This is a genomic window from Microtetraspora glauca (assembly GCF_040656155.1).
In the GTDB taxonomy this organism is placed as follows: Bacteria; Actinomycetota; Actinomycetes; order Streptosporangiales; family Streptosporangiaceae; genus Microtetraspora; species Microtetraspora glauca.
In genome coordinates, this window is sequence record NZ_JBFALK010000007.1 from 228821 (window position 1) to 325969 (window position 97149).

General features: G+C 70.1%; 83 protein-coding genes and 4 pseudogenes (1 of these 87 running past the window's edge). 35 read left to right on the forward strand and 52 right to left on the reverse strand.

What is annotated here, in order from left to right; translation table 11 throughout:
- Positions 1–693, reverse strand: partial view of an ATP-binding cassette domain-containing protein gene (locus AB0I59_RS15610; protein ID WP_061258462.1) — the beginning only. The gene continues 1071 nt to the left of window position 1, outside the view; 693 of the gene's 1764 nt are visible here — the first part of the coding sequence; the start codon lies at positions 691–693; its stop codon lies beyond the left edge, outside the window.
- Positions 690–2420, reverse strand: coding sequence for an ABC transporter ATP-binding protein (locus tag AB0I59_RS15615; protein WP_061258461.1), 1731 nt, complete (start codon positions 2418–2420; stop codon positions 690–692). The genes AB0I59_RS15610 and AB0I59_RS15615 overlap by 4 nt, the downstream gene beginning before the upstream one ends.
- 333 nt (positions 2421–2753) lie before the next feature.
- On the opposite strand from AB0I59_RS15615, the gene lanL reads away from it, so the two are divergent.
- From lanL to AB0I59_RS15635, 4 genes are all read left to right on the forward strand, one after another.
- The gene (gene lanL / locus AB0I59_RS15620) at positions 2754–5531 is read left to right on the forward strand and encodes a class IV lanthionine synthetase LanL (RefSeq protein ID WP_061258460.1); all 2778 of its coding nucleotides are present in this window, start codon (positions 2754–2756) and stop codon (positions 5529–5531) included.
- 301 nt (positions 5532–5832) lie between these two features.
- The gene (locus tag AB0I59_RS15625; RefSeq protein ID WP_358133255.1) at positions 5833–7050 is read left to right on the forward strand and encodes an ROK family transcriptional regulator; all 1218 of its coding nucleotides are present in this window, start codon (positions 5833–5835) and stop codon (positions 7048–7050) included.
- Positions 7047–7943: a polysaccharide deacetylase family protein gene (locus tag AB0I59_RS15630; protein WP_358133257.1), complete on the forward strand. Its 897-nt coding sequence runs from the start codon at positions 7047–7049 to the stop codon at positions 7941–7943. The genes AB0I59_RS15625 and AB0I59_RS15630 overlap by 4 nt, the downstream gene beginning before the upstream one ends.
- Positions 7940–9247: an MFS transporter gene (locus AB0I59_RS15635; protein ID WP_061258457.1), complete on the forward strand. Its 1308-nt coding sequence runs from the start codon at positions 7940–7942 to the stop codon at positions 9245–9247. The genes AB0I59_RS15630 and AB0I59_RS15635 overlap by 4 nt, the downstream gene beginning before the upstream one ends.
- A gap of 135 nt (positions 9248–9382) precedes the next feature.
- Here AB0I59_RS15635 and AB0I59_RS15640 read toward each other — a convergent pair whose 3' ends face one another.
- Positions 9383–10000, reverse strand: a complete 618-nt coding sequence (locus tag AB0I59_RS15640) for a hypothetical protein (protein WP_358133259.1) — start codon at positions 9998–10000, stop codon at positions 9383–9385.
- Between the two features lie 186 nt (positions 10001–10186).
- On the opposite strand from AB0I59_RS15640, the gene AB0I59_RS15645 reads away from it, so the two are divergent.
- Positions 10187–12376 (forward strand): MMPL family transporter, encoded by a 2190-nt coding sequence (locus AB0I59_RS15645; RefSeq protein ID WP_358133262.1) that lies wholly within the window; start codon positions 10187–10189, stop codon positions 12374–12376.
- A gap of 19 nt (positions 12377–12395) precedes the next feature.
- On the opposite strand, the gene AB0I59_RS15650 is transcribed toward AB0I59_RS15645, so the two are convergent.
- The 6 genes from AB0I59_RS15650 to AB0I59_RS15675 all read right to left on the reverse strand — a co-directional run bounded on the left by AB0I59_RS15650 (position 12396) and on the right by AB0I59_RS15675 (position 18962).
- Positions 12396–13016 (reverse strand): class I SAM-dependent methyltransferase, encoded by a 621-nt coding sequence (locus tag AB0I59_RS15650; RefSeq protein ID WP_061258453.1) that lies wholly within the window; start codon positions 13014–13016, stop codon positions 12396–12398.
- Positions 13013–13492, reverse strand: a complete 480-nt coding sequence (locus AB0I59_RS15655; protein ID WP_061258452.1) for a MarR family winged helix-turn-helix transcriptional regulator — start codon at positions 13490–13492, stop codon at positions 13013–13015. The genes AB0I59_RS15650 and AB0I59_RS15655 overlap by 4 nt, the downstream gene beginning before the upstream one ends.
- 84 nt (positions 13493–13576) lie before the next feature.
- A complete protein-coding gene (locus AB0I59_RS15660) occupies positions 13577–15856 on the reverse strand; it encodes a polyprenyl synthetase family protein (protein ID WP_358133265.1) in 2280 nt (759 codons plus the stop codon).
- A 35-nt stretch (positions 15857–15891) separates the two neighbouring features.
- Positions 15892–16605: an FAD-dependent oxidoreductase gene (locus AB0I59_RS15665; RefSeq protein WP_358133267.1), complete on the reverse strand. Its 714-nt coding sequence runs from the start codon at positions 16603–16605 to the stop codon at positions 15892–15894.
- Positions 16606–16725: 120 nt separating this feature from the next.
- A complete protein-coding gene (locus AB0I59_RS15670) occupies positions 16726–17922 on the reverse strand; it encodes an NAD(P)/FAD-dependent oxidoreductase (RefSeq protein ID WP_061258449.1) in 1197 nt (398 codons plus the stop codon).
- Between the two features lie 92 nt (positions 17923–18014).
- Positions 18015–18962: an RNA polymerase sigma-70 factor gene (locus AB0I59_RS15675; protein ID WP_358133270.1), complete on the reverse strand. Its 948-nt coding sequence runs from the start codon at positions 18960–18962 to the stop codon at positions 18015–18017.
- Positions 18963–19104: 142 nt separating this feature from the next.
- Between AB0I59_RS15675 and AB0I59_RS15680 the strand changes: the two genes are divergently transcribed.
- Entirely contained in the window at positions 19105–19710 is a 606-nt protein-coding gene (locus AB0I59_RS15680) for a ClpP family protease (protein WP_061258447.1), read from the forward strand.
- Positions 19707–20303: an ATP-dependent Clp protease proteolytic subunit gene (locus AB0I59_RS15685; RefSeq protein WP_358133273.1), complete on the forward strand. Its 597-nt coding sequence runs from the start codon at positions 19707–19709 to the stop codon at positions 20301–20303. Before AB0I59_RS15680 ends, AB0I59_RS15685 begins: the two co-directional genes overlap by 4 nt.
- 3 nt (positions 20304–20306) lie before the next feature.
- On the opposite strand, the gene AB0I59_RS15690 is transcribed toward AB0I59_RS15685, so the two are convergent.
- Both AB0I59_RS15690 and AB0I59_RS15695 read right to left on the reverse strand, forming a co-directional pair.
- The gene (locus AB0I59_RS15690) at positions 20307–20684 is read right to left on the reverse strand and encodes a helix-turn-helix domain-containing protein (protein WP_082777247.1); all 378 of its coding nucleotides are present in this window, start codon (positions 20682–20684) and stop codon (positions 20307–20309) included.
- A 212-nt stretch (positions 20685–20896) separates the two neighbouring features.
- Entirely contained in the window at positions 20897–21886 is a 990-nt protein-coding gene (locus AB0I59_RS15695; protein ID WP_358133276.1) for a phosphotransferase, read from the reverse strand.
- A 312-nt stretch (positions 21887–22198) separates the two neighbouring features.
- Here AB0I59_RS15695 and AB0I59_RS15700 point away from each other — a divergent pair, with 312 nt between their 5' ends.
- Positions 22199–23218, forward strand: a complete 1020-nt coding sequence (locus AB0I59_RS15700; RefSeq protein ID WP_358133279.1) for a P1 family peptidase — start codon at positions 22199–22201, stop codon at positions 23216–23218.
- A 306-nt stretch (positions 23219–23524) separates the two neighbouring features.
- On the opposite strand, the gene AB0I59_RS15705 is transcribed toward AB0I59_RS15700, so the two are convergent.
- Positions 23525–24100, reverse strand: coding sequence for a helix-turn-helix domain-containing protein (locus AB0I59_RS15705; RefSeq protein WP_061258443.1), 576 nt, complete (start codon positions 24098–24100; stop codon positions 23525–23527).
- 112 nt (positions 24101–24212) lie between these two features.
- Between AB0I59_RS15705 and AB0I59_RS15710 the strand changes: the two genes are divergently transcribed.
- A complete protein-coding gene (locus tag AB0I59_RS15710) occupies positions 24213–25049 on the forward strand; it encodes an EamA family transporter (protein WP_358133282.1) in 837 nt (278 codons plus the stop codon).
- A 43-nt stretch (positions 25050–25092) separates the two neighbouring features.
- Complete coding sequence (locus AB0I59_RS15715) at positions 25093–25740, forward strand: FMN-binding negative transcriptional regulator (protein WP_061258441.1); 648 nt, start codon at positions 25093–25095, stop codon at positions 25738–25740.
- A gap of 34 nt (positions 25741–25774) precedes the next feature.
- Here AB0I59_RS15715 and AB0I59_RS15720 read toward each other — a convergent pair whose 3' ends face one another.
- The 10 genes from AB0I59_RS15720 to AB0I59_RS15765 all read right to left on the reverse strand — a co-directional run bounded on the left by AB0I59_RS15720 (position 25775) and on the right by AB0I59_RS15765 (position 34194).
- Complete coding sequence (locus AB0I59_RS15720; protein ID WP_358133285.1) at positions 25775–26302, reverse strand: OsmC family protein; 528 nt, start codon at positions 26300–26302, stop codon at positions 25775–25777.
- Positions 26299–26919 carry a VOC family protein gene (locus AB0I59_RS15725; RefSeq protein WP_358133288.1) on the reverse strand — a complete coding sequence of 207 codons (621 nt, stop codon included), beginning with the start codon at positions 26917–26919 and terminating at the stop codon, positions 26299–26301. The genes AB0I59_RS15720 and AB0I59_RS15725 overlap by 4 nt, the downstream gene beginning before the upstream one ends.
- Complete coding sequence (locus tag AB0I59_RS15730; protein ID WP_061258438.1) at positions 26916–27467, reverse strand: alkylhydroperoxidase domain protein; 552 nt, start codon at positions 27465–27467, stop codon at positions 26916–26918. The genes AB0I59_RS15725 and AB0I59_RS15730 overlap by 4 nt, the downstream gene beginning before the upstream one ends.
- Positions 27464–28093, reverse strand: coding sequence for a CMD domain protein (locus AB0I59_RS15735; RefSeq protein WP_358133291.1), 630 nt, complete (start codon positions 28091–28093; stop codon positions 27464–27466). The genes AB0I59_RS15730 and AB0I59_RS15735 overlap by 4 nt, the downstream gene beginning before the upstream one ends.
- The gene (locus AB0I59_RS15740; protein WP_358133294.1) at positions 28090–29079 is read right to left on the reverse strand and encodes a putative FMN-dependent luciferase-like monooxygenase; all 990 of its coding nucleotides are present in this window, start codon (positions 29077–29079) and stop codon (positions 28090–28092) included. Before AB0I59_RS15740 ends, AB0I59_RS15735 begins: the two co-directional genes overlap by 4 nt.
- On the reverse strand, positions 29076–30605 hold the full coding sequence (locus AB0I59_RS15745) for a dipeptide ABC transporter ATP-binding protein (RefSeq protein ID WP_358133297.1): 1530 nt from the start codon (positions 30603–30605) through the stop codon (positions 29076–29078). The genes AB0I59_RS15740 and AB0I59_RS15745 overlap by 4 nt, the downstream gene beginning before the upstream one ends.
- Positions 30602–31369 (reverse strand): ABC transporter permease, encoded by a 768-nt coding sequence (locus AB0I59_RS15750; RefSeq protein WP_082777246.1) that lies wholly within the window; start codon positions 31367–31369, stop codon positions 30602–30604. Before AB0I59_RS15750 ends, AB0I59_RS15745 begins: the two co-directional genes overlap by 4 nt.
- Entirely contained in the window at positions 31366–32271 is a 906-nt protein-coding gene (locus tag AB0I59_RS15755; protein WP_358133301.1) for an ABC transporter permease, read from the reverse strand. The genes AB0I59_RS15750 and AB0I59_RS15755 overlap by 4 nt, the downstream gene beginning before the upstream one ends.
- Positions 32268–33899, reverse strand: a complete 1632-nt coding sequence (locus tag AB0I59_RS15760) for a TIGR04028 family ABC transporter substrate-binding protein (RefSeq protein ID WP_061258433.1) — start codon at positions 33897–33899, stop codon at positions 32268–32270. The genes AB0I59_RS15755 and AB0I59_RS15760 overlap by 4 nt, the downstream gene beginning before the upstream one ends.
- Before the next feature lie 127 nt (positions 33900–34026).
- Positions 34027–34194 (reverse strand): hypothetical protein, encoded by a 168-nt coding sequence (locus AB0I59_RS15765; RefSeq protein ID WP_358133305.1) that lies wholly within the window; start codon positions 34192–34194, stop codon positions 34027–34029.
- Positions 34195–34401: 207 nt separating this feature from the next.
- Between AB0I59_RS15765 and AB0I59_RS15770 the strand changes: the two genes are divergently transcribed.
- The gene (locus AB0I59_RS15770) at positions 34402–35409 is read left to right on the forward strand and encodes an RNA polymerase subunit sigma-70 (RefSeq protein ID WP_358133308.1); all 1008 of its coding nucleotides are present in this window, start codon (positions 34402–34404) and stop codon (positions 35407–35409) included.
- A 326-nt stretch (positions 35410–35735) separates the two neighbouring features.
- Here the strand turns inward: AB0I59_RS15770 and AB0I59_RS15775 are convergent, their stop codons facing one another.
- The 5 genes and pseudogenes from AB0I59_RS15775 to AB0I59_RS15795 all read right to left on the reverse strand — a co-directional run bounded on the left by AB0I59_RS15775 (position 35736) and on the right by AB0I59_RS15795 (position 38428).
- Positions 35736–36299, reverse strand: a complete 564-nt coding sequence (locus AB0I59_RS15775; RefSeq protein ID WP_358133311.1) for a dihydrofolate reductase family protein — start codon at positions 36297–36299, stop codon at positions 35736–35738.
- 155 nt (positions 36300–36454) lie between these two features.
- A pseudogene (locus AB0I59_RS15780) lies at positions 36455–37009 on the reverse strand (Tn3 family transposase); the annotation flags it as partial.
- A complete protein-coding gene (locus AB0I59_RS15785) occupies positions 36910–37326 on the reverse strand; it encodes a Tn3 family transposase (protein WP_358133313.1) in 417 nt (138 codons plus the stop codon). The gene AB0I59_RS15785 and the pseudogene AB0I59_RS15780, both read right to left, overlap by 100 nt.
- 176 nt (positions 37327–37502) lie before the next feature.
- Positions 37503–37895 (reverse strand): hypothetical protein, encoded by a 393-nt coding sequence (locus tag AB0I59_RS15790; protein WP_061258429.1) that lies wholly within the window; start codon positions 37893–37895, stop codon positions 37503–37505.
- A gap of 128 nt (positions 37896–38023) precedes the next feature.
- The gene (locus AB0I59_RS15795; RefSeq protein ID WP_358133316.1) at positions 38024–38428 is read right to left on the reverse strand and encodes a hypothetical protein; all 405 of its coding nucleotides are present in this window, start codon (positions 38426–38428) and stop codon (positions 38024–38026) included.
- A gap of 349 nt (positions 38429–38777) precedes the next feature.
- Here AB0I59_RS15795 and AB0I59_RS15800 point away from each other — a divergent pair, with 349 nt between their 5' ends.
- Positions 38778–39326: a GNAT family N-acetyltransferase gene (locus tag AB0I59_RS15800; protein WP_061258428.1), complete on the forward strand. Its 549-nt coding sequence runs from the start codon at positions 38778–38780 to the stop codon at positions 39324–39326.
- A 267-nt stretch (positions 39327–39593) separates the two neighbouring features.
- On the forward strand, positions 39594–40250 hold the full coding sequence (locus AB0I59_RS15805) for a TetR/AcrR family transcriptional regulator (RefSeq protein ID WP_358133319.1): 657 nt from the start codon (positions 39594–39596) through the stop codon (positions 40248–40250).
- Between the two features lie 389 nt (positions 40251–40639).
- Here the strand turns inward: AB0I59_RS15805 and AB0I59_RS15810 are convergent, their stop codons facing one another.
- Positions 40640–41473 (reverse strand): helix-turn-helix transcriptional regulator, encoded by an 834-nt coding sequence (locus tag AB0I59_RS15810; RefSeq protein ID WP_061258426.1) that lies wholly within the window; start codon positions 41471–41473, stop codon positions 40640–40642.
- Between the two features lie 84 nt (positions 41474–41557).
- On the opposite strand from AB0I59_RS15810, the gene ilvD reads away from it, so the two are divergent.
- Positions 41558–43405, forward strand: coding sequence for a dihydroxy-acid dehydratase (ilvD, locus tag AB0I59_RS15815; RefSeq protein ID WP_358133322.1), 1848 nt, complete (start codon positions 41558–41560; stop codon positions 43403–43405).
- A gap of 123 nt (positions 43406–43528) precedes the next feature.
- Here the strand turns inward: ilvD and AB0I59_RS15820 are convergent, their stop codons facing one another.
- Positions 43529–44383, reverse strand: coding sequence for a MarR family winged helix-turn-helix transcriptional regulator (locus tag AB0I59_RS15820; RefSeq protein WP_358133325.1), 855 nt, complete (start codon positions 44381–44383; stop codon positions 43529–43531).
- A 363-nt stretch (positions 44384–44746) separates the two neighbouring features.
- On the opposite strand from AB0I59_RS15820, the gene AB0I59_RS15825 reads away from it, so the two are divergent.
- The gene (locus AB0I59_RS15825; RefSeq protein ID WP_061258423.1) at positions 44747–45856 is read left to right on the forward strand and encodes an epoxide hydrolase family protein; all 1110 of its coding nucleotides are present in this window, start codon (positions 44747–44749) and stop codon (positions 45854–45856) included.
- A gap of 65 nt (positions 45857–45921) precedes the next feature.
- On the opposite strand, the gene AB0I59_RS15830 is transcribed toward AB0I59_RS15825, so the two are convergent.
- Positions 45922–46872 (reverse strand): MerR family transcriptional regulator, encoded by a 951-nt coding sequence (locus tag AB0I59_RS15830; protein ID WP_358133329.1) that lies wholly within the window; start codon positions 46870–46872, stop codon positions 45922–45924.
- 146 nt (positions 46873–47018) lie between these two features.
- On the opposite strand from AB0I59_RS15830, the gene AB0I59_RS15835 reads away from it, so the two are divergent.
- Complete coding sequence (locus tag AB0I59_RS15835; protein ID WP_358133332.1) at positions 47019–47303, forward strand: hypothetical protein; 285 nt, start codon at positions 47019–47021, stop codon at positions 47301–47303.
- Here AB0I59_RS15835 and AB0I59_RS15840 read toward each other — a convergent pair.
- Together AB0I59_RS15840 and AB0I59_RS15845 are read right to left on the reverse strand one after the other, a co-directional pair.
- A complete protein-coding gene (locus tag AB0I59_RS15840; RefSeq protein ID WP_358133335.1) occupies positions 47278–49107 on the reverse strand; it encodes a glycoside hydrolase family 15 protein in 1830 nt (609 codons plus the stop codon). The two genes, AB0I59_RS15835 and AB0I59_RS15840, sit on opposite strands and share 26 nt — an antisense overlap.
- A gap of 171 nt (positions 49108–49278) precedes the next feature.
- Complete coding sequence (locus AB0I59_RS15845; protein ID WP_358133337.1) at positions 49279–49980, reverse strand: hypothetical protein; 702 nt, start codon at positions 49978–49980, stop codon at positions 49279–49281.
- Positions 49981–50523: 543 nt separating this feature from the next.
- Here AB0I59_RS15845 and AB0I59_RS15850 point away from each other — a divergent pair.
- Together AB0I59_RS15850 and AB0I59_RS15855 are read left to right on the forward strand one after the other, a co-directional pair.
- The gene (locus tag AB0I59_RS15850; protein WP_358133339.1) at positions 50524–54486 is read left to right on the forward strand and encodes a metallophosphoesterase; all 3963 of its coding nucleotides are present in this window, start codon (positions 50524–50526) and stop codon (positions 54484–54486) included.
- Between the two features lie 67 nt (positions 54487–54553).
- Positions 54554–55693, forward strand: a complete 1140-nt coding sequence (locus tag AB0I59_RS15855) for a HupE/UreJ family protein (RefSeq protein ID WP_358133342.1) — start codon at positions 54554–54556, stop codon at positions 55691–55693.
- 137 nt (positions 55694–55830) lie between these two features.
- On the opposite strand, the gene AB0I59_RS15860 is transcribed toward AB0I59_RS15855, so the two are convergent.
- Together AB0I59_RS15860 and AB0I59_RS15865 are read right to left on the reverse strand one after the other, a co-directional pair.
- Complete coding sequence (locus AB0I59_RS15860; protein WP_358133345.1) at positions 55831–56925, reverse strand: HAMP domain-containing sensor histidine kinase; 1095 nt, start codon at positions 56923–56925, stop codon at positions 55831–55833.
- Positions 56922–57575 carry a response regulator transcription factor gene (locus tag AB0I59_RS15865; protein WP_061258415.1) on the reverse strand — a complete coding sequence of 218 codons (654 nt, stop codon included), beginning with the start codon at positions 57573–57575 and terminating at the stop codon, positions 56922–56924. The genes AB0I59_RS15860 and AB0I59_RS15865 overlap by 4 nt, the downstream gene beginning before the upstream one ends.
- 320 nt (positions 57576–57895) lie before the next feature.
- Between AB0I59_RS15865 and AB0I59_RS15870 the strand changes: the two genes are divergently transcribed.
- Together AB0I59_RS15870 and AB0I59_RS15875 are read left to right on the forward strand one after the other, a co-directional pair.
- A complete protein-coding gene (locus tag AB0I59_RS15870; RefSeq protein WP_358133348.1) occupies positions 57896–58642 on the forward strand; it encodes an ABC transporter ATP-binding protein in 747 nt (248 codons plus the stop codon).
- A gap of 5 nt (positions 58643–58647) precedes the next feature.
- Entirely contained in the window at positions 58648–60483 is a 1836-nt protein-coding gene (locus tag AB0I59_RS15875) for an FtsX-like permease family protein (RefSeq protein WP_358133351.1), read from the forward strand.
- On the opposite strand, the gene AB0I59_RS15880 is transcribed toward AB0I59_RS15875, so the two are convergent.
- Positions 60480–61805 carry a hypothetical protein gene (locus tag AB0I59_RS15880; RefSeq protein ID WP_061258413.1) on the reverse strand — a complete coding sequence of 442 codons (1326 nt, stop codon included), beginning with the start codon at positions 61803–61805 and terminating at the stop codon, positions 60480–60482. The two genes, AB0I59_RS15875 and AB0I59_RS15880, sit on opposite strands and share 4 nt — an antisense overlap.
- A gap of 29 nt (positions 61806–61834) precedes the next feature.
- On the opposite strand from AB0I59_RS15880, the pseudogene AB0I59_RS15885 reads away from it, so the two are divergent.
- Positions 61835–62995: pseudogene (locus AB0I59_RS15885) on the forward strand (lysine N(6)-hydroxylase/L-ornithine N(5)-oxygenase family protein); the annotation flags it as partial.
- A gap of 263 nt (positions 62996–63258) precedes the next feature.
- On the opposite strand, the gene AB0I59_RS15890 reads toward AB0I59_RS15885, so the two are convergent.
- The 4 genes from AB0I59_RS15890 to AB0I59_RS15905 are packed head-to-tail and all read right to left on the reverse strand — an operon-like array spanning position 63259 to position 68418.
- Positions 63259–64914, reverse strand: a complete 1656-nt coding sequence (locus tag AB0I59_RS15890; protein ID WP_061258411.1) for an ABC transporter ATP-binding protein — start codon at positions 64912–64914, stop codon at positions 63259–63261.
- Positions 64911–65792 (reverse strand): ABC transporter permease, encoded by an 882-nt coding sequence (locus AB0I59_RS15895; protein ID WP_358133355.1) that lies wholly within the window; start codon positions 65790–65792, stop codon positions 64911–64913. The genes AB0I59_RS15890 and AB0I59_RS15895 overlap by 4 nt, the downstream gene beginning before the upstream one ends.
- On the reverse strand, positions 65789–66874 hold the full coding sequence (locus tag AB0I59_RS15900) for an ABC transporter permease (RefSeq protein ID WP_358133358.1): 1086 nt from the start codon (positions 66872–66874) through the stop codon (positions 65789–65791). Before AB0I59_RS15900 ends, AB0I59_RS15895 begins: the two co-directional genes overlap by 4 nt.
- Positions 66859–68418: an ABC transporter substrate-binding protein gene (locus AB0I59_RS15905; RefSeq protein WP_358133361.1), complete on the reverse strand. Its 1560-nt coding sequence runs from the start codon at positions 68416–68418 to the stop codon at positions 66859–66861. The genes AB0I59_RS15900 and AB0I59_RS15905 overlap by 16 nt, the downstream gene beginning before the upstream one ends.
- A gap of 278 nt (positions 68419–68696) precedes the next feature.
- Here AB0I59_RS15905 and AB0I59_RS15910 point away from each other — a divergent pair, with 278 nt between their 5' ends.
- Positions 68697–70127, forward strand: coding sequence for an MATE family efflux transporter (locus AB0I59_RS15910; protein WP_061258409.1), 1431 nt, complete (start codon positions 68697–68699; stop codon positions 70125–70127).
- 60 nt (positions 70128–70187) lie between these two features.
- Here the strand turns inward: AB0I59_RS15910 and AB0I59_RS15915 are convergent, their stop codons facing one another.
- Positions 70188–70613, reverse strand: a complete 426-nt coding sequence (locus AB0I59_RS15915; RefSeq protein ID WP_358133365.1) for a hypothetical protein — start codon at positions 70611–70613, stop codon at positions 70188–70190.
- Between the two features lie 350 nt (positions 70614–70963).
- Here AB0I59_RS15915 and AB0I59_RS15920 point away from each other — a divergent pair, with 350 nt between their 5' ends.
- Positions 70964–73387, forward strand: a complete 2424-nt coding sequence (locus AB0I59_RS15920) for a bifunctional metallophosphatase/5'-nucleotidase (RefSeq protein ID WP_061258405.1) — start codon at positions 70964–70966, stop codon at positions 73385–73387.
- A gap of 97 nt (positions 73388–73484) precedes the next feature.
- On the opposite strand, the gene AB0I59_RS15925 is transcribed toward AB0I59_RS15920, so the two are convergent.
- Entirely contained in the window at positions 73485–74441 is a 957-nt protein-coding gene (locus AB0I59_RS15925; protein WP_358133367.1) for an EamA family transporter, read from the reverse strand.
- Positions 74442–74535: 94 nt separating this feature from the next.
- On the opposite strand from AB0I59_RS15925, the gene AB0I59_RS15930 reads away from it, so the two are divergent.
- From AB0I59_RS15930 to AB0I59_RS15945, 4 genes are all read left to right on the forward strand, one after another.
- Positions 74536–75426: a LysR family transcriptional regulator gene (locus tag AB0I59_RS15930; protein ID WP_358133369.1), complete on the forward strand. Its 891-nt coding sequence runs from the start codon at positions 74536–74538 to the stop codon at positions 75424–75426.
- A gap of 117 nt (positions 75427–75543) precedes the next feature.
- Entirely contained in the window at positions 75544–78837 is a 3294-nt protein-coding gene (locus AB0I59_RS15935) for an ATP-binding protein (RefSeq protein ID WP_061258403.1), read from the forward strand.
- A 44-nt stretch (positions 78838–78881) separates the two neighbouring features.
- Positions 78882–79526 carry a hemerythrin domain-containing protein gene (locus tag AB0I59_RS15940; protein WP_061258402.1) on the forward strand — a complete coding sequence of 215 codons (645 nt, stop codon included), beginning with the start codon at positions 78882–78884 and terminating at the stop codon, positions 79524–79526.
- Positions 79526–80512: a pyridoxamine 5'-phosphate oxidase family protein gene (locus AB0I59_RS15945; RefSeq protein WP_358133373.1), complete on the forward strand. Its 987-nt coding sequence runs from the start codon at positions 79526–79528 to the stop codon at positions 80510–80512. Before AB0I59_RS15940 ends, AB0I59_RS15945 begins: the two co-directional genes overlap by 1 nt.
- Here AB0I59_RS15945 and AB0I59_RS15950 read toward each other — a convergent pair.
- The 6 genes from AB0I59_RS15950 to AB0I59_RS15975 form a co-directional block, all read right to left on the reverse strand.
- Positions 80493–82280 (reverse strand): ABC transporter permease, encoded by a 1788-nt coding sequence (locus AB0I59_RS15950; RefSeq protein ID WP_358133376.1) that lies wholly within the window; start codon positions 82278–82280, stop codon positions 80493–80495. The two genes, AB0I59_RS15945 and AB0I59_RS15950, sit on opposite strands and share 20 nt — an antisense overlap.
- Before the next feature lie 5 nt (positions 82281–82285).
- Positions 82286–83026: an ABC transporter ATP-binding protein gene (locus tag AB0I59_RS15955; RefSeq protein ID WP_358133379.1), complete on the reverse strand. Its 741-nt coding sequence runs from the start codon at positions 83024–83026 to the stop codon at positions 82286–82288.
- Positions 83023–83556: a PadR family transcriptional regulator gene (locus AB0I59_RS15960; protein ID WP_358133381.1), complete on the reverse strand. Its 534-nt coding sequence runs from the start codon at positions 83554–83556 to the stop codon at positions 83023–83025. Before AB0I59_RS15960 ends, AB0I59_RS15955 begins: the two co-directional genes overlap by 4 nt.
- A 214-nt stretch (positions 83557–83770) precedes the next feature.
- A complete protein-coding gene (locus AB0I59_RS15965; RefSeq protein WP_358133383.1) occupies positions 83771–84022 on the reverse strand; it encodes a hypothetical protein in 252 nt (83 codons plus the stop codon).
- A gap of 129 nt (positions 84023–84151) precedes the next feature.
- Entirely contained in the window at positions 84152–84577 is a 426-nt protein-coding gene (locus AB0I59_RS15970; protein WP_435830973.1) for a VOC family protein, read from the reverse strand.
- Between the two features lie 181 nt (positions 84578–84758).
- The gene (locus tag AB0I59_RS15975) at positions 84759–85379 is read right to left on the reverse strand and encodes a group II intron maturase-specific domain-containing protein (RefSeq protein WP_358133387.1); all 621 of its coding nucleotides are present in this window, start codon (positions 85377–85379) and stop codon (positions 84759–84761) included.
- A gap of 682 nt (positions 85380–86061) precedes the next feature.
- On the opposite strand from AB0I59_RS15975, the gene AB0I59_RS15980 reads away from it, so the two are divergent.
- From AB0I59_RS15980 to AB0I59_RS16000, 5 genes are all read left to right on the forward strand, one after another.
- The gene (locus AB0I59_RS15980; RefSeq protein ID WP_358133389.1) at positions 86062–86670 is read left to right on the forward strand and encodes a dihydrofolate reductase family protein; all 609 of its coding nucleotides are present in this window, start codon (positions 86062–86064) and stop codon (positions 86668–86670) included.
- Between the two features lie 53 nt (positions 86671–86723).
- Positions 86724–87047, forward strand: a complete 324-nt coding sequence (locus AB0I59_RS15985; protein ID WP_358133392.1) for a YciI family protein — start codon at positions 86724–86726, stop codon at positions 87045–87047.
- Complete coding sequence (locus AB0I59_RS15990) at positions 87044–88279, forward strand: RNA polymerase sigma factor (protein WP_358133394.1); 1236 nt, start codon at positions 87044–87046, stop codon at positions 88277–88279. Before AB0I59_RS15985 ends, AB0I59_RS15990 begins: the two co-directional genes overlap by 4 nt.
- Positions 88280–88934: 655 nt before the next feature.
- Positions 88935–89819 (forward strand): DUF2268 domain-containing putative Zn-dependent protease, encoded by an 885-nt coding sequence (locus AB0I59_RS15995; protein WP_358133397.1) that lies wholly within the window; start codon positions 88935–88937, stop codon positions 89817–89819.
- A 10-nt stretch (positions 89820–89829) separates the two neighbouring features.
- Positions 89830–90588, forward strand: coding sequence for a MerR family transcriptional regulator (locus AB0I59_RS16000; RefSeq protein ID WP_061258392.1), 759 nt, complete (start codon positions 89830–89832; stop codon positions 90586–90588).
- A 460-nt stretch (positions 90589–91048) separates the two neighbouring features.
- On the opposite strand, the gene AB0I59_RS16005 is transcribed toward AB0I59_RS16000, so the two are convergent.
- On the reverse strand, positions 91049–91630 hold the full coding sequence (locus tag AB0I59_RS16005) for a dihydrofolate reductase family protein (RefSeq protein WP_061258391.1): 582 nt from the start codon (positions 91628–91630) through the stop codon (positions 91049–91051).
- A 32-nt stretch (positions 91631–91662) separates the two neighbouring features.
- Positions 91663–92328 carry a helix-turn-helix domain-containing protein gene (locus tag AB0I59_RS16010; protein ID WP_358133401.1) on the reverse strand — a complete coding sequence of 222 codons (666 nt, stop codon included), beginning with the start codon at positions 92326–92328 and terminating at the stop codon, positions 91663–91665.
- 53 nt (positions 92329–92381) lie between these two features.
- Between AB0I59_RS16010 and AB0I59_RS16015 the strand changes: the two are divergent.
- A pseudogene (locus AB0I59_RS16015) lies at positions 92382–93056 on the forward strand (transposase); the annotation flags it as partial.
- Positions 93057–93146: 90 nt separating this feature from the next.
- On the opposite strand, the pseudogene AB0I59_RS16020 reads toward AB0I59_RS16015, so the two are convergent.
- Positions 93147–93650 (reverse strand): annotated as a pseudogene (locus tag AB0I59_RS16020) (transposase); the annotation flags it as partial.
- A 194-nt stretch (positions 93651–93844) separates the two neighbouring features.
- Between AB0I59_RS16020 and amcB the strand changes: the two are divergent.
- Together amcB and AB0I59_RS16030 are read left to right on the forward strand one after the other, a co-directional pair.
- Complete coding sequence (amcB, locus tag AB0I59_RS16025) at positions 93845–94921, forward strand: cyclophane-forming radical SAM peptide maturase AmcB (RefSeq protein ID WP_063818872.1); 1077 nt, start codon at positions 93845–93847, stop codon at positions 94919–94921.
- Positions 94896–95054: a hypothetical protein gene (locus AB0I59_RS16030; protein ID WP_358133404.1), complete on the forward strand. Its 159-nt coding sequence runs from the start codon at positions 94896–94898 to the stop codon at positions 95052–95054. The genes amcB and AB0I59_RS16030 overlap by 26 nt, the downstream gene beginning before the upstream one ends.
- 187 nt (positions 95055–95241) lie before the next feature.
- Here AB0I59_RS16030 and AB0I59_RS16035 read toward each other — a convergent pair whose 3' ends face one another.
- Positions 95242–95511, reverse strand: a complete 270-nt coding sequence (locus AB0I59_RS16035; RefSeq protein WP_358133407.1) for a hypothetical protein — start codon at positions 95509–95511, stop codon at positions 95242–95244.
- 53 nt (positions 95512–95564) lie between these two features.
- A complete protein-coding gene (locus tag AB0I59_RS16040; protein ID WP_358133410.1) occupies positions 95565–96953 on the reverse strand; it encodes an amino acid permease in 1389 nt (462 codons plus the stop codon).
- Positions 96954–97149 lie beyond the last annotated feature (196 nt).

Genomic DNA, 97149 nt, shown 5'->3' on the forward strand with positions numbered 1-97149 from the left:
CTGCCCCACCTCCTGGACCGCCCGCTCCTCCGCGGCGCAGGCGATCGCGTCGCGGAGGCCGCGGAAAGCGTCCCCCGCCCGCCGTGCGACCTCCTCTCGGGCGAGGAGCGCCGCCTTCTGCCGCGCGACCAGGCGCGGCAGTAGCAGCGCGAACAGGGCCAAGGAGACGCCGATCAGCGCGCCGCTGACCAGCGCGGCCACGGGGGCGATCAGCGCGAGCCCTACGAGCGCCGCTACGGAGGAGAAGACGAGCTGCCGCGCCGCACGCAGCAGGGCGAACAGGATGTTCCGTACGGTCTGCACCTGCCCGGTGAGCTGGGCGACGCGGGCGGTGTCCGGCCTCGTGGTCGAGCGGGCCGACGCTTCGACGGCGCCCCTGACCACAGCGGTGACGAACGCGTCGCGTACCGGCTCGACGACCGCCGCGAGCCAGGGGAACATCCGATTGGTGGCGACCGCCCCCGCCGCCGTCGTCGTCAGCAGAAGCGTGAGGATCACGATCCCGCCCGTGACGTCACGGGCGAGGAAGCGCTCCAGAGCAGCGGACACCGCGAGCCCGGACAGCAACGACGGCACCGACTCGGCGAGCGACCAGACCAGGATGCGTCCCAGGGCTCCTCGGCGCTGCCGCAGCTCGTGGAGCAACAGGACATGGGCGGGGCGGCTCAGGCGGGGGGCCGCCGTGCCACTCATACGCACTCCTCGTCCGGTCGTGACACAGCGGCGAACACCGCCCGGTAGTCCGGCTCGCTCGCCCACAGGCGCGCGTGGGGACCGATCGCCCGGATCCGGCCGCCGTCCAGCCAGGCGACCAGGTCGGCGCGAGCGGCGGTGGCCGCACGGTGGGCGACCACGAGCCGGGTACGGCCGGCCAGTCCATCGGTGAGAGCCCGGGTGACCTGGGCCTCGGTGACCGTGTCGAGACTCGATGTGGCGTCGTCGAGCACGAGGACCCTCCCTCCGTGCGCCACCGCGCGGGCCAGGCCGAGACGCTGCAGTTCTCCGCCGGACAGGTGCGTGGCCGCGAGCGGGGTGTCGACACCGTCCGGCAGCAAGCGGACGAAACCCTCGGCCCTGGCGACCGTGATCGCCTTCTCGATCTCCTCGTCGCTCGCGTCCACCCGCCCGTAGGTAAGGGCGTCGCGAACGGTCCGCCCGAGAAGTACGGGACGATCGAACGCGTAGGCGACCTCGCGGCGCAGGGCCGGCCCCTCGATCGCATCGACACGGACGCCGTCGAGGAGGACCTCACCGTCATCGGGATCGACGAGCCGGCCGGCGAGCATGGCGAGCGTCGTCTTGCCCGCCCCGGACCGCCCCACCAGGGCGACCCCCGTACCGGCCGGGATGTCGAGGTCGACCGCGTCCAGTACGACCCGGTCGCCGAGCCGCACGGAGACCTGCCGGAAGGACAGCGCGCCCGGTCCCGGTGGAAGGCCTTCGGCCCCCGCGGCCACGATGTGCCGTGGCCGCGGTCGAGGCCGTTCGGCCAGTACGTCGAAGACCCGATCGGCGTTCGCGCGGGCATCGGCCAGATACACCAGGGTGTCGACCCCGTCGAGAAAACCGAGGGCGTAGGACAGGTAGAGACCGATTTCGAGGAACTCACCGGGTGAGACGCGCCCGTCCGCCACTCCGAGGCCGGCCACGATGAGGACGACGACCCGGAGCCCGGCCAACGCCAGATCGACCTGCCAGGAGGTCCTGCGCTGGGCTTCCCACGTTGCCATCCCTGCCCGGGTGAGTTCGGGCAGCGCCGCGAGAACGCGGCGGATCTCCCGCTCGGCGGTGCCCGAGGCCCGGATCGTCCTGCTGCCGGACAGCGCGTCGGTGAGGCGTGCCGCGATGTCCGCCTGACGTTCGAGGTACTCGCCGTAACTCGTGGTGACCCGCCGCATGAGCAGCCGGAGCAGAAGCAGGACGGGGACCACCATGCAGGCGAAGGCCGCTCCGAGTCGCCAGTCGACCAGCCAGAGGCCGGCCAGCCCGCCGAGGGAGGTCACCGCGGCCACCGCGGCGTCGACCCGTGTGGAGACCAGCGAGCCGGCGGCCGCGGCGTCCCCGGTCAAGCGGGCCACCAGGTCTCCGGTGAGGAGGTGACGCGTGCCGGGAACTCCCAGCGTGAAGACATGCCGGGTCATCCGCTCCCGCAGGGCCGCGGTGACACGGGTGGTCACCACGAGCTGGGCCAGCGCGCCGGCGACCTCGGTCAGCAACCGGACCCCCAGCAGAGCCAGCACAGCGAGGGCGAGCCCGTAGGAGCGGGGAACAGTGGCCACCTGGTCGACGACGTGCGCGATGGCGGCAGGAAGCGACAGCCGGACCCCCGCGGCGGTGACCGTCGCCACCGAGACGACCGCCGTCTGGGCCGGCGCCAGGCGCGCGAGCGCCGGGCGGGGATCGGCCGCCTGCGTCGGCATCGTTCGCCCCCCAACCGTCGTCTTCTCCGTGATCCGGGCGGCGCCGTGCCGCCCCGCGCTCCTCGACTCGGACCCATGGTCGCGTCGCCGGCGGGGATTCTCCTCAGGGCGTCACCCGTACCCGCCCCCCGACGATTTGCCGTTCGCGTCGGCGATTTCCGGCCGCGAACGCGGAACGCCGCTCGCGTGGACACGCGAAACCTTGGGGGCCGGGGTCAGGGGATGCCCTGAGGCGACCCGGCTCGGTGACGACGACCCTGGGGCAGTCAGGCGGCTCCCGGAGCACCGGGTCGCGCGCAGGAAGCACAGGAAGTCGGGAGCGGAGAGCAGATCATGGACATCGAGGTCAGGGGCCCGGATGAGTCGTCCGACGCTTGGCGTGACAGCGATGAGACGCTCCTGGTGGACTGTGCACGGGCGGTGCTGAACCGCCGAGAAGCACGCGACTGGCAGGTCGAGCTCGGAGACTTCTGGTGCTACGTGCAGCCGCCCGGCGGGCGTTCCCGGGTGCAAGGGTGGAAGCTCCACGTCTCGGCGACGCCGCTGTCAGCACCGCTGGTGCTGGCCAGATGCGCCGATGTCCTGGTGCGCCACCGCACGCCGTTCAAGTTCGCCCGAAACCTCGACAAGGTCCACCGACTCGTGTCGGACCGCTGTGACCGGGGTGCCGGCGGCAAGTTCATCACGGTCTATCCGAACGATGACGACGACCGGCTGCGGGCTCTGGCCGAGGACCTGCATCGGGCGACCGAGGGGCTGCCGGGGCCTGGCATCCTGTCCGACCGGCCCTATCGCCCGGGGAGCCTGGTGCAGTACCGGTTCGGGGTGTTCGGCGGCGTACGGATGCTGGGCAACGACGGAAGCTACGAGGCGATGCTGGTCGCGCCTGACGGGAGCCTGCGGCTGGATCGGCGGGACGCCTGGTTCTCCCCGCCCTCGTGGGCGCCGCGGGACCCGTTCACCCGAGAACGGTCGAGCCCGCAGCCCGGAGCGAACGGCACCGGCCCGCGACAGGTTCTCCTCAACGGCAGGTACGTGGTGCGAGAGGTCATCCGCCACGCCTTCGGCGGCGGGGTCTACCGGGCCACCGACGAACACACGGGGGGCACCGTCGTCATCAAGCAGGCCCGCCCGCACACGGCGGCCGACGTGACCGGGAAGGACATCCGCGACGCCCGCCGCCATGAGGCGCGGACGCTGGAGCTGTTCGAGACCTCCGGAGTGACGACACGTCTGGTGGAGCTGTTCGAACAGCAGGGTGACCTGTTCCTGGTCCAGGAGGCGGTTCAGGGCGTCACGCTACGCCAGTGGGTGACCGAGAACATCGAGCCGGACGACGGCGCGGGATGGGGTCCCTCGTCGGACACCGCCGAGCGGATCGCTCGCGGCCTGGTCGAGCTGGTGGAGTCGGTACACGCCAAGGGGCTGGTGCACCGCGACTTCAACCCCAACAACATCATGGTCACCGAGGACGGCGACCTGCGCCTGATCGACCTTGAGACGCTCGCCGGGACAGGGGAGCGGGTCACCCAGGCGTACACGCCCGGGTATGCGGCGCCGGAGCAGGTCGACGGACCGCGGATCTGCACACCCCAGCCCGCGACCGACCTCTACAGCCTGGGCGCCACCCTCTTCTACCTCGTGAGCGGGGTCGATCCGCTGCTCGCCCCCGACGAGCCGCAGACGCGGACGTATGAGGAGCGGATCGACATCTGGCTGCGCCGTTTCGCCGCCGGTAATGCGGCCGCCCGGCGGATGGCCGGGATCATCGTCCCGCTGCTGCACCCGGACCCGGCGCGACGCCCGTCCCTGGAGTCCGTACGCGCGTTCCTCGCCAGGCCCGAGCGACCACACGCCGACGACCGCGACGACGCGCCGCCCGCGCGACCGGTGGACGTCGATCAGATGATCGTCCACGCGACCGAGCGGCTGCTGCTCACCATGGAGCCGGACAACCCCAACAGACTCTGGAAGTCGCCCGGGTTTGGCGAGACCTGCGATCCGTTGAACATCCAGTACGGCGCCGCCGGAGTTCTGGGTGTTCTCACCCGCGTCTACGAGACCCGGCAGGACCCGGCCATGAGGGACGCGGTGGCGACGGTGGCGAGCTGGATCTCTCGACATGTGACGCGCGAGCCGCGGTCCCTGCCGGGACTGCACTTCGGCCGCTCGGGCACCGCCTGGGCGTTGCTGGAGGCCGGGCTGGCGCTGGGCGACGAGGACGTCGTCCGCCTCGCCGCCGACCTCGCCCTGCGCGTCCCGGTCGACTGGCCGAACCCGGACGTCTGCCACGGCGTGGCCGGGGCCGGGTTCACCCAGCTCCGATTCTGGGAGGTCACGAAAGAGGACGAATTCCTGGACCGGGCCCGACAGGCCGCGCGGGCGCTGACCGCCGCGGCCGAGAACCGGAACGGGCTCACCGTGTGGCCGATCGCGCGGGACTTCGCCTCCGCGCTCGCCGGTGTCACCCACTACGGCTTCGCGCACGGCGTCGCGGGAGTAGGAGCGTTCCTGCTGGCCGCGGCACGGGCCACCGGCGACGTCGGCTGCCTCGACCTGGCCGTCCGCGCGGCCGGCACCCTCCTGTCGGTCGCCGAAGTGAAAGGCGGAGCCGCCTACTGGCCGAGCGGAGAGGGGGAGGATGGCCCGCTGATGACCCACTGGTGCAGCGGCTCCTCCGGGGTGGGCACGTTCCTGGTGCGCCTGTGGCGGCAGACCGGCGATGACCGGCTCCGTGCGGCCGCCTCGCGGGCGGCCGTCGCGATCCACCGCTCTCGCTGGCACGCCGGGATCTCCCAGTGCCACGGGCTGGCTGGCGACGGCGAGTTCCTGATCGACCTCGCCGACGCGTGCCAGGACGAGCGGTACCGCGACTGGGCCGAGGACCTGGCCGTCAACATCCACCTGCGCACCGTTCTCCGGGACGGTCTCCTGGTGCCTCCCGACGAGACCGGGGAGCTGGATTTGGCCGGCTTCAACACGGGGCTGGCTGGGGTCCTGGCCTTCCTCGTACGGCTGCGGCACGGCGGCTCCCGCCTCTGGCTCCCGGAATCGCCGATGAACCTCCTCCCGGAAGCCCGGCCGGGTACCGGAGCAACACGACGCCGATGACGATCACTTTTCGACGTCACGCGGTCGGCGGACCGACCGTCGAGGGGCCGGGCCGCGTTCGTGAGCCAAGAGGATCGACAGGAGGTCGGACCGGATAACTCGTCGGCTTCCTGCCTTCCTCACTCCGCCGAGGTGGCCCATATCCGTTGGTTTCGCCGTTTGCTGCGGGGACCCCGGTACCCGTCATGGCTACGCCCGGATCCGGGCGCCCCTTGTCGCGTGGCCTCCGATCGGATAAGAATGCGCTCACCTCAAGTAGGAAAGTTTCCGACCTACTGGGGTCGGAATCCAGAGGTGACCGATGGGCGCGGACTACCTGGCGGGGCCACAGGGCCTGCTCCGGTCGATCAACGCGCGCGCCGTGCTCGATGTCATCGACCGTGAGGGGCCGATGGGCCGCCCGGAGATCACGAGGGCCACGGGCCTGTCCAAGACCACCGTCGCCCAGGCGTTGCGCGAGCTCATCACGCGGAAGGTCGTCACGGAGGCGGGCACAGACACCACCCGCAGAGGGCCCGCCGCGACCCTCTATCAGATCGACCCCGGCTGCGCGCTCGGCCTCGGCGTCGACATCGGGCACCTGCGGATCCGCGCCGCCGTCGTCGACGCGGTAGGGGAGGTGCTCGCCCAGGCGGAGACCCGGGCACCCCGGCGGCAGGCCGCCGCGACGGCGGCGGCGGTGACCGCCCTCGCCGCCGAGTGCGCCGAGCGGGCCGGAACCGAGCTGGGCGCCATCGGCCAGGCCGTGATCGGCGTTCCCGCGGTCGTGGGGCGTGACGGCCACACCATCCGCCGCGCCTACGGGCTCCCACAGGGCGGCAAGGGGCTGGTCGAGGCGATCGAGCGTGATCTGCCCGTGCCCCTGATCCTGGAGAACGACGTCAACCTCGCCGCCATCGCCGAGCAACGGTTCGGCGCCTGCGCGGACGTCGGGGACTTCGTCCTGCTCGGCGTCGGTGTCGGCCTCGGCGCCGGAGTGGTGCTCGGTGGCCGCCTGCACCGGGGGTTCGCCGGGGGAGCGGGCGAGGTGGGATTCCTGCCCCATCCCGCGACCGAACTCGGCACCGAGGTGCTCGGCGCCCGCCGCATCGCCGAACAGGCCAGGGAGGCCGGCATCGGGGGCACGCCGTCGCCTCGCGAACTCTTCGTACGTGCCAGGGCCGGCGACGAGAAGGCGCTCGCGGTCGTCGACGCGACCGCCCGCAGGATCGCTCACGTGGCGGCCTCCATCGCCCTGGTCATCGAGCCGGAGCTGTTCGTGCTCGGTGGCGGGGTGGGCGCCAGCGCCGACCTGTTGCTCGGCCGCGTCCGCCACCACCTCGCCAGAGACGCCGCGCCGCTCCCGATCACGATCATCCCGAGCGGCGTGCCCGAGGACGCCGTCCTGCGCGGCGCGGCCTGGCTCGCCCGCCATCACGCGAGAGAGCACGCCTTCGCCGCCGCCACCGGTGCGGGGCGACCGTACGACACCGACCCGGCCGGCCAACCGCGCGGCTCCAGGAAAGGGGACACCACGTGAACCTCGCACAACGGCTCGGCGGCCGGCCGGAGGACCGGCTGCTGATCGTGAACGCCGACGACTACGGCATGTGCCGGGCGGCGAACACGGGCATCACCTCCCTGCTCGCCGCCCGCGCCATCAGTTCGGCGACCGTCATGACGCCGTGCCCGTGGGCTCCCGACGCGGTCCGTACGGCGGCCGCCGGCGGATACGACGTGGGCGTCCACCTGACCTTCACGAGCGAGTGGGAGGGATACCGCTGGGGCCCGGTGACCCGTGACCGCGCGGTGTCCTCCCTGGTGGACGAGGCCGGCTACTTCCCCGCCGACTGCCGAACAGTCGAGGAGCGGGCCGACCCGGACGAGGTCCGCGCCGAGATCACCAACCAGATCCGCAGGGCCGTGACCCTCGGCCTCGACCCCTCGCACGCCGACAACCACATGGGCAGCCTGTACGGCCTGGCGACCGGAAGGGACTTCCTGGACGTCGTCTTCACGGTGTGCGCCGAACACGGCCTGCCGTTCCGGTTGCCCCGCACCCTGGACGGCATGGGCCTGCCCGAGGAGCTGGAGCCGGTGGTCCAGGCCCGGGCGGAGGCCGCGGACGCGGCCGGGGTGGTGATCCTCGACCGGCTCTGGACGCTGCCCTTCGAGCAGGCCGAGGGGGAGACGTACGAGAACGTCAGGGACGACATGATCGGGCTGATCCGGGCGCTGCGCCCGGGCGTGACCGAGATCTACATCCATCCGTTCGAGGAGACGGCCGAGCTGCGGCAGATCATGCCGCACCACGCGAAACGCGCCATGGAGCTGCGCCTCTTCACCGACCCGGAGGTACGCCGTGTGATCGCCGAGGAAGGCGTCACGCTCATCGGCTGGGCCGACCTGCGTGCCCTGCAGAGGGCCCGATGATCGGCCGCCGCGGCGTGCTGGCGTACGGGTCGGGCAACCTCTCGGTCAACCTGCTCGCGCAGGCGTTCGCGACCTTCGCCACCTTCTACTACGTGGACCACCTCGGTGTCGATCCGGCGCTCATCGGCGTCGCCATGGTCGTCCACGGCATCGTGAACGCACTGCTCAACCCCCTCGCGGGGCACGTGTCCGACCGGACGCGTACACGCTGGGGCAGGCGCGTGCCGTACATCGCGATCGGCATGGTGCCGCTGGCCGCGGCGTTCACCATGATCTGGATCCCGCTGGTGGATGGCGGAACCGCCAGGTTCTGGTACTTCCTGATCGCGGTCCTCGTCTACGACGTGCTGTTCGTCGTCGTGGTGCTGAACTACGTGGCGCTCTTCCCGGAGATGTTCACCACCATCGCCGAGCGGGCGGCCGCCGCGTCGTGGCGGCAGATGTTCGCCATCGTCGGCATGATCCTCGGAGTCGCCGCCGCGCCCGTGCTCTACGGCACCATCGGATGGGCCGCGATGGGCGTGTCCTTCGGCGTCGTCTCGCTGGCCTTCTTCGCGCTTTCGCTGACCGGATCGGTCGAGCGGGCCCGGACGGAGCGCGAGACCTTCGGGTTCCTCGCTGCGATCCGCTACACCCTCACCAACCGGGCGTTCGTCACGTATGTCCTGGGCAGTTTCCTGTTGCAACTGACCTTCGCCCTACTTCAGGCGGGCATCCCGTTCTTCACGAAGTACGCCCTGGGCGAGCCGGACTCCGCCAACACGGTCATCCTGGGCGCGGTGTTCGTCACCGCGATCCCGCTGGTCTACGTGTGGAGCCGGGTCACCACCCGGATCGGTCCTCGCCGCGCCGTCCTGGCCGCGATCATCGTGTACGGCGTGGCCCTCGTGCCGTTCCTCTTCATCGGGAACCTCGCCCTCGCGGCCGTCACCGGGGCCGCGGTCGGGGTGGGGATCGCGGGCATGCTGGTCCTGCTGGAGATCCTGCTCGCCGAGGTGATCGACGACGACGAGCGCAGGACGGGCGCACGCCGCGAGGGGATGTACTTCGGGATGAACGGGTTCATCGTCCGCTGGGCGGTGTCCCTGCAGGCAGTGATCATCAGCGTCGTGCTGTCCAGGTCCGGGTACCGCGCGGGCGTGGCGCTCCAGCCCGATTCCGTCGTGACGGGCGTCCGGCTGATGCTGGGCGGGGTGCCACTGGCCGTGCTGGCGGTGGCCTTCGGCTGCTTCCTGCTCTACCCGCTGCGTGCCGGCGTCCACCGAAGCGGCGAGAGCGCGCCCGCGCCGGCAGCGGGCTCCTGATCACTGGGCCCTTCACGACCGCGGCCGTCTCCGTCCTCGGTCAGTGGCCGCCGATCGCGGATGCCGGTGCGCGGAACTCCGAGCACCGGCATCAGGGGACACGGGTGGGCTCCCCTCCTATCGAGCCCTGAACGGTCAGGTGAAGGAGAGCCGACCGGCTCCGCTCAACTCGGAAAGGCCCGAGGGGGAGGTGCACTGCCCAAGATCGGTGGTGGGGGTGGCCATCGCGCCGACCTGTCGGCCGCTGAGACGGCCGGAGGAGACGCTGCCGCTCAGCAGGCTGTCGGTCGGGCTGGAGCCGGCGGTCTGGCTCGACTCGGTGGTGAGCTTGGAGGTGCCCACGCTCTTGCCCTGCGCGTCCTGCCAGGTGACGGTCCCGGTTCCGCGCACGTTGGTGGCGCTTCGGCAACTGGCGGTGGCGCTGCCGGTGATCTCGAGCCTGCCGGAGGCGATGTCGGCCGCTTTGCCGTTGGGTGAGGAGCAGCGCTCCAGGAGAATGACGCCCCGCGCCTCGGTCGGCTGTGCCGCCGCGTCACGCAGTGGCGGAGTGAAGGTGATGGGGAATTTGGGCGCGGTGCGCATGGCACAGATCAACGTCGCCGGGTCTGGTGCACCGAGCGTGCCGGTGCGGGCGGCGGGTGTGCGCGTGGCCTGGGCGGACCCGGCGGAAGCCAGGAGCGGTACGGCGAGGCCGGCGGTCACGGTGGCGATGGCGAGTCGGCGCAGGTGCCCGGAGTGGGATCGGCGGATCATCTCGTCCTCCATTATGTGACTACTATCTGTGATTGCTTGGCAGCTATTTGTAACACAGTTTGAGGATCTCTCACGGGAGGTGGCCGGATGCCTCTGTCGTCGCGAGCATCGACCGACCAGGCGTCGCCTGCGTCGCGTGCGTCCGCCGGCGCGGGTCGCCGTCCCGTCTGGCGCCGCTTGGGTGAGGTGGCGGCACGCCATCACCGGGCGGTGCTCGCCGCGTGGCTGGTGTTGCTGGCCGGATCGGCCCTGATGGTGCCCGGCCTGCTCCAGCGCGCCAGTGCTCCGGCCGTGCGGGTGAACGGATCATCCTCGCTGACCGGGGCGCACCTGCTGGAGCGAGGATTTCCACGGCTGGGCTCCGAGCAGATGATGCTCGTCTTCGCCTCCGCCATGCTGCAGGACGATGACGAGGTGTATTCGCGCGCGCTCCAGGCTGCCGTAAGCGCCGTGTCAGCGCAGCCGCAGGTGGGCGGGGTGCAGCTCCTGCCTCCGGTCCCCGGGCAGGATCGGCGGCGTACCTATGCGCTCGTGGGCGTGAACGGGGACCAGCGGGCGCGTCAGGCGGCGCTGCCGCTGCTGCGCGCCGCCGCCCAGCGAGCCGCACGCGCGGCATCCGGCTCTCGCCTCGACGTTCACGTCGTGGGTGAGACCGCGCTGCTCGCGGAGGCCAAGCGAGCCGATCTGGCCGACCTGCGGCGGGCCGAGTTGGTGGCGGTTCCGGTGGCGCTGCTGGCGCTGTTGATCGGCCTGGCGACAGCCGGAGCCGCTCTGGTGGTGCTGGCGATGGCCGGCACCGTGATGGTGACGGCCCTGGGAGCGCTGGCGGTGGCGAGCCGGCTCGGGGTGGAGACGGACACCTTCATGCTGGCGGTCGTGGCCACCGTCGGGATGGGACTCGGGCTGGACTACGCGCTGCTCATCCTGCTGCGCTACCGCCAGGCCCGCGACATCGGGCACGATCGCCATCAAGCCGCGGGCATCGCGACGAGCACCGCCGGACGGACGGCGGGCTGGTGCGCGCTGGCGGTCGCGCTGACGGCGGTCGCGCTGCTCGTGGTGCGCACATCGATGATCCGCACCATGGCGGCCGCGGTGAGCACAGCGGCCGTGGTCGCCGCGGCGGCGACCCTGACGTTGCTCCCGGCCGTACTGGTGGCCGCCGACCGGTGGCTCGGGCGCGGGCGGCTGAGATGGCCGCGCCCGCGTCCGACGGCTGAGCAGCGCCGGACGCGGATCCGCCGCGGCGCCATGGAACATCACGCCGTGGAACACCGTGCCGTGGAACACCGTGCCGTGGAACACGACGGGGACGGCGGCACCGGGTGGAGCCGCTGGGCACGTCACCTGATGCGTCACCCCATCGCCTACACGCTGGCCTGCACCGGCGTGCTGGTGGCGGCTGCCGCACCGGTGACCGGCCTACGGCTGGGCGTCGACCTGGACCGTGCCTCGATCGTCCAGACCGACTTCGGGCGCGGCCTGGCGTACATGGAGGCCGACCAGATCTCCTCTTCATTGGCCGTGGTGCTGCCCCATCCCGTCGACGCCCCGCCCGTCGACACCGGCGCGCTGATCGCCACCCTCAGGGAGGACCCGAGGGTCGCCTCGGCGGCCCCCATCGACAATGGCCGCGACCTGACCGTCGTCCTCGTCGTCATCCGTACGCACATCGATGATCCGGCGAGCACAGCGCTGGCGCGGCAGATATCCCGCCAATATGCTCCGGCCCTGCTTCCGCCCGGCCAGCGTGTCCTGGTGACCGGGCCCAATGCGATCTTCTCCGATCTGATCGAGGAGAGCACCGCCCAGCTCGGCATGGTGATCGCGCTGGTGCTCGGCTGGTCGCTGGCCTTCCTGCTGGTGACCTTCCGCAGCATCCTGCTGCCCATCAAAGCCGTCGTGATGAACCTGCTCGCCGTCACCGCCGCGTTCGGCCTGCTGACGCTGGCCACCCGCCACATCCCTGACCTGGTCGGCCACCAGGTCAACACGCTGATCCCGCTGCTGGCCTTCACGTTGGTGTTCGGCCTGTCGATCGATTACGAGATGTTCCTCATCCACCGCATCGCCGAGCACTACCACGACAGCGGGGACAACACCGCCGCCGTCGTCCACGGCCTGCGCCACACCGCCCGCCCCATCACCGTCGCCGCCGCCGTCATGGTCACCACCTTCGCCGCGTTGCTCACCGCGCACCGCCACGAGCTGGCCCAACTCGGCTTGGCCGTCGCGACCGCGATCACCCTGGACGCCACCGTCATCAGGCTGGCGCTGGTCCCGGCACTGATGCGCGTTCTCGGCTCCCGCAACTGGTGGCTCCCCGGTCTCCTGGCACGACGACTGCCCGCGCCCCGCGGCCGTGGTGAGGCGTGAGGCCGCGGGTCCGCTCGGGTCAGTGGGGCTTACGGGCGTTGACGCGTTCGATCGCGCCCATGGTCAGGCGCTCGGTCTCCTCGATGACGACACCGAGACCACGCAGGGTGGTGACGGGGCGGCGGGTGTAGTGCTCGCCCTGCAGGGGGACGCTGACCAGGTCCACGGCGTGCTGGAGTGCACGCAGCGGCCAGAAGGACGCCGCGACGTGGTCGGCGAGCAGTAGATGGCCCCCGGGCCGCAGTACGCGGAGCGCCTCAACGAGAGCGGCACGTTCGTCGGGGATGCAGCACAGGGCGAAGGTGCTGACGACGGTGTCGAACGCCGCCGCGGGGAAGGGCAGCGCGGTCGCATCGGCTTGGTGGAGACTGACGGCCCGGTGGACCCGGTCTGCCCGCCTGTGTGCGGCGTGGACCATGGCGGGACTCCAGTCGATGCCGGTCAGGTCGACGTCGTCAGGGTAGTGGGGGAGGTTGGCGCCGGTGCCGATGGCGATCTCCAGAGTGGCGCCGCGGGCCCGGCTGCAGACCCAGCGGCGGCTGTCCGCCAAGAACCGGCGTTCGACCCCGGCCAACCTTCTGTCGTAGGTGGCCGCCTGCCGGTCCCAGTAGTTGACGAGCGCTCCGGATGGCCGGCTCATGGTGCGGGGACTCTCGACTTGCGGGCGCCGTGAGCTGGGGCGGCGTCGAGGATCTGAGCGAGAGCGGAATTGACGTCCTGGAGGCGGTCGGATCCGACGATCGCACCCCAGCGGGCCTCCAAGTCCGCGAAGTACCCGGCGCTGATCTCGGCGGCGCGGGTCCCCCGGTCGGCGTAGATGACGACACGGCCCCGGCCGTCGGTCGGGTCAGGGACACGTCGCACATAGTCGCGTTGTTCCAGGTAGCCCACGAGCTCGCTCATCGCCTGAGGGGTCATCCCGGCTCGGCGGGCCAGCGTGGTGGGCCGGGTGCCGTCGCAGTCCATGAACCGGAACACATTCAGGCAGTGGGTGGGTCGCAGATCCTCGTGTCCGGCCTCGACAAGGTGGTGGTAGAGCTCGTCGAGGATCAGGTTGAAGGCCTGACCGATGAGCTGTGGCAGGAACGGCGCCGCACGTGCAGGTTCTTCGGTCACTTTATAAACCAACCTTCTAAGGCTTCCTGACTACTTGTAGCGTAGCCGAAAGAGGCACCATGCCCAACAGGCCGGTGGGAGGGGTCATTCGTCGAGATGCCGCTGGGCGGCGTAGATGCCGAGCGCGCGGATCATGACAGTGTGATGGTTGACGGGCAGCAGATCCTGCAGCGGCTGCCAGGTCTGATCGATCACATGGCGGGCTTCGGCGAGGCAGGCCGCGATGGCGCCGCAGCGCTGCAGGGTTTCGACGACGTCGGCCGCGGCGGCCCGGTCGGCGTTGCCGGCGCGGACGATGTCCCAGATCTCCCGTAGCCGAGGCTGGGGCAGCAGGGTGACGGCGTGGGCCAGGGGCAGGGTGACCTTGGCCTCGCGGATGTCCTCACCGGCGAGCTTGGCGATTCGGGAGTCGGCGTCCGTGGAAGAGGTCAGCACGCCGCGCAGGTCCGCGACGTCATCGCTGATCTGGTAGGCCAGCCCCACGGCCTCGTAATAGGCGCTGATCGCGGCGAACCGCTCGCCATCCGCTCCGGCCAGAATCGCACCGAACTCGCCCACACCGCGGACCACTCCGCCGGTTTTGAGACGGTGCGTGGTCCGCACCCGCTGCAGCACTGTGGTGGGGTCCCCTGCGTCAATGGCGGCGTCCATGGCGTCGTGGTGGCCGAGGATGTCCAGCGCCTGGCCGGCGTGGTTGCGGCGCAGGCCGTCCAGGTACGCCTGATACAGGCGCAGCCGTCGTCGCGGGTCATCGGGCAGCAGGTCGCGGACGATCTGGTCGAATACGAAGTAGGCGTGTGTCCCGGTGTTGATGGCGGTAGCCGGGCCGAACACCGCGTGAACAGCCGCTCGACCCCGGCGCATCGGGGCGTTGTCCTCCACGTCGTCGACGATGAGACTGCCCGTGTGCAGCAGTTCGGCCAGCGCCGTCAGTTCCCGATACGGCTGACTGCTGACACCCAGCATCTCCATCGCCGCGATCGCGGCGTAGCTGCGCCAGCCCTTGCCCATGGCGTCGGTCATGTGCCGGACCGGCAGTACCAGCGAGCGGTGCAACGGCTCGGCGACGACGTCGATGAGCGGTTCGGAGCGGATGTCCAGCCCGGCCAGCGCGGCCATCGCGACAGGTTCGGGAGCATCGGGATACAGGCGCACGACCTCGGCGTGGGTGATCTCACGCAACCGCTCCATATGGCGCTCGAAGCTGAGGATGCGGTTGAACGGCAGGACCTCCAGCCAGCCACGGCCGCGGACCGGCCGGCCGTACAGCGCTCCTTCGGCCGTGGCGCCGGCTTCCAGCAGCGCGCCCAGGCCGAAGACGGCGCGCCGTTCCTGCTCGGGGAAGCGGGCGTGGACCCGCAGTGACAATCCCGCCTGGGGTGCTTCGATCTGCCAGACGGTGGGATAGGCGTTCAGTGTCGTCGTCGAGGTCCACGACGCGGCCCCGGTCAGCTGCGCCGACGCCTCATGACGAGTGCCGTCGGGCGCCACGAGCACCACGGACGCGGGCCGGTCGGCCACCCTGCCCCCCGCGACATCCGCGGTGCGGGCTTGGAAGGCCAACACCTCCCACCCGTTGTCCAGATGCACCCCGGCCCACGTCCGACTGTGGTCGATCGGCGTACGGGTGCCGGCCTGCGGGAAGTCGGCGGCGCCGAAGGCGTGCTGGTACATCGCCACCCCGGACAACGCGGCGATCTGCCGCCCTTGCCGACTCCGCGTGGCACTCACCGCCAAGCGAGGCACGACATAGGTGTAGCGCCCCTCGTCCACTCCGAGCGGTGCTCCCAGATGCACCGCTTCCGGCACGGCGGGCTTGAGGCCGCGCAACCGCAGATGCCAGCTCTCCTGGTCGTCGCGCAGGACGATCCGATAGCTGCCCTCGGCTTCTTTGGACAGTTCGGCGACACCGCCGAAATCCAGACGCAGCCGATCACCGGCGATTCGGACCGGGCCGGGCAACAGCCGGTCAGGGGGGATCGGCCGCCCACCCGAACATGCCTCCTGTACCGCCTCGTGCAGGCACGGGTCCCAGCCTCTGGCGGTATCCATACAGGTCAGCTCCACCGCGCCGGCATCACGCCAGGTCTCGGCCCGGTACGTCGAACCGCACGCGGCGCTGTGCGCCCAGTAAAACCCGTGAGAGACCAGCGGGCTGCCATCTGCCCTGGCGGTCCGGTGACTCAGGAAGTTGACCATCAACTGGAGCTCTTCCCCGCGCTCATCGCGCAGGTCGGCGGCGAACCGCCACCACTCGGTACCGCAGTCGAGGTGCGGCAGGTCCTGCGTGTCCACATCGATCGGTTCGCCGGGACGAGGCCAGCTCGTCATCCACTCCGCGGGGATCTTTCGCTCGGTAACCACAGCATGCACCCCTTCACCGCCACCACTGTCGGCGATCATTTGATTGCAAGCTGTAATGATGGGGGATGTCGGGCCACGTCGGCCACCAGATCGAGATGATGGCCGCCTGGTTGGAAAGGTCGGCGCCGGCGGCAGATCCGGCTGCTGAGGGCGCGCAGCAGCCGACCGAACCCCCGAGTGGCGAGACCCGGCGGCGCGGCGCCATTCATGCGCATGAGGTACTCGCTCTGCGTCAATGTCCTCGGGCCGGACACCGCGAGGCTGCGCGAGGCGACCGTGGAGGCCAGGGCCGCCTTGCCACCGCCCACGACGAGGGCACGCACCCGCGAGTGCGCACCGTCGGCTCCGACCAGGAAGTCACCGCTGTACTCCTGACCTGTCTGCGTCCGCACCCGTACGCCGTCCTCGTCTGCCCGCAGTTCCGCGAGTCGCGCGCCGAACTGTACGGTCCCCTCCGGCAGCCCGCTCTCCAGGAGGGTGATCAGCGACCCGCGCGGAATCACCCGCGCCGCCGACCCGAACCGTTCCGCCAGCGCCTCCAGGTCGAACTCGAGTCGCGTTCCTGCCCGGCCGCGATGGCGGCGCGGCAACGGCGCAGCAACGGCGCGGTACCGCCGCCTGACGCCGGATCCTCGGCGCAGTACGGCGGGACAGGATGGCCTGGCTGTGGCAGCGCCGAGCTCCGCCCGGCGCAACTCGCCCCATGGCTCAGGGAACGCGCGCTTCTCCCGGACCGGACCGGGCCGCATAGCCTGTCGCCGAGACGGAAACGACGCTGCGCTATCCGGCGGCTGGGGACATGTTCGGGAGAAGAACCCCGATCCGAAGCGAGTGCCCTCACATCGAGGGCGCCCGGTTCGCTTCGTGCTCTACGCCGGCGCCTTGACGGCCGAGCCCGCCGTGGCCCTCTCCCGCGTGACGCGGCGGCGCCGGGTCGGCAGCCCGAGCGTCGGGTTGGCGACGCCCCAGGCGGCGCCCTTGCAGACCAACTCCTTGTAGACGGCGGCGAGCCGTCCGGTCAGAACCGCCTGCACGGCGCGGTCATCGGCGGTGACGTACTGGATCAAGCCCTCCTTGCGGCCCAGTGAGATGCACTGGTTGAAGTAGCGGATCGGCGCGTTCGGAAGCTTCCCGCCGGTCAGGCGCGCCGCGATCGCGTCGGCGGCCTGCCACGCGGCCGGGGTTCCCGAGGCGCACGACATTCGCAGCGGCTTGTCCCCGGGGCCCATCGCCATGGCCGCGTCGCCGACGGCGTACACGTCCGGGTGCGAGACCGAGCGCATGGTCCCGTCGACCACGATCTGGCCGGTGCCGGTGACCTCCAGGGTGGTCGCCTTCGCGATCGGGTGAACCGCGAAGCCGGTGGTCCACACGGTGACCGCCGCCGGGATGGCCTTGCCGTCGGCGGTGGTGACACGGTCGGCCTCGACGCCGGTGACGGCGGCGTGCTCGTGCACGGTGATCCCGAGCTTGCCGAAGACCTTCCGCAGGTGCTCGCGGCCCTTAGGCGCGAGCCAGTCGCCGAGTTCGCCGCGGGCGGCGAGGGCGACGTCGAGGTCCGGACGGGCCTCGGCGATCTCGGTCGCGGCCTCCAGGCCGGTGAGGCCGCCACCGACGACGACCACGGTCTGCCCGGCGTCGAGGCGGGCAAGGCGCTCGCGCAGTCGGAGTGCTCCGGGGCGGCCGGCGATCTCATAGGCGTGCTCGGCGGTCCCGGGGACGCCTTGGGCGTTCCAGCCGCTGCCGAGGGCGTAGACGAGCGTGTCGTAGGCGAGTTCTTCGGCGCCGTTCGCGTCGATGACGGCGACGGTCATCGCGTCGACATCGACGTCGGTGACCTTCGCGAGCCTCAGATCGACGCCGGTGCCCGCGAGCATCTCGCTGAATGGCCGGGGCTTGAGGTCCTGGCCGGCCGCCAGCTGGTGCATGCGGACGCGTTCGACGAAGTCGGGCTCGGCGTTGACGAGGGTGATGGCGACATCCTCGCGGCGGAGCCGCTTGGCGAGGCGGCCGGCGGCGATGGCTCCGGTGTACCCGGCTCCGAGGACGATGATGCGGTGCTGCATTTCCTTGGCTCCTGTCGCGCGTGTTTGCCACTTGAACCGGGCGGCCCGCCGATCCCTGACAGGAACGCGATGTGAAGCACCTCACATAGCGATCAGAAGACGTTGAACAGGGGCTCCTCGTGGTCGGCGGCCGCCCAGTGCGCGGTCGCGCGTTCGAGCTTGTCGGGGTTCACCTGGTTGCGGAACGCGGCGATGCCCTCGGCGGTGACCTCCAGGCACATGACGCCGACGACCCGGCCGTTCACGACGGCCACGACGGCGGGGTCGCCGTTGGCGGTCCAGGCGTAGACCTCGGGCGTGCCGCCGACCATGGCGCGCTTGGCCTCCCCGGGTTTGAACAGGCCCCGCAGGAACTTCGCGACCGCGACGGCGCCCTCGAACGCCTTGGCACGGGCCGGGACCTTCCCGCCGCCGTCGCCGATCGAGATGGCGTCCTCGGTGAGCAGGCGCACGAGCGGCTCGATCTGGCCGCTGGTGGCGGCCGCCAGGAACTCCTCGATGATCCTCCGGGCGGCGGCCTCGTCGACCTCGGCGCGGGCCTTGCCGTCCGTGATGTGCTTCTTGGCGCGGTGGAAGATCTGCTGGCTGGCTGCCTCGGTGATGTCGAGGATGTCGGCGATCTCCCGGTGCGGGTAGTCGAAGGCCTCCCGCAGCACGTACACCGCCCGTTCGTTGGGGGAGAGGCGCTCCATGAGGGTGAGGACCGCGTACGAGACCGATTCGCGCTGCTCGGCGGTGTCGGCCGGGCCGAGCATCGGGTCCCCGGACAGCAGCGGCTCGGGAAGCCATTGGCCCACATAGGTCTCGCGCCGCGCCCGCGCGGAGGTGAGCTGGTTGAGGCACAGGTTGGTGAGGACCTTCGTCAGCCAGGCCTCGGGGACCTCGATGCGGTCGACGTCGGCGGCCTGCCAGCGCAGGAACGTGTCCTGCACCGCGTCCTCGGCATCCCCGGCGCAGCCGAGGAGGCGGTAGGCGATGGCCTCCAGGCGCGGCCTGGAGGCTTCGAACCGGTCGACGTCGTGCGCGGTCGTCAAGGGCACGGCCCGAGCCTAGCCCGCGCGGCTCACGCGGCGACAGCGCGCGTCGGCAGTAGCACCGCGACACCGATCGGCCGGGCCGCCGCCGTCTGCCCTCAGCAGACATATCGACAGGTCGCGGGGCCGCGGCGGATACAAAGGCGCCATGCGTGTTTCCCCGAACATGAGTTACCGGGACCGGCTGAACGAGAAGCTGTTCCAGCAACGGACCCTGCTGTTGACCGGAGAGGTCGACGACGAGATGGCCGAGCGGGTGTGCGCCGAGATGGTGTTGCTGGCCTCGGCGGATTCCGAGCGCGACATCATCCTGTACATCAATTCACCCGGAGGGTCGGTGATGGCCGGACTGGCGATCTACGACACGATGAAGCTGGTCCCGAACGACGTGGTCACCGTCGCGCTCGGGTTCGCCGCGAGCATGGGGCAGGTGCTGCTGGCGTCCGGCACACACGGCAAGCGGATCAGCCTCGCGCACAGCCGGATCATGATGCACCAGCCGTCGGCCGGAATCGGCGGCACGGCGATCGACATCGCGATCCAGTCCGAGAACCTCCGGTACATGAAGCGGCAGTCCGAGGAGATCCTCGCCGCGGAGACGGGACGCACGATCGAGGAGATCTCCGCCGACAGCGACAGGGACCGCTGGTTCACGCCGGAGCAGGCCCGCGACTACGGGATGATCGACGAGATCGTCGACTCCTTCCACAGCCTCGCGCCGTACGCCGCCAACCGGATGGGGTTCTCGTCATGACGCAGTACACGATCCCGTACGTGGTCGAACGGACCCCGGTGGGGGAGCGGTCGTTCGACATCTTCAGCCGGCTGCTCAACGAGCGGATCATCTTCCTCGGAACCGAGATCGACGACGGCGTCGCGAACGTCGTGATGGCACAGTTGCTCCACCTGGAGGCGGAGAGCCCGGACCAGGAGATCAACCTGTACATCAACTCTCCCGGCGGCTCGACGACCGCGATGCTCGCGATCTACGACACCATGCAGTTCATCCGCGCGAAGGTCGCGACGTACTGCATGGGCCAGGCGGCCTCAGCCGCCGCGGTGCTGCTCGCCGCGGGCACCCCCGGACGGCGGTTCGCGCTCGCCCACTCCCGCGTGCTGCTGCACCAGCCGTCCACGCAGGGGCAGGGCACCATCTCCGACCTGACCCTGCAGGCGGCAGAAGTGATGCGCATACGCGCGCAGACCGAGGAGATCCTCAGCTCCCACACCGGGGTGGACGTCGCCCAGTTGCGCAAGGACACCGACCGGGACCGGGTCTTCAGCGCGCACGAGGCCGTCGAGTACGGCCTGGTCGACGAGCTGATCATCACCCGCGAGGTGTCGTAGCGCTCACGCCGCCAGCAGCTCCACCCGCGGCGTACCGGACGGCCTGTGCGTCGAGATCCGGCGTGACGCCGTGATCCGCCGGACGGCGCGGGTGAGCAGGTGCTCGATCGGCAACCCGAGCGCGTCGCACACCGAATGCAGCATCTCCGACGACGGCTCTTTGCGTCCGCGCTCGACCTCCGACAGATACTGCTTGGACATGCCGACCGCACGCGCCACGTCATCGAGCGTGCGGTCCTGGTCCAGCCGCTCGTCGCGCAGGATCTCCCCGTACACCGTGCGCAGCAAGGGGTCCTGGCCGTCGGGGATCTCGGGGCCGCGCTCCGTGCCGGCCCGGCGCGTCCGGATGTCGATGACCACTGATCGGCCCGAGGCTGCCATGTCTGGCAGTCTGGCACGTCCGGATCTCCGGCAGACTGTTTGTTCGCGGACAGGTGAGCGAGCCCCCTCCGTCGGCGTTCCCGCCGTCGAGGTCCTGCGGGTGCCGGGAACTCGAGCGCCTCGTCGTCATGCACATGTCCACCGGGTCCCGCACGAACGTGGCCTCGCGGCCGCGTCCCAATCGGTCGGCAGTGAAGGACCGGCGCCCCGCATCACCGCACGTCAGCGGTATATCCGTGGGACGCTTCCGCGTTGCTACCGGAACCCCGTTGCGTGAGGAGGCCGCGGAGCACGGCGAGGCTCTCGTCACGAAACTCGGAATGGCCGTGCTCGATGCCGTGCAGGACGTCCGCTGCCGCGTCCGCCAGTTCCCAGAAGCGGAGCTTGCGCTGAAGGCGGTCGGTGAACGGGACGCCGCGCAGTTCCTGGAGCCGCTGGGTGAACCCGGGGCCCGTCTCGGACCACAGGTAGCACAGGTCGTAGTCGGGGTCGCCGATCGTGGTGTCGCCGAAGTCGATGAGGCCGGTGACGTCTGTGCCGGTCACGAGGAGGTGGTCGAGGCTGATGTCGGCGTGGATCAGCACCGGCTCGTAGTCGAAGCAGGCGTCGTCGCCGATGTAGTCCTCGAAGGCGGCGACCAGCGTCCGGGACTCACTCGACGGCAGCGCGGGGACGACCTCGGCGCGCAGCAGGTCGAGACGCTCGCCGAACTCAGCTCGCGGATCCGATTCGGGGACGCCGAGCTCGCGTGCGCGTCCGACCGGGAAGGCATGGATCGCATCGATCAGTGCGGCGATGCGGCGGATCGGCGCGGGCTCGTCCAGGAGCCCGCGCCGGTGCCAGTCCTCTTCCGACAGCGATTCACCCGGGACGGCGGGATAGCAGCAGAATTCGCCGGGGCCGAGCGGATTCGGGGCGGTGAAGGCGAAACGCGGGATCGGAAGGGGGAGATGTTCGGCGAGTTCGGGCAGGAGGGCGGCCTCGCAGGCGATCCCCTCGGCGCCATCCTCGTTGTACGGGAAGCGCAGGACGAACGACGTTCCGCCGTCGCCGTCCGGCGGGTCGAGGCGGAGAGCGACGCTCTCCATGCCGGCGCCCAAAGGGTGCAGCGCACCACGCGCGAGATCGTCGCGCACATTCGCGAGCGCGGAGCGGACCCGCGATTCCCAGTCGTCGGGGAGAGCGACGTTCCAGATCATCATTGCCTCCCATGGGTCAGGCAGGCGCGGAAACCGGATGCGATGCCGGATGCGGAATCAAGCTCGGAACAGGGCGTCAGGTTAACGTCGCACATTCCGGGAGCGCTATCGATTGAGGAGCTCCGGGACACCGCCGGCGCGGCCGGCGGCAGGCATGGTCATAGCCGTCGTGTTGCGCCTCGTCCACGCGTAGAGCCGTCTGGATCCAATGGGGGTGGGCTCCTTTGACCGGCATAACGAGATCTTTCCAGCGATTGCGGACCATAATCCATGGACTGTTATCGCGAGAGAGGCCCTTCCATCATGGTTGACTTCGTGCCACGCCAGCCGCACGTCCGTCGTCTGCGAGACTTCGGGCACCGTGTCGGCCGCCTGGAGCCGGGGGCCAACAACGCCATCACGGATGTCGCGGAGGTCCTTGTCGGACAGACCACCCTCGTGGATGAGCAGAAGGGCATCTACTCCGGGGTGACGGCCGTCGTACCGAACGCGCTTTCTGCCGCCCGAACCGTTCCGGCCGGATTTCATGTGGGGAACGGCTACGGAAAGTTCGTCGGCGTCACGCAGGTCATGGAGCTCGGCGAACTGGAGACGCCCGTTCTGCTGACCTCGACGCTGTCCACCTTCCGCGTCGCTGACAGCCTGCTGAGCTGGCTCATCGACAAGGCGGCCGAGCCCGTTCGCTCCGTGAACCTCGTCGTCGGCGAGATCAACGACTCCTGGCTGTCCTCCGCCGATCCGCGTCCTGTCACGACCGAGCACGTCTACGGCGCGCTCGACGGCGCACACGACGGTCCGGTCGCGATGGGGAACGTCGGCGGCGGCACCGGGGCTATCGCGCTCGGTTTCAAGGCCGGCATCGGTACGGCTTCGCGCAAGGTGGTGCTGCGCGACCGCCAGGCGACCGTCGGAGTGCTGGTGCAAGCCAACATGGGCGGAAACCTGCGGCTCCTGGGTCGCACGATCACCCCCGAGGACCTGGGCCTACCCCGACCCGGTCACGTCTCCGAGCGGGGCTCCTGCGTCGTCGTGATCGCCATCGATGTAGCCTGCAGCGCCCTTCAGTTGTCACGAATCGCGGCCAGGGGCGTCTTCGCGCTCGGCCAGGTGGGCGCGGCGTTCAGCCACGGGAGCGGTGACTATGCCCTGGCCTTCTCTTCCGAGCCCTCCGAGACGCCCAGGACGTTGAATCCCACTGAGCTCGACGGCGTCTTCGCCGCCGTCATGGAGTCGGTCGAGGAAGCGGTGATCGACGCCCTGCTCGCCGCCCGAACAGTCCGTACGCCCTCAGGGCGCGAGGCGATCGCCCTGCCGCACGAGGTGCTGAGGGCGTGAGGTGCGGTGGTCGATGTGGCCCCCGCGTGGGGGCCTGAGGAACATCGGAACGGTGATTCTTGGCCTACGGTCCGGTTGGGCCTGCCACGCTTCGACGCCGGCACTTGGTACGACCCGCATTCGGAACTGGCGCCCGGTAGGGGGCTGCCTTGTTTCCGAGATGTCTACCGCTGCCGGCGTCGGCCTGGCCCACGCCGTTGGCCTGGTCAGCAGCCTCGAAGAGTCACGCTGAGCGGCTCGGCGGGCGCGGCGTGGCGTGACGTGTCACCGGCCGCCAAACAGTTGATCACCCTCCTGTCTGGAGCATCACGCGGGGCCGGGCGGCAGATGGACGGTCATGATCAGGCTGCAGGTCTCGGTGCCCGAGCCGCGGTAGCTGTGGGGGGCGTCGCCGTCGAACGTGGCGGTCTGTCCGGCTTCGACGACGTGCTCGGTGCCGTCGACGATCAGGGCCATCCGGCCGGAGGTGACGCTGATGGTTTCGACGACTCCGGCCTGGTGGGGGTGGCTGCGATATTCCTCATCCGGTTCCAGTCGCCAGCGCCAGACCTCGACAGGAGCCGGGCCTGAGGTCGTCAGCATGAGCCGCGCCTCGCTGCCCCGATCTCCGGCCCACAGTGGTGCCACCGCCTCGGAGGTCACGACACGGACGCGGCCTTCGGGCGGTCCCTGCATCAGGGCGGACACCGAAATGCCAAGGGTGTCGGCCAGCCGGACCAGGGTGGCCAGGTTGGGGTTGCCCTGGGCTTTCTCCAATCCCACCAGGGCGCCCTTGCTGACCTGGGCGCGCCGGCTGAGTTCCTCCAGGGACAGACCCGCGCGGATGCGGGCCGTCCGGACGTTGTGCGCGACCGTCCGCAGGGTTGCGGCTGTCTCGGCCAACTGATCACCATCCCCGCGACTTGACCATTTGAATGCACTTCTCGGTCGTTTGGTTGGACCGGTCGGTTTGTTGTACGTTTTGGTCGTTCCAATGAATAGTAAGGGATGTGCCGTGATCGCTCTGCTGCTGGCCCTGGGCAGCTCACTCGCTTACGGGTGCGCCGATTTCCTCGGCGGCCTTGGCGCTCGCAAGGCCCATGTCCTGCGTACCGTGATGATCGCGGCCCCGGCCAGTCTCGCGGTCGAGCTGCTGCTGTGGCCGGTGCTCGGAGCCTCGTTCAGCCCTGCGACGCTTGGCTGGGGTGCAGCCTCGGGGGTCGCCTCGGCCACCGCGTTCGCCCTGCTCTACCGCACTCTGGCGATCGGCCCGATGAACGTGTTGTCGCCCGTGACCGCGCTGGTGTCCGCCGCGCTGCCCGTCGGTGTGGGTCTGCTGCAGGGCGAGCACCTGGCCGCCGCCGGACTGGTGGGTCTACCGCTCGCGCTGGTGGCGGTGGTGCTGGTCAGCGCCGGACACGGCGCGGGCTCGGCGCGCCCCTCCCGTGCTGCGCTGCTGCTGGCATTGGGTGCGGGCGCCGCAATCGCCCTTCAGCTGATCTGTTTGCACCAGGCGCCGTCCGACAGCGGGGTGGCTCCGCTGATCGTGGGCCGGGCGGTCTCCTCGGCGGTCACCCTGGCCGCGGCGGGGCTGATGCACCGCAAGCTCGGCTCCGAGCGGCCCGCGTACGCGATGTCGGCAGCCGCGGGTGTGCTGGACTCCGTGGCGAACCTGCTGTTCCTGCTCGCAGCTCGCGGCGGGGACCTCGCCGTCGTCGCCGTGATCACCGCCCTCTACCCGGCCGGCACGGTTCTGCTCGCGCGCGGCGTGCTCGCCGAACGCATCCACGGCAGCCAGCTCGTCGGCCTGGGCACCGCCGCCATCGCCGTCAGCCTTCTCGCCCTGGCCTGAGCAAGCCCGCAGCCCACCCCACCACCGAACCAAGGAGAACAGCATGTTCATCCAGCCCTGGGACGCCAGCCTGGACAAAACCGAATGGCAGACCTGGATCGCCGAAGGCCATGACTTCGGGCAGCTGAGCGTCAACGGCCTCCCCGGCGACCCGCCCATCGTCGTCCCCACCCACTTCACCTGCGACGGAGACCACCTCCTCGTCCACCTCGCCCGCCCCAACCCGGTCTGGAAGGCGATCGAGCACGACCCGAACGTCGTGTTCACCGTCATCGGCGACTACGCCTTCATCCCCGGCCCCTGGCGCGCCATGGTGGGGACCCCGCCCCACGACGGGGTCCCCACCAGCTACTACACGGCCGTCCAGTTCACCTGCCGCGCCGGCATCGTCGACGATCCCGAGGGCAAGGCGGAGCTGCTGCGCCGCCAGCTCGCCCACTTCCAGCCCGACGGCGACCACGCCCCCGTCGCCGTCGACCAGCCCCCCTACGGCCGGATGCTGCCCGGCATCCGCGGCCTGCGCATGGAGGTCATCGACGTACTGGCCAAATTCAAATACGACGACCACAAGCCCGTCGAGCACCGCGCCGCCGTCGCCGACCAGCTCACCGTACGCGGCCAGGGCCTCGACGTGCCCACCGCGCGCCAGCAGCGCCGCCGCCTGGACCGCATCGGCCCCTGGAAGCCCTGACCCCACCGTCCGCCCGCATGCGGGGGCGCTCGGCTCAGGCGCCGACCCGGACGATCGTGCCCGTGATGTCCTGCGGGTTCCGGATGAGGTTGAGGATGGGGCAGACCCGCTCGACCTCGGCGTGCAGCCTGGCGAGTTCCTCGTCCGAGGCGGGCGAGTCCAGGTGGACCTCGTAGCGGAAGTTTTGCGGATAGACCGGGATGTCGGTGGTGTCCGGCGACTGGGCGCGCGGGTCGTACTCGGCCCGCACGTCCACCGACAGCGCGTCGACCGGCACCTCGAGCTCGGCGGCCTTGATCAGGAAGATGTGCGTCACGCAGCTGCCCAGGACGCCCGCCTGCAGCTCGGGTGAACCCGGCCCCAGGTCGTACCCGGCGAAGTCGGGCCCGCTGTCGCTGAGGATCTGGAAGTCACGGATCCTGATCCGCCGTACGCCGCTGCGGCCTTCGGCGGTCACGGTCGCGCGCAGCGGCACGGGACCGCCGCCGCTCTCCGCCGAGGCGGCCCGGCGGGCGAGGAGCGCGGCGCGCTTCTGGGCGAGATATTCGCGAAGGGAGCTCATGCGAGCGTCACCTGTCCTTCCGGGGTGTCAAGTACGGCACGCAGTCCGGGGGCCGGGCCCCGCTCGACCGTGACCGTGACCCCCAAGGCGTCCAGGGGTCCGCGCGCCGACGGGGGATCGGGGTGGATCACGGTGAAGGAGGCCAGGGAGAGTGCCGGGATGCCCGAGGCCGATGGGTGCGTGGTGCTCCCCCAGTCGATGAGGAAGGGCGTGGTCCGAACGGCGGCCGGGTCGTCGCGCCTGGTCAGCCGCCATTCGAGGAGCGTGCCGTCGGGCGTGCGCCGCGAGAGCGGCTCGATGGAGCCGGGATCGTAACCGGCCTCGCGTGCCCGCCGTACGGAGGCGTCGATGTCACCAGCACGGACGGCCCACGCGGCGAGCGTGGGCTCGGTCAGCGACTCCAGGCCGAAGGCGCGCGGCCGGGTGCCGGGCCTGGACGGGTCGGGGCCGATGATCTCCAGGTAGGCGCCGTCTCCGAGGCCGACGAGGTAGTTGGCCGTGCCGCCGGGGTGCGCGCCGCCCGCGGAGGGGACGACGCCGGTCAGAGCGGCGAAGGCCGCCACCCCGGCCTGAAGGTCGGGGACGGCGTACACGAGGTGGTCCAGTGCGATAGTCACGCGGGTTCTCCCAGGGAAAGCATGAGCCGGTTGGCCCAGTTGAAGAAGGCGGCGGCGTGGATCACGTCGCTGATCTCCAGGTCGTCGAGCCCGGCGGCGCGCAGGGCCGCCAGGTGGTCGGCGCCGAGCGCGCCGGGGGTGGCGGTCAGCGCCACCGAGGCGTCGATGATCGCTCGCCACCGCTCGTTCTGCGGTGCGGCGACGCCGTCGTCGAGCAGCCGCCGCACGTCGTCCGGGCGCTTGGAGTAGTGCGCGGCGAAGCGGGCGTGCACAGAGGCGCAGAAGACGCAGCCGTTGTGCCGCGAGGTCGCGGTCGCGGCCAGCTCCCGCTCGGCGCGGGGCAGGCCTCCGTCGGCGTTGTAGAAGATGTCGTTGTCGGTCGTGGTCCGCGCGTGCAGCACGCGCGGGTCGAGCGCCAGCAGCCGGAAGTACGGCGAGGCCGCGCGCGCCCGGTCGACGAGGGCGTCGTGGTGGGCATCGGTCAGCTCGTCCTCGGCCGGCGGCTCCAGCCAGGGTTCCCAGCCGAGCTTGTCCTGGGTGAACTTCATCGGTCGGCTCCTAGGAGACGCAGACCCGCGACCACGCGGACCTGGAAGGTGAGAAAGGCGACGAGCTGCGAGATCGTCACCACGCCCGTGGTGGTCCAGCCGGCGTCGAGGAGCCTCTTGAGCGCGTCGCGGCTCGATTCGCGGGGGCGGAAGACCAGCAGGTGGGCGTGGTCGAGGGCGGCGGCGAGGCGCTCGCCGAGCGCCTCGCGCCGCCCCGCCCGGTAGGCCGGGCCGATCAGGCTCTCCTGGGCGAGCGACGGCTCGTCGTAGACGCCGTACGGGCCGACGGTCCGGCTCGCCTCGATCTCGCGCTCGATGGTCGTACGCAGGTCGGGGGCGTGCTCGGCCAGCCGGTCGGCGTAGTGGCGAGCGACGGCGGGGTCCTGGTGGAGTCCGGCGACGAAGGCGGCCAGGGCGACGCGCTCGACCAGGGTCACCTCCTGCTCCGAGTCGGGGGCGAACAGCGCCTCGTAGGCGCGCTGGGCGTGTTCGCGGGCCTCGGGACGCCGGTCGCGCAGCAGGTCCAGGCGGGATCCCGGCCGGATCCCGGCCAGCGTGTCGATGACGTCGACGGTCGGGTCGGTGGTCGTGCCGGCGCTTACGTCGGCGCTTGTGTCGGCGGTCATGCGGTGTTTCCTTCCAATATCGCCTCCAGTGCGGGAGCCACCTCGGTCGCGAGCAGCTCGATGGAGCGCAGGATCAGCTCGTGCGGCGGGTCGATGGAGTGCACCTGGAAGACCAGGTCGGTGGCACGTTCCAGCGTCGGGTCCGCCCTCAGGCTGGCGATGACGTCCTCGGGGGTGCCGACGTGGGCGTCCCAGGTGGCGATCAGATCGTCGACACCGCCGCCGTCCGGCTGCTGCCGCGGACCCGGCCTGGACAGGCCCTCGGCGGCCCAATGCAGCGCCTCCTCGCGGGTGTCGGCGACGAACGCGGTGCGCGAGACCATGATCCGGGGCGCGACGCCGGAGGGCAGGTTGGCGTAGTAGGCGTCCACGATGGGCTTCTGGATCTCGGCCAGCGTGGCGTGCCGCGCCCCCTCGGGCCTGGGCTGGGTGCGCGAGAGCATCAGCCCGTTGCCCGCCCGCCCGGCGCGCTCGCCGCCGGCGACGGAGAACGTGGCCTCCCAGATGGCGTCGGCCAGCGTCGGCGCGGCCGGGTAGAGGTGGTTGCCGCCGCCCAGGTCCTTGCCCGACCACGCGTCCACGAGCACCTGGAGGTGGTCGGCGTAGATGGAGCCGCGCCGGGCCGGGTCCTTGCCGAAGGCGGGGAACGACGCGGGCGTGCCGCCGCCGCCAACGCCGACCTCCAGCCGCCCGCCGGACAGCAGGTCGAGCACGGCGGCGTCCTCGGCCACGCGCACCGGGTGCTCGAGCGGCAGGGTGATGATGCCGGTGCCGAGCCTGATCCGGCTGGTGCGCGCGGCCACGTGGCTGAGGAAGACCAGCGGCGCGGGCAGGCCGCCCTCATCACCGTCGAAGTGGTGCTGGGCCACCCAGGCGGTGTCGAAGCCGAGGCGTTCGGCGTGCTGGATCTGCTCGACGGCCAGCCGGTAGCGCTCGCCGGGCGGGGCGTCGTCGAGCACCCGGGTGAAGAAGCCGATCCGGGTCATCGCACCGGCTCCGCCACGGCGGCGAGCAGCTCGCGGGTGTACTCCTCCCGCGGACTGTCGAAGATCTGGTGCGTCGTCCCTGATTCCACAATGCGTCCTTTGTTCATGACGGAAACGGTGTGCGATATCTGCCGCACGACGGCGAGGTCGTGGGAGATGAAGAGATAGGTGAGTCCGAGGTCGCGCTGGAGCTCCTCCAGCAGCGTCAGGATCTGCGCCTGCACGGTCACGTCCAGCGCGGACACGGCCTCGTCGAGCACGACCACCTCGGGTTCGACGGCGAGCGCGCGGGCGATAGCCACCCGCTGGCGCTGCCCGCCGGACAGCTCCCCGGGCCGGCGCTCGAGCAGCGTCTCGGGCAGAGCGACGCGCTCCAGCAGCTCCTTCACCCTGGCACGGCGGGCGGCCCGGTCGCCGAGGCGGAAGTTGCGCAGCGGCTCCTCCACGATCCCGGCGACCGCCTGGCGGGGATCGAGGGAGCCGTAGGGGTTCTGGTAGACGAGCTGCACCCTGCGCCGGAAATCGCGCGGGCTCACCGGGTCGCCGCCTATCACGACCTCGCCCGACGTGGCCCCGGTGAAGCGGGTCACGATGCGCGCCGTCGTGGTCTTGCCCGAGCCCGACTCGCCTACCAGGGCGTGCGTACTGCCCCGCAGCACCTCGAAGGAGACGCCGTCGACGGCGCGGAAGGAGCCGAACTCCTTGACGAGGTCGCGTACGACGATGGCGGGCTCGGCCGACGTGTCCACCGACTTGAACTCGCGTGCGGTCAGCGCCGGGGCGTCCTCGAAGAGCCGGCGCGTGTACGGCGCGGCGGGCGCGGCGAGCACCTCGCGGACGCCGCCCGACTCCTCGATCAGGCCGTCCTTCATCACGACCAGGCGGTCGGAACGCGCGGCCGCCACGCCCAGGTCGTGGGTGACCAGGAGGACCGCCGTGCCGTACTCCTTTCTGAGGTCGTCGATGAGGTCGAGGATGCGACGCTGGACGGTGACGTCCAGGGCGCTGGTCGGCTCGTCGGCGATGATCAGGCTGGGGCGCAGGGCGATCGCGATGGCGATGAGCACGCGCTGGCGCATGCCGCCGGAGAGTTCGTGCGGGTACTGGCCGGCGCGGCGCTCGGGGTCGTCGAGGCCGACGCGGGTGAGCAGCTCGATCACCCGCCGCCTGATGCCCGCTCTGTCGCCATATTTGTGGATCTTGAGGATCTCGCCGATCTGCTGACCGATCTTCATGACCGGGTTCAGCGAGTTCGACGGGTCCTGGGGGACCAGGCCGATCCGGTGCCCCCGGATCGACCGCAGGCGGCGCTGCGACCAGCCCGCGATGTCGACGCCGTTGAGCAGGACCTTGCCCGACGACGCCGGGTGCAGGCCGATGATCGCGTTGGCCGTCGTGGTCTTGCCGGAACCCGACTCGCCGACCACGGCGACGACCTCTCCCTGCTCGACCGTGAACGAGACGCCCTTGACCGCGACCTGTCGGCCGTACGCGACCGTGAGATCCCGGACGTCGAGGAGGCTCATCTGATCTCCTTCGAGATGCGACCGGCGGCGAGAACCACGGCGACGACGACCGCGCCGGGGAGTGTGGTGAGCCACCACGAGGTGGCCAGGTAGTTGCGGCCCTCGGCGATGAGCAGCCCCCACTCGGGCGTCGGCGGCTCGGCTCCATAGCCGAGGAAGCCGAGCGTGGAGATCGCCAGGATCGCCACGCCGAACTGCAGTGCCGACAGCGCGATGACCGGGCCGAGGGAGTTCGGCAGTACGTGCCGCACGAGCACGCCGGCGAAGGTGCCGCCGCTGCCGAACGCGGCCTCGACATAGTCGGTGCGGCGCACCCGGACCACCTCGGCCCTGGCCAGGCGGGCGAAGGAGGCGACGGAGCCGACGCCCACCGCGATCGCCACGTTCACCGTGCCGGGCCCGAGCAGGATGATCATCGTGAGCGCCAGCAGCAGCCCCGGCACCGACAGCAGCACGTCCATGATCCGCATTACGGTCTCGTCGACCACCCCGCGCACCGACCCGGCGATCAGGCCGAGCAGCGTGCCGAGCAGCAGGCCGACGGCGACCGCGACGAGCGCGCCCGAGAGCGACTGGACCGATCCATGCACCACTCGCGCGAACAGGTCGCGCCCCACGGCGTCGGTACCGAACAGATGCGCGGCGCTCGGCTCCTGGAGCTTCTCGGCCGGGACCCCGGCCAGCGGGTCGTACCCGGTGAACAGCGACGGCACGGCGGCCCAGAGCACCACCAGGGCGATGACCGCCCACGACAGCCACCTCATGTCGCCAACCTCGGGTCGAGCACCGGGAACAGCACGTCGACCAGCAGGTTGACCACGACGAAGACGGTCGCGGCCAGCACCACCACGGCCAGGAGCACCGGAGTGTCCTGAGCGTTGACCGCCTGCTCGGTGAGGCGGCCGATGCCGCCCCGGCCGAAGACGGTCTCGGTGACCACGGACCCGGCGATCAGCTCGCCGAACACCAGGCCCGCCACGGTCAGCGTCGGCGGCAGCGCGTTGCGCGCGACGTGCCGCCACAGGATCCAGGAGCGCGAGGCGCCCTTGGCCGCCACCACCGGAACGAACGGCTGGGTGAGCACCTGGTCGATGCTGCGCGCGAGCACCTGCGCGATCGGCGCGGAGATCGGCACGGCCAGCGTGAGCACCGGCAGCACGAGCTGCTGGAGCTCGGTGCCGCCGATGACCGGGACCAGCCGGAGCCGGAACGAGAAGATCTGGATGAGCAGGATGCCGAGCCAGAACGCCGGGACCGAGATGAACAGGGCGGGCACCGCCAGCAGCAGGCCGCGCAGCCTGCCGCTGTACGCGGAGCCGAAGGCGATCAGCACGGCCAGCAGCACCGCCAGCACGAAGGCGCAGGTGGCCAGCTTGGCCGTCTCCGGCAGTCCCTCGGCCAGCCGCTCGACGACCGGGGTGCCGGTGTCGACCGAGTAGCCGAAGTCGCCGTGGAGGAAGCCGAGCACGGTGTGCAGGTAGCCGCCCGCGTCGTAGTACTCGCGGATCTCGGCGATCTGCTCCGGCGACAGCCCGAGTTCGGGGTTCTGGAACTTGATCAGGATGGAGTCGCCGGGCAGGGCCTGGAGCAGGATGTACGCCGCGGTGAAGGCGGCCCACAGGACAAGCAGTGCCTGTCCTGCCCTTTTGAGCAGATATTTCGTCACTTACTGAGCCAGACAGAGTAGAAGCTTGGCCGGCCGACCGCCTCGAAGGCCGCCCCGTGGACGTACGGCGCGATGCCGTAGACCTGGGGCTCCTCGAAGAGCGGGATGGCGTACCCCTGGTCGATGACGTACCGCTGGATCTCGGCCACCTTCTCGTTCCGCTTGGTCTCGTCGGCGAGGGCCGACTCCTCCTCAAGGAGCTGGTCGAGCTTCTTGTCGTTGGAGAGGATCACGTCGCGGTTCTTCGTGTGGAAGTGGCTCTTGATCACGTCCTGGTCGGCGCGGCCGACCATCGAGTGGTTCACCGCCGTCTTCTCGGCGTTCTTGATGTCCACGGCCTGGGTGCCCGCGTCGGCGGGGCGGATCTCGAGCTTCACGCCGATCTTGGTCCACTGCTGGGCGATGAGCTCCAGGGTCTGCTTGGACAGCGGCTGCGGGCCGGCGACGAAGACGCCGAGCTGCAGCTTGACGCCGTCCTTCTCCCGGATGCCGTCGGCGCCGCGCGTCCATCCGGCCTCGTCGAGCAGCTTGTCGGCCGTGCCGGGGTCGTAGGCGAGCTTGTCCGACAGGTCGACGTATCCGGCCGCCAGATGGCTGAGAACCGAGGTCGCCACGGGATAGTTGTCGGTGAAGAGGGTGGTCACCACCTCCTTGGCGTCGGTCCCTGCCTGCAGCGCCTTCCTGACCCTGATGTCCTTCAGGATGCTGTTGGCGGGGCGCAGGTAGAGGCCGTTGTTGACGCCCCGGGTGGGCTCACCCTTGACGACGAAGCCGGCGTTCTCGACCGTCGCCTCGTCGTAGGCCTGCACGTACCGGACGTAGTCGGCCTGCCCGGAGGTCAGCGCGCCCACCCGGACGTTGTCCTCCGGCGTCACGATGATCTTGATGAGGTCGAGGTAGGCCCGCCCCTGGTGCGCGGAGGAGGACGGCGCCCAGTTGTAGTCCTTGCGCGCCTGGAGGTCGATCTCCTTGTCGACGACCTGCTTGGCCACCGTGAACGGTCCCGAGCCGATGACGTTCTTCAGCTGGCACTGCTCCTCGTACGGCAGGCTGATCGTCTTCTTGGAGACCAGACCGGCGCCGATCACCGAGGTGCCCTGGAGGAACCCGGGCGACGGCTTGCTGAAGTGGAAGCGCACGGTCCTGGCGTCGATGACCTCGCTGCGCTCGTAGTTGTTGACGAACTCGGCCGGGGGCAGCTTGAGCTTGTCGTCGCCGAGGCCGTACACGTCGAAGTTGGCGGCCACGGCCTCGGCGTCGAGTGGGGTGCCGTCGCTGAACGTCACGCCGTCCCGCAGATGGAAGGTGTACTCCGTGGCGTCCTCGTTGATCTCCCACTTGGTGGCGATCCACGGCTCGACCTTGAGCGTCTCCGGATTCTGCCAGGTCAGCTTGTCGGTGAGCTGGTTGAGCACGCCGCCGTTCGGATAGAAGCCGGCCGCCGGCAGATAGAGGCAGGTGGGCGGCTGGTGTTCCAGGTAGGTGAGCGTGCCGCCGTACACGGGGTTGCCGTCGCTTTTGCCGTCGCTCTTGGCTTGGGCGCCGGTGCCGGAACCACCACAGGAGGTCAGAAGTCCTACGGCGGCGAGCATGGCCAGGGTGACGACCGCAGGTCTGAAGGAGGACATGTTCCGAACAACCCTTCGTTTTCTGGGGGACTTAGGGATAGACCATAATACCTACCTGAATTGTAGGCAAATCGACTCGGCGGGCTCGCGCCCAGCCTCCCGGGGGTCCAGGCCGTGGCCGACACCTTCATGTGGCGCGGGAGTGCCACTGGAGTGACAGGCGAGCAGTGGGTGTGATGCTGAATGCGGAGTGGATGGTCACTGGGTAGGTGGTATTCGGATCGGCCAGATAGGCGGCGTCCGGCTTGAGCAGCAGGGTCTGCTGGTCTTTCTCGTTGACCACTGTCGTGTCCACCGGACGGCTCTGCGCTGCGCGGCTCTTAGTTAGCCGTGCTGGCCCAACTCGACATCGAGGGTGTGCCCGACCCGGAGCACGTCCCCTGGATCGACCCGACCCATCCGGCCTGGCGAACGGCCCGGTGTCAGCGGCTTCACCGATCAGAAATCCTCCGCCACGTCGTCAGTTCTGTTAGCCCTCGCACCGGTGGAAGGATTGATGACCATGACCGACACCAGACCGCTGGGCGCCGACGAGGCCACGTTCATCGCGGCGGCCCGCTCAGGCGACACGGCGCGGTTCGCACTCATCACGGAGCGCTACCGGCGTGAGCTGCACGTGCACTGCTACCGGATGCTCGCGAACTACGACGACGCCCAGGACATGACGCAGGAGACGTTCCTGCGGGTGTGGAACAAGCGGGAGTCGTTCAAGGGCCACGCGGCCCTGCGGACCTGGCTGTACCGGATTGCGACGAACGCCTGCCTCGACTTCCTGGACAAGCGCAACGACCGCATACCCGTGCCTGCCGAGCTGCCTGGCGCGGGCTCGGAAGTGCACTATCTGCAGCCCTACCCGGACCTGATGCTCCCGGAGGACCCGCAGGAATCGGCGGTGGCGCGGGAGACGATCGAGCTGGCGTTCATCGTCGCCGTCCAGCACCTGCCGCCGCGGCAGCGGGCGGTGTTCATCCTGCGCGACGTCCTCGGCTGGCCGGCGTCGAAGGCCGCCGACGCCCTCGAACTGACCGTCGCATCGGTGACCAGCGCGCTGCAGCGGGCGCGCGTGACGATGCGCGAGCAGCTGCCCGACCGCCGCCTCGACTGGCGGCGCCCTGCCACGCACGAGCTGTCGGTTGACGAGCGCGACGTGGTGAAGTCGTACATCGACGCCCATGAGCGCAACGACCTCGACGGGCTGATGGCCCTGCTGCGCGACGACCTGCGCTTCACGATGCTGCCCGACCCGGGCACCGTGACCGTCACGGCCAAGGACGCGGTGGACGGCTGGGTCTCCGGTGGGCTCTTCCAGCACGGCTACGACGACTGGCGCTGCACCGCCACGACGGTCAACCGCATGCCTGCCGCCGCGCTGTACCTCCGCACCCCCGACGACCCGGAATACCGTTTGTTCACCATCGCGGTCCTGCACATCGTCAACGGCAAGATCGCCGAACTCACCGGATTCGACGCCGCCGACAAACCATGGCTGGGCCTGCCCCCGACACGGTAATCAGACAAGCCCCCGTCGTCGACAAGTCCAGCGCACGGGCCGCCGTCACCGAAGTCACCGCGGAATGAGCACCCCGACCAGCTGAACACCAACGCGACAACGCGAACACCACCGCCCCGCCGGCGTTGCCGGCGGGGCATCTTCATGCCCGAAGAACATCGTCACAATCAACGACGCCGTCGTCCCTCATCTCCAGCAAGTCGGTCAACAGCTCACTCGGAACGCAAGGAAGGGCCCGGGGAAGGTTCCCTCATAGCCGAGGGTCACGGTGAGCACGCCAGGAAGGATTTCGACCTGGCCTCACGAGCCGAGCATCTGGCCCGTGCTCATCGCCTCGTCTCGTATCGGGTCAGCACCACGCCGCCGGGAAACGTCCGCGTCTCCACCAGGTTCAGGTTCACCCAGCTGTCCAGGGCCGTGAAGAACGGCGTGCCGCCGCCCAGCAAGGCCGGTGCGGTGACCAGCACGTACTCGTCGATCAGCCCGGCCCGCATGGCCGCTGCGGCAAGTGTGGCGCCGCCGATGTCCATGGGGCCGCCGTCTTCGGCCTTGAGCCGGGTGATCTCGGTGACCGCGTCGCCGGTGACCAGGCGGGTGTTCCAGTCGACCGTGCTGGTCGTCGAGGAGAACACCACCTTCGGCATGTCCCGCCAGCGGCGGGCGTACTCGATCTCCGCCGGTGTGGCGCCGGGCTGCTGGTCGGCGGTCGGCCAGTGGGAGCTCATCGTCTCCCACAGTTTGCGCCCGTACAGCGCCAGGCCGGTCGCCCCCACCCGGTCGGACCACCACTGGAACAGCTCGTCGCTCGGTACGCTCCAGCCGAGGTCGTCGCCGGGCGCGGCGATGTAGCCGTCCAGGCTCAGGTTCATGCCGAAGATCAGTTTCCGCATCGTGCCAGCCTCCCGTGAGTCGATCTCACACGTACAGACGGGCACGGCGCGGAAACCTAATCGGTGCGCGATCTGCGTCCGCAGGTAGTCCTCGCGTTCCGGACTCGGCACGGCGTACTCGGCTGGGCTCGAGCACTACCCACCGGATCTCGACTTCACCCTCGTACGGGCAGCGGCGCACCCATGGCCAGCTCTCCCCGACCGCTGCTGCCGTCCGCCTGGACGGGAAGGCCTTCCACGGCCACCTGCAACAGAGGCTGTCTACTTTCGCAGAGGCGTAGCGGTAGCACGCGCAGCGGCCGACAGCCGGTGGGACCGAGCTGGGCGAGTTCACCTTCGATGTCGACCTCGATTGCGCCGAAGAAGTTGATGTTCTCGCTGTGCGCCGGGGAGATGTGGGCCAGGACCTCGTCGTCGATGCGGCGTCCCGCCCTGCGCATCGGCTCGACCGCGAGGCCGTAGTACTCGGTGGTCCAGGCGACCACGGCGTTGGTGGCCAGCGTCAGGCACCACGCCTGCTCGGTCTGAGCTTCGAGGTGCCGCGCTCGGATGGCGCCCTCGTGGGCGTAGAGCAGGTCTCGCTTGAGCGCGTGCAGCTAATCGCCCTTGTTCAGCTGCCGGGAGATCTTGCGCCGGTAGGCCGGGTCGGCGAGGTATCGGGCGGCGTAGATGGTGCGCCGCAGTGCCCCGTACTCCTTGAGCGCTGCGGCGAGCGCGTTCTGCCTGCCGGCCGCGGACAGCTTGCCGACCAGTAGCGAGGCGGTGGCGTGAACGAACTTGGCGAACCGGCCAGCCGGAGCAGGTCGTCGTAGTGCTCGGCGATCAGGTCAGTGTTGAGCTTGCGGGTCAGCAGCGGCCCGGTGTGCGGGAAGTCGGCCTCGACCTGCGCACGCGATCCGGCCCGGTAGAGCGTGATCTTGCCCAGATCCCGGATCCGCGGGGAGAGCTTCAACGCAGTCGCCTCGGCCGGGACGTCCTCGGCGGTCAGCGGCGAGATCACCAGATCACCGCCGTCGTCCAGACGCACCGGGCCATCCCCAGCAGCGAGGACTCCCTCCAGCTCGCCGAGCGCCTCACCCAGCTCGTCGGCGGCCGCAGCCAGCGCGCGGTCGGGGTCGGCGGGTTTGCCGACCAGCTGGCAGAACTCCGCGCGCTGGCGCGGCCTGCGTCACCGCCGACCGCAGGCGAGGCCAGCCGATCCGTTCACCTCGGATCAGGCCGCCGATCTGCTCGTCGCTGATCTGCGGGTCGGTGATGATGGCCAGCAGATCCCAGCAGCGCCTGCCGGTCTTCTCCGGCTTTGCCCCGTTCGGCCGGCGCGTCGCGCATCTTGCGTTCGGCCTTGCTCTCCCGCGCGGAGATCGCCTGGTCGAACAGCTGCACAACCTCGTCGAGCACGTCGGTCGCCGACTGCGCCAGCAGCGTCAGCAGGATCGGGTACCGGCGCTGCGGATCGCGGCGTTCCAGCGCCTGCGCGGTCAACCGCCGGCCGACCGTGGCCAGGAACCTGCGCCGCTCGGCAGGCAGCGCCGACAGGTCCAGACTGTCCGCGCCCAACGAGCGCAGGAACTCCAGCTTGGCGACCTCGGCCTTCACCGCGGCCGGGGACGCCTCCACCGGGCCGGTGGCCAGTCGAGGCCCCGCCGTTGCGGCCCGCCGGGGTGCCGAGGGCAGCCCCCGCCAGGGCGCAAACCAATCGCCGTCTGGTCGCCACTGACTGGTGTTTAGGGTATTACCACGTAAGGGCTGTAGAAGTACGCTCCATTGGTCTGGTCATGCATTCGCACCCGGCAAGACCCCTGGTTACCGACTGAGAAGACGAAACTCCTTCTCTGACCTGCCGAGATGGAGAAGGCGCCGTTATCGTCTTTCTGGAAGCCATTAATGCACATCAGGCGGAACCGCGCAGTGATTTTGGGGCCTGAGTGCTTGGCGTAGGCCGCGTCGTACCCGGCGGGAGAGCCGGAAATGCCGGTCGCGCACAGGTCACCGTTCGTCAGAGGGCTGCACTTCGTCGGGCCAAAACCAGCTGCGCCGGCCTGGGCCGCGGACGCGGAGAAGGTGGTCAGCGGCACAGCGGCGCACACTGCCGCGAGCGCAAGAGCGCTGATTCGACGACGAGTGATCATTCGTTGATCCTTTCCCAGATGGACTGTTGTTGTGCGGAACTCAGGTAATGATCACCGCCTAGCTGGGATCTTGAGAACCTATAAGGTTCCAGGGCGCTGCCAGGTCCTCGATGTACGGCAGCGCCGCCATCCAGGTCGAGGTCTGGAAACGGGAACAGGACCAAAGCCCGCGTAGCCGTCACACTGATCACATGTCAGAGATCGAGGGCGTTCCACAAGGGCACCGAGAGGCCAGGGTGCTTCTTGGCGGCCCCTCGGTATCCCTCATGTCGTCTTGAGGCCCCGTGGCTTTTGTTTGTGAGTTGTGAGAGTGCGTGTTGCTCGGCGGGAGTGCGATAGGTTGCCCGCCATGACTGAGCTCGGACCCGTTGCCTGGCCACCGGCCCCGATACGGACCGAGCGGCTCGTCCTCCGTGAGCCCGAGGCCCGGGACCGTGCGGCGATCATCGAGCTGTTCACCTCCCCAGAGGTGGGCACCTACATCGGTGGTCCTCAACCGCGTGATGAGTTCGAGCGTGCGGTGCCTGAAGTTCCCAGGCGGCGCCCCGGCCTTTTCGTGGTCGATCTGGACGGAGCGATGATCGGCATCGTCACGCTCGACCGGCGCGACGCGGAGCGTCCGGGTCACGTCCGTCCGGATGCCGCGGAGGCCGAACTCGGCTACATGTTCCTGCCGGAGGCGTGGGGATGCGGGTACGCCACCGAGGCGTGCGCGGCGGCACTCGACTGGTTCGCCGGCGCGCTTCCCAGCGAGCCGGTAGTGCTCTGTACCCAGACCGCCAACGACCGCTCGATGCGACTCGCGGCGAAGCTGGGGTTCACCGAGGTGGAGCGGTTTGAGGAGTACGGCGCCGAGCAGTGGTTCGGCGTGTGGTCCTCGGTCACGCCGTCTGGTTGAGCTCGTGCTCGGAAGGGGCGGTGTGCCGGCCGTCAGTCCTGCCACCACGCCGCGTCCAGCCCCTGCGTGAGCTGGGGGAGGATGCGCCAGGCGCCACGCAGAACGCGCCCGCCGTGAGCCCGCCTGAGTAGCCCACGATGGCCGGCGCGGCCGCCCCGGCCTGCCGGACGGAGGCGAACAGGGCCGGGCCGAGACCGGCTGAAGCGCCGGAGCGCGGTCCGATCGTCGCGAGTAGACACCGTCTACTCGTCCTCGTAGACACTGTCTATGGAAGGTGAGAGCTCCCTTCGGGAGCGGCTGATCGACGTCGGAGTGGATCTCGTGACGACCGAGGGCTCCGCGTCGCTGGGGCTGCGCGAGATCGCCCGCCGGGCGGGGGTGTCGTATGGGGCGCCGCGCCGGTATTTCCCCACGCACCATGCCCTGTTGTCAGCGATCGCCCGGCGGGGTTTCGAGGATCTCGGGGCCCGGTTCGCGGCCGCGATCGCCGACACCACATCGCCGCGAGCCCAGGTGCAGGCCGCCGCGCTGGTTTACGTCGGGTACGCGCTGGAGAACCGCGGCATGTTCGAGCTGATGTTTCGCCACGATCTGCTCGACAGCGAGCAACACGCCTCCGGCGAACGACGGCTGCGGGAGGCGACCCTCCCGCTGTTCGAGCGCATCGTCGCCCTCATCGCCCAATGCCGGGCGGAGCCGACCACCGCGCACCGGCCCGGCGCGCCGAACGAGGCCGCACCGCCGCCGGCCGTGACGGCCGCCGCCCTCTGGGCGAACCTGCACGGCATCGCCCAACTGTGGGCGTGGGGCAGCCTTCAGCTCGCCCTCGACGCCCCACCGCCAGCCGGTGCGCCTGGCAGCGACCAACTGGACCAACTCGTCGCCACGGTGCTGGACGCTCACCTGGGCCCGGTGGACTCATGACCGCGCCCGTACGGCGGCACCTCGCACTCCTGGTCAGTGTGGCCGGCGCCTCGACCTCACCGGCGCGGCCATGCTCACCTGGCACGAACGCCGCACCGCGCACCCGACCGTGCTGCACGCGGTGGCGCGGTCCGTGCCGGTGACGGCATCGATGGCGATCCTGCTGGTCACCAACGCTGGCCTGTTCGGCGCACTCTTCACGGCCACGTTCTACCTCCAGGACGTACTCCGCCTCGATGCGCTCGCCAGCGGCCTGCGCGTCCTTCCATTGACCGCGCTCATGGTCCTCGGCGCACCCGGCGGGCGCGGCGAGCCCGCCCCGGCAGGACGTCGCCCAGGCCGCCGATACGGCGGAGCCGACCTCTGTAAGCGAGGTACGGATTGGCGCTTCACCCAGGCGTGTCCCCAGGCGGGATCTCGGTGTCGGTGGGTGCGGCAGGGGTGTAGATCACCACATGCAGGTCGGGGTGGTCCGCGGGGGCCAGGCGGTGGTGTTCGTAGCGCAGGACGCCTTGAGCGGGGTGGTGGAAGACGCGCAGGCGGGAGGCGAAGCCCTCGATGTGGTGGTCTTGCCAGGCATCACGGAACGGCTTACTCGTCTGGAGGAGGCGCTGGATGACTGCGGAGCGGGCCAGGTCGCCGAGGCGGGGTCCGGCCTCGGCGCGGAATTCGGCGAGGAAGCGGCGACTGGTGGTCTCCCAGTCGGGCAGCAGGTCGCGGACGTAGGGGTCGGTGAACACCAGCCACAGCAGGTTGCGCTCGGGCGGGGCGACGGTGGCCACGTTCGGGTACAGCGCGGTGTAGGCGGTGTTCCAGCCGGTGATCGTCCAGTCGGGGGCGATGGCGTAGGCCGGGAAGCCGGCGAGCGCGTCCAGCAGTCGCCGCACGTGGCCGGGCGCCACCTGGTCGACCGGTTCGGCGGCCGAGGGCAGTGGTGTGTACCCGGCCAGGGAGAGCACGTAGGCGTGCTCGGTGGTGGTCAGGCGCAGGGTGCGGGCGAGAGCGTCCAGGACCTGGCGGGAGGGCTGGATGTCGCGGCCCTGTTCCAGCCACGTGTACCAGGTGGCGCTCACCCCGGAGAGGGTGGCGACCTCCTCTCGGCGCAGCCCGCCCCTCCGGCGGGGCCCGGCCGGGGGCAGGCCCACCGCCGTGGGATCCAGGTGTGCCCGCCTGGCGCGCAGGAAGCTGCCCAGTTCTGCCCGTCGCTCGGCCGCTGTGTTCACCCTGATAAGGGTAAATGCTGGTAGTGGGACTACTAGCAGTACGGGCGTCTTCGCCGCACGCTCGTGCGCCACGAGCATTGCGGCATGCCACAGTTGAGATCACGTACGGTCACCCATGGCCGGAACATGGCCGGGGCCCGCGCCCTGATGCGCGCCTCCGGTATCCCGGCATCCGACATCGGCACCAAGCCGGTCGTCGCGGTGGCCAACAGCTTCACCGAGTTCGTCCCGGGCCACACCCACCTGCAACCGGTGGGCCGCATCGTCTGCGAGGCCATCACGGAGGCGGGCGGGATCGCGCGCGAGTTCAACACCATCGCCATCGACGACGGCATCGCCATGGGCCATGCCGGGATGCTGTACTCGCTGCCGTCGCGGGACCTGATCGCCGACTCCATCGAGTACATGGTCCAGGCGCACTGCGCCGACGCCCTGGTGTGCGTCTCCAACTGCGACAAGATCACGCCCGGGATGCTGATGGCCTCGCTGCGGCTCGACATCCCCACCGTGTTCGTCTCCGGCGGCCCCATGGAAGGCGGACGCGCGGTGTTGACCGACGGTACGGTCCGCACCCGCCTGAACCTGATCACCGCCGTCTCTGAGGCCGTCAACCCCGCCGTGCCGGACGGCGACCTGGCCCGGATCGAGGAGGCGGCCTGCCCCACCTGCGGATCCTGCGCGGGCATGTTCACCGCCAACTCCATGAACTGCCTGCTGGAAGCGCTCGGCCTGGCCCTGCCCGGCAACGGCTCCACCCTGGCCACCCACACCGCCCGCCGGGCCCTGTACGAGCAGGCCGGCCGCACCGTGATGGAACTGGCCGCCCGCTACTACGGCAAGGACGACACCCGCGTGCTGCCCAGATCCATCGCCTCCCGCGCCGCGTTCGACAACGCCATGGCCCTGGACCTGGCCATGGGCGGCTCCACCAACACCCTGTTGCACCTGCTCGCCGCCGCCCACGAGGCCGACCTCGACTACACCCTGGCCGACATCGAGGCCCGCTCCCACCAGGTGCCGTACCTGTGCAAGGTCGCCCCCAACGGCCCGCATTTGATGGAGGACGTCCACCGCGCCGGCGGCATCCCCGCCATCCTGGGCGAACTACACCGCGCCGGACTGCTCCACAAAGACGTGCACGCCGTCCACGCCGACTCCCTCGATGAGTGGCTGGCCACCTGGGATGTCCGCGGCCCTTCCCCCTCCCGTGAGGCGATCGAATTGTTCCACGCCGCCCCAGGCGGCACCCGCTCGTCGACCGCGTTCTCCCAGTCGGCCCGCTGGGAGTCCCTCGACCGGGACGCCGCGGCCGGCTGCATCCGCGACATCGTCCACGCCCACTCGCCGGATGCGGGCCTGGCCGTCCTGCGCGGCAACCTCGCCCCCGACGGCGCTGTGGTCAAGTCCGCCGGAGTCCCGGAAGGCATGCAGATCTTCAGCGGCCGGGCGGTGGTGACCGAGTCGCAGGAGGAGGCCGCCGAAGCGATCCTGTCCGGACGCGTCACGCCGGGCACCGTCCTGGTCATCCGCTACGAGGGACCACGCGGAGGCCCCGGCATGCAGGAGATGCTGTATCCGACCGCCTACCTCAAAGGACGGGGCCTGGCCACCTCGTGCGCGGTGGTCACCGACGGCCGTTTCTCCGGCGGCAGTTCCGGCCTGTCGATCGGCCACGTCTCGCCCGAGGCAGCCGCCGGCGGCCCCCTGGCTCTCGTCCAGGAGGGCGACACCATCACTATCGACATCGCCGCCCGGCTCCTCCGCCTGCAGGTCGGAGAGCCGGATCTCGCAGCCCGGCGCGCCGACCTGGAGCAGGGCATCGGCTACCGGCCCCGCCACCGCGACCGCCCTCTTTCCACCGCGCTGCGCGCCTACGCCGCTTTGGCCCAGTCCGCTGACAAGGGCGCCGTACGCGAATTCGGGGACCGCTGAAGCCCAGCTTGTCGTTCAGGTTCCGATCTTCGCGATCGCGGTGTTCCGGACATTCCGCGTGGTGGTCGTGTGGAGCGGGGTCACGTCGTCCGTCGGGGTGTGGTGCCCTTGCGATGATGGCTGCTACGGCAAGAGCTTGGTGAGAAGGGCGCGAAGTCCTTGGGCGTCGTCCGGGCCGAGGATGCCGTCGATGTCGCGCTCTATGCTCTCCAGGGCTTCGCGCACTAGAGGGATGCGGGCGCGGCCGACGTCGGTGAGCTGCAGGGCATAGCGGCGTCGGTCGTGCGGGTCCTGGCCGCGGGACACGATGCCGGCCCGCACCAGTTCCTCGATGAGCGATGCGGTGGCCGGTTCGGTCAGGTGCAGGTAGCGGGCCACTTGCTCTTGCGGGCAGGGGCCGAGCCGGTCCAGGGCGGGCAGCAAGGCGAAGTGGCGGGTGCGCAGGCCGTACGCCGCGAGACGATGATCCCCAAGACGGCGCAGCCGGTAGTGGGCCTGGGCGATCAGGTGCTCGATGCTGTGGATGGCGGATGGCCCGTCGTCTGCGACGAGCCTGGTCAGCAGCGCGGTGAGGCGCTGCCGTTCGGGCTCGGTGAGCGCGCCGGCGAGCCGGGCGTCGCGGTCGGCGACGGCCTGGCGCATGCCGTCCAGGGCGGTCCGGCCCGCCTCGGTCAGCGACAGCACGTAGGTGCGGCGGTTGGCCGGGTTGCGGGTGCGCACGACATGGCCCGCCTCCTGGAGCCGGTCGAGCAATCTGACCATGATCGTGCGGTTGATGCCGAGCCGGTGGGCCAGGTCCTGCTGTGAGGGGGCGTCTTCGTCGGCGAGGATGTCGAGCACCACGAACTCGCGCGACTGCGGGCCGTCCTGCACGGCATGAGCGGTGACGGCGGTGAACACGCGGCGCATCAGGTGGCCGGTGGTCGCATGCAGCGGTCCGGATTCATCGTCGACGACGTTCCTCACCTGCTCGGGCACGCGCCTCACCTCCCGGCATGATGCTAGCAGGAGATCATTGCATGGGTGACAGTTGTATTGGCATTAGTTGGGATGTTGACAGTTGTAGAAGTGCGGACCTAAAGTCCAGGACAACTCATCGAAGGGTGCAACGATCATGCATACGGTCGCCGTCATCGACTCCCATCTCGCCTACACGCGGACCGGGCCGGGCTAGTCGCCAGTGGTGTTCCCGCACGGGAGCCGGCCGGTTCTCCCACGAGCTCACCGAGACTTTCACTCCGGCCGCAGGCCACTCGGGCCGCGTGCAGATCCATGTCAAGGCCCATCGCAGCTCGTCGTCCGAACATTTGGGCGCCGAATGAATCCCCCTGGAGTTAGACCATGATCAAGCCGTTCCGCATCGACATCCCCCAAGCCGACCTCGACGACCTGACCGACCGGCTCTCCCGCACCCGCTGGCCCAACGAGGTCGCCGACGCCGGGTGGGACTACGGCTTCCCGCTGGCGCGGCTCAAGGAGCTGGTCGAATACTGGCGCACCGGCTACGACTGGCGCGAACACGAGGCCAAGCTCAACGAGCTTCCGCACTTCACCACCGAGATCGAGGGCCAGAACATCCACTTCGTCCACGTCCGGTCTTCTAAGCCGGACGCGCTCGCGCTGATCCTCACCCACGGCTGGCCCGGTTCGTTCCTGGAGTTCCTCGACGTGATCGAGCCGCTGTCGCGCGACTTCCACCTGGTGATTCCGTCCATCCCGGGTTACGGCTTCTCCGGGCCGACCCACGAGCGCGGCTGGGATATCGCCCGGGTCGCGCGGGCCTGGGCTGAGCTGATGCGCCGTCTCGGGTACGAGCGCTATGGCGCGCAGGGCGGCGACTTCGGCTCGGGCATCTCAACGGCGCTCGGCGCGGTGGCACCCGAGCAGGTCGTCGGGGTACACGTCAACTACCTGCCGACCCGGCCGGTCCCGGACGCGGACATCGAACTGTCCGAAACGGATGAAGCTCGGCTGGACAAGGTCAGGCAGCTGATGGCGAATCGTCCGCCGTACCAGGCTCTGCAGGCCCTCACCCCGCAGACCATCGGCTACGCGCTGACCGACTCGCCGGTCGGCCAGCTGGTCTGGATCGCCGAGCGCTTCGCGCAGTGGACCGACCCTCGCTCGCAGATCAGCGACGACCGGATGCTCACCGACATCTCGCTGTACTGGCTGACCGCCACCGCGGCGTCCTCGGCACGGCTGCACCACGATGCTCCGCGGGGGCGGCCCGCGCCGTGCCCGGTACCGGTCGGCGTGGCGGTGTTCGCGCACGACATCACGCTGTCGGTGCGACCGCTGGCTGAACGGCTGTACGACATCAGGCACTGGTCGGAGTTCGAGCGCGGCGGCCACTTCGCCGCGATGGAGGTGCCGGAGTTGCTCGCCGAGGACGTCCGGGAGTTCTTCCTTACCCACATCACGTACGACCAGCGGGTCGCCACCCGTTAGGAGACTCTGCTGGAGAACGCGTCCTCAGCCGGCCATGACCAGTGCGCACACTTTCGACGGCCTCCTCACGGGAGGTGTCGGCAATCGGCTTGAACTGCTCCAACGCGGGGACGGCGTGCGCGCAGCGCGGCCAGCAGCCATTCGAAGGCCGGGACCGCCGGTGGGGATGGTTTCTGGCCCTTGAGGATGCTCAGGAGCTGCCAGTACCGCTCCACTCGGGGCTCGGCGACCATGTCCAGCCACGTGATCAGGGCGGCGATCCCCTCGGTGGGAAGGTCGTCGGGGATGATCCGCTTAAGGATCAGGCTTGCCCCGGCCGACTCCGGCGCGATTCCATGCGACAGAGCGGCGCCTGCGTGCTCCAGGACCAAGGGCCGGAGGGCGAGGCCGTACTCCAGGCGGTTGTTCTCCTCGCCGCTGAGGACCATCCGCCGGACCGTCTGCTGGAAGCTCTCGTCGCCCGCCAACTCGGCCAGCTCCACCCACGCGTTGATCTGTTCGGAGGTCGGGTCTTCCGGGAGATCGGACGGGAGGTCACGCATCCATCCCGCGACGAGCGTGGCGTCCTCATCGACGACGTCGGCGAACGCGCGGTCCACGAAGTCGTCGATGATCTGCTGGCGTTCCCGTGCCGAGAGTCGGGACAGTGCGTTGATCAATGCAATCTCCTTGGTCGAGCTGTCACGGTTGGCGAGAACGCGCATGACGGACCGGCGTATCTTCAGGGTGCGGATCTCGGCGTCGAGCGCTTTGACGTGCAGGTCCGCCACTTCGCTCAGCGTGGCGCGCTTCTCCAGCACCTGCTGGATGGCGTCAAGCCCGAGCCCGAGATCACGAAGTGTCCGGACCAGGTCCAGCCGCGCGGCCGCCTCCGCGTCATAGAGCCGGTACCCGCCCTCCGACCTCTGGACCGGCGGGACGACGCCGCTGTCGGACCAGAAGCGGATCGTGCGCGCCTGCAGCCCCGTGCGCTGGGCCAGCTGTCCGATCGTGTAAAGACCCGTCACGTCGTTCATGGCTCGAATCTGCACCTTCCACCTGGTGGAACCTCAAGCGGTTTGTCGGAGATTCTCGCCGCAGAGCAGCCGTTGACGCGGCGCGGACCAAGTACAACATCCGCCGCAGCTACGGCCTGGGAAAGGAAGCGCTGGGCCTGCCGCCGGTGGACAACGTCCGCGACTACGTCTTCACCGGCCGGCCGTGGCTGGCGGCGGACGCGACGCTGTGTCCGTCGCAGGGCATGACGGAACTCGACATCGTGCTGACCGGGGCGTGGATCCTGTCCGACGACCGTCCGCTCCCTCGATCCAGGGACCGGCGGGCGACCACGCCCGAGCGCCGCGAGATCAAGAAGATCGGCAAGTCCACGCCGGTCGAGCACGGTCTGCCGTTCTCGACCTGGAGCCTGGCCAGGACACTTCCTAGCCGAGGGCGTGGTCGAGGTTGAAGGCGGCGCTGATGAGGGCGAGGTGCGTGATCGCCTGCGGGAAGTTGCCGAGCTGCTCGCCCGTGTGCCCGATCTGCTCCGCGTAGAGGCCCAGATGGTTGGCGTACGTCAGCATCTTCTCGAAGGCCAGGCGGGCCTCGTCGAGGCGGCCGGCGCGGGCCAGGGCCTCGACGTACCAGAACGAGCAGATGGAGAACGTGCCCTCGGGGCCCTGCAGGCCGTCCGGGCTCACCTCGGGGTCATAGCGGTAGACCAGCGAGTCGGAGACCAGCCCGGCGCCGAGCGCGTCCAGCGTGGACAGCCACTTGGGGTCGGTCGGCGAGACGAACTTGGCCAGCGGCATCATCAGCACGGAGGCGTCCAGGACCTCCTCGTCGAAGTGCTGGATGAAGGCATGCAACGTCGACGACCAGCCGTTCTTCATGATCTGGCGGTAGATCGTGTCCCTGGCGCACCGCCAGCTCGACAGGTCGGCGGGCAGGCCGCGCTGGAGGGCCACCCGCATGGCGCGCTCGATGGCGACCCAGCACATGAGACGGGAGTACACGAAGTTCTTGCGTCCCCCGCGGGTCTCCCAGATGCCCTCGTCCGGCTGGTCCCAGTTACGACAGACCCAGTCGACCAGGGTGCACAGCTCGTCCCAGCGGTCGCTGGAGATCGGGTCGCCCCACTTGTTGTAGAGGTAGATGGAGTCGACCAGGGCCCCGTAGATGTCCAGCTGCAGCTGACCGGCGGCGGCGTTGCCGATGCGGACAGGGGCGGACCCCCGATAGCCCTCGAGGTGATCCAGCTCCTGCTCGGGCAGGTCGCGGCGCCCGTCGATGCCGTACATGATCTGCAGTGGGCCGTTGTCGCATTCCGTGCAGAGCGGGACGTGCGTGGACAGGAAGTCCATGAACGCCTCCGCCTCCTCGGTGAAGCCGAGTCTGAGCAGCGCGTACACGCAGAACGCGGCGTCCCGGATCCACACGTAGCGGTAGTCCCAGTTGCGCTCGCCGCTGATCCGCTCGGGCAGGCTGGTCGTCGGCGCGGCGACGATCCCGCCGGTCGGCGCGTAGGTGAGCAGCTTGAGGGTGAGCGCGGAGCGGTGGACCACCTCCCGCCACCGGCCCCGGTAGCGCGAGGCGGACAGCCAGCGCCGCCAGTACCGCACCGTGGCGCAGAACTCGCTCTCGGCCTCGGCGATCGGGCACCCCCGCGGCCTGAGTCCTTCGGCCGCCCGGTCGAGGGCGAACACGGCCTGGTCGCCCTCGCTCAGCTTGAACTGCGCGTACACGTCCCGGCCGTCGGTGTCCAGCGGCACGCTGGAGGTCAGGGCCAGGGAGTACGACGGCGATTCGAAGAGCGCCCGGTCCCCCCGCAGATCGACGGTGTGCGACTGCCGCGCGTAGTCGAAGCGGGGGGCCATCCGGACGTGGAAGGGCAGCGTGCCGCGGACACACGTCACCCGGCGGATCAGCCGGTGCCGGTCGACCTCCCGCGAGCCCTCCGCGATGGGCATGAAGTCCTGGATCTCGCCCACCCCGTCGTCGGCGAAGAACCTGGTGATCAGCACGTTGGTGTCGGGAAAATAGAACTGTTTGGTCCGCTCCGCCTCGTCGGCGGCCAGCTCGAACGACCCGCCCCGGTCGGCGTCCAGGATCGAGGCGAACACGCTGGGGGCGTCGAAGCGCGGGCAGCAATACCAGTCGATGGTGCCGTTGGTGCCCACGAGGGCGACGGTCCGCAGGTCGCCGATCAGCCCGTGGTCGCCGATCGGGAGGTAGCGGGAGCCGTCCGCGCACGTGAACTCGCGGTCGGTCATATGTGTCCTCTCCCCATATATGACCGCAAGGTACGCAGGCCGGGCGCCTGGGAGGCCCTGCTGTTCGCCAAGGGAAGGCAGATCTTCAGGGAGGCGCTGCCAGGTGTGTGGCCACTGCCCGAAATGGTCGTCGAGGGGCTGTCGGCCGGGACGGAGGTCTGGGGCGGTCGGTCATCGGGGCGCGGCCAGGAGGCGCAGGCCGACGACGGCCAGGCCGACCGCCTCCAGGGTCGCCCCCGTGACCTCGAACCACTCGCTGCCGACCATGAGCCCGATCACATGGAGTACCGGCCACGCGATGACCGCGGCGCCGGCCCAGAGCGGGACCGCGCGGCTACGGACGAGAGCCAGACCGAGCAGCAGCGTTCCGACGAGATTGCCGAGCACGAAGAGGAGGAACACCCAGATCGCCGACGGGTCGCTCTGGCTGCTGTCGATGACCGCCGCGTAGTCCGCGAGGGGACCCCCACGCTCTGCCATGACGCTGGTGGTGATTCCCGAGAAGACGATCGCGAAGTAGCACATGTATCCGGCCCCGGTGAGCACCGTGCCGACGAAGCCGAGCCTCGGGCTCCGGCCTCCCAGGAGCCGCTTGACGCCGAGGACTACCGGAACCATGAGAAGGCTTGCCAGCATCGCGGCGAGGGTACCGAGGCGCATCAGACCGGGGTGGGCCGCCTCCAGGGCGAGCGCCTCCGCGCCGGTGCTGTCGCCTCCTCCGGCGCGGGTGGCCCACGCGTACGCGCCGTTGGCGACGACGAATCCCCAGGGGCCGGTGAGCAGAGCCAATGCCAGCGGGACGCTGCGTCGAGGCGGATCCGCCGGTGCCGAAGCGTCGGAGGTCAGTTCGGACGGTGGGAGCGACGTTTCCATGGTTCTCCTCAAGGACTTCCGCATGCCGTGGCGGATGCGGGAGTGGAGTCGGGGGTGGAGTCGGGGGCGGGCAGCCGATATCGGCAGTCTCGGCCGCCTGGCCGGCCGGCGGATCGGGGCTGGCGCGGAAGGGAGGTCCGTGCTGGCACGTATTCACGCGGGGCCCGCAGTCCTCACGTGAGGGACCTCGTCCGTGGATCCGGTCGTGCCGCGGGATGCGGCGTGGATCCGGATGCGGGTGTCAGTTCGCCTGGTATGCCGTAGGAATGTGTCGACGGCGCCGCGCCGGCGAGGAGCAATGACCTCGACGCGCAAATGGATGCGCCTGGCCGATGTCAATGTTCCGTACACGCCTTTTGGCCGTTGTGATCTAATTGTTCCTGTTTCGTGACAGATGGGAAGAATGAGGCGATAGTTTCGCCTTCCCTTCAGTCCCTTCATGCACATCGTTCACTCGAGAGATCCACTGTGACCGCTCGAGACCACGCCGCTTTATCGGCGCTTTATAGAACGTGATCGAAGGGACTGCACCTGATGCAGCCATTGGCAGCACGAAAGCTGCTGGGAGGCTCCAAGAGTCGAGGACGTCTCGCCGTGGTCGCCATGGTCGCGACGCTGCTCGTCAGCGGCGTTGTGACGGCGGCGCACGCCGACCCGGACCCGGGAAACGCGGGTCGGGGACGTCCCAGCCCGACGCCGACCAGTTCCCCCACCCCTCCCACCCTCACCCCCGCGGGCGGTTCGTACATCGAGGGCACGGTCAAGGTCGCGGCGGTCCCGACCGCGGCCGGCGACAGTGTCACGGAGCTCGCCGTCGACGGCGCCGCGCTCAAGGCCGACCGGACGGTGGGCGTCTCCAAGCTCCGGTTCGATGTCGGCTCGAACTCGACGGAGGCGCGGTACCACAACTACGTGCTCGTCAACGGTGCGTACCGGAGCGACATCGGCGACCACGTGAACGAGCGGGCGACCATCGAGATCCCGAACGAGCACCTCGTCAAGGGCGAGAACACCATCGAGATCTTCGCCGGGGCGATCGACAGCTCCTGCGGGGTCAACTACGACGACTTCGTCCTGTCCGACGTGAGCCTCGAACTCCTCGGCGAGGTCGCGGACGGCGAGGACAACCCGTACACCTTCTCTTTCGGCGACGGGAACTGCGGCTCGAACACCTCACTGCTCAAGCATGCCAAGCTGACGTTCTTCGTTCAGGGTGACCCGCAGGGCACCACGGGTCTCGCCGCGGACCTGGACACCACGACACTGGCCAACGGCGAGCACGCCATCACGGCCAAGACCGCGGCCGGAGGCACCGTCAAGAACAGCGTGACCGTGAACAACGCTCCGGCCGGGGCGCCCCGGCTGCTGCCCACGGACGGCACGCTCGTGGCGGGCGACCAGTCGGTCTTCGCGACCGTACCCGCCGAGGGCGGAGGCGGCGTCACGTCCCTCACCGTCGACGGCGCCGAGCCCGCCACGAAGGCCACCCTGGGCAACGGGGCGGCGACGTTCAGCTTCGACGTGGGCGCGGACTCGATCGACGACAAGTACGACGACTTCATACTCGTCAACGGAAAGCGCATCGACCTGGGCGGCTCCTGGGCCGGTCGGCGCGTCGCCGTCGCGGTGCCCGCCCGATTCCTGGTGCCCGGCGACAACACGATCAAGGTTGTGACCGGGGACTACAAGGCGTCCTGCGGGATCGACCGCGACGACTTCACCATCGCCAATCTCGACCTCGCCCTCGACGGCGCCACCGTGACCGGCAAGGACATCAAGCCGTCGTACGACATGGGCGACGGCACGTGCGGCAGCAGCCAGACCGCCCTCCGCGATGCCGAACTGCACTACACGATCGACGCCCGGCCGGTGCACGTCGTCCAGACCCTCGGCTCGGGTGACGCGACCCTCAGCTTCACCGTGGGCAGCAACTCGATCGAGGCCCGGTACCAGAACTACCTGCGCGTCAACGGGCGGAAGGTCGTGCTCGACGGCGACTTCGTCAGCCGGCGCGTGGACTTCACCTTCCCGAACGAGTACCTCGTGCCCGGCTGGAACACGATCGATTTCGTGACCGGCACGTATCCGACGTCGTGCGGCGCCAACCGCGACGACTTCGCGATCTCGAACATCGCCCTCACCCCGGTGCGGGGTACGGCGACCGGCCAGATGCTCAAGAGCTCGTACAGCATGGGCGACGGCAACTGCGGCGACAACGTGAACCTGCTCACCGAGATCGACCTCGAATTCCTCGTGGACGGGCCCGCCGGCGGTCTGCGCGCGGACCTCGACACCACCGCGATCAAGGACGGCAAGCACACGCTCGCCGCCGCCTCGACGACGGGGGAGACCGCCACCCGTACGCTGATCACCGACAACTCCGCGCCCAAGGTCGCCGCGAGCGTCCCGGCCGCGGGGGAGAAGATCATCGCCTCGGTCGTGCTGGACGTCACGCTCGAGGACGCCTCCGGCGTGGTGTCAGGGCCGGACGTCACACTCGACGGCCGGCCGATCGCGCTGGGCGCCCAGGTGGGCCCCGGGCTGTCGCCCGGCACGCACACCCTGGCCGTGACCGGCTCCGACGGGCTCGGCAACACCGCCACCCGAGAGATCGCGTTCGAGTCCGCGGGCGTCCCGGACGTTCCCGCCGAGCTGGCACCCGCGGTGGGCAGCGTCGACGTGTCGAAGTCCGTCACGCTCTCGGCCAAGGTGGCCGAGCCCGGCGGCGGCAAGGTGACGGCGACGTTCTCCGAGGCCGAGATCCTGACCCCGAACCAGGCGTACCAGGGCGTGGCCGCGTCCGTCCCCACGACCCTGCGGGTGCCCGGCGAGGAGAAGGTCACGACCAAGGGGCTCGACCCCGCTGACGGCGCGACCCTCGACGCGCCCGCCGGCCGGGACGTCACCTACCAGCGGTTCGACATCCAGGTGAAGGGCCACGTGGACGCGCCGGTCCTGCGTTGGGAGGGCGTCATCGACCCCGAGCGCCTGGCGTCCCTGCGCGCGTGGAACACCAAGACCAAGGCGTGGGACCTCCTGACGAGCTCCCGCGGCGCCGCCGAGGGCAACACCGTGCTCACCGCCGTCGTCGGCGCGGAGTACATCGACGGCCAGCAGGTCCACGTCATGGTGACCGGTGAGGACCCGTTCGCCGACGACATCGACCCCGGCGACCCGAACGGCTTCGCCGACCCCTCGACGTACGACTTCTCGATCGTCCACTTCACCGACACGCAGTACATCTCCGAGGGCGCGGTGGAGCAGGAGACCGCCGAGGAGCGCGCGGTGTGGGAGTCCGCCTACGCCGGCATCGTCAACTGGATCAAGGACAACAAGGACCCGCGCAAGATCTCCTACGTCGCGCACACCGGCGACATCATCGAGAACAACATCCGCAAGCCCGCGGACGAGGCCATGCAGAAGCAGGTCGTCGGCGAGCTCGAGGTGTCCTCCCGCCAGCAGCGCGTGCTGGACGAGGCGGGCATCCCGAACGGCGTGATCGCCGGCAACCACGACAACCAGTCGGGCACGGAGGACGGGCCGGAGGCGATCTACAACAAGTACTACGGCCCCGGCCGGTACCAGACGGCGGCGCAGGGCTGGCAGCACGCGGAGTACGGCGGGTCGTGGAAGGAAGGCGACAACCAGAACCACTACGACCTGTTCTCCGCCGGCGGGCTGGACTTCGTCGTGGTCGGCCTGTCGTACGGCGTCACGCGGGAGGAGGCCGAGTGGGCCGACTCCATCTTCAAGCGGTTCCCCGGCCGCAACGGCATCCTGCTCTCGCACGACTACCTCGTGCCGAGCACCAACCCCGACGGACGCGGCGCCGGATTCTCGGCGCCCGACGGCTCGATGCTGTACAAGACGGTGGTCGAGAAGAACCCGAACGTCTTCCTCATCCTCGCCGGGCACGAGCACGGCGTGGCCACCAACGTGAAGCCGAAGGTGGGTCAGGTCGGCAAGGGCGTCGTCGAGTTGCTGGCGGACTACCAGTTCTACACGGTGTCGGCCGACCGCCTCGGGCTCACCGAGGTCGGCGGATACAACCCGGACGACCAACTCCAGTTCGGTGCGAGCTTCTTCCGCCTGCTGCAGTTCAACGTCAAGCGGTCGGAGCTGACCGTGGACACCTACTCCCCGTTGCTCAATGACTTCGGCGCCGGCGAGTTCGACCCGCTGCGCCGTTACGACGGGCGCGAGGACAACATGGTGCTCCCGGTCGACCTCACCACCCGTACGACGAGCTTCACGACCGACTCCCTGGCGATCTACAAGCCCACCCGGGTCGTCGGCACGAGCACGGTCGCGTCGGGTCAGGTCGCCTCGGTGGTCTGGGACCGCCTCAAGGCCAACACGTCCTACGCCTGGTTCGTCACGGCACGCTCCACCGGCGGCGGCGTGACCGCCTCCGAGCCGAGCGTCTTCGTCACGAAGGACGAGCACGGCGGTCCCGGCAAGTGGGGACCGGACTCGCCTCTGTACCGCTGGTTCCAGCGCAAGTAACCGATCCGTGGCCGCCGCCCCGGACCCGGTCCGGGGCGGCGGCCACCCGCATTCTGGAGAACTCGACATGCCTCGCAGGCGCTGGCTGTCCGCCGTCGTCCTCGCTCTCGTCCACGTCCTCGGCGGCGTACTGGCCGGTCTGGCGTTTCCCGCTCCGGCGGCGGCGCACGACGCGACCACGAAGGCCCACGCCGTGGTGACCGGAACGGGCGCGCACGTCAGGGCGGTGCTCGACCTGGAATACGACCTCCTCATGAAGTCGGCCTGGCTCTACGCGGAGGCGTACGAGGCGAAGGAGCGGACCGAGCAGCTCCGCCAACTCAAGATCAACCATGCCGCCGTCGCCGACTACGTCACGCGCCGCTTCGCCGTGGCGTACGGCGACAAGCCGTGCACGCCCACGACTGTGGGGGACGCGGACGTGCGCGACCGCGACAAGGTGGCCTTCGCGGTGGTGACACTCGACTACGCCTGCGAGGGCGACGGCGCCGGTCGGCACGCGATCTCGAGCGCCCTCTTCCCCGACGCCGAGAGCTTCGTGCACAGCACGGAGACGCTCGTGAGATACACGCTCGACGGCAGGACGGGCTCCGCGGTCCTGAGCGCCGGCAACCCGACGCTGCGGATCGGCGAGCGCCGGGCCTCGCACCAGGTCGGGGAGTTCTTCCTGCTCGGTGCCGAGCACCTGCTGTCGGGCCTCGACCACATCTTCTTCCTGCTCGCCCTGCTCATCGGCGCCCGCCGCCTCCGCGACGTCGTCATCACGGCCTCCGCCTTCACGGTCGCCCACAGCATCACGTTCCTGCTGGCGGCGATGGGCATCGTGGACGTCCCCGCGGAGATCGTCGAGCCGGTCATCGCAGTGTCGATCATCGCCGTGGCGGTCGCCAACCTGCTGGGCCGCGAGGAGGCCGGATGGGGCAAGTGGCGGCTGCCGGTCGTCTTCGCCTTCGGCCTGATGCACGGGCTGGGCTTCGCGAGCGCACTGGACATCGACGAGGGCGGGTCGTGGGGGCTGCTCCTGTCACTGCTGAGCTTCAACATCGGCATCGAGGTGACCCAGCTCGCGATCATCGCGGTGCTCTTCCCGCTGCTGGTGCTGGTGCGCCGGACGTCCGCGGATCGCTGGGTGACGGTCGCGATGTCGGTCCCCATCGTGGCGGTCAGCCTGTACTGGTTCTTCGATCGCATCCCGCTGCCGCTCTGACGGGGAGCCCGGGGTTGCGGCACATCGGTACAGCCGTTAGCCGTGAGAAGGATCTTGGCGTCGAGGAGGGGGAGCTGGGCGACTTCTCGGCTCCTGATCGCGATGTGGCGGATAGTGCGGATTCTGTGTCACATGTATCACCCCGCTGTTCCTCCTACGGGGGATGCGTCCTCGGATCCCGCGAAAGCCACGACGAGCTCCAGCCCGCCACCCGGGTTAGGTTTCGCTCGCACGTCGGCCCCGTGAGCCTTCGCGATCGCCGCGACGATCGACAATCCGAGTCCGGTGCCCTGTCCAGGGGTCGTGTGCAGCCGCCGGAAGGGTTCGAAGAGATCGCCGAAACGTTCCTGGGGCACGTGCGGGCCGGTGTTGCGAACCGTCAACACTCCACGGGAGAGCGTTACCTCAACGGTCCCGCCGGGATGGTTGTAGCGCACCGCGTTGTCGAGGAGGTTGGTGATGAGCCGGTTCAGCAGGACAGGGTCCCCCTCGACGACGAACGGCTCCGCCCTCCCCGTCACGGTGACGCCGTCAGAACCTGTTTCCGCCAGGACCAGCCGTGCCACCTGGTCCAGGGCCACCGGGCTCCTGTTGTCCAGGCCGTGTTCCGCCTGGGCCAGGACCAGCAGGGCGTCGATGAGGTTCTCCGCGCGGCGGTTGTGGCGCAGGAGCGTGCCGCGGATCTCGCCGCCGTCCTCGGGGAGCCCGATTTCGATCGCCGCCCGCTGGACGGCCAGCGGGGTCCGCAACTCGTGGGAGGCGTTGGCGATGAACCGCCGCTGCGCCTCGACGGAGCGTTCGAGCCGGTCGAGCATCGCGTCGAAGGTGTCGGCCAGTTCCTTCAGCTCGTCCTTCGGCCCGGTGAGCGCGATCCGCTCGTGCAGGGTCGACAGGGACAGTCGCTGCGCGGTGGCGGTGATCCGGTGGATGGGCCGCAGGATCCGCCCGGCGACCAGCCATCCGACGGCCAACGAGACCAGCGTCAAGATTCCCACCGTGAAGGTGGTCATCTCCCACTGGTAGCCGATCACGTCGTTCACCAGCTCGGGCAGCGGCGGCCGTGGCTGCGGCTGCGGCTGCGGCTGCGGAGCCAAGCCGCCCCCGGGCAGCCGGGCGACCCGCGTCTTCAGCGCCTGGCGCAGCAGGAGGTTGACCGTGACCAGCAACACGACCGAGGTCAGCAGGAACAGTCCGGAGTAGATCAGGGTGAGCCGTACCCGGATCGTCGTCACAGCAGGTATCCCGCACCGGGAACGGTCTGGATGCACGGCGGGTCACCCAGCTTGGCCCGCAGGCGGCTGATCAGGACCCGCACCACCGTCGTGAACGGGTCGGCGTTCTCGTCCCAGGCCTCTTCAAGCAGCCGTTCGGAGCTCACGACCGCGCCGTCCGCCCTCATCAGCACCTCGAGGACGGCGAACTCCTTCAATGACAGGTGCAGGTGCCGTCCGTCCCGCGAGGCTTGCAGCCGGTGCGGGTCGAGCACGATCCCGTGCCGCATCAGCACCGGCGGTACCGCCGACTGGCTGCGCCTCCCCAGCGCCCGCACCCGCGCGACCAACTCGGCGTAGTCAAACGGTTTGGGCAGGTAGTCGTCGGCCCCCATCCCCAGACCCGCGATTCGCTCCGGCACCGACGCCGCCGCCGTCATCATCAGGATCCGCGTACGGCTCCCGCGCGCCACCAGCTCACGGCACACGAGGTCGCCGTGCATCTCGGGCAGGTCCCGATCCAGCACGAGAACGTCGTAGTCGTGCACCGCCAGCCGCTCCACCGCGGCGGCACCGTCATACACCACGTCGACGGCCATGGCATGGCGGCGCAACCCCACCGCCACGAGATCGGCCAGGTCGCGTTCGTCTTCGGCCACCAGAATCCGCACGCGACATTCATACGCGAACCGGGGTTTCAATGGCGTTAACGGATCCGTTCACGACCGTGCAACCCGCTTCAGGCCACGCTGGCGGCCATGGTCAGATCCCTATGCACGGTCGTCGGTGGCGGCCTACTCCATATCCGCACCGCGCTCGAATTGCCAACGGCGTGCCGGCGTTCATCGGGGACACCGTGAATCAGGGCATCCTCGACACCTTCGCCTCGGGCACGGTACGGCTGACGCTCAAGCGGCCCACGACGGGGCGGACCCGACCTGCGCCGGCTCAAGACCTGTAAGCAGAACTGGACCCATCGAAGGAGTGGATCGTGAGCAATGCCGCCGACACGCCCGTACTGAGCGCCCGCGGGCTGCGGAAGGAGTACGGCAAAGGGGAAGGATTGGTGCGCGCCGTTGACGGCGTCGATCTCGACGTCAGCGCGGGAGAGACGGTGGCGATCATGGGACCGAGCGGCTGCGGAAAGTCCACGCTGCTGCACCTGCTCGGCGGGCTGGACCGACCCTCGGGCGGCGAGGTGCGGCTGAACGACCGGCGCATCGACAACATCAGTGAGAAGGCCCTGGCCCGGATGCGGCGGACCGACGTCAGCTACGTCTTCCAGTCCTTCCACTTGATGGAGGAGCTCACCGCCGTGGAGAACGTCGAGCTGTCGGCGCTGCTGGCCGGACGCCCGCCCCGGGCCGCCCGGCGGCGTGCGGAGGAACTGCTGAAGCAGGTCGGGCTCGCCGGCCGGGCGCGCTTCCTGCCCTCCGCGCTGTCGGGCGGCCAGCGGCAGCGGGTCGCGGTCGCCCGGGCGTTGAGCAACGAACCGTTGGTCGTCCTCGCCGACGAACCGACGGGAAACCTGGACAGCGCCGCCACCCTGGACGTCCTCCAGCTCTTCAAGGACCTGCGCGATTCCGGGCAGACGCTGATCATGGTCACGCATGACGCGCGGATCGCGGCCACCGCGGACCGGAAGTTCTCGATGCGCGACGGCGCGCTCATGGACGAGACCTGGCCGACCGGCGGCACCACCGGGCAACTCGGCACGCTCGTCAGGCTGGAGGACTGACCACCATGGGCCGCATCCTCCTCGTGACCCGTCTCGCCACGCGAGACCTCCGGCGGCGCCGCACCGAGGCCACGCTTCTGCTGCTCGCCATCCTGGCCGCCACCACGACGCTGACGCTCGGGCTCGTCCTGCGCGACGCGGCCGGCGACCCGTACCAAAGCACCCGGGCGGCGACCGAGGGTCCTGACGTGGTCGTCACCGCCGGCCAGGCCATCGACCCCGCCGGCCTCGCGGAGCTCGACAAACTGGCCACCGCCCCCGGCGTCACCGCGCACAGCGGACCGTACCCCGTCATCGCGGGGAAGCTCGAGGCGTCCGGCCGGACGTCGGACGTGCAGGTCGAAGGACGCGACGCCACTGTCGCGGCGGTCGACCAGCCCCAGGTGACGCAAGGCAGCTGGGTCAGCGACGGCGGAGTAGTGCTCGAGGCCGCCTTCGCCGACTCACTCGAAGTGGGCGTCGGCGACTCGGTCACCCTGGGCGGTAGGTCGTTCAAGGTCGTCGGCGCCGCCGTCACCGCCGCCATGCCGCCCTATCCCGGCGCGTCCTGCATCGTCTCGGCCGGCTGTATCAACGGCGCCATCCCCAAGGACCGGGACCTGCCTGCGGGGTTGCTGCACAATCCCGGGCTGGCCTGGCTCACCCAGGCGGATGTGCGGAGCCTCGCCTCGGACCGAAGCTCCCTGTCCTATGTGATGAACCTGAAGCTGGCCGACCCGGACGAAGCCGAGGCATTCGTCGACCGGACCGGTGGCGATCATGGCGGCGCCATGCCCATGCAGGCTTGGCAGAGCATCCTCGCCGACGCCACCGACCTGGCCAAAGACTCCCAGATCCTGCTGCTCATCGGCGCCTGGCTGCTCGGTCTGCTCGCCGTGGCCAGTCTCTCGGTGCTGGTCGGCGGCCGGATGGCCGACCAGCACCGACGCGTCGGACTCCTCAAGGCAGTCGGCGGCACCCCGAGCCTGGTCGCCGCCGTGCTGCTCGTGGAGTATCTCCTCGTGGCCGTCGTCGCGGCCGCGGCCGGGCTGACGATCGGATCGCTGACCGCCCCGTTGCTCACCGAGTCCAGTGCCGGCCTCGTCGGCAGCGCGGGGACGGCGTCGCCGACCTGGTCCACAATCGGTCTGGTGACCGCCGTGGCACTCGGCGTCGCGGTGGTGGCGACCGCTGTTCCGGCCGTGCGCGCGGCCCGCGCCAGCACCGCCGGCGCGCTGGCCGACGCGGCACGCCCACCTCGCCGCACCGGTTGGCTGATCGCTCTCTCGGCGCGACTGCCCGTCCCGCTGCTGCTCGCTCTACGGGTCGCCGCCCGCCGGCCGCGACGAGTCGTGTTGGGCGTGATCAGCATCGCGGTCACGGTCAGCGGGATCTACGTCCTGCTGGTGCTCAACGCCTTCCTCGGCGACCAGCCAGGCACCGGCGCGTACACCGAAGCTCAGGTGGCGGTGCTGCGGCACGTGCTCCTCGTCTGGACGGTCATCCTGCTCTCCCTGGCGGCGGTCAACGCCATCGTCATCACCTGGGCGACGGTGCTCGACAACCGGCATGCGTCGGCGCTGGCACGCGCACTCGGCGCAACCCCGCAGGAAACGACCGTCGCCCTGGCGACCGCGCAGGTGCTGCCCGCGTTCCTCGGCGCCGTCCTGGGTGTCTTCCCGGGAGGCTGGGCGCTGTTCGCCGCCATCAACACGATCACCGGTGGCGACGGCGACAGGGCAACGCTTCCCGCGTCCTGGCAGCTGATCGCCCTGGTGCTGGCAACCGTGCTCGTGGTGGCGGCGCTCACCTCTGCTCCCGCCCGCCTCGGCGGCCGCCGTCCCATGACGGCGACTCTCTAAGTGGCGGCCCAGGCGATGGCCTGCCTAGGAGTGGCCAGGAGCCAGATCGCGGCGGCATCGTCCAGATGCAGAGTGCTCAGGGCGGGCAGATGGGGGTCTTCCTCGAGACGGCCAGCGACCAAGCCGCGGGCCAGCAGGCCGCGCCAGCAGGCCAGCAGCCGGATGGCGTCCTTGTTGCGGACGCGGACCTGGTAAGGCTGCACCCGCAAGGAGAGCGCAGGCTGCTCGATGGTCGCCCAGATGCCGGGCAGGCCGGCCAGGCGGGCCGCGGTCAGCCGGTGGGCGCCGTTGTCATCCAGCGTGTAGAGCGGCCCGGCCGGCCCGGGAATGCGATTGACGCGGACCGGGTCGTCATCCAGGCTCCAGATCCGCAGGGCCTTCTCCACGGAGGGGCCCAGCAAGGCGGTGAGCATGGCGGGTACGGTGCCGGGCCGGTGGCTGGCGAAGTCGTTCCAGACCTGGTCCACACGGGCGACAGCGACCGGGGCGATCCATCCGCAGGTGACCGTAGTACCTAGCCCGACCCGGTCCGAGGAGTTCGGGCCGATCTCGTGGACGTGGTTGTAGGTGGACTGGAGGAGTTGGACGAGGTCGGGCGCGGGTGGCTGGGAGGCGTTGAGCTCGTCGGTGCGCTGCCGCAGGAAGTCGGCCACGGTGGCCTGGCCCGGCCAGGCTTGCCGCACCCGGCGCATGTAGTCCGCGAAGCGGTCTCGGTTCAGGTCGAGATCGTCGTGCCAGAGCCCTTTGAGCGCGTCGCGGGGATTGAGCCTGCGTCCAGGGGTGTCGTCGGGACCGGGTGAGCCGCCGCCGTAGGGCAGGAGCCGGTTGGGCATCGCCGGAGTTGAGCATCGCCAGGTCACCTCGATGGGACGAGAGGCGGGCACGCTCCAGGCGCGCAGCAGCGCGGGGATGGCATCGGGCACCGGAGCCCAGCCGCCGTAGCGGGGACCGAGCCGCCCGTCTTCGTCCTGCATGTGGGCCTCGAAGACGCCGTTGGGGTCATAGCGGGTGATCTTCCAGCACGCTGGGGGCAGGTGTGGATCCCGCCGGCGCTGGGCGAGGTCCTCGCGGCGGTGGGCGCGTGCGCTCAGCTGAGCGTTAAGGACCTGATCCTGGCGGCTCTGGAGGTCGCGCAGGGACGGCGGCTTGGCCGGGTGGTCCGTCTCCTCGGGGAGCAGTTCAAGGGCGCGGCGCAGGTGTAGCAGGGTGGTGTAGAGGGCGTCTGCCTGGTTGCGCTCATTGGTCAAGGTGAGGCTGCGGCCGTTAAGGGTGGCCAGGATCTCCTGGACGTTGAGTTGTAGATGGACGGCGAGCAGCAGCATCTGGTCTTCGCACTCAGAGTCAGCTCTCGTTCGGCTGGCACCGGGGGATGCTGTTGGACGGCGCCACCATGCAGGTGTCGTTCCTGAAGGACCTCGCGACAATGCGCCATCCGACCAGCGCCTTCGGGTTCCTCTCCTACCTGCACGAACACGGGCGTTTGGCCGATTTCATCAACCACAAGACGATGTTCCCGACCCGGTTGGAGTTCCACGACTACCTTGAATGGGCCGCAGACCGTTTCTCGCACGTGGTGCGATACGGCACCACTGTGCGAACCTTGCGCCCCGTGATCCAGCCCGACGGCGACGTGACCGCGATCGAGGTGGTGGCCGCCGACGGGCGCCTCGTCGGGCAGACGCGAAACCTGGTGTTCGGAATGGGTCTCCGGCCTCACCTGCCCGAGGGCGTCCACGTGTCCGAACGGGTCTGGCACAACCACGACCTGCTCACCCGGCTGCGGACGCTGCCCACCATGCGCCACAGTCGGTTCGTCGTGGTCGGCGCCGGTCAGAGCGCGGCCGAGGTCGTCGAATATCTGCACCGCACGTACCCGAATGCCGAGGTCTGCGCCGTCTTCTCGCGATACGGCTACACGCCCGCCGACGACAGCCCGTTCGCCAACCGGATCTTCGACCCAGACGCGGTGGACCACTTCTACGAGGCTCCCGAGGAGACGAAGCGAGCGCTGCTCGCCTACCACGGCAACACGAATTACGGCGTGGTCGACATCGATCTCATTCAGGAGCTGTACCGCCGTGTGTATGCCGAGCGAACGGCGGGACGGCGGCGCCTGCACATGCTGAACATGTCCAGGATTGGCGAGGTTCAGCGCATGTCCGAGGGGATCAGGGTCCGTGTCGATGGGCCGGCCACGGATGGTTCCACATTTCTGAACTGCGACGCACTGATCTTCGCCACCGGCTACCGCCCCGCCGACGTCACAGCTCTGCTGGGCGAGCTGGCCTCCTTCTGCGTCACCGACGATCAGGGCCGGCTGGAACTGACCCGCGACTATCGTGTGCGGACAGATCCCGCCGTGCGCTGCGGCATCTACCTCCAGGGCGGCACCGAGCACAGTCACGGGCTCTCCTCGTCGCTGCTGTCGAATGCGGCGGTCCGTGCGGGAGAGATCCTCGATTCGGTGGTCGCCGACCGCGAACGGCAGGGACGTGTCGCTTCGCGGCGGTGAGGACGGCCACACCCCGCACCCCGCATCACGATGGCCGACGGTTCTGAGAAGCACAATTCGGGTGACAGGGTGCAAGGCGGCAGGAGGACGGCGGGAATGATGGCCAGGCCGACGGCCGGGCACCGCCCGCCGCCTGTGCGAGGAGCACGACCTTGGCCGCGATCAGCGCCGAGCCGGCACTCATCGACAGCGCGTAGACGCCCACGTCGAAGCCCATGGCCGCCGATCAGGGCAGCGCTTGCCGGGCGGAGAGATCCGGCCGATCAGGCCGGATCCGGCGATGGCGATATTCGCGCCGAGGCTTCGAGGGCCTTACGCTGCATGGCCGCGGCGATGAGGGTCCTGGTCGTTGGCTGGGACGGCGAGTCGAAGAGGCCCGGAGTGGGCCCGTTCTCGATGATCCGGCCGCGCTCCAGCACGATCGTGGTGTCGGTGTGCGCGCCGATCATCGACAGGTCGTGGCTGATCAGAACCAGGGTGACGCCGTGGTCGCGGCGAAGACGGGACAGCAGGTCCATGATGCTCGCGGAGGTGTCGGCGTCGAGCGCGGAGGTGACCTCGTCGCACAGCAGCACGTCGGGGTGCACCGAGAGAGCCCGGGCGATGGAGACACGCTGGCGCTGGCCGCCGGAGAGCTGGTGGGGGTACCGTCCGGCGAAGTCCGCGGGCAGGTCGACCGCTTCGAGGAGTTCCGTGACGCGCGCGGGGACCTGTCCGGCGGGAACCACGGCGTGCAATGTCAGAGGCCGGGCGAGCGTGGCTCCCACGGTCCGCGCGGGGTTGAGCGCCCCGAGGGGGTTCTGCGGAACGAGTTGCAGCGCACGGCGCTGCTCTCGGGTGCGGCGACGGTAGGAGCGGTGCAGCGGGGCTCCGTCGAGGGCGACCGTGCCCGTGCTGGGCGGGTGCAGTCCGGCGAGAACGCGGACCAGGGTGGTCTTCCCCGACCCCGAGACGCCGATGACCCCGGTCGCGCTGCCGGGAGCGAGGTCGAGATCCAGGTTGTCCAGGACGGTTCGCCGCACGCTCCGGCCGCCCACCACGGCGCTGAGGTCGCGTACCGTGATCCGACCGGTCCGGGACGGCGGTGAGGACGGCGGGCGGCCGGCGACGGGGACCGAGGCACATGCGTCCTCGGCTTCGGGAATGACCGAGGCAGCGGCTGGGACAGTCGCGGAGGTCGTTTCGGGCGCGGTCGAGAAGGCGGGCACGCGTGCGGCGGGGACGAAGCGCCGCGCCGTTTCCACCGGAGGCCGGAGCGCCACCACGTCGTGGGCGCAGCGCGATACCAGTTCGGAATCGTGGCTCGCCACCGCGACGGTGACGCCGGTACGGCCGACGAGCTCGCACAGCAGGTCGGCGATCTCGTCGCGCAGTTCCGGATCCAGTCCGGCCGTCGGCTCGTCGAGGAGCAGGACGTCGGGACGCCGCGCGAGAGCGCGGGCGAGGGCGACCCTCCGCTGCTGCCCGCCCGACAGGGCGCCCGGACGGCGGCGCTCCAGACGTTCCTCGGCGGGCAGCCGCACCTGGGTGAGCAGGTCGCGCACGGCTTGGCGGCCGCGGTCCACGGCGGTCTCGGCGATGAGGCGATGAACCTTCATCCGGGGGTTGAGGCCGGAGCCGGGGTCCTGGCCCACGTAGGCCAGCCGTCGGCAGCGGAGCAGTCGCAGGTCCCGCTCCCCGAGGGCCAGGACGTCGTGGCCGAGGACGGTGACCCGCCCCGAGGTGCGGCACGCACCGGCGGGCAGGGCTCCCGCGACGGCGCGCAGGAGGGTGGTCTTGCCCGCGCCGGACGGGCCGGTGAGCGCGACCACGCGGCCCGGGGACAGCGTCAGCGTGCCACCGGAGAGAAGGGGAAGGCCGTCGGGTAGGCGGATCTCCAGATCGGTGACCTCGACGGAGGGGGGCTCAGCGGGCGTCACAGGGGGACCTCCGTTGTCGTGCCGGTCTTGGGCATGAGGGCGTCGGCGGCGAGGTTGACGCTGAGCGCGAGCACGCCGACGGCGAGAGCAGGGATCGCGACGGCCAGCGGGTTGAGCATGATGCCGGGCGAGTTCTCCCTGATCATCAGGGCCCAGTCGGCGGTCGGCGGCTGCGGGCCGAGCTGCAGGAAGGCGGCGACGGACACCACGTAGACGGCCTCGACGAAGCGCAGGCCGAACAGCGCGAGGAGGGTGGCCCTCAGGTTGGGCAGGACCTCCCGGACGATCAGGTACCAGAGGCGTTCGCCGGAGGCGGCGGCGGTCTCGATGTAGCCGGACACCGCGATGGGCGCGGCCGCCGCGGCGACCACCCGGGTGGCGTACGGGATGCCGAGGACGGTGGCGGCCGCGGCGATCGCCAGGCGGCCGCCGTCCTGCCAGGCGAGGGCGACGAGCATGATGCCGAGGACGGCGGGCACCAGGATGGCGAGGTCGGCCGTGCGTTCCACCCAGCGGCCGAGCCCGGGGCGCAGGGCCGCGAGGATGCCCAGCAATGTGGCGGCGCCGGTGACCAGCGCGGCGATCGCCAGCGCGTTGAGGACGAGGGGCCCACCCCCAGCCAGGAACCTGCTGAGAACATCGCGTCCGAGCAGGTCGCCGCCGAGCACCGCGGTGGCGTCCGGGGTCGCGTACGGCGCGACGAGCGGCTGGTCGATCGGGTGCGGCGCGAGCAGCGGGCCGGCCAGCGCGAACAGTATGAGAACGAGGGCAGGCGCCGCCCGCAGCGCGCGCGAAGGACGGGACCGAGCGGAAGCGATCACCTTGTCCGCCCCGTCAAGCCACCGTTGATCATCGCTGTGGGGGGAGTCAGTCGTCACAGGCGCACTCCTACTGATCGAGCGCGGACGAGGTCGGCGAGCAGCAGGACCACGCTGATCGCGCTGCCGGTCGCCGCGACCACCCCGGCGACGACCGGGGTGTCCCGGTCCGCGATGGCGCCCGCCAGGACGGCGCCGACGCCGGGGTAGTTGAACAGGGTCTCCACCACGACCGCGCCGCCGAGCAGCATCCCGGCCGAGGTCGCGACGCCGACGGCGACGGCGGGCAACGCGCCGGGGAGGAGATGGTGCGTCAGGATGCGGTGGCGAGGCAGCCCGTCGAGGATCGCGGCGCTCACATGCGGCAGCGCGGCCTGGTCGGCGAGCGCGGCGCGCACGATGCGGGTGTTCCAACCGATCTGCGGGATGGCCAGGGCCAGCAGCGGAAGCAGCAGCATGCCGGGTGAGGCGGGGGCGCCGTCGGCACCGATGAGGGTGACGGCGGGCAGCCAGCCGAGCCACAGGGACAGGACGAGCAGCAGTGCGATGGCCACCACGAACTCCGGGAGCGCGAACGCCATGGTGGCCACGACGCCGATGACGCGGTCGGCGCGGCCGCCCGGACGCAGCGCGGCCCAGCTTCCCAGCGCCAGGGCGCCCGCCACGCTCACGGCCAGGGCCAGGCTCCCGAGCAGCAGCGTGTTGGGGAACGGCCCGGCGAGCAGGCGGGTGACCGGCTCCCCTCGGGCGGAGGTACCCAGGTCACCGGTCGGCAGGGCGGTCATCCAGTCCCAGAAGCGCTCGGCGAGCGGGCGGTCCAGGCCGAGCGCCGTACGGCGTGCGGCCAGGTCCGCGGCGCTCTCGCCGCGTTCGGACGTGCTGGAGGCGGCGTCGCCGGGCAGCAGCTCGACGGCGGCGAAGACGACCCCGAGCAGGACCGCGAGGACGGCGAGGCGCCGCAGCGCCGACCAGGCGACATGCCCCGCGACCAGGACGAACCGGGGCTTCTCAACAGACCGTGGTTCTCCGGCGACCCGGTTCTCCACTCCGGGCGGCGGCTCCGTTCCGGAACGGCCCCGGCGCGGGGCCGGGGGCTCGGGGGCGCCTCCTTCGGGCCCGAGACGGCTCAACGGGCCAGCCACGTCTTCTCAAGCTGCACCCGGCCGTAGCCGGGGAGCTTGGGCAGGCCGCGTACCGCGCCGCCGGCCAGGTCGATGCCGTCGGCCATGCCCCACAGCAGGTAGCCGGACTTCTCGTACTCGATCTGCTGCAGCTTGCGCAGCGCCTCGGGCCGCTTCGCGGCGTCGGCGGTCGCCATGGCCTCGCGGTACGCCTCGTCGAAGGCGGGTTCCTTCCAGGCCGCCTCGTTCTGGCCCGCGTCGGACAGCATCGTCTTGCTGGCGAAGAACACCACGGAGTCGTTGGTGCCCCAGTACGTGGTGTACAGCGGGGCCTTGAGCCAGGTCTTGTCCCAGAAGACGGCGGAGTCCTGCTTGACCACGTTGATCTTCACGCCCGCCTCGCGGACCTGGGTCGCGAACAGGGTCGCGGACTCGGCGAGGCCGGAGATGTCCTCGGTGGTGATCAGGTCGTAAGTCTTGGACAGGTCGAAGCCGGCCTCGGCGAGCAGGCTCTTGGCCTTGGCGATGTCGCGGGTGCGCTGCGGGAGGTCCTTGGCGTACGCGGGGTCGCCCGTGCCCAGGACGTCGTTGGCGACGGTGCCGTACCCGGACAGGACCTGCTTGACCATGGCGTCGCGGTCGACGGCCAGGCGCAGGGCCTCCCGCACCTTGGGGTCAGTGAACGGCCCGTCGGCGGTGCGCATGACGATGGGCATCGCCATGTCGTTGGGCCGACGCAGGATCTGGATGTCCGAGCGGGACTTCGCCGTGCGGGCGGCGACGGCGCCGACGTTGGACGCCACGTCGATCTGCCCGGCCAGGAGGGCGTTGGCCATCGCCTGCGGGCTCTCGAAGATCCGGACCTCGATCGCGTCCAGATAGACCTTCCCGCCGTACCAGTTGTCGTTGCGCACCAGGCGGGCGTTGCCGTCGCGGAACCAGTCCAGCTTGAACGGGCCGGTGCCGGGGGCGGTGGCCAGCGCGTCGTCCTTGGTGTCCTTCTTCAGGACGAACGTGGTCAGGCGGGTGAGCAACGGCAGGTCCGCGTTGGGATAGTCCGAGACCAGCACCACGGTCTTCGCGTCTTCCGCGGAGATGCCGGAGGGCTGGATGCCGGGCAGCCGGCTGGCGCCGGCCGGAGTGGCGCGCAGCCGCTTGAGCGACCAGACCACGTCCTCGGCGGTGACGGGCGTGCCGTCGTGGAAGGCGGCCCCGTCGGCGATCGTGAAACGCCAGGTCTTGAGGTCCTCGGACGCCTTCCACGCGCCGGCCAGGCGCGGCGCGGTGTTGGTCGTTTCGCCGGGGACGGTCAGCGTGTCGTAGAGCAGGCTGATGATCAGATAGTCGCTCTCGTTGGTCTGTGTGCCGTGCGGGTCCCGGGTGACCGCCGAGGCTCGTCCGAGGGCGCCGACCCGCAACGTGCCACCCGTACGCGGCTGCTCCACGGCCGAGCCGGACGCCGAGACCGCCGCCGGACCGGTCTGCCCGCCGCTTCCACAGGCGGCGAGCACACCGGCCAGCCCGATCCCCGCGCCGGTCCACAGGAGCTGTCGTCTGGTGATCACGTCGCCCTCGTTCCTCAATAATGCGATCTGAATTAGGTTTGCCTATCCTAAACACATGCTTTACCTGAGTAGATAGTTGGGGACGGCCGCGCCCACGACCGACCTGACCGGGCGGAAGCGTGCACACCGGGCGGAGGCCGCCCTCCGTGGGGTCTCCGTGCGCGGCACCGCTAGGGTCACTCAGGCGGACGACATCGGCGTGACCGGTTCGACCGATCCCGCGGGGCGGCCGGGCAGCCGGCCGACGCGAGCCCCCGCCCAGCACGATGTGAGGAGCCATGCCCCTTTCCCGATTCCGCCAGGACGTCAAGCCCCTGGCCGCCCTCGCCGTGCCGCTCGCGCTCACCCAACTCGCGCAGGTCGCCCTCACGACCACCGACACCGTCATGATGGGCCTGATCGGGATCGAGGCCCTGGCCGCCGGAGGGCTCGCGCTGGTCCTGTTCAACCAGCTGCGCACCATGGGTGTCGGCCTGGTGACCGCCGTCGGGAACCAGGTCGCCGCCGCGTCGGCCCGCGCCGAGACCGCCGAGGCCGGCTCGGTCCAGGGGCACGGTCAGGACGTGGACCGGGCCGGAGACGACGTCCGCGAGCTACTGCGCGCGGCGCTGGCCGTCGCCACCCTCGCCGGCGTCGTCGGCGCCGTCCTACTCGTCCTTTCCGGGCACGCGCTCACCTGGCTCGGCCAGGACGCCGCCGTGGTGCGGCGCATGCAGCCCATGCTGGTCGCGCTCGCCCCCGGGCTGCTGCCGTGCCTGTGGTTCCAGGCCGTCCGCCAGTTCACCGTCGGCATGCGCCGCCCGCAGGCGCTCCTGCGCATTACGCTCGCGTCGGTGGCGGTCAACGCCGGCCTCAACTGGGTCCTCATCCACGGGTCGTGGGGGCTGCCCAAGATCGGCTTGCCTGGCATCGGCGTCGCCACCTCCCTGGTGTACTTGCTCTCGTTCGTCGCGCTGTACGCCTCCGCGCGGCGGGACCCCGTCCTCGCCCCCATGCTGTCCCTGCGGGTGTGGCGGGCCAGGCCCGCGACCCTGCGCCGGCTGCTCGGGCTCGGGACGCCCATCGCCGCGACGTACGGTTCCGAGGCCGGTTTCTTCTCTGTCGTCGCCCTGCTGATCGGGAGCTTCGGCAGCTCGGCGCTGGCCGCGCACACCGCCGTCAACCAGCTCGTCTACATCGTCTTCCAGGTGTCGGTCGGGCTCTCGCACGCGGCCTCCATCGGGGTCAGCCGCGAGGTCGCCCTCGGCCGGGCCGGGGCCGCGGCGCGCATCGCCCGTACCGCCCTCGTGTGCGGTGCCGCCGTCATGACTGTGGTCGGGCTGGTGTATCTGGCCGTGCCCGAGCTCGTGTTGCGCCCGTTCCTCGACCCGTCCGGAGGCCAGTACCGGCAGACGCTGGACATCGCCGCGTCGCTGCTCCTGGTCGCCGCCGTTCTCCAGTACGTCGACTGCGCGCAGAACATCGGTGTGGGCCTGCTGCGGGGCCTCGACGACACCAGGAGCGGTTTCCGCATCACTCTCGTCGGCTACTGGGCGATCGGGCTGCCCGCCGCCTGGCTGATCGGCGCCGTCGCGGGTGCCCACACCGTGGGTGCCTGGCTGGGGCTGTTGACGGGCCTGGCCGCCACGGGCGGTCTTCTGCTCCGGCGCTTCCACCGCTCCCTGGCAGCGCACGGCACGCGGACGCAGGCCGTGGAGTCACCCGCCTGACCACAGAACATCGTGACCTGGCCGGCGGAGTCGGATCACATCTCCACGGACTACAAGCGATCAGCCTCTGAAGCTCCGCCGCCAGCGCGGCGCCCGCCAGCACGGCGGTGGTGCCGGCGTTCGCGGTCCCGAGGCGGGCAGCGCTCCCGCGCGGGTCCGGGGCCGCGCGTGCAGCAGGGTGACCGTGAAGTGCTCGCTCCAGATCAGGATCGCGCTGGTGACGGCCCCGAGCAGGAAGAGATGGACCAGCAGCCAGCGGGGTGCGGGCAGCGCGTCGCCCGCCAGGGCCGCCAGGACGGTGAGCCCCAGCCAGACAACCACGACCGCGTTGGCCTTCAGCAGGCGGCTCGCCCGGCTGCGGGGCTTCGCGGGCGGTTCGAGTGGTGTGGGCGTTCCCGGAGCTCCCGGTGTCGCGGGTGTCGCGGGCCGTGCCGGTGCTCCGGGTGGCCGTCCGGATCCGGTCGGCGCCTCGGCCGAGGTCATCATGGGCTGCCTTCCTGCCGGAGGGACGCGCGACCGCGTCCGCGATCCGGTGGCGCCCGCCGCGCCCGGCGCGATCCCATGCTGGCACGCCGGCGGGGGCGTTCCCGTGGGACCTTCAGCCCTGATCCGGGGGACGATCGGCCGTTCTGTACGCAGACGTTCGTGCGCCTTGTAGCGCTCGGCGCCGCCGGCGAGGAGTCAGGAGGCGTGGGCGTGGTGGAAATCGTGCATTTTGACCTTGAAGTCCAGGACTGCTGACTCGCACCGTAAACTGGCCCTTTTGCTTCGCCCTGGCAATGCTATGCCTTATGTTTACGTTTGCTAGATCTGCCCGAACTCACGGGGCACCCCGTATGCGCCTGCGGAGGCGTCTGGCTCCGCTGGTCGCGATGGCCACGATGGCGGGGGGCCTGGTCGGCGCGCCGCCGGCGCTTGCCAATGACTCTGTCAAGATCGACATCCTCGGGATCAACGACTTCCATGGCCGACTGGAGGCGAACGGTCAGGAAGCGGGAGCCGCAGCGCTGGCGACCGCGGTCAAGGGGATGAGGGCAGAAAACCCCAATACCATCTTCGCCGCGGCGGGGGACCTGATCGGTGCCTCGACGTTCACTTCGTTCATCCAGCAGGACAACCCGACCATCGATGCGCTCAACGCGGCCGGTCTCGAGGTCAGCGCGGTCGGCAACCACGAGTTCGACCGGGGCTACGACGACCTGATGAACCGGGTCATCCCGCGGGCCACGTGGGAATACATCGGCGCCAATGTCAAGGTCAAGAAGGAGCTCCAGGACAGGTACAAGGAGCTCACCGAGTCCTGGGTCAAGGAGGTCGACGGGGTCAAGGTCGGCTTCGTCGGCGCGGTGACCGAGCACCTCGACGAACTCGTCACCCCCGCGGGCATCTCCATGCTCGACATCCTGGACATCCCGAGCGCGGTCAACCAGGTCGCCGACGAGCTGAAGGCCAAGGAGGGGGCCGACATCGTCGTGCTGCTCGTCCACGAGGGTGCCGCCACCACGCGATACGAGTCGGCAACCGACCCGACGAGCGACTTCGGCAAGATTGTGAACGGGGTCGACAAGAACTTCGACGCGATCATCTCCGGCCACACCCACCTGGCATACGACCACAAGGTCCCGGTCAAGGAGTGGCAGGACGAGAAGCGTCCGGTGACCGTGCGCCCGGTCGTGTCGGCGGGTCAGTACGGCTACAACCTCAACAAGATCACGTTCACGTACGACAAGACCAAGAAGCAAGCGGTCAACGTCGACTCGAAGATCGTCCCGCTGACCGAGAAGCAGGCGGACGGCTCGTGGAAGCCCCTCTACGGCGTGGATCCGACGGTCAAGGGAATCGTGGATGACGCCGTCGAGGTGGCCAAGAGGGAGGGTGCCCGCAAGCTCGGTGAGATCACCGCGGACTTCAACCGGGCCCGCCAGGCCAACGGCACGACCGAGAACCGCGGTGGCGAATCGACCCTGGGCAACCTCGTCGCCGACGCGCAACTCGCGGGTGCTCGCACCACCGACCCATCCACTGAGATCGCTTTCATGAACCCGGGCGGGCTCCGTACGGACATGAAGTACCGGGCCGGAGGCAAGGAAGACGGCACCGTCACCTACAAGGAGGCGGCCGAGGTCCAGCCGTTCGCGAACACCCTGGTCACGATGACCCTGACCGGTGAGCGGATCGCCAAGGTGCTCGAGGAGCAGTGGCAGCCCGAGGGGGCCAGCCGGCCGTTCCTCAAGCTCGGCGTGTCCAAGGGACTCTTCTACACCTACGACCCGAGCGCGCCCAAGGGCCGGCACATCACCTCGGTCACCCTCGGCGGAAAGCCGCTGGACCCGGCCAAGTCCTACCGCGTGGTCGTGAACTCGTTCCTCGCCTCGGGAGGGGACAACTTCAGCACCCTGAACGAAGGGGCGGACAAGCGGGACACCGGCCAGGTCGACCTTCAGTCCATGGTCGCCTACCTGGGCGAGAACTCCCCCGTCGCTCCGGATTACGCGCAGCGCGCGGTCGGTGTGCGGTTCGACGCGCCGCAGGGTGGCTTCAAGGCGGGTGACACGGTGACGGTCAACCTGTCGTCGCTGGCGTTCACCAGCAACGAGCCGAAGGATGAGAAGGTCACGGCTACGTTCGCCGGCCAAAAGGTCGGCACGTTCGCGGTCGACGCCACGGCCGGCGCGAACACCGACAACACCGACGAGGTCGGCCGTGCGACCGTCGGGTTCGCGGTGCCCGCTGACCCAGCGCAAGGGGGCGCGACGAGCGCGGACCTCGTCATCGCCGGTGAGACGACCGGCACGACGGTCACCGTAGCGATCCCGCTGGCGGACACCAGGCCCGCGTGCACGGTCACGATCACCGGCCGCCACGCTGGACCCCTCACGGCGAGTTCCGGCGTCACCTGCCTGGACGGAGCAGTAGTCTCCGGGCCGGTCACGGTGCAGAAGGGCGCGAGCCTCTACGCGACCGGCGCCAATGTCAGCGGGCCGATCAGCGCCTCGAAGGCCGCCGGTGTCTCGCTGAACCGGACGACTGTCAGTGGTCCGGTGACGGTCAACGGTGCCACCGACAAGCTCACCATCGTGGACTCCACGGTGATCGGTCCGGTCAGCTTGACCGACAACCGCGTGACGGATGCGCCGGTCGTGTCCGGTAACCGGATCAGCGGGCCGTTGAGCTGCAGCGGAAACTCCCCGGCGCCGGCGAATAACGGCAAGGTCAACACCGTGTCCGGACCCAGGACCGGGCAGTGCAAGGGGCTTTGACCCGCTGATGTGGTAGTCCAAGTCGGATCAGGGGCGGTGGCGTGAAAACGTTCTGCGCCGCCGCCCCTCGCGCTCATGGCTCCGACGACGACGATTCTCATCGGACGGTCCTCTCCTTGACGATGTTCAGGACGGAGGTGCGCGGACCGGTACGCGTGGGAAGCTGCGCCGCGACGATCGCGGCAAGCGAGAGCGCGAAGCCCACGAGTTGGATCGGGCCGAGTGTCTGACCGAGCAGGACGGCGCCGAGAAGCGCGGCGACCATCGGTGAGAGTAGGCCGAGGACCGCGACGGAGGTGACCGGCAGCATGGTGACGCCGCGGAACCACAGGACGTAGGCGATCAGGCCTCCGAACAGGCCCAGCCAGAGGTAACCGAGCACGGCGGGCCCGTCCACCGCGGGCGGCGGGCCCTCCATGAGGAACGTGACGGGCACCAGGAACAGGCCGCCGGCAGTGAGCTGCCAGCCGGCGAACGCGGTGGGTCCGACTCCGGCGGGACGCCCCCAGCGCTTGGTGAGCGTCACCCCGAGAGCCATCGTGACGGCCCCGGCGAGGCCCGCCACGAGCCCGACGCCGTCGAACGCCGCGTTCGGGCCGATCACCACCAGGCCGACGCCTACGACGCCGATCACCCCCCAGACGAAGCGCCGTGCGGACGGGCTCTCATGAAGGATCGCCATGGCCAGGACGGCGACGATGATCGGCTGGGCCGCGCCAAGAGTGGCGGCGACGCCTCCCGGCAGCCGTTCGGCCGCCGTGAACAGGAATGGAAAGAACAGGCCGATGTTCAACACGCCGAGCACCGCCGCTTTCCCCCACCACGCCCCGCGCGGCAGGGTTCGCGTGATCGCCAGGGCGATCAGGCCTGCGGGCAACGCGCGGAGCAGTCCCGCGAACATCGGATGTCCCTGGGGGAGAAGCTCGGTGGTGACAACGTACGTCGTGCCCCACACGACGGGCCCCAGCGCCGTCACTGCGGTGCGCGACAGGTTCCCATAGGTGGCGCCGCTATCGGTTTCGACGGAGATCGCGTGTGCAGCCGTGTTCGTCATGAAGCCAGTCTCGGACGACGCACATCAATGAGTCCAATGCATGTTTTTCACTCCATCCATCGTGATAGACGATGGATCAATGGAGCTTCAGCAAATGCGCTACGTAATCGCCGTCGCCGAGACGAACAGCTTCACCCGCGCCGCCGAGCGATGCCTCGTCGTCCAATCCGCCCTCAGCCACCAGATCGCACGCCTGGAGCGGGAACTCGGCGCCAGGCTCTTCGACCGCACCAGCCGCCGGGTACGGCTGACGCCCGCCGGTGAGGCGTTCCTTCCCGCCGCCCGCCAATGCCTGGACGCCGCCGAGCGAGCCGCCGCCGACGTCGCCGCGGCCGTCGGAGAGATACGCGGACGGCTCACCGTGGGCGTGATCCCCACCGTCGCCGCTGTCGACATCCCGGCCGCGCTGCACGACTTCCACCGGCGGTATCCGCGCGTGCGCATCGGCCTGCGCGTAGGCGCCAGCGAGGAGCTGGTCGAGCATGTCAAGCAGGGCGCCATCGAAGTGGCCTTCCTCGGGCTGCCGGCTACGGCCCGCCCTCAAGGCGTACGCGCGTACGAACTGGCCCGTGACCGGCACGTCGCCGTGGTCGCTCCCGCTCACCCGCTCGCGAAGGAGCCGGATGTCGACCTTCGCCGGCTGTCCTCGGAGGTGTTCGTGGACTTCCCGGCCGGGACAGCCGGCCGCATGCAGTCGGACCAGGCGTTCTCCGCCGCGGGCCTCGTCCGCGACGTCGCCTTCGAGGTGACCGCGGCGGATCTCATGGCCCGGCTCATCCAGCAAGGTCTCGGCGTCGCGATGCTGCCGTCCACCTACACGCCCCAGCTCACCGGCGTGGCCACCATCCCGGTGACCGATGCGCCCGCCCGCGTCGAGCACCTGGTCTGGAGCCGCTTCGGCCTCACGCCCGCGGCGACCGCCTTCCTCACCGTCCTCGGCATCCCGTCCGAGCTCCTCACGGGGCGGAACCGGCAAGACCCGTGAACCCGTCCGGGCCTCGTCCACGCCGACGGCCCGGGCGGCCGGTTCCCGCCGCGGTGACGGTCGGGCCAGAAATGTCACAACTGGACCGGTTGAAAGGCGCCTCCCTACCATTGGCCCGTGCGGCTGAACGTCCTCGGACCCATGGAACTCATCGTGGCCGGGCAGGCCATACCGGCCGGACCGCCGAAGCAGCGAGCCCTCCTGGCCCTCCTCGCGATGCACGCCGACCGCGTGCTCCCCGTGGACCTCCTGACCGACCGGCTGTGGTCCGGCAACCCGCCGGCCAGCGCCCAGGGGAGCCTGCAGGTCTATGTCTCCAACCTGCGCCGCCGGCTGGAGCCCGCCCGGCGGCCGGGCACGACACCGACCGTCCTGGTCAGCGCCGCCGACGGGTACGGCCTGATGACCGGAGGGCTCGGCCTCGACACGAGGGACTTCGAGACGCTCGTGTCGGCCGGGTCCGGCTATCTGGCCGAGGGGCGGCACGAGGAGGCGGCGGCCGCCCTCGCCGAGGCGCTCGGCCTGTGGCGGGGAGACCCGTACGCGGACGTGCGTTCCGAGGAGTGGGCGCAGCCGGAGATCGGCCGTCTGGAGCAGGTGCGGCTGGACGCGGTGGAGGGGCTGGCCGCGGCCCTGCTGGAGCTGGGCCGCCACACGGACGTGGTCGCGCGGCTGGACCCGTTCGTCCGCGAACACCCCCTGCGGGAGCGTGCCTGGGAACTGCTGGTGCTGGCCCACTACCGGGCGGGCCGGCAGGCGGCGGCACTCACCTGCCTGCGCAGGGTGCGGGAGGTACTCGCCGGGGAACTGGGCATCGACCCCGGGCCGCGGTTGCGGGAGCTCGAAGGCGCGGTGCTGCGCCAGGACGCCACGCTGCTCCCGCCGGAGCGGCCCGCCACGCCGCAGGTCCCGCAGCGGCCTCTGGCACGGACGACGGCACGCAGGACTCCCGAGTCCGCGGCGGACCAGCCGGTCTTCGTCGGCCGCGAGAGCGCGCTGCAGTTCCTGAACGAGGCGGCGAAGGCGTCGTCCGCCACCGGGCAGATCGTGCTGGTGGACGGCGAGCCGGGCGTCGGCAAGACGAGCCTGCTGAAGCGGTTCCGCGCGACCGCCGACGTGCCGGTCGGCTGGGGGTCGAGTCCCGACCACGAGACCGCGCCCGCCCTGTGGCCTTGGGAACGGGTCCTGCGCGCCCTCGCCGCCGCGGCCCCGGAGGCCGCCCTGCCCGACGAGGTGGGCACGTTCCTGTCGGGCGGGCTGGAGGCGATCCCGGCGTCCGACGCGCAGGGGGCGCGGCTGCGGTTCTTCGAGGCGGTCGGCACGTTCCTGGCCGGCGTCGGCCCGGTGATCGTCGTGCTGGAGGACATCCACGCGGCCGACGACGCGACGCTGCGGCTCCTAGTCCACGTGGCGTCCACCGCCCGGCCGGGCCTGCTGCTGGTGGCGACCTTCCGGCGGCACGAGGCGTCGGCGCTCACCGCCACACTGTCGGCGCTGTCGCGGCTCGGCGCGCGCAGACTCGGGCTCGACGGGCTCGCCACCGAGGAGGTCCGCGCGCTCGTCCGGGAGTTGTCCGGCCGCGACCCGGGCAGCCGCAAGGCCGAGGAGCTGCGCGGGCGCACCGCCGGGAACCCGTTCTTCCTCGCGGAGCTGGCCCGGGCGGGAGAGGAGCTGCCACAGGGGGTGCTGGACGTCGTGCTGCACCGGGTGGCGGGCCTGGGGGAGGAGGCGGCCCGCGTGCTGGAGCTCGCCGCCCTGATGGGCGACGAGTTCGAGGCGGGCGTCCTGGCCCAGGTCGCCGGCGGCACGGTCGGCGACCTGCTGCCGCCGCTCGACGCGGCCCTCGACGCGGGGCTGATCCGGGAGTCGTCGTACCAGCTGGGCGTGTACGAGTTCGCGCACGCCCTGGTGACCGACGCGTTGCTGTCGCGTCGGTCGCGGCTGTGGCGGGCCGGCGTGCACGAGCAGGTCGCGGGAGTCCTCACCCGCGTCCACGGGGACCGGGACGACCGCGCGGCGGTGATCGCGCGGCACTGGCTGGCGGCGGCGGAGCTGGGCGCGGAGCCCGCCCGCATGGCGATGGACTACTCCGCCCGCGCCGCGCGGGCGGCCCTGCGGCGGCACGCGCCCGACGACGCGGCCGTGTCGTGGCAGGAGGCGCTGGCGGCGGCCGAGCTGGCCGGAACCGGCGCGGCCGAGCGGTTCGAGCTCGCCGTCGGGCTGGCAGAGAGCCGCTACGCCGCCGGGCGGTTCGACGAGGGCTACGAGGCGGTCGAGCAGGCGCTCGCCATGGCCGGCGCCGATCTGGACAAGGCCGTCAGGGCCGCCGACATCGCGATGGGACACGGCGTCTGGGTGCCTTTCCGGTACGGCCTTGACGTGGCCGCCGTGCGGGACGGGGCGGACCGGGCCGTGCGAGAGCTGCCGCCGTCCACGTCGGCCTGGGCGACGGCACAGGCCGTCCGGGCCGTCGTGCTCGCCCAGACCGGTCGCGAGGACGAGGTCGGCCCGGTCTCGTCGCAGGCCGTGGCGGCGGCCGAGCGCCTGGGCGACCCCGCCCTGCTGCGGCGGGTGCTCCACCTGCGGCTGCTCGCCATGCAGGGACAGGACTTCATCGAGCAGCGGGCCGAGACCGCGTGGCGCCTGCTGGCCGAGCCGGACCTGTCGTCCCAGCTCAGGGTGATCGCACAGCTCCACCTCGTCGTTCATCTCGTGGAGCACGGCAGGGTGCCGCAGGCTCGCGCGCTGCTGACGGAGATCGACATGCTGCTGCGCGACCTGCACAATCCCACGCTGGCGATGCAGGCGGCGGTGGCGCACGTGGGACTCGACCTGTTCCAGGGCGTGCCGGACCCGACCCGCCACTTCGAGCCCGTCAGGGCGACGCTGTCGTTCACCGATCTCGCGTACTTCGAGGTGAGCATGCTCGCCGTACGGGCCGAGACGCTCATCCACGAGGACCGCCTCGGGGAGGAGGTGGCATGGGTCGAGGAGATGTTCCGGCGTACCGGCCTGGCAGGGCCCGCCTACGTCCTGGCGTACGCGCTGGCGGAGCTGGGCGAGTACGAGCGCGCCCGGCGGCTCCTGCGTGAGACCCCTCCGCCGCCGCGCGACTACCACTGGGCGATGGCCACCATGTGCCGGCTGCACGCGGCGATCCGGCTCGGCGAATCGGACGTCGCGCGGGAGGTCTACGACGCGTTCCGTCCCTTCGCCGGGCTGCTGCACGTGAACGGCACCTGCACCACCGTCGACGGGGCGTACGACGGCCACATGGGAGAGGCGCTGCTGGCGCTCGGGGACCGCGAGGGGGCGCTGGCCCACCTGCGGGAGGCGGTGCGCCTGCTGGAGCAGGCGGGCGCGGGCTACTGGCTGGCAAGGGCCCGACAAGCCCTCGACAAGTGCACGTAGAGGCGGGTCGCGCACTCTGTTCCCGACACGTGAGGGGACAGAAGATGATCACACCAGAACACCTGACCGGCTTCCTGATGATGCACGCCGGTTTCCGCGCCGAGTTCGGCCGCCTGGCCGAGCCGTGCGGCAACCCGCGCGACGACGCGCACGAGGAGCTGCTGGAGGAGCAGCTCGCGCTCGTGCTGGACATGCTGCACGCCCACCACTCGCACGAGGACGACGGCCTGTGGCCCACGCTCGTCGGCCGCGCCCCGGAGGCGGCGGACGCGCTGGCCGAGCTGGAGTCCGAGCACTCCGTGCTCGACCCGCTCATCGCGGCCGCCTCCGATCGCGGGGTGCCCCTGGCCGAGCGCGCGCCCATCCTGCGGCGGCTGCACGAGCTCGTCAACGAGCACCTCGACCACGAGGAGCGGATCGCCGTGCCGCTCATGCTCCGCCACCTCACCCTCGACGACGTCGAGGCCGACAAACGCCAGGCGATGGACGACTTCGGCCGCCGCCGGGTCCCCGTCATCTTCGGCTGGCTCGCCTCGAGTGCGGACGCCGACCTGCTCGCGGCGTCGTACGCCGACCTGCCCGTAGTGGCCCGGCTCATGTTCCGCCTGTTCTGGTGGCCGGCCTACCGGCGGCGTTTCACCCGCCTGTACGGCGCCACCGCCCCCGCAAACGCTCTCTTGGAGTCGTGATGACCACATCCGCATCGACCACGTGGCCGCGCGAGGCGGCCGAGATTCTCGACCGCGCCATGGTCTGCGAGTACGCCTCGCTCACCCGCGACGGCCGGCCCGTCACCTGGCCCGTCACGCCGTACGTCGGCGCGGGCGGCACGCTCGACGTGAGCACCGGGCTCACCTACCCCGGCAAGGCCGAGCGCGCCCGGCGCGACCCGCGCGTCGCGCTGCTCTACTCCAGCGCCGAGGGCACCGAACTGGACCGGGCGCCCATCGTCCTCGTGCAGGGCCGGGCGACCGTACGCGACGCGGATCTGCAGGCCAACACCGACAGGTACGTCCGCGAGTCGCTCGCCAAGACCGGTGCCGGGTTCGCCGGGATGCCGTGGTTCCTGGTGAAGCGGCTGGGGTGGTATTTCGCCCGCATCTGGGTGGAGGTCACACCCGAGAGGATCGTCTGGTGGCCCGAGGGCGACCTGTCCAGGACACCCGAGGTCTGGACGGGCCCGGGGGACGTCGCGGTCCCCGCCTCCGATCCCGCCCCCACGGGCCGGCTGCCGAGCCGGTTGGCCCCGCCGGCGGACTGGCGGCCCTTCGCCGACCGTGCGGCACACCTGGGCGAGCCCGTCGTCACCATGGTCGCCGACGGTATGCCGCTGGCCGTGCGCACCCGCTCCGCCGTACGCACCGAGGCCGGCTTCGACCTGCGGCTGCCCGCGGGCGTCCAGGCGGCCGAGGGGCCGGTGTGCCTGACCTTCCACCGCCACGGCCCGGCCATGGAGTGGCAGGAGAACGTGGTGCTCGTCGGTGCCGCGACCGGAGAAGGCGACCGGCTGAGCGTGCGGGTCGAGCGGGCCCTGAACGACTGGAGCCTCTCCGGGAACCGCCGCGAGCGGAACCGCTCGTTCCTCGGCCAGGGCAGGATGCTCAGGAAGCGCCTGAAGGCCGAGGCCGCCCGCCGCGGCCAGCCCGTCCCCCGCGTCACGCTGTTTCGGCGCTGAGGGTCTGCGCCACGGGTCGGCGGGCCGCCAGGCGTGCGGGCAGGGCGGTGAGCGCCGCCGTCGCCACGAGAGTCGCGAGTGCGGCACCGAGCAGCCAGGAGGAGGGGGGGTCGGCCGGATTCCCGGCGGCGAAGAGCGAGAGCAGGCCGACGCCCAGAGGGATGCCGATGACCGAGCCTGGCAGGCTGGGCAGGAGCTGGGCGATGGACAGCCCCGCGGAGATCTGTCCTGGGGTGGCGCCGAGCGTACGTGCGATGGCCATGTTCGCCCGGGCCTCTATGGCAGTGGTCCAAGTGAGCGTGATGGTGTTCACGACGGCGAGTGCGATCAGCAGGATGGTGACGGCGAGCATCAGCCGGCGGTCGTGAACCTCTCGCAGGTTGGGCAGGACGGAGGAGCCGCTCAGGCCATAACCCCTCTCCGGCTGGGCGTAGAGGGTCAGCAGGGCCACGATCGCGATCACCGTGGTGGCGGTGGAGCACGCCTGCAGCACGGCGCGGCCCGGCCGGCGGGCGGTCAGCCGCAGCCCGAGCAACAGCGGCGTGGGCAGCAGCGCTGACAGCGCGGTGAGCCAGGGTCGGTGACGGGGCCGGCGCGCGGTGGCGGTCAGCGCCGTGACGGTCGCCGTGCGCATGGCCCGCAGCGTGGGACGCAGCGTGGACAGCACCGCCACCGCCACGGCGAGGACGGTCGCCGTGGCGACGGTGGCACCGCCGGGCCCGGCCGCGTCGCCGATCCGGCTGGCGGTGGGGCTGGCGATGGCGGGCACGGTCAGGCGGGCGATCACCAACCCCAGCGTGTCGCCGGCCAGCGCCAGCGCCAGGTACTCGCTGAGCAGGACGGTGGCGATCAGTCCCGGGGCGGCCCCGACGGCCTTGAGCAGCCCGGCCCGGCGCGTCTGCTCGACGGCGCGTCCCGCGGCCAGCGCCGCCACTCCGGTGATGGCCAGGAAGCTGAGCAGCCAGCTACCGACGACCAGGATGGGCTGGCTGCTTCTGAGGATGACCATGTCCTGCTCGGCCGTGAACTGCCAGGAGCGGAAGTTGGTCACGGCGGAGGCACGGTGGGCGTCGAGGAAGGCCTCGGTCGCGGCGGGGTCGCGCAGCTTGAGGTCCATGGCCAAGGTCACCGGGAGATCGTGTGACGACGCCAGTGTCCGGGCATCTGATCGGGTCATCCAGGCCAGGCCGCTGTAGTCGCTGGGACCACCGCCCGGGCCGATCTGCGCCGCCCAGGGGTAGATGGAGGTGGCCGCGGTGACGGCGATCCCGACGACGGGGTACGACCGGCCGGCGATGGTTACGTGGTCGCCGACGCCGACGCCCAGCGCGGTGGCGAAGCCGCGTTCGAGGACCGTGCCGCCGGAGCGTACCCAATGACCCGAGGTCACCAGCGGCCGGTTGACCGCGCCGGGCGTCTCGGCGAAGCCGTGCACCACCACTGGGGACAAGGTGGAATCGCGCGTGGTGAGGTCGGCGTAGACGACGCGATAGGGGCCATGGTGGGCGACCACTTCGGGAGCGTCCGCCAGCGAGGCCAGGGCCGAGGTCACGGCGGGGCCCGCGTCGCCGGAAAGTGCCACCACGTCCGGCCCGGCGGTGGCCGCGCGGGTCTGCTCGTACAGCGCGTCGCTCACGCCGCGCAGGGACAGGCCCAGGGCCATCGTGGCGGTGGCCACGGTCACCGCGAGCAGGAGCATCGCGGCTTGGACCTTGTGCCGGCGCACGTCGGCCAGCACGAGGCGGACGATGAGCACGATGGAGCCCATGGCGTTCAGTCCTCCAGCCCGATCAGCCCGCCGAGCCCGCGCGTGTGGGAGCCGGCCAGCCGGGTGTCGTCGACGAACATCCCGTCGCGCATCGAGACCAGCCGATCCGCCGTGGCCGCGACCCGCTCGTCATGCGTGACGATCACGAAGGTCTGCCCCGCGGAACGCAGCTCCTCGAAGATTCTCAGCACATCGAGGGTCGCCGCGGTGTCGAGGTTGCCGGTCGGCTCGTCGGCCAGGACGACCAGCGGGTCGTTGACCAGCGCGCGAGCGACGGCGACCCGCTGACGCTGCCCTCCCGACAGTTGCGACGGCAGGTGCCGGGCGCGGTCGGCGAGCCCGACCCGTTCCAGCAGCAGGTTCGCGTGCCGCCTGGCCTGGCGGCGCGAACGCCCGGCCAGCAGCGCGGGCAGCTCCACGTTCTCGGCGGCTGACAACTCCTCCACCAGATGGAAGGCCTGGAAGACGAATCCCACCGACCGGCGCCGCATGCGCGCCAGAGCTCGCTCGCTCAGGGTGTCGATGCGCTGACCGGCCAGCCACACCTCCCCGTCGCTGGGCCGCTCCAGGCCACCCAGCAGGTGCAGCAGGGTGGATTTCCCGCAACCGCTCGGCCCCATCACGGCCAGCATCTGGCCTTCGGGCACCTCCAGGTCGACGTCATCGACCGCCCGGACCCGGCCCTGCCCCCGACCATGCTGCTTCACCAGGCCGTGGACACGAACCACGGCACTCGACACGTTCATGCGCCCTCGGATTCGTCATCGACCTTGGACCAGGCCCGCTCGCAGGCATCCAGCCAGCGCAGGTCCGCCTGCAGCCGCAGCACGACCCCCTCCAGCAGCAGGCCGGCGCCCGACCCCGCCGGCTCGGCCAGCGCCGCCTGCTGCACCTCACGCAAGCGGCGCAGCAGCTCCCGGCGCTGCGCCGCCACCAGCTCCACCGGGTCGGCCAGCCGGGCCGCGGCGGCAGCGGCGAGCTTGAGGTGGAACTCCGCCAGGTCCGGTTTCGGCCAGCCCACCTCGGCCAGCCAGGCGGCCACCCGTTGCTGCCCGGCCGGCGTCAGCGCATAGACCTTGCGCTCCGGCCGCTCGGGCAGGCCGTCCGCCCGCTCACAGACAACGAGCCCCGCTCGCTCCAACCGGGCCAACGTCACATAGATCTGACCGCGGTTCATCGACTCGCCCAACGGGCCAAGACTGCGCCGCAGCCGAGCGTGCAAGTGGTACCCATGCGACGGCTCCTTGGCGAGCATCGCCAGCACTGCGTCCTGCATGTCACCCCCTAACGGTTGGCCAATAGATAGCGGTTACCCATGGAAGGTGTCAAAACGCTACACGCGGCGATCTCCTGGACTGACCCGCCGCCAACTGAGGGACGGAGGGAAAGGCAGAGGTAATGGGGCGGGCCGGTGGACCCGTCCCGCCGAGGACGGTGAACCCGTGCGGAAGACTCCATGGTTCTCATAAACGAGTGATTCCGAGAGAAGATCACCAACACGCCTCACGGGAGGGCCGACAGCCTTTCGCGTACTCGTGGCGGGCCTTGCGCTGGGCCGGGACCGATGCGGTGCCGTCGAGCGGCTGGCAGCGGTCGAGAAGCTGGCGGTGGACCGTGGGTGCGGTGGTGACACGCAGGCTGTAGCCCTGGCCGCGCCGTACGGTGACGCCCTGGTCGAGTGCGGCCCGTTCGACGTCCTCCAGGTCGGCAGCGCGGAGGAAGTCGGCGACCTTGCCGGGCATGTCGAGGACGACCGGTAGGTCCGAGGCCGTGGGACTCGGGTAGGCGGACCTTGGCTAGCAACTCCTGGCTGATCGGGCGGTTCAGAACCTCGATGATCTCGTTCGGCTGCATGGTTCGGTTCCTCCTTCTCAGCGCAGTTGCTCGGCCAGCCCGACGATGATGCCCTCCGGGCCGCGGAGGTAGCAGAGCAGATAGCTGTCCTCGAACCGGGCGATCTCGCCGACGAGTTCGGCGCCGTGAGGGCGCAGGCGGGCAACGGTGTCCTCGATGTCGTCGACGGCGAACATGACGCGGTGCGTGCCCAGAATGTTGTGCGGCCGGTTGCGCGGCCCGGCGCTGATCACCGCTGGGCTGCGGTACTTCGCCAGCTCGAGCCGACTGTGACCGTCCGGGGTCCGGACCATCGCGATGTCACAGCGGACGCCGTCGAGTCCGGTGCACTGGTCGGCGAAGAGGCCCTCGACCTCCGCCCTGCCCTCCAGCTCCATACCGAGTTCCACGAAGAACGCGATGGCGGCATCCATGTCCTCGACGACGATGCCGACGTTGTCCATCCGCTGAATCGCCATGCTGGTTTCTCCTTCTTCCTCGTGCGGCCGGTGATGTCGGGGTGTCGGGTTGGGTCGGACCGGGGCGCCCTGCCGTGATTGCTCACGGTGGGTTTCCCCGGCCCGCCCGCCGCACCCGGCGTGCGCGTCTCCACGCACCGGGCGCTCCACGTGCCTTGCCCGCTGGTCAGGTTCCTGCGGGTTCGGCGGTCCAGGGGGTCGGAATGTTGCCGCCGCGATAGCGGTAGCGTTCGATCCTGGCCTTGGACGCGCCGGTGAAGGCGGTCCCCTGGTGGGCGATCCTCCAGCCTGTGTCGCAGAAGCGACGCCTGAACTCGTTCATGCTGAGGCGGGCTTTGCCCGCGTATTTCCGGCGGATCCACCGCATCGACCGGTCCCACGTGTGGGCGTCGATCAAGCCGAAGATCGCCTTTGATACTCCATGCCGGAAGTAGGTCGCCCACCCGCGCAGCATCCGGTTCAAGCTGAGGATCAGCTCGGCCGGATCCTGATCGCGGGTTGACCTGTGCGTCTTCGCCGACACCTTGTCCTTGATCGCTTGGACGGCTTTCTTGGACGGCTTGGTGTAGACGAAGAACTTGTTCGTTCCTCGTTTCCGCTGGCGGCGGATGTGGTGCCCGAGGAAGTCGAAGCCCTCGTCGATGTGGACCACGCGATTGGTCTGCATCCTCCGTACCGCACGCTCGGCCGACCAGGGGTCCGGCCAAGCGCTGGCACCGATATTCACCGGTGCGTCTTCGGACATTGCGTTCCCTTCGTTGACTGGCACGCTGCCGCCCTTCCCCATGCACGCGGCTCTCCCGCGCTCGGAGTACTACGACGGCTCCGCCCCATCCGCGCCTTCGGCCGACGTCGGGCCTGTCCCGGCACCGCGTGTCTGGACGGCGCGCAGCCGGGAACGGATCACGGACGGTTCCCACGTTCACTGCTGTCCGATCGACGGGTTAGGCACCCGGCTCTACCCTGCGACATCGCCACGGCTACGCCGTAGTCCTTCACCGTGGCCTCCGGGCCCAGGCTCTTAAGACCCGACCCGAAGTTCCCCGCCCACGCGATGCCGAGGGGGCGGGGGCGCGCCGCTTGCCAGCCCGAATCCACCGGGTTAGAGCTGGTAGACACGTCAAGAGGCGTAGAGACACCGGTTCCTCGCGTATACCGTCCCGTCTCGCTCACCGCGCCCGGCCCATCCGGTAGTGCTGGACCGGCGCGACTTTGTCGAGGCTGCTCCCGCCCTCCCCGGCGACTCCCGGCTCGGGCTGCCTCCAGCTTCACCTCGTCCGCGCTGGGCGCGCTCGAGGAAGTTGAGCGCCGTCGCCGCGAAGCCGTCGTGCTGTCGGATCGCTGACGACCGGCGTCCCGGAAAGCTCTTCAAAGACATCCGGGAGGCGGTGTCGGATCGGGGCGGTGGTGTTCGTAGCAGGGGTGAGGCCGCCCGCAAGGGGCGGCACCAAGGTGAAGGAACCGCGATCATGAGGCTGGCGACCATGACCCAGGTCACCCTCGATGGAGTGATGCAGGGAAACGGCGGTGCGTCGGATGACCGCAGGAACGGATTCGAGCGCGGCGGATGGGCCCGGGGGAAGGGCGACGACGAGACCAGGACGTTCATCACGCAGACCTACCAGCGCGCCGAGGCGTTCCTGTTCGGCCGGCGCACCTACGAGTTGTTCGCCGGCTCCTGGGGATCAATCGACCAGATGCGCGCACATCCCATCGGCGTGGCCTTGAACGAGGCCCCCAAGTACGTTGCCTCGACCACGCTCACCGCGCCGCGTTGGGAGGACACGACCGTTCTCCGCGGTGACCTCGCGGCGGCCATCAGCAAGCTGAAGGCCAAGCCCGGGGGTGAACTGCAGGTGCACGGCAGTGGCATCCTGACTCGGTGGCTGCTGGAGAACGATCTGGTCGACGAGATGACTCTGATCACCGTCCCGGTGGTCGTCGGCCAGGGCACGCGGCTGTTCCCGGAGACCGGTCCGGATCTTGCGCTCGACCTGGTCGAGTCGCGCGTCGACTCCAAGGGCGTGACGATCCAGGTCTACCGGCCGGCCGGGCGCCCGCGGTATGCAACGGCCTGAAGTCCCTGACCACCGAACCACGCTGCCTTGACACCACAGGAGACGATCTTCAGATGCGGTACCTGGTTTCCGTAATCGATGACAAGAGCAATCCCGGCAGCACGGACAGGCAGCCTGCCATCAGCGCGTTCAACGAACGACTGATCGCCGAGGGCTACTGGGTTTTCGCGGGCGGACTCGCGGACACCGACGCGGCCACGGTCATCGACAACCGGGGCGAGCAGGCGGTGTTCAGCGATGGGCCTTTCGTGGAGTCGAAGGAGTACCTCGCCGGCGTCTGGGTGTGGGAGGCCCCCGATCTGGATGTGGCGCTCAAGCTCGCCGCCGATGCGTCGAAGGTCTGCGATCGGAAGGTCGAGGTGCGGCCGTTCCAGTGAGCGACGTCGAGGAGGCGATCACCCGGGCCCACCACGAGGAGTGGGTGCGGGTGGTCGCCTCCCTGACCAGGCGCTTCGGTGACCTCGACATCGCCGAGGAGGCGGCTGCCGAGGCGTTCGCGACCGCCGTCGAGCGGTGGCCGGCGGGCGGCGTACCCCCCAACCCCGGCGCCTGGCTGACCACAACCGCCAACCGCAGGGCCATCGACCGGATCCGGCGCGAGAACAAGCGCGATGACAAGCACAAGAAGGCTCAGATGGTCTACGACCACGACCCGCCCGAGCCTGTCGGCGCCATCGACGACGACCGGCTCCGACTGATCTTCACCTGCTGTCACCCGGCGCTGGCGCTGCAGACCCGCGTAGCGCTGACGCTGCGCATGGTCGGCGGTCTGACCGTGCCCGAGATCGCCCGCGCCTTCCTGGTGCAGGAGACCGCCATGGAGCGGCGGATCACCCGCGCGAAGGCCAAGATCAAGGCGGCCTGCATCCCCTATCGGGTACCGGCCGCGCAGGATCTCCCGGCACGCGTCTCCGGCGTACTCGCCGTGCTGTACCTGGTGTTCAACGAGGGCTATCTGGCGACCGGCCCCGGCACCGATCCCCTACGTCACGGCCTGACCGCCGAGGCGATCCGGCTCACCCGCCTGATCCGTGCCCTCATGCCGGACGACGGCGAGGTGGCCGGGCTGCTGGCGCTGATGCTCCTCACCGAGGCCCGCGGCACCGCCCGGGTCTCGGCCAGCGGCGAACTGGTCCCCCTGGCCGAGCAGGACCGTGGGGCCTGGGACGCGGCGCTGATCGCCGAGGGGCATCGGCTGGTGCGCCAGCGCCTCGCCGCTGCCGCCGCCGGGGCCGCTCCGGGCCGCTACCAGATCCTCGCCGCGATCAACGCCGTGCACACCTCCGCCCGCGACATACGCGACACCGACTGGTCACAGGCCCTGGCCCTCTACGACCAGCTCGTCCGCCTCGATCCCTCGCCGATCATCGCCCTCAACCGGGCCATCGCGGTCGCCGAACTCGACGGCCCGCAGGTGGCATTGGCGGCCGTCGACCGTCTCGCGGACGCGTTGGCCGGCTATCACGCCTACCACGCGACCCGCGCCGACCTGCTGCGCCGGCTGGGCCACAGCCAGCAGTCACGCGCGGCCTACGACAAAGCCATCGAGCTGGCGGGCAACACCGCCGAGACCGCCTACCTGACCCGCCGCCGCGACCAACTGCGATAGCGCCCACAGATCCCGATCAAAACCCCGCGCGCAGCGGCGGCCGACCCCGGGGCGCCCCTGCCGATGCATCCCGCAACCTGTCGCGCCCGCGACGGGTCTCTGCTTCTTCGGCACGGTCGACTCCAGCCCGGCGGTATCCCACGCTTCCCGCCGGCGAGGACAGGGCCGGACGAAAGGTCTTCTGTGCTTCTGCGCGGGCCCCGGAGGACCTTGGCCGACTGTGCCCTGGGCGGCGTGGGCGCTCGGAGCGGCGGCGAACGGCGGTACGCGTCTGGCCGTGGTGTGGTTCCACGGTAGGCCCCCCACTCGGGTCCGTGCCACCAGCCGCAAGGTAGCTCCGCGTGACGGGTTGGATGGCGATATCCGATCATCGCGGTCGCGGTGCTGTGTCTGTCGGGTCGCGCCGACAGGCCTCCGAGGAGGTTCTCTGGCGTAGTTGGCGACGGCGGGGCGCAGCGGTGGATGCCGTTCACCGCGGACCGCAAGACCGAGGAGCTGCGCACGCTGGAACAGCGGCTGACCAAGTTGTGTGAGTCCATCGCAGCGGCGAACCGCCGGTCGCGACGGGCCTGGGTGACGGCATGCCCAGCTGTATCTCGACGAAGAGCGCCGCTGGTTTGACCTTGACGCTGCGTCAACTTCTAGCATCGGGGCCATGTCGATCACTGTTCTTGACACCTACTCCGCCATGAGGCGGATCCTGCTGGCCCCGGTCGCGGACCGCGTTGACCTGCTGCGTTCGATGCTGGAGGCCAACGCGGGCATGTACCGCTACCACCCAGGCGAGCTCGACCTGGTAGCCGTACACCTCCAATCGTCCGGGTTCCCCATCGACCGCGACGAGGAGCGTTGCCTCGACGCGCTCGAAACCCTGGCTGCGGCCGGGGCCTGGGAGCGGATGCAACGCGCGCTCGACAACGCTCTCGCCGTACTGCTGGAGGCGACGCCGGGGCTGGAGGCCCCGGACATCACCGTGCTGTTCGTCCTCGGCGATCCGGGTGACGAGCACTTCATGGGTCCCTGCCAAGGATTGACCGGGTTCGGCGGCATCTCGGGCCACATCGCCATCACGTTCTGGCCCTTCCCCGAGAACGTGGAGCGGCTGGAGGCCACCGCCGTGCACGAGCTCAATCACAACCTGCGTTGGAGCCCGGGCGGGGTTGTGTGGGACCCGATGACCGTCACGGTCGGCGAGCACATCGTCGGCGAGGGCCTGGCCGACGCCTTCGCCCGCCAGCTCTACGGCGACGAGCTTGGCCCCGCCCGCATCGGCGTGCCGCACCTGCACGACGACGAGGTCTTCGCCAAGGTGCTCACCGGGCTCGACGTGACAGGCATGCAGAACTTCACCGCCTGGGTGCACGGCGACCCCGGCGCGGAGCACCTCGGCGTCGCCCCGGTGGGATTGCCGATGGGCGCGGGGTACGCCGCGGGCAACCGGCTGGTCGACACCTACCTGGCGGCGACCGGGCAGACGGCGGCGCAGGCCCTGCTCACCGACGCCTCGGAGATCATCGCGACCACGCTGCGCCGCGGGTGACAATGGAACGATGGAGTGGACGATCCAGGAGCTCGCGGCGAGGGCCGGCATCACCAGCCGGACCCTGCGTCACTACGACCGTTTCGGGCTCTTGGCCCCGTCCCGGGTCGGCGCGAACGGGTACCGCTACTACAACCCCGCCGCGGTCGCCCGGCTACAGCGGATCCTGCTCATGCGCCGGCTCGGCATGGGCTTGCCGGCCATCGCCGAGGTCCTGGCCGAGGAGGTGGACACGCTCGACGGGCTCCGCGCCCACATCGCCGCGTTGGAAGAGGAACGGGACCGCATCGAACGGCAGATCCACTCTGTTCGTCACACGCTCGAGGCCCTGCGGGCGGGGGTGGAACCGCGGATGGATGTCATGTTGGCGGGGTTCAACGACCACTACAAGGACGAGGTGATCTCACGCTGGGGCGAGCGCGCGTTCCAAGTGAGCAACGACTGGTGGCATGGCAAGAGTCTCGACCAGCAGCGAGCCTGGAAGCAGGACACCGAAGACCTCGTTGCCGCATGGGTCGCCGCGGTGAAGGCCGGGGATTCGCCGACATCGGAACACGCTCAGTCACTGGCTGCCCGGCACGTCCAGTGGCTGAGCCAGATCCCGGGCACCCCCACCGCCGAGGGCGACCGGGAGCGCTCGATCGAGATGGTGAACGGCATTGGGGACATGTTCGTCGACGACCCCCGCTTCGCGGCCATGTACGACGACGAGGCGGGGGCGATGTTCGTCCGCGACGCGCTGCACACGTACGCGCATACCCGGATGTAGCTCGTGTGGTTCGCAGACCTCGGCGCCAGCAGACCTCCGGCAGCGCTCTTCCGCAAGGTCTTGATGACCTGCCGCCGCTCGTAGCCAAGCTCAGCCTGATCGCCGTCGTAGACAACCATCAGCGCCCGGCCCTTGCGTACCACGAGGCCCGACAGCAGGGGTCATGCTGCGATTAGCTTGATATCGAGAGATATCAGAAGCTCTGATGGGAGGGCGGCGTCGGCGCGTTGATCGGGCCCAAAGTCCCGAGGCCACGCTCAGGCCAAGTCCGTTCGGGGGTCGGCCAAGATACGACGGAAACCGGCAACCAGTGATCTTGAGTTGAACTTGCCGCAGGTGAGGTGCTGGGGCGGATCGGCGTCGGCTGCCCGACCAGGGACAGCGATGCGCAAACGCAACCGGAGGCCCGATCTTGTGTCACTGTTCGCAGTGGACTTCTTCGCGTACCCGCTCAGATCGGTCAACGGCGCACCCGATAGCGCAGGTGAAGCACCCGGTTGCCCTGAATCACCACGTCAGGATCCTCCAACAGGTGCTGCGCGTGGACCGACCCGAAGTAGCGCTTGCCGGACCCGAACACGACGGGTACGACGTCCATGCGCACCTCGTCGATCAGGCCCGCGGCAAGCACCTGGCCACCGACGTCGCCAGCGGCGACCTCGACCATGCGGTCACCCGCAAGCTCCTGCGCCTTGGCCACGGCTGCCTCGACGCCGTCGACGAAGTGAAACGGCGCCTCGGGGTCCCAGCCCTCGGGCTCCGGCCGGTGCGTCACGACGACCACGTGGTCGATACCGCTCGGAGGCTTCCCGTCCCAGCCGTCCGTCAGGTCGAAGACGTGGCGGCCGACGATCGTGACTCCGATCTGGTCCCAGTACGCCCGGGTGTAGTCGTAGGACGTCTGTGACACCTTCACCTCGCCGCTCTCGTCCAACGGGACGTCACCGTTGGACAACCAGTCGAACAGCGGTCCGGGCTGGTCATTCTCGTCCGCGACGAAGCCGTCCACCGACACCGAGCTGTACATGACCACCTTGCCCACGGGGCTCTCCTCTGCTTTGGGGTGCCCCCAAATTAGCGTGTCGTGAGCTGTCGCTCTTGTAAGAAATCAATCGGCCGGCAGCGGCCAGCCGTCCAGCGCGTGGCCGGGATGTTCGCGCAGGAACCGCGCCGGACTTCGACGTACCGGGTCGGCGTGAGCCCGGTGAACGCCCGGAACTCGTGGCCGAAGTGGGCCTGGTCGAAGTAGCCTGCGCCACCGGCGAGGTCGCCCCAGTCGATCGGTCCGGCGGGGTTGATCGCGAACACGGTGGCGGCGAAGCGGTAGGTGCGGGCCAGCCGATTCGGCGTGACGCCGATGAGCTCCTTGAACCGCTGTGCCAGATGAGTGCTGCTGACACCGGCTGCCACGCTCAGGTCGCCGATCGCCACCGCCCCGCTGGTCGCCGCGATGACGCTGCTCGTATGGCGGACCAGCCCCAGGCCGGCGGTCTCGCACAGCCGTCGCATTAGCTCCACCTCGAGCAGCGTCAGCATGTCGTGCGGTCCGTCCGCCGTGGCCAGCCGGTCTCGCAGCTCAGCAATGGCGGGCCGGCCCCAAACCTGCTCTACCGTCACCGGCCGGTCACGCAGCTCGGCCGCGGGCATCGGCAGGAACGGCGCCGGCCCCCACGGCTTGAAGTGCACGCCGACGGACCGGGTCCGGAGTGGGTAGCCGAACTCCAACGCGCGGGTGGGCATGGTGACCACGCAGCCGTCGGCGTACTCGGCCGTCTCCGGGGGACCCGGCCGAATTGTCTGAAGTACGTGACCGTCTCGAGGACTTCGCGGGCGAGGTGTTCACCTCGTTCGCCCGTCGAGAGCAGCGGTTCAACGGAGGGCTGTACCTGCGTGGGCTGATGCTGGACGGTCGGCGTAAGTCGATGGTGCCGATGGCGGAGCGACTGGGAGTGGATCACCAGCGGCTGCAGCAGTTCATCACCTCCTCCACCTGGAACTACACGGCGGTACGGCGTCGGCTGGTGGAACGGGCGATCACCCTGGTGGCCGGGGAGGCGGATGATGCGCTGGCCGCCGACAGCGATGAGGCAGGCCGGATCGCCCAGCGGCGGCGACGCTGCCAGATTCCCGACCACGAGCGGCACCGCCCCAAATGGCTGCTCGCCGAATGGCCGCCCGGCGAGAGTGAACCCACCGACTACTGGTTGTCCACCCTGCCGGCCGATGTCCGGCTGCGGGACATGGTCCGGCTGGCCAAGATCCGCTGGCGGATCGAGCATGACTACCGCGAGCTGAAGACCGGGCTGGGCCTCACCCACTTCGAAGGCCGTTCCTTCACCGGCTGGCACCGCCACGTCACCCTGGTCTCGGCCGCTCATCTGTTCCTGACCGAACTGCGCTTGACCAGCCCAAAAGCAGCTGGGGCGGCCCGACCTTCTACAAGGTCCTCCACATGCTCCAGGTCTTGTTGGCGACCTGGGCAGGCCGATGCCCCACCCGTCACCGACGACCACCATGACGACCTAACAAAGTACTACTAGGGAGTAAGTCCGAACTGATCAGTGGTCGTAAGCGATCAGAGACCGGGTGAGGGGTGCGCCGATCTTGTTGTTGTGCCAGATCGCCGCGGCCATCGCCAGGATGCGCTGAGCGACTCGGATTGCGACGCCCTCGAACGTCCGCCCTCCGTGTCCTTCCAGATCGAGCTGCCCTTTGAGGGTGTCGTTGACCGACTCGATCAGTTGGCGGACCTTCTTGAGCATCGGCTCGCCGTACCGAGTCTTTTCGTCCTTACGCGAGGGCCGCAGCAGGGTGATGTGCTGCGCGGCCAGCTCCCGCTCGAACGCCTTACCAGCGAACCCCTTGTCGCAGATCAGGAGTATGCCGTCGCGTGCAGAGATCAGGTCGGCGTCGACCTCCAGAATTGCTGCCAGCACCTCCCGTTCGCCGATCTTCGGGTGAGCCAGGGTCCACATGATCGGCATTCCGACCGGGGCGCAGACCAGGTATAGCCGCAGTCCCCAAAAGAAGCGGGAGTGCGAGGCGCAGTATCCGTACCCGGCCCTCATGCCGGCAGCACATCGCCAGAATACCGGCGTGATCGTCAGCCCGGCTGGACACGAGCCAGCACGAATCCACAAGGTGATGACCGATTGTGCTGGTGTATGTTCGCACTGTGACTGCCTTGGAGGGTGGGCCTGCCGGGGCCTCGCAAACGGGAGAGGTAAGACTGGCCGGTACAGCGCGGGCGGTGCTCATGCAGCCCACGACGTTGTGCAATCTCGATTGCTCCTACTGCTACCTGCCGGAGCGAAAGGTGTCTCGGCGGATGAGCGTGGATGTCGCTACCGCGGTTGCCGCCGGCGTGCGGGAGTGGTCCAGTCAGCATCCGGTAGCCGTGGTCTGGCACGGCGGCGAACCGCTCGCAGTGGGCCCGGCATACTTCCGCTCTCTGGTAGAGCCATTCGGGCCAGGTGAGAGCTATCCGGTGGTCCATGCGGTACAAACCAACGCCACGCTCATCGACGAGGCGTGGTGTGAGCTGTTCTCGACAGTCCCCGTCCGTGTCACGGTGAGCATCGACGGCCCAGCTGAGGACAACGCCCTACGGCTGGACCGGGCGGGACGTCCGAGCATAGAGCGGGTCATGAACGGGATCGACATGCTGCGCCGGGCTGGAATCAGCTTCGGCATGATCGCGGTGCTGTCCGATCTGTCCCCGGGAACAGCTGCCCGCCTGTACCGATTCGCCTGCGAGCTGGGCTGCGAAAACCTGGGAGTGAATCTGGCCGAGAAGAAGGGCGTCTACGCAGGCGGGCAGGAGCCGGAGAGCGAGGCTGAGGTCATCGCTTTCTGGCAGGAACTGGCGGCCAGCTGGCAGGCCGATCCGCGTATCCGGATCAGAGAGCTCGACCACGCCTACACCTACGTCCGGGAGGAGCTCTCCGGCGCAGCGACAGAGCGCGCCGGCCGCCCGGTCAGGCCCCTGCCCCTGGTCACCTGGGACGGTCATTACCTTCCCATCGGCGCGGAACTGGCCGGCTTCTCCTCGCCACACCACGGCCCGTTCACCGCCGGCAACGTCCTGGATACCCCCATGGCCGTACTGGCGGCCCAAGCGGAGGCGGTGCCGTGGGTCGCCGAAGCCCTGGCAGGCATCACGAACTGCCGCGAGCAGTGCGAGTACTTCGCCTACTGCCGCGGCGGCCAAGTGGCCAACAAGTACTTCGAGACCGGGCGCCTGGACGCCACCGAAACCACCTACTGCCACACCAGCAAGATCAACCTACTGGAAGGAATCCTGCGCCATGCCGAACATGCCCGCACCTGCTGAGGCCATGGAGACCATGGTCTCGCTATCTGAACGGATCGAATCCAGCCGGGACCAGCTCACCCGGGCAGCAGCACAGGCCGGCGAACGCCAGGACATCGCCAGCATCTTCGGCTGGGCGTACATAGGAGTGTGACGTCGCTGGTTTGGGACGCGTACTCTCCCGGCTACTGGGAGCGGATCGTCGATCGCTGGGGCCGCGTCCGCTGTGAGGGGCCCGAGGCTTACGGCCTCGGGCCCCTTCGCTCACCAGCGGTTAGGCAGAGCAGGCCGAGAAGCCCAGGCGGCCGCGGGTGAAGCGCGCGGTATCCGAGATGGAAGCGTCACTCCCCCTCGTCGTCATCGTCGTCGCCGCCGGACGCGGCCGACACGCGGCGGGACACCATCGCGGCCAGGGCGGCGAGCTGGGCGTGACGCTGGTCGGGCGGCAGATCAGCGAACGCCGCGACCTTCGACGCCAGCGGGTCCGCCTCGGAGGTGACCGCGACGCGTTCGGTCGGGTCGCCGTTCAGCTGCCGTTTCAGTCGCATCGTGGTGTCGGTGAGCCGGACGAAGTCCCCCCACGACAGGTTCTTGGCCGGCAGGTGCGGCAACGCCTGCGCGATCTTCCTGGCGACGCCTCGTCCGCTGATTCTGTTACGACCTCTTACGCAACGGCATCGGTGGCCTCCTTGCGGCGTGACTTGATCTCGTAGGCGAGGAGCGTGCCGCCGACGGCCGCGGCGACCGCGCCGACGACTGGGAGCGCCTCGGCGGACGAGGCGACAGCGGCGAACGCCAGCACCAGCAGCGCCACCACGACGCGGCTCAGCCAGGGGAAGCCCCACATCCGCAGCCGGAGCAACTCGGGCGACTCGGTCTCCATGCGGCGGCGCAGCCGCAGCTGGCTGAGCGCCACGAAGACGTAGAGCAACAGCACCAGCAACCCGGCGGTGTTGATCAGCAGGTCGAAGGCGTCGTCGCCGACCGCGAACGCGGCGGCCATCAGGACCAGCGCGAGCGCGGCGCCGCCGAGCAGCGCAGGCGCGGGGACTCCGGACGCGCGCACCCGGGCCGCCGCGGCCGGGGCGTCGCCGCGGGCGGCCATCGCGCAGAGGACGCGCGAGGCAGCGTACAGCGCGGCGTTCATCACCGACACGACCGCGACCAGGATGACCCAGGTCATCAGGGTCGCCGCGCCAGGGACGCCGAGCTCGGCGATGGCGGTGGCGAACGGGCTGTCGGTGCCGTTGGCCGGGACGCGGTTCCACGGCACGACCACCAGGATGACCAGCACCGAGCCGACGTAGAAGATCAGGACTCGCCAGACCACCCGCAGGGTGGCCCGTGCGACCTCCTTGGCGGGTTCGGCCGACTCGGCGGCCGCGATGGTGACGATCTCCGCGCCGAAGTAGGAGAACAGCACTGTGACGAGGGCGGTGAGGACCGCGCCCCAACCCTTGGGGGCGAACCCGCCGTGCTCGGTCAGCGTGGCGAGGCCGGCGCTGGCACCGGCGGACGGCCACAGGCCCAGGGCGTACAGCGTCCCGGCGCCGAGGAACGCCACGATCACCACAACCTTGGCCGAGGCCAGCCAGAACTCGGTCTCGCCGAACAGCCGCACCGAGACCAGGTTGGCCGCGGTGAGCGCCACCAGCAGCGCGACGGCCGTCGGCAGCACCGGGATGCCGCCGGACAGGGAGTGCAGCAGCTTGGCCCCCGCCACGCCCTCGAACGCGACCGCGACGATCGCAAACAGCCAGTAGCACCAGCCCACCAGGAACCCGGCGCGTGGGCCGAGGGCGGTGCGGGCGTAGTCGGCGAACGAGCCCGCCGAGGGCCGGGCGGCGGCCATCTCGCCGAGCATCCGCATCACCAGGATGACGATCAGGCCACCCAGGGCGTAGGCGACCAGCGCCGCCGGGCCGGTGTCGGCGATCACCTTGCCGCTGCTGACGAACAGGCCGGCGCTGATGACGCCGCCGAGCCCGATCATGGTCATGTGCCGTCGTTTGAGTCCGCGGTGGAGCGTTCCCCCGCTGTCGTGCCCGGTCATGGCGTTCGGCTCCCTGCTGTTTTCGGGTAGGGGAGGTCGGAACCCCGGCCCATGGGCGGGCCGGGGTCTCGTTGATCACGGGGGTGGGACGGGCGGCGGGCGCGGTCGGCGTCCCGTCGCGGGACGGTCAGTCGCCGCGGTAGACGGCGGGGCGCCGCTCCATGAAGGACCGGACGCCTTCGAGCACGTCCCGGCC

Bases quoted from the DNA above. Each gene is read 5' to 3' on its own strand.
- AB0I59_RS15615 (WP_061258461.1), bottom strand. From the start codon at position 2,420: ATGCCGACGCAGGCGGCCGATCCCCGCCCGGCGCTCGCGCGCCTGGCG.
- lanL (WP_061258460.1), top strand. From the start codon at position 2,754: ATGGACATCGAGGTCAGGGGCCCGGATGAGTCGTCCGACGCTTGGCGT.
- AB0I59_RS15625 (WP_358133255.1), top strand. From the start codon at position 5,833: ATGGGCGCGGACTACCTGGCGGGGCCACAGGGCCTGCTCCGGTCGATC.
- AB0I59_RS15635 (WP_061258457.1), top strand. From the start codon at position 7,940: ATGATCGGCCGCCGCGGCGTGCTGGCGTACGGGTCGGGCAACCTCTCG.
- AB0I59_RS15640 (WP_358133259.1), bottom strand. From the start codon at position 10,000: ATGATCCGCCGATCCCACTCCGGGCACCTGCGCCGACTCGCCATCGCC.
- AB0I59_RS15650 (WP_061258453.1), bottom strand. From the start codon at position 13,016: ATGAGCCGGCCATCCGGAGCGCTCGTCAACTACTGGGACCGGCAGGCG.
- AB0I59_RS15665 (WP_358133267.1), bottom strand. From the start codon at position 16,605: ATGCGGCCCGGTCCGGTCCGGGAGAAGCGCGCGTTCCCTGAGCCATGG.
- AB0I59_RS15670 (WP_061258449.1), bottom strand. From the start codon at position 17,922: ATGCAGCACCGCATCATCGTCCTCGGAGCCGGGTACACCGGAGCCATC.
- AB0I59_RS15680 (WP_061258447.1), top strand. From the start codon at position 19,105: ATGCGTGTTTCCCCGAACATGAGTTACCGGGACCGGCTGAACGAGAAG.
- AB0I59_RS15685 (WP_358133273.1), top strand. From the start codon at position 19,707: ATGACGCAGTACACGATCCCGTACGTGGTCGAACGGACCCCGGTGGGG.
- AB0I59_RS15690 (WP_082777247.1), bottom strand. From the start codon at position 20,684: ATGGCAGCCTCGGGCCGATCAGTGGTCATCGACATCCGGACGCGCCGG.
- AB0I59_RS15695 (WP_358133276.1), bottom strand. From the start codon at position 21,886: ATGATGATCTGGAACGTCGCTCTCCCCGACGACTGGGAATCGCGGGTC.
- AB0I59_RS15715 (WP_061258441.1), top strand. From the start codon at position 25,093: ATGTTCATCCAGCCCTGGGACGCCAGCCTGGACAAAACCGAATGGCAG.
- AB0I59_RS15720 (WP_358133285.1), bottom strand. From the start codon at position 26,302: ATGAGCTCCCTTCGCGAATATCTCGCCCAGAAGCGCGCCGCGCTCCTC.
- AB0I59_RS15730 (WP_061258438.1), bottom strand. From the start codon at position 27,467: ATGAAGTTCACCCAGGACAAGCTCGGCTGGGAACCCTGGCTGGAGCCG.
- AB0I59_RS15735 (WP_358133291.1), bottom strand. From the start codon at position 28,093: ATGACCGCCGACACAAGCGCCGACGTAAGCGCCGGCACGACCACCGAC.
- AB0I59_RS15740 (WP_358133294.1), bottom strand. From the start codon at position 29,079: ATGACCCGGATCGGCTTCTTCACCCGGGTGCTCGACGACGCCCCGCCC.
- AB0I59_RS15745 (WP_358133297.1), bottom strand. From the start codon at position 30,605: ATGAGCCTCCTCGACGTCCGGGATCTCACGGTCGCGTACGGCCGACAG.
- AB0I59_RS15750 (WP_082777246.1), bottom strand. From the start codon at position 31,369: ATGAGGTGGCTGTCGTGGGCGGTCATCGCCCTGGTGGTGCTCTGGGCC.
- AB0I59_RS15760 (WP_061258433.1), bottom strand. From the start codon at position 33,899: ATGTCCTCCTTCAGACCTGCGGTCGTCACCCTGGCCATGCTCGCCGCC.
- AB0I59_RS15770 (WP_358133308.1), top strand. From the start codon at position 34,402: ATGACCGACACCAGACCGCTGGGCGCCGACGAGGCCACGTTCATCGCG.
- AB0I59_RS15775 (WP_358133311.1), bottom strand. From the start codon at position 36,299: ATGCGGAAACTGATCTTCGGCATGAACCTGAGCCTGGACGGCTACATC.
- AB0I59_RS15795 (WP_358133316.1), bottom strand. From the start codon at position 38,428: ATGATCACTCGTCGTCGAATCAGCGCTCTTGCGCTCGCGGCAGTGTGC.
- AB0I59_RS15800 (WP_061258428.1), top strand. From the start codon at position 38,778: ATGACTGAGCTCGGACCCGTTGCCTGGCCACCGGCCCCGATACGGACC.
- AB0I59_RS15805 (WP_358133319.1), top strand. From the start codon at position 39,594: ATGGAAGGTGAGAGCTCCCTTCGGGAGCGGCTGATCGACGTCGGAGTG.
- ilvD (WP_358133322.1), top strand. From the start codon at position 41,558: ATGCCACAGTTGAGATCACGTACGGTCACCCATGGCCGGAACATGGCC.
- AB0I59_RS15825 (WP_061258423.1), top strand. From the start codon at position 44,747: ATGATCAAGCCGTTCCGCATCGACATCCCCCAAGCCGACCTCGACGAC.
- AB0I59_RS15830 (WP_358133329.1), bottom strand. From the start codon at position 46,872: ATGAACGACGTGACGGGTCTTTACACGATCGGACAGCTGGCCCAGCGC.
- AB0I59_RS15840 (WP_358133335.1), bottom strand. From the start codon at position 49,107: ATGACCGACCGCGAGTTCACGTGCGCGGACGGCTCCCGCTACCTCCCG.
- AB0I59_RS15845 (WP_358133337.1), bottom strand. From the start codon at position 49,980: ATGGAAACGTCGCTCCCACCGTCCGAACTGACCTCCGACGCTTCGGCA.
- AB0I59_RS15855 (WP_358133342.1), top strand. From the start codon at position 54,554: ATGCCTCGCAGGCGCTGGCTGTCCGCCGTCGTCCTCGCTCTCGTCCAC.
- AB0I59_RS15875 (WP_358133351.1), top strand. From the start codon at position 58,648: ATGGGCCGCATCCTCCTCGTGACCCGTCTCGCCACGCGAGACCTCCGG.
- AB0I59_RS15880 (WP_061258413.1), bottom strand. From the start codon at position 61,805: ATGCTGCTGCTCGCCGTCCATCTACAACTCAACGTCCAGGAGATCCTG.
- AB0I59_RS15910 (WP_061258409.1), top strand. From the start codon at position 68,697: ATGCCCCTTTCCCGATTCCGCCAGGACGTCAAGCCCCTGGCCGCCCTC.
- AB0I59_RS15915 (WP_358133365.1), bottom strand. From the start codon at position 70,613: ATGATGACCTCGGCCGAGGCGCCGACCGGATCCGGACGGCCACCCGGA.
- AB0I59_RS15920 (WP_061258405.1), top strand. From the start codon at position 70,964: ATGCGCCTGCGGAGGCGTCTGGCTCCGCTGGTCGCGATGGCCACGATG.
- AB0I59_RS15925 (WP_358133367.1), bottom strand. From the start codon at position 74,441: ATGACGAACACGGCTGCACACGCGATCTCCGTCGAAACCGATAGCGGC.
- AB0I59_RS15930 (WP_358133369.1), top strand. From the start codon at position 74,536: ATGCGCTACGTAATCGCCGTCGCCGAGACGAACAGCTTCACCCGCGCC.
- AB0I59_RS15940 (WP_061258402.1), top strand. From the start codon at position 78,882: ATGATCACACCAGAACACCTGACCGGCTTCCTGATGATGCACGCCGGT.
- AB0I59_RS15945 (WP_358133373.1), top strand. From the start codon at position 79,526: ATGACCACATCCGCATCGACCACGTGGCCGCGCGAGGCGGCCGAGATT.
- AB0I59_RS15950 (WP_358133376.1), bottom strand. From the start codon at position 82,280: ATGGGCTCCATCGTGCTCATCGTCCGCCTCGTGCTGGCCGACGTGCGC.
- AB0I59_RS15955 (WP_358133379.1), bottom strand. From the start codon at position 83,026: ATGAACGTGTCGAGTGCCGTGGTTCGTGTCCACGGCCTGGTGAAGCAG.
- AB0I59_RS15960 (WP_358133381.1), bottom strand. From the start codon at position 83,556: ATGCAGGACGCAGTGCTGGCGATGCTCGCCAAGGAGCCGTCGCATGGG.
- AB0I59_RS15965 (WP_358133383.1), bottom strand. From the start codon at position 84,022: ATGCCCGGCAAGGTCGCCGACTTCCTCCGCGCTGCCGACCTGGAGGAC.
- AB0I59_RS15970 (WP_435830973.1), bottom strand. From the start codon at position 84,577: ATGGACAACGTCGGCATCGTCGTCGAGGACATGGATGCCGCCATCGCG.
- AB0I59_RS15975 (WP_358133387.1), bottom strand. From the start codon at position 85,379: ATGGGGAAGGGCGGCAGCGTGCCAGTCAACGAAGGGAACGCAATGTCC.
- AB0I59_RS15980 (WP_358133389.1), top strand. From the start codon at position 86,062: ATGAGGCTGGCGACCATGACCCAGGTCACCCTCGATGGAGTGATGCAG.
- AB0I59_RS15985 (WP_358133392.1), top strand. From the start codon at position 86,724: ATGCGGTACCTGGTTTCCGTAATCGATGACAAGAGCAATCCCGGCAGC.
- AB0I59_RS15995 (WP_358133397.1), top strand. From the start codon at position 88,935: ATGTCGATCACTGTTCTTGACACCTACTCCGCCATGAGGCGGATCCTG.
- AB0I59_RS16000 (WP_061258392.1), top strand. From the start codon at position 89,830: ATGGAGTGGACGATCCAGGAGCTCGCGGCGAGGGCCGGCATCACCAGC.
- AB0I59_RS16010 (WP_358133401.1), bottom strand. From the start codon at position 92,328: ATGCCCACCCGCGCGTTGGAGTTCGGCTACCCACTCCGGACCCGGTCC.
- amcB (WP_063818872.1), top strand. From the start codon at position 93,845: ATGCAGCCCACGACGTTGTGCAATCTCGATTGCTCCTACTGCTACCTG.
- AB0I59_RS16030 (WP_358133404.1), top strand. From the start codon at position 94,896: ATGCCGAACATGCCCGCACCTGCTGAGGCCATGGAGACCATGGTCTCG.
- AB0I59_RS16040 (WP_358133410.1), bottom strand. From the start codon at position 96,953: ATGACCGGGCACGACAGCGGGGGAACGCTCCACCGCGGACTCAAACGA.